Annotated in this window: 83 protein-coding genes and 2 tRNA genes (1 of these 85 only partly in view); 21 read left to right on the forward strand and 64 right to left on the reverse strand. The window is 52.5% G+C overall.

Going from position 1 to position 115343, the window contains the following annotated elements:
- From fliF to QA596_04685, 5 genes are all read right to left on the reverse strand, one after another.
- Positions 1-12: the 5' end (the start) of a flagellar basal-body MS-ring/collar protein FliF gene (fliF, locus tag QA596_04665; protein MDG5766751.1), read on the reverse strand. The gene continues 1647 nt to the left of window position 1, outside the view; 12 of the gene's 1659 nt are visible here — the first part of the coding sequence; it begins with the start codon at positions 10-12; its stop codon lies beyond the left edge, outside the window.
- 11 nt (positions 13-23) lie between these two features.
- The gene (gene fliE, locus QA596_04670; GenBank protein MDG5766752.1) at positions 24-335 is read right to left on the reverse strand and encodes a flagellar hook-basal body complex protein FliE; all 312 of its coding nucleotides are present in this window, start codon (positions 333-335) and stop codon (positions 24-26) included.
- 24 nt (positions 336-359) lie between these two features.
- The gene (locus QA596_04675; GenBank protein ID MDG5766753.1) at positions 360-587 is read right to left on the reverse strand and encodes a hypothetical protein; all 228 of its coding nucleotides are present in this window, start codon (positions 585-587) and stop codon (positions 360-362) included.
- Between the two features lie 8 nt (positions 588-595).
- Complete coding sequence (locus QA596_04680; GenBank protein ID MDG5766754.1) at positions 596-1048, reverse strand: flagellar basal body rod C-terminal domain-containing protein; 453 nt, start codon at positions 1046-1048, stop codon at positions 596-598.
- 77 nt (positions 1049-1125) lie between these two features.
- Positions 1126-1470, reverse strand: coding sequence for a flagellar basal body protein (locus QA596_04685; protein ID MDG5766755.1), 345 nt, complete (start codon positions 1468-1470; stop codon positions 1126-1128).
- Between the two features lie 327 nt (positions 1471-1797).
- Here QA596_04685 and QA596_04690 point away from each other — a divergent pair, with 327 nt between their 5' ends.
- Entirely contained in the window at positions 1798-2952 is a 1155-nt protein-coding gene (locus QA596_04690) for a histidine kinase dimerization/phospho-acceptor domain-containing protein (GenBank protein MDG5766756.1), read from the forward strand.
- A 198-nt stretch (positions 2953-3150) separates the two neighbouring features.
- On the opposite strand, the gene QA596_04695 is transcribed toward QA596_04690, so the two are convergent.
- The 9 genes from QA596_04695 to QA596_04735 all read right to left on the reverse strand — a co-directional run bounded on the left by QA596_04695 (position 3151) and on the right by QA596_04735 (position 11207).
- Positions 3151-3531 carry a response regulator gene (locus QA596_04695; protein ID MDG5766757.1) on the reverse strand — a complete coding sequence of 127 codons (381 nt, stop codon included), beginning with the start codon at positions 3529-3531 and terminating at the stop codon, positions 3151-3153.
- A gap of 13 nt (positions 3532-3544) precedes the next feature.
- Entirely contained in the window at positions 3545-4624 is a 1080-nt protein-coding gene (locus QA596_04700) for a chemotaxis response regulator protein-glutamate methylesterase (protein ID MDG5766758.1), read from the reverse strand.
- 13 nt (positions 4625-4637) lie between these two features.
- Positions 4638-5102, reverse strand: coding sequence for a chemotaxis protein CheX (locus tag QA596_04705; GenBank protein MDG5766759.1), 465 nt, complete (start codon positions 5100-5102; stop codon positions 4638-4640).
- Positions 5103-5154: 52 nt separating this feature from the next.
- Positions 5155-5661 (reverse strand): chemotaxis protein CheD, encoded by a 507-nt coding sequence (locus QA596_04710; GenBank protein MDG5766760.1) that lies wholly within the window; start codon positions 5659-5661, stop codon positions 5155-5157.
- A gap of 13 nt (positions 5662-5674) precedes the next feature.
- The gene (locus QA596_04715; GenBank protein ID MDG5766761.1) at positions 5675-6514 is read right to left on the reverse strand and encodes a protein-glutamate O-methyltransferase CheR; all 840 of its coding nucleotides are present in this window, start codon (positions 6512-6514) and stop codon (positions 5675-5677) included.
- Between the two features lie 111 nt (positions 6515-6625).
- Complete coding sequence (locus tag QA596_04720; protein MDG5766762.1) at positions 6626-7150, reverse strand: chemotaxis protein CheW; 525 nt, start codon at positions 7148-7150, stop codon at positions 6626-6628.
- A 38-nt stretch (positions 7151-7188) separates the two neighbouring features.
- A complete protein-coding gene (locus QA596_04725) occupies positions 7189-10221 on the reverse strand; it encodes a chemotaxis protein CheA (protein MDG5766763.1) in 3033 nt (1010 codons plus the stop codon).
- Positions 10222-10239: 18 nt separating this feature from the next.
- Positions 10240-10746, reverse strand: a complete 507-nt coding sequence (locus QA596_04730; GenBank protein ID MDG5766764.1) for a chemotaxis protein CheX — start codon at positions 10744-10746, stop codon at positions 10240-10242.
- Between the two features lie 5 nt (positions 10747-10751).
- Positions 10752-11207: a response regulator gene (locus QA596_04735; protein MDG5766765.1), complete on the reverse strand. Its 456-nt coding sequence runs from the start codon at positions 11205-11207 to the stop codon at positions 10752-10754.
- Positions 11208-11610: 403 nt separating this feature from the next.
- Here QA596_04735 and QA596_04740 point away from each other — a divergent pair.
- Positions 11611-11685: transfer RNA gene (locus QA596_04740), tRNA-Val, on the forward strand.
- A 440-nt stretch (positions 11686-12125) separates the two neighbouring features.
- On the forward strand, positions 12126-14222 hold the full coding sequence (locus QA596_04745; protein ID MDG5766766.1) for a methyl-accepting chemotaxis protein: 2097 nt from the start codon (positions 12126-12128) through the stop codon (positions 14220-14222).
- 354 nt (positions 14223-14576) lie between these two features.
- On the opposite strand, the gene QA596_04750 is transcribed toward QA596_04745, so the two are convergent.
- The 3 genes from QA596_04750 to QA596_04760 all read right to left on the reverse strand — a co-directional run bounded on the left by QA596_04750 (position 14577) and on the right by QA596_04760 (position 19263).
- The gene (locus tag QA596_04750) at positions 14577-17591 is read right to left on the reverse strand and encodes a TonB-dependent receptor (GenBank protein MDG5766767.1); all 3015 of its coding nucleotides are present in this window, start codon (positions 17589-17591) and stop codon (positions 14577-14579) included.
- Positions 17591-18622: a FecR domain-containing protein gene (locus QA596_04755; GenBank protein ID MDG5766768.1), complete on the reverse strand. Its 1032-nt coding sequence runs from the start codon at positions 18620-18622 to the stop codon at positions 17591-17593. The genes QA596_04750 and QA596_04755 overlap by 1 nt, the downstream gene beginning before the upstream one ends.
- A 62-nt stretch (positions 18623-18684) precedes the next feature.
- A complete protein-coding gene (locus QA596_04760; protein ID MDG5766769.1) occupies positions 18685-19263 on the reverse strand; it encodes an RNA polymerase sigma-70 factor in 579 nt (192 codons plus the stop codon).
- Between the two features lie 346 nt (positions 19264-19609).
- Between QA596_04760 and QA596_04765 the strand changes: the two genes are divergently transcribed.
- The 5 genes from QA596_04765 (at position 19610) to QA596_04785 (ending at position 25090) form a co-directional block, all read left to right on the forward strand.
- Positions 19610-20899, forward strand: coding sequence for a serpin family protein (locus QA596_04765; protein ID MDG5766770.1), 1290 nt, complete (start codon positions 19610-19612; stop codon positions 20897-20899).
- 45 nt (positions 20900-20944) lie between these two features.
- Complete coding sequence (locus tag QA596_04770) at positions 20945-21094, forward strand: hypothetical protein (protein ID MDG5766771.1); 150 nt, start codon at positions 20945-20947, stop codon at positions 21092-21094.
- Positions 21095-21327: 233 nt separating this feature from the next.
- Complete coding sequence (locus QA596_04775) at positions 21328-23025, forward strand: glycoside hydrolase family 43 protein (GenBank protein ID MDG5766772.1); 1698 nt, start codon at positions 21328-21330, stop codon at positions 23023-23025.
- A 419-nt stretch (positions 23026-23444) separates the two neighbouring features.
- A complete protein-coding gene (gene yajC, locus QA596_04780; protein MDG5766773.1) occupies positions 23445-23753 on the forward strand; it encodes a preprotein translocase subunit YajC in 309 nt (102 codons plus the stop codon).
- Positions 23754-23827: 74 nt separating this feature from the next.
- The gene (locus QA596_04785) at positions 23828-25090 is read left to right on the forward strand and encodes a bifunctional 3,4-dihydroxy-2-butanone-4-phosphate synthase/GTP cyclohydrolase II (protein MDG5766774.1); all 1263 of its coding nucleotides are present in this window, start codon (positions 23828-23830) and stop codon (positions 25088-25090) included.
- 49 nt (positions 25091-25139) lie between these two features.
- On the opposite strand, the gene QA596_04790 is transcribed toward QA596_04785, so the two are convergent.
- From QA596_04790 to ileS, 4 genes are read right to left on the reverse strand one after another with little or no spacing between them, the layout of a single operon-like run.
- Complete coding sequence (locus QA596_04790) at positions 25140-25550, reverse strand: iron-sulfur cluster assembly scaffold protein (protein ID MDG5766775.1); 411 nt, start codon at positions 25548-25550, stop codon at positions 25140-25142.
- On the reverse strand, positions 25540-26190 hold the full coding sequence (locus QA596_04795) for a signal peptidase II (GenBank protein ID MDG5766776.1): 651 nt from the start codon (positions 26188-26190) through the stop codon (positions 25540-25542). The genes QA596_04790 and QA596_04795 overlap by 11 nt, the downstream gene beginning before the upstream one ends.
- 5 nt (positions 26191-26195) lie before the next feature.
- Positions 26196-26600 (reverse strand): molecular chaperone DnaK, encoded by a 405-nt coding sequence (locus QA596_04800; protein ID MDG5766777.1) that lies wholly within the window; start codon positions 26598-26600, stop codon positions 26196-26198.
- A gap of 13 nt (positions 26601-26613) precedes the next feature.
- Complete coding sequence (gene ileS / locus QA596_04805) at positions 26614-29787, reverse strand: isoleucine--tRNA ligase (GenBank protein MDG5766778.1); 3174 nt, start codon at positions 29785-29787, stop codon at positions 26614-26616.
- 213 nt (positions 29788-30000) lie between these two features.
- Between ileS and QA596_04810 the strand changes: the two genes are divergently transcribed.
- The 6 genes from QA596_04810 to QA596_04835 all read left to right on the forward strand — a co-directional run bounded on the left by QA596_04810 (position 30001) and on the right by QA596_04835 (position 36088).
- Positions 30001-30525, forward strand: coding sequence for a low molecular weight phosphotyrosine protein phosphatase (locus QA596_04810; GenBank protein MDG5766779.1), 525 nt, complete (start codon positions 30001-30003; stop codon positions 30523-30525).
- 69 nt (positions 30526-30594) lie between these two features.
- Positions 30595-31470: a fructosamine kinase family protein gene (locus QA596_04815; GenBank protein ID MDG5766780.1), complete on the forward strand. Its 876-nt coding sequence runs from the start codon at positions 30595-30597 to the stop codon at positions 31468-31470.
- 292 nt (positions 31471-31762) lie between these two features.
- Complete coding sequence (locus QA596_04820) at positions 31763-33475, forward strand: tetratricopeptide repeat protein (protein ID MDG5766781.1); 1713 nt, start codon at positions 31763-31765, stop codon at positions 33473-33475.
- A gap of 4 nt (positions 33476-33479) precedes the next feature.
- Positions 33480-34265: a DUF4292 domain-containing protein gene (locus tag QA596_04825; protein ID MDG5766782.1), complete on the forward strand. Its 786-nt coding sequence runs from the start codon at positions 33480-33482 to the stop codon at positions 34263-34265.
- A complete protein-coding gene (locus QA596_04830) occupies positions 34262-35611 on the forward strand; it encodes a peptidoglycan DD-metalloendopeptidase family protein (protein MDG5766783.1) in 1350 nt (449 codons plus the stop codon). The genes QA596_04825 and QA596_04830 overlap by 4 nt, the downstream gene beginning before the upstream one ends.
- A gap of 36 nt (positions 35612-35647) precedes the next feature.
- On the forward strand, positions 35648-36088 hold the full coding sequence (locus QA596_04835; protein MDG5766784.1) for a hypothetical protein: 441 nt from the start codon (positions 35648-35650) through the stop codon (positions 36086-36088).
- A gap of 93 nt (positions 36089-36181) precedes the next feature.
- Here QA596_04835 and QA596_04840 read toward each other — a convergent pair whose 3' ends face one another.
- The 3 genes from QA596_04840 to QA596_04850 are packed head-to-tail and all read right to left on the reverse strand — an operon-like array spanning position 36182 to position 46520.
- On the reverse strand, positions 36182-38788 hold the full coding sequence (locus tag QA596_04840; protein ID MDG5766785.1) for a M14 family zinc carboxypeptidase: 2607 nt from the start codon (positions 38786-38788) through the stop codon (positions 36182-36184).
- Positions 38789-38800: 12 nt separating this feature from the next.
- Positions 38801-42979, reverse strand: coding sequence for a UvrD-helicase domain-containing protein (locus QA596_04845; protein ID MDG5766786.1), 4179 nt, complete (start codon positions 42977-42979; stop codon positions 38801-38803).
- Positions 42963-46520 (reverse strand): exodeoxyribonuclease V subunit gamma, encoded by a 3558-nt coding sequence (locus QA596_04850; protein MDG5766787.1) that lies wholly within the window; start codon positions 46518-46520, stop codon positions 42963-42965. The genes QA596_04845 and QA596_04850 overlap by 17 nt, the downstream gene beginning before the upstream one ends.
- Positions 46521-46841: 321 nt before the next feature.
- Between QA596_04850 and polX the strand changes: the two genes are divergently transcribed.
- Positions 46842-48611: a DNA polymerase/3'-5' exonuclease PolX gene (gene polX, locus QA596_04855; GenBank protein ID MDG5766788.1), complete on the forward strand. Its 1770-nt coding sequence runs from the start codon at positions 46842-46844 to the stop codon at positions 48609-48611.
- Between the two features lie 39 nt (positions 48612-48650).
- On the opposite strand, the gene QA596_04860 is transcribed toward polX, so the two are convergent.
- A complete protein-coding gene (locus QA596_04860; protein MDG5766789.1) occupies positions 48651-49622 on the reverse strand; it encodes a DUF1684 domain-containing protein in 972 nt (323 codons plus the stop codon).
- A 350-nt stretch (positions 49623-49972) separates the two neighbouring features.
- Between QA596_04860 and QA596_04865 the strand changes: the two genes are divergently transcribed.
- The gene (locus QA596_04865) at positions 49973-50371 is read left to right on the forward strand and encodes a DoxX family protein (protein MDG5766790.1); all 399 of its coding nucleotides are present in this window, start codon (positions 49973-49975) and stop codon (positions 50369-50371) included.
- 155 nt (positions 50372-50526) lie between these two features.
- On the forward strand, positions 50527-51531 hold the full coding sequence (locus tag QA596_04870; protein ID MDG5766791.1) for a metal-dependent hydrolase: 1005 nt from the start codon (positions 50527-50529) through the stop codon (positions 51529-51531).
- Between the two features lie 90 nt (positions 51532-51621).
- Here QA596_04870 and QA596_04875 read toward each other — a convergent pair whose 3' ends face one another.
- From QA596_04875 to QA596_04960, 18 genes are all read right to left on the reverse strand, one after another.
- Complete coding sequence (locus tag QA596_04875) at positions 51622-52140, reverse strand: DUF4168 domain-containing protein (protein MDG5766792.1); 519 nt, start codon at positions 52138-52140, stop codon at positions 51622-51624.
- 254 nt (positions 52141-52394) lie between these two features.
- A complete protein-coding gene (locus tag QA596_04880; protein ID MDG5766793.1) occupies positions 52395-53045 on the reverse strand; it encodes a carotenoid biosynthesis protein in 651 nt (216 codons plus the stop codon).
- A 108-nt stretch (positions 53046-53153) separates the two neighbouring features.
- Positions 53154-54326 carry a glycosyltransferase family A protein gene (locus QA596_04885; protein MDG5766794.1) on the reverse strand — a complete coding sequence of 391 codons (1173 nt, stop codon included), beginning with the start codon at positions 54324-54326 and terminating at the stop codon, positions 53154-53156.
- Between the two features lie 2 nt (positions 54327-54328).
- Positions 54329-54988, reverse strand: a complete 660-nt coding sequence (locus tag QA596_04890) for a lysophospholipid acyltransferase family protein (GenBank protein ID MDG5766795.1) — start codon at positions 54986-54988, stop codon at positions 54329-54331.
- A gap of 118 nt (positions 54989-55106) precedes the next feature.
- The gene (gene crtI, locus QA596_04895; GenBank protein MDG5766796.1) at positions 55107-56600 is read right to left on the reverse strand and encodes a phytoene desaturase family protein; all 1494 of its coding nucleotides are present in this window, start codon (positions 56598-56600) and stop codon (positions 55107-55109) included.
- Entirely contained in the window at positions 56570-57262 is a 693-nt protein-coding gene (locus tag QA596_04900; GenBank protein ID MDG5766797.1) for a lycopene cyclase domain-containing protein, read from the reverse strand. Before QA596_04900 ends, crtI (QA596_04895) begins: the two co-directional genes overlap by 31 nt.
- Positions 57240-57923, reverse strand: coding sequence for a hypothetical protein (locus QA596_04905; protein MDG5766798.1), 684 nt, complete (start codon positions 57921-57923; stop codon positions 57240-57242). Before QA596_04905 ends, QA596_04900 begins: the two co-directional genes overlap by 23 nt.
- A 12-nt stretch (positions 57924-57935) precedes the next feature.
- A complete protein-coding gene (locus QA596_04910; protein MDG5766799.1) occupies positions 57936-58769 on the reverse strand; it encodes a phytoene/squalene synthase family protein in 834 nt (277 codons plus the stop codon).
- Complete coding sequence (gene crtI, locus QA596_04915; GenBank protein MDG5766800.1) at positions 58741-60240, reverse strand: phytoene desaturase family protein; 1500 nt, start codon at positions 60238-60240, stop codon at positions 58741-58743. The genes QA596_04910 and crtI (QA596_04915) overlap by 29 nt, the downstream gene beginning before the upstream one ends.
- Before the next feature lie 478 nt (positions 60241-60718).
- Entirely contained in the window at positions 60719-63250 is a 2532-nt protein-coding gene (locus tag QA596_04920; protein MDG5766801.1) for a T9SS type A sorting domain-containing protein, read from the reverse strand.
- A 63-nt stretch (positions 63251-63313) separates the two neighbouring features.
- Positions 63314-64300: a S8 family serine peptidase gene (locus QA596_04925; GenBank protein MDG5766802.1), complete on the reverse strand. Its 987-nt coding sequence runs from the start codon at positions 64298-64300 to the stop codon at positions 63314-63316.
- 51 nt (positions 64301-64351) lie between these two features.
- Positions 64352-65398: a hypothetical protein gene (locus tag QA596_04930; protein MDG5766803.1), complete on the reverse strand. Its 1047-nt coding sequence runs from the start codon at positions 65396-65398 to the stop codon at positions 64352-64354.
- Positions 65399-65583: 185 nt separating this feature from the next.
- Entirely contained in the window at positions 65584-65985 is a 402-nt protein-coding gene (locus QA596_04935) for a hypothetical protein (protein ID MDG5766804.1), read from the reverse strand.
- Positions 65986-66113: 128 nt separating this feature from the next.
- Positions 66114-66659, reverse strand: coding sequence for a hypothetical protein (locus QA596_04940; GenBank protein MDG5766805.1), 546 nt, complete (start codon positions 66657-66659; stop codon positions 66114-66116).
- Between the two features lie 1611 nt (positions 66660-68270).
- A tRNA-Pro gene (locus QA596_04945) sits at positions 68271-68344 on the reverse strand.
- Between the two features lie 139 nt (positions 68345-68483).
- The gene (gene pheA / locus QA596_04950) at positions 68484-69659 is read right to left on the reverse strand and encodes a prephenate dehydratase (protein MDG5766806.1); all 1176 of its coding nucleotides are present in this window, start codon (positions 69657-69659) and stop codon (positions 68484-68486) included.
- Positions 69660-69882: 223 nt separating this feature from the next.
- On the reverse strand, positions 69883-74469 hold the full coding sequence (locus tag QA596_04955) for a translocation/assembly module TamB (protein ID MDG5766807.1): 4587 nt from the start codon (positions 74467-74469) through the stop codon (positions 69883-69885).
- 145 nt (positions 74470-74614) lie between these two features.
- Positions 74615-76642 carry a BamA/TamA family outer membrane protein gene (locus QA596_04960; protein MDG5766808.1) on the reverse strand — a complete coding sequence of 676 codons (2028 nt, stop codon included), beginning with the start codon at positions 76640-76642 and terminating at the stop codon, positions 74615-74617.
- A 284-nt stretch (positions 76643-76926) separates the two neighbouring features.
- On the opposite strand from QA596_04960, the gene QA596_04965 reads away from it, so the two are divergent.
- Positions 76927-78297, forward strand: a complete 1371-nt coding sequence (locus tag QA596_04965) for an NAD(P)/FAD-dependent oxidoreductase (GenBank protein ID MDG5766809.1) — start codon at positions 76927-76929, stop codon at positions 78295-78297.
- 84 nt (positions 78298-78381) lie between these two features.
- Here the strand turns inward: QA596_04965 and QA596_04970 are convergent, their stop codons facing one another.
- The 7 genes from QA596_04970 to QA596_05000 form a co-directional block, all read right to left on the reverse strand.
- A complete protein-coding gene (locus QA596_04970; GenBank protein ID MDG5766810.1) occupies positions 78382-79803 on the reverse strand; it encodes an AbgT family transporter in 1422 nt (473 codons plus the stop codon).
- Positions 79804-79848: 45 nt separating this feature from the next.
- Positions 79849-81654 carry a Na+/H+ antiporter NhaC family protein gene (locus tag QA596_04975; protein MDG5766811.1) on the reverse strand — a complete coding sequence of 602 codons (1806 nt, stop codon included), beginning with the start codon at positions 81652-81654 and terminating at the stop codon, positions 79849-79851.
- 231 nt (positions 81655-81885) lie between these two features.
- The gene (gltX, locus tag QA596_04980; GenBank protein ID MDG5766812.1) at positions 81886-83580 is read right to left on the reverse strand and encodes a glutamate--tRNA ligase; all 1695 of its coding nucleotides are present in this window, start codon (positions 83578-83580) and stop codon (positions 81886-81888) included.
- Between the two features lie 135 nt (positions 83581-83715).
- Positions 83716-84480, reverse strand: a complete 765-nt coding sequence (locus tag QA596_04985; GenBank protein MDG5766813.1) for a T9SS type A sorting domain-containing protein — start codon at positions 84478-84480, stop codon at positions 83716-83718.
- Positions 84481-84676: 196 nt separating this feature from the next.
- A complete protein-coding gene (locus QA596_04990) occupies positions 84677-88201 on the reverse strand; it encodes a T9SS type A sorting domain-containing protein (GenBank protein ID MDG5766814.1) in 3525 nt (1174 codons plus the stop codon).
- A 92-nt stretch (positions 88202-88293) separates the two neighbouring features.
- Positions 88294-95376, reverse strand: a complete 7083-nt coding sequence (locus QA596_04995; GenBank protein MDG5766815.1) for a T9SS type A sorting domain-containing protein — start codon at positions 95374-95376, stop codon at positions 88294-88296.
- Between the two features lie 196 nt (positions 95377-95572).
- Complete coding sequence (locus tag QA596_05000) at positions 95573-95788, reverse strand: hypothetical protein (protein MDG5766816.1); 216 nt, start codon at positions 95786-95788, stop codon at positions 95573-95575.
- Between the two features lie 302 nt (positions 95789-96090).
- On the opposite strand from QA596_05000, the gene QA596_05005 reads away from it, so the two are divergent.
- A complete protein-coding gene (locus QA596_05005; GenBank protein MDG5766817.1) occupies positions 96091-98994 on the forward strand; it encodes an FAD-linked oxidase C-terminal domain-containing protein in 2904 nt (967 codons plus the stop codon).
- 56 nt (positions 98995-99050) lie between these two features.
- On the opposite strand, the gene QA596_05010 is transcribed toward QA596_05005, so the two are convergent.
- The 8 genes from QA596_05010 to QA596_05045 form a co-directional block, all read right to left on the reverse strand.
- A complete protein-coding gene (locus QA596_05010; protein MDG5766818.1) occupies positions 99051-100298 on the reverse strand; it encodes a PAS domain S-box protein in 1248 nt (415 codons plus the stop codon).
- Between the two features lie 351 nt (positions 100299-100649).
- The gene (gene cdaA / locus QA596_05015) at positions 100650-101471 is read right to left on the reverse strand and encodes a diadenylate cyclase CdaA (protein ID MDG5766819.1); all 822 of its coding nucleotides are present in this window, start codon (positions 101469-101471) and stop codon (positions 100650-100652) included.
- Positions 101472-101550: 79 nt separating this feature from the next.
- Positions 101551-102336 (reverse strand): dihydropteroate synthase, encoded by a 786-nt coding sequence (folP, locus tag QA596_05020; protein ID MDG5766820.1) that lies wholly within the window; start codon positions 102334-102336, stop codon positions 101551-101553.
- A gap of 126 nt (positions 102337-102462) precedes the next feature.
- Positions 102463-102792: a DUF3470 domain-containing protein gene (locus QA596_05025; protein MDG5766821.1), complete on the reverse strand. Its 330-nt coding sequence runs from the start codon at positions 102790-102792 to the stop codon at positions 102463-102465.
- A gap of 137 nt (positions 102793-102929) precedes the next feature.
- Positions 102930-104138: an ectonucleotide pyrophosphatase/phosphodiesterase gene (locus tag QA596_05030; GenBank protein MDG5766822.1), complete on the reverse strand. Its 1209-nt coding sequence runs from the start codon at positions 104136-104138 to the stop codon at positions 102930-102932.
- Positions 104139-104334: 196 nt separating this feature from the next.
- Positions 104335-105579 (reverse strand): response regulator, encoded by a 1245-nt coding sequence (locus QA596_05035; protein ID MDG5766823.1) that lies wholly within the window; start codon positions 105577-105579, stop codon positions 104335-104337.
- 86 nt (positions 105580-105665) lie between these two features.
- Positions 105666-107882 (reverse strand): DUF349 domain-containing protein, encoded by a 2217-nt coding sequence (locus QA596_05040; protein ID MDG5766824.1) that lies wholly within the window; start codon positions 107880-107882, stop codon positions 105666-105668.
- A 224-nt stretch (positions 107883-108106) separates the two neighbouring features.
- Entirely contained in the window at positions 108107-108892 is a 786-nt protein-coding gene (locus tag QA596_05045; GenBank protein ID MDG5766825.1) for an SDR family oxidoreductase, read from the reverse strand.
- Positions 108893-109054: 162 nt separating this feature from the next.
- Here QA596_05045 and QA596_05050 point away from each other — a divergent pair, with 162 nt between their 5' ends.
- The gene (locus tag QA596_05050; protein ID MDG5766826.1) at positions 109055-110218 is read left to right on the forward strand and encodes an adenylate/guanylate cyclase domain-containing protein; all 1164 of its coding nucleotides are present in this window, start codon (positions 109055-109057) and stop codon (positions 110216-110218) included.
- A 12-nt stretch (positions 110219-110230) separates the two neighbouring features.
- Here QA596_05050 and QA596_05055 read toward each other — a convergent pair whose 3' ends face one another.
- From QA596_05055 to QA596_05080, 6 genes are all read right to left on the reverse strand, one after another.
- Positions 110231-111079, reverse strand: coding sequence for a mechanosensitive ion channel (locus QA596_05055; GenBank protein ID MDG5766827.1), 849 nt, complete (start codon positions 111077-111079; stop codon positions 110231-110233).
- A gap of 147 nt (positions 111080-111226) precedes the next feature.
- Positions 111227-111721 (reverse strand): DNA starvation/stationary phase protection protein, encoded by a 495-nt coding sequence (locus tag QA596_05060; protein MDG5766828.1) that lies wholly within the window; start codon positions 111719-111721, stop codon positions 111227-111229.
- A 244-nt stretch (positions 111722-111965) separates the two neighbouring features.
- Positions 111966-112685 carry an RNA pseudouridine synthase gene (locus QA596_05065; protein ID MDG5766829.1) on the reverse strand — a complete coding sequence of 240 codons (720 nt, stop codon included), beginning with the start codon at positions 112683-112685 and terminating at the stop codon, positions 111966-111968.
- Between the two features lie 41 nt (positions 112686-112726).
- A complete protein-coding gene (locus QA596_05070; GenBank protein ID MDG5766830.1) occupies positions 112727-113278 on the reverse strand; it encodes a tetratricopeptide repeat protein in 552 nt (183 codons plus the stop codon).
- A 42-nt stretch (positions 113279-113320) separates the two neighbouring features.
- Positions 113321-113677: a hypothetical protein gene (locus QA596_05075; protein ID MDG5766831.1), complete on the reverse strand. Its 357-nt coding sequence runs from the start codon at positions 113675-113677 to the stop codon at positions 113321-113323.
- Between the two features lie 78 nt (positions 113678-113755).
- On the reverse strand, positions 113756-114604 hold the full coding sequence (locus QA596_05080) for a hypothetical protein (GenBank protein MDG5766832.1): 849 nt from the start codon (positions 114602-114604) through the stop codon (positions 113756-113758).
- A 266-nt stretch (positions 114605-114870) separates the two neighbouring features.
- On the opposite strand from QA596_05080, the gene QA596_05085 reads away from it, so the two are divergent.
- A complete protein-coding gene (locus tag QA596_05085) occupies positions 114871-115335 on the forward strand; it encodes a hypothetical protein (protein ID MDG5766833.1) in 465 nt (154 codons plus the stop codon).
- Positions 115336-115343 lie beyond the last annotated feature (8 nt).

A 115343-nucleotide genomic window follows, 5' to 3' on the forward strand; every position in this document is an offset into this window, starting at 1 on the left:
AATACGTCCCATTATCCCCTATCCTATATTTGCATTCGGCTTATTTCCTGATAGGTCTCGATTGCTTTGTTGCGCACTTCGACCATCATCTGAAAGCTGAGCTGTGCCCGCTGCATGTTGATCATGACCTCATGGACATTCTCGGTGCGGCCGGCGGCAAAGTCCTGGATGCTCTGTTCGGATGTTTTCATGGTTTGATCGACAGAACCAACCGCGCGGGTCAGCATATCGGCAAACGAATCTTTGGTGTCGGGTGTACGCAGTTCGGGGCGCTGCAAACCAGACCGGACCTCACCGGCCTGTTGGAGTCCTCGTAGTTCAATGGGATTGATCATAACAATAGTGCTTTGAAAAGGGGATTAGATTTTGGTGTCGATGTGCATACCGCGGCCTGAGAGCATCTGCTCCTGCTTCTGACCATTGCCCTTGTAATACGTCAGCGGCTTTGCGCCCGAGAACTCCTTGCGGATCATTTTGCTCTCGTCGTCGGTAAGCGTTGGAGGGGTGGCCATACCCGCAGCCTTTCTGAGGCCGTTTCCCCTGGTAATCTCCTGGGTTTGAATGGTGTTCAGTGAAGAAACATTCATGGTGTTACCTAAATTTCAAGTGAGCGTTTGATAATTTGTTTTTCCGCTTCGATGGCACTCAGGTTGGCTTCGTACAACCGGTTGGCGCTGACCAGCTGGGTCATCTCCCGGATCAGGTCCACATCCGGATACCGGACCATTCCGTTTTCATCGGCATCGGGATGGTTGGGATCGTACTCGTGGCGGAACGATTCGGTTTCAGTAATCTGTGCCTGCGGACCCAGGCTGCCGGACGGCCCGTTTGCGGAACTTGCGGATGCCGCCCCCGGAGAACCCATATGGCGCGCTTCGGTGCGGCGAAGAGTGTCGACATTGTCCAGTAGCACCCGTTGAAAGTCGTGCCGGTTACCGATGCTCGTCTGCACGGACTGAGGTTTGTAGGCATTGGAGGATCCCTCCGGTGCGGATGTTCCGGCGTTGGCAATATTCCGCGTAGCAACGGAAATTTTTTCACGCTGCACGTCCAACCCCTGTGCAGATGTCCGGAATGATGAAAAAATTCTGTCGGGTAACATATCGGATAGAGGGTGTCTGTGATTTATCGGTTAATTCCTGTGATCCCTGTGCGGAGCATGTCAAAATGGTGCCGCAAAGAGCGAGCCATGACATTCACGCGGATCTGGGTATCGGTCATTTCCAGCATTTCGTCCTCCAGTACAGGAGCCTCTCCGGTTTCCACGATCTCCGGCGCCACCTCTTTCATACCCCGCACACCCTGACTGTCCTGTACTTTGCGCAGTTCATTTTCGAACCGGACATCCAGCTTTTTATAACCGGGTGTGTCCAGATTGGCAATGTTCGCAGAGGTGATTCTCTGCCGCAGGGTAAGGGCATCCATGGTCCTGCCCAACAGTTGTGAGTGGTTGTCGTCAATGAGTTTCATTGGTGATACCGCTTTTGATATAGTCTGACCGCCGTTTTTCTTCCGGATTCGGAAGCCGCCGGCAACATTCATGCATTTAAGTTTTCCACGCGCCCTGTCGATAATGACACGTAAGAGGAATCTGTGCAGTTTTTATAGCAACACTCATGCCATTCGGGGGGACAATAATGTTTTTTTTACCAGCGACGGCTTTTCTCCATATCACGGACCGATGTCATGCACGATCGGCCGGCAAATTTTTCCCGTACCCGGATTCTCTTTTAAGATTCCCCGCCAACGTCTGATAACCGTAATACACACGGCATCCAAACACCAACGTAACAGGCAATGCATCAAACAGGCGATCCAGTATATCCACGGGAATATCGACCGGACACCCCCTCCGATCACCCCCTGAAAGCGTTTTACGGTAATTCGGAGTATCACGACGGGTCCGACCTCATTGGCGATGCGACGCACCAGGACGGGCCCGATCGCTGTGACGGTGCCGAATACCACTCCAGGACTAACGAATTCCGGGTCGCAGTGGAAGAAGCAACTGTTGGAGATGAACTTACTTCACTGGTCACCAACCTTTCCTGTCCGGCATTTATCACCGACGAGCACGGGATCGTTGTTGCCTTCAATGCGGAAGCTCTGCAAAAAAACAGTGGCAGAGATCCGGAAGGGCGTCCGCTGAACCATCTGTTATGGGCGCGCGAAAAAGTTGGCGCCATGGAAATGGCTTACATCAACCGTTCCTGGATGATCGTATCCGAAGAACGTCTGAGCCTGGAAGCATCAGAATTCAAAATGGTGACACTGCGGGATCACCCGGACCTTCCCTCGATGGAGGTGATCGAGTCCGCACGGGACATGATCGCCGTGATGCTGCACCGGTTCCGGTCACCGATGACCGGAATGCAGGGGTATCTTGATCTGCTGCTTGGAAATACGGAAAATGACCGGGAGCAGAAAAGGCTGGAAACCCTGAATGAAGGCATGTCGCAGCTTAACGGAATGCTCGATGAGCTGGAACAGCTATATGACAGTCATTCCGATTCCAATGCCGAGCCGTTGTACCTGCAGGCGGTAATCCGGGAAGCCGTTGCCGAACTGAATGACGATACCCGAAAGCAAGTCATGATCAGCGAGGACAGCAAACACAAGCCGGTCCGCCTCAGCCGCAAGAAAGTCCGCGGCATCCTGGACATACTGCTGAAAAACGCCGCCGAACACACCAGCGGCCATCAAAACGGCATTCACATAGAGTTGGAATCGGGGCGAAAAGTGGTAGTAACCAATTATGGCGAGCCCATACCCGATTTTTTGAGAGCACGGATGTTTCATCCGTTCATGACCAACAAGGCTCAGAATATGGGGATCGGACTGACACACGCTCATCTGCTTGCCCGATATCTTGGAGCGTCCGTGATCCCTGTAAAAAACTGCCGGGAGGAAGGAATTTCCTTTACGCTACTGCTGCCGCCCTCATTTTCCTGAATGGGTTCTGCTCAAATCCAGCGGGGCGGGCGGGTGAACGCTCTCTTCTGCAAGATGCGGCTCCACTCACATTTGAGCGTCTCGATATAGTGGTCCTGTGGCTGACGAACAACCGATCCGTCTTCCTGTCGCGGGCATGCCCTGCTTATCCGGAAGGAATCCGACAATGCAGGCTGGTTTGACAGGGGTTCATCCGGTTCAGCTCAGGCTGCTGGTCAGATTGTCGATCTCTTCGCCCAGCTCTTCCGGCGTGAAGGGTTTGTGGACAAAAGAGGCGCCATACTCATAGAACAGAGAGATACGCTGCTCATTGCTCTCGGTGGATACTACCATGACGGGCACGTCGCTGGTACCCGGATTGGACCGCACTTTTTCCAGCATCTCCATCCCGTCCATTACCGGCATGTTAATATCCATGAGAACCAGGTCGACGCTCTCTTTTTCAAGCAAATCAAGCCCTTCCTGCCCGTTGCCGGCCTGGTATATCGTTCCGATATCAGCGCCGCTGAGTTTTATGGTTTTAATGATCATGCTCCGCATGACACTGCTGTCGTCCACAACAAGTATATTCAATCCCATTCTTCTGTTCCCGTTAATCCGTTAACGTATGTCTTTGACGATTGGACTCCCGCTGCCGGGATATCGCATTTACGAGCTCTTCCGGAAACTTTTGCAGGGGGAGCACCTGGTCGGCCGCTCCTATCCGGATCGCTTCTTTGGGCATACCGAACACTACTGAAGTATGCTCATCCTGAGCCATGGTAAGTGCACCCGCCTGCTTCATGGCCAGCATTCCTTTCGCACCGTCGGCTCCCATTCCGGTGAGCAGCGCGCCCACCGCGTTAACCCCGGCCGCCTGTGCCACGGAGTTGAAAAGGACATCAACACTGGGCCGCTGATGGTGAACCGGAGGCCCTTCCTTCACCCGCACATAATATCTGGCACCACTTTTTTCCACAATCATGTGATAGTTACCCGGGGCCAGAAGCGCAACCCCCTGCTCCAGGCAGTCACCGTCTTTGGCTTCCCGCACCTCCATGGCGCAGATTTTATTCAGGCGCTCGGCAAAGCCGGTGGTAAATACCGGCGGCATGTGCTGTACCATGGCAATCCCGGGCATATCGCCGGGCAGGCGGGTCAAAATGGCCTCAATAGCGCGTGTTCCGCCTGTTGAGGCACCGATGGCAACAATCTTGCTGGTCGTCTTGATCAGCCGGACTTTATCCGTCGATACGGGCCCGGCTGGTTTTCTTCCGTTTCCGGAAGCAAAACCCTTTTCAAATCGAGCAACCGATGCGGTACGGATGGCTCTGGCCAGTTGCATTGAAATATCCTGGGTTGAGTAGGCTGAGCCCGGCTTACAGATTACTTCAACCGCTCCCAGCTGCAACGCCATCAGCGCGTTTTCACTGTTTCGGGGAGCCAGCGAACTCACAACCACCACCGGCATGGGATAGTGTTTCATCAAACGGGAGAGAAACGAGAGTCCGTCCATGCGGGGCATTTCCAGATCCAGGGTGATGACATCCGGTTTCAGCTCTACAATTTTTTCCCTGGCCACATAGGGATCCATGGCCGAACCCACCACCTGAATATCTTTCTGCTGGTTGAGTTCCTCCGTCAAAATCCGGCGAACGAGCGCCGAGTCATCAACAACAAGTACTTTTATCACGTTTGCTCCTCCATCAAGAATAATAGACCGTAATTTTTGCACACCCTTCATCAAGGTGAACCATTACGGTTTCATGGTTCATCCCCTCAAACCGCTGCTCCGGATTCTCCCGGTCGGGAATGATTTCAGGCGGACGAATGTAGCAGATCTTGTCGTCCTTACTGAAAAATGGCGCGACATTGCCACAGATGATATTTACGATTTCACAGAGCGCACCTTCTTTTTGAGAATCCGTTGCGTCGTCGGTACCGAGCATGTTTTCCGCCAGGGCGTCCATCAACCCTTCACAGGCCGAAATGACCAGCCCGCCTTCGGCTGCACCGTCGAAACGGGCGGCAGAAGTAACGTACCGGTCCAGATTATGCTGTGCATCTTCGGGAAACTCCGATTCGTCCAGCGGAAACATGTAGCACATGAGCTCAAACGTCTCAATGGCAATTTTGTAAATATCGTCGGCGTATGTGGTCTTTGTTGTCATATTCTGTTCCCGTCGTTTATGCAAGAATAGGTATCAATATTTGTGCCGTTTGTCAGCGGCTGACGGCTGTTTTTCGAACAGGCTCCGTCACCATGGGGTTTTTGTTGATGGTTATAAGGCCGTCGGACATCCTCAGCAGCATGGTGCGAGACTTATTCCCTCCGACATCCTGGGCGTGAATCATGAGCCCGTTCTTCCAGAGCATTTTTCTAAGCACGGTGAAGTTCCTCTTACCGATTTTGAAGTAATCATTTCCGTTGCTCTGTTTCATGCTGGCGCCGCCTGCTACCGAAATCCTCATGTTCCTCTTGGTAGCTCCGAAATCGTAACACTGCTGCAGAAGCGAAAACACCCCGGTATCCACATACATGGCCGGGTTGCGTTTTGCCTTCTCCGGATCGGCAGACGAGAGCGGCATCATTACGTGCAACATTCCTCCCACCATGGCCACCGGGTCGTAAATAACCACCCCAAGGCAGCTGCCCAGGGCATAGGTGATGAGTTCCTCATGAGGACTGTCCGAAATCTTCAGGTCACTCACATTTACTATGATTTTCATTCAAAAAACCCCGCTATTTTTTTCTGTAAACTGCCGGACGCACATTTTTCAACCCTGAATGGGTCCCGGAAATGGTTTCGGAGTGGCCCAGAAAAAGATATCCACCCGGTTCAAGCATGTTGACGAATCGGTCAATCAGTTTTTTTTGGGTGGGCTGGTCAAAATAGATCATCACATTACGGCACATGATAATGTGAAAAGGCCCTTTCATGGGCCACTGCTCTTTCAGGTTAAGGCGCCCATAACGGATCATGGACCTGACCTCATCGGTAATTCTGCACGTAAGCGGATCCGCCGGGTTCTTTATGAAGTATCGTTTCCGGATATACTCAGGTATGCCTTTGATATGTTCCACCGGATAGATACCTGCCTTTGCCTTGTTAAGCACTATGCTGGATATGTCGGTGGCCAGAATGCGAGCGCTACCGCGGTGTCCGGCAACCCGTTCCTCCAGCCAGGTAATGGCCCAGGAAACCGGCTCTTCACCACTGGAACAGCCGGCCGACCACCACGTTACATGCCGGTCTCTGATCTCGGGGATCACCTCTTTGCGAATAAAATCGAAATGGGCGCTTTCCCGGAAGAAGCTGGTTTTATTGGTGGTGAGCACATCTACCAGGGAGAGGAATTCTGCTCCGGCATTGTCACTTTCCACATAGTCGAAGTACTCCTTGAAGCTGCCCAGTCCCAGCTTTCGGATGCGTTTGAGCAGGCGGGCCCTTACCAGCGCCTCCTTGCCCTCGTGCATGTTGATCCCGCAGTAGTCGTACAGCAGGGTCGATACTTTTTTAAATTCCGAGCTTTTCAGCTCCAGCCTGGTTAAATCAGCCGTTGGTGCGGTTTGAATTTTCATACGAATGTCATGGTATTCCCGCCTGAGGGAATTACACGGTTATGCGCCCGGTCACGGAACAGGAACCGATACGGTTCCCTGGTGACACGATGAATCGCGGTGAACTAATCGTTAAAAAGCATCCGGATCGTCGATCCCGCCTTCGCCCTGCTCTTCCATGACTTCACGGAAGTCGAACAGAACCTTGGATACGTCCAGAAGCAGTTTAACCGATTCTCCAACCTTTCCGATACCGGAGAGGTAGTCATCCGATACATTTGCTCCGAAGGAGGGTACTTCCTCGATCTGGGCACCATCGATATCGGCTACTTCCGAAACCTTGTCGACCACAACACCCATTCGAAAACGGGATTCCTGGACGACGATGATGCAGGTTTCCTCGGTATCTTCGACCGCCTCGAATCCGAAGCGAGAACGCAGATCCATTACCGGTATGATTTTTCCGCGCAGGTTCAAAACACCGCGTATGTACATTGGCATACTGGGCACCGGAGTAATCGGCATCAGTCCGATGATCTCCTGAACCTTGAGGATTTCGATGGCGTATTCCTCCTTGCCGAGGAAAAAGGTCAGGAATTTTCCGCCCTGTATTTTGGATTCGGTTTCCTTGACGGCTGTGCTTACTGTGTCACTCATACATTCCACCTGTTATTGTTACTTGGCTTTGTTTTTTCTCAGTTCAGCAGAGAGACGGTATCGAGAATCAATCCCACCTGACCGTCACCCAAAATTGCGCCGCCTGAAATACTGTTCATCTTGGACGGCATATCGATTGACTTGCCCACGAGCTGTTGCTGGCCGATCACCTCATCCACCAGCAGGGCATACTTCTTCTTGTTATTGTTGATTACCAGCATGGTTCCCTCCAGGATGCTTTCAACAGCGTTCGGGATATTGAACAGCTGGTGCAGACGAATGATCGGGATCGACTCACCCCGGAACATCACCTGCTCTCGCGTACCAAGCATGGTGAACAGATCACGCTCTTCGGCCCGGAAGGTCATGTCGATATTGATCGTAGGCACAATAAACCGCTGCGCGCCTATGCGAATGAGCATCCCGTCGGTAATTGCCAGGGTGAACGGCAGCTCCAGGGAGATGGTCGTTCCCTTGCCCTGAACCGATGCGACATCCACTTTGCCCTGTAGCTTTTCAATGGAACGCCGAACCACATCCATGCCGACTCCGCGGCCGGACAGGTCGGTAACCTTGTCTGCAGTAGAGAAGCCGGGCAGGAAAATCAATTTGAAGATTTCGCTGTCCGTCAGCTTCTTGTTGGGTTCAATCAGCCCCTTGGAAATCGCCTTGTTGAGGATTTTTTCCCGGTTCATTCCGCGGCCGTCATCTTCTATTTCAATTACAACCTTGCCACCGGCCTGAAAGGCACGCAAGCCGATGGTGGCAATGACCGGCTTGCCGCTTTGCTCCCGTTCGGCTTTTTCTTCGATACCGTGATCAATGGCATTCCTCAGCAGGTGAACCAACGGTTCGTTGATGATATCCACCATGTTACGGTCGATTTCGGTGTCCTCACCGCTGGTAGTAAGCCTGACGGTTTTGGATCCTTTTTTGCCGAGGTCGCGCACCAGCCGGTTCATTTTGTTGAACGTCGCCTTGAGCGGTACCATGCGCAGGGTCAGACTGGTATCCTGCAGTTCCCGGAGAATTTTGGTACTGTGATTCATTTTTCGGGACAGTTCTGGATCGGCGTTGATGAAACGATCCTGGGCTACCACCGAATGGGCGATAACCAGCTCGCCCACCATATCGATGAGCCTGTCAAGACGATTCACATTCACCCGCACCGTTGATTCTGTATCCATCTTGGGAAGCTGAACCCCTGCTTTTTGTGCGGTGGTCTTGGCCTTTGCAGCACCGGAGGAGCTTCCGTTTGACCCCGGACGCGCAGAGCCGTTCCCGTTTTGTACGGGAGGTGCGGTATTTCCTTCTTGATCTGGTCCGGCGGCCGGCTCGCCCGCGCTTTCCGATGCTTCCGCAGGTATGGTTCCGGAACCGGCAGGACTTCCATCAGCACCATCGGCCTGGAAACCGTTTCCATCATCTGTGGCGGAAGCTGTTTCCGCCTGTTCGTTGTCATCGACACGCGATTCCACCCATTCATCTGCTGCTCCGTTCGCATCTCTGGAACCCGGAGCATCGCCTCTTCCCAGGTCATCGTGAAGCTTGACGGCATCTTCGGGCTTCTTGCCAAAATCCGAAATACTCAGCAGCACCTTCATCAGCTTGCCGTAGCTTTCGGGGATATCAAGACGATCGCCGGCATTGGCGTTTTCGACCCCTTTCAGCAGGTTTTTGAGGATATCAATGGCTTCCAGGGTAATGTCGGCGCATGCCGAATCATATATAATCACATCATCCCGCACCATATCCAGCAGTGTTTCCACCGAGTGGGCGAATTCGGACAGGGGGGTGAGTCCCATAAAAGCCGACGTGCCCTTGATGGTGTGAAATGACCGGAACACCATGTTGATCAGTTCGTCATCGTCGGGAGAGGTTTCCAGATCCAGGAGGGCGCTTTCGGCCGCCTCGATCTGCTCTGTGCTCTCGGTAATGAATTCGACCATCAGATCCATATCTGAATCTTCCGGAATAATGAACTCCTTAATACCGACTGTTCCCTCCTCTTCTTCCGGGAGTTCCGGAATTAGGTCGGCCGAGGGTGGTTCCAATGGATTCGGTGATTCTGCTCCGGTCCCCGGCTGATGGCCGCCAGATCCAGCAGCACCGGTGTTGGTTGATGGATTTTCCGTTTTTTCAACGACGGGTTTGGAATCCCCGGGGGCATCCATTGCAGCCGCGGCCTGATCCGCCTCTTGCATGGATTTCTCAATGCGTTTGGATACCGCTGAAACAACGCTCTTCCAGTCGGGGGCATTTTTTTCTTCTGTAGAGCTGGCCCGCAGGATGTTCAGGGCTTCCCTGAGAGGTTTCTGTATTTCTTTGGAGGAGGCCGTGTCATGACAGGATATGAGGAGACGCTCCAATTCTTGTGACTTCTCAATGAAAGACGGTTCGCTTTCGATGGTCATGATAAGCGAGGCCAGATCATCAAGGCTCACTTCTCCTTCCGATGCTCCCGGTTCGTTACCGGCCGCGCGACTGCCCTCATCGCCATTCCGTTCACCTTCTGCGGAGGTGCTTCCGGTTGTTGATGTCGCCTTGTCGCCATTTTCCTGTTCTGTCTGCTCCGGTGTATTTCCGGCATCTTGCTGCTGTACGGTTCTGTCTTTGTCTGATTCCGTCTCCTGCCTGGCTCCGTCCGCGCTTTCTGCGGAATCGTCGGAATTCGCCGGGGCCTCTTTTTCCGAAATGGTATCCATCATGGAAGCCACCGTCTCGCTCTCCCCTTTCATCGACTTTTCAAGGTCGTCACAGGCTTTTTCAAAAAGCTCGACATCTATATCGCCGTCCGTTACCGCATACTCCCTGATGGTATTGATCGCATGCAATGTCGCGGATTTGACACTCTGGAAGTATTCATCCTTCTCGTAGAGATGGATGAGTGCTTTCCAGGACAGGGAGATGAGCGTCCCCAGCTGGGTGCTGTTATGCTCCCAGCCTTCCATGGTGTCTTCCATGCGTGCTCCCGCAACCATGATGTCTTCCCGGTCACCCGGCCAGACATCGGCAAGAATGCGCATGATTTCGGCAAGATCTTCGGTCTGCTTTTGAAATTTACTGTTCATAGCCAGAGGTTGTTAGCTTCATTTATGACGTCGCGATTCGCTCAGTGCCAGATTGATCCAGAATTCTCCACCGGATCCGGCAAACTTCAGCCTTGCCTTGGGCGGTTTGTTGGGGAGGAAAAGCGTCAGGTCGCTGCCGCGTGTGGCGGTCGGCAGGGACGACTGGCCGACAAAGCCGACATGCTCAATACTGGCGGCTACATCCCCGGCCAGAATATTTGATATCTCTCCCACCAGATCTCCCATGTCATCGCTATCAAAAGGCAGCTCCATGCCACAGAACACCTCCGAAAATGCGAGAGCGGTATGTTTGGGGATGGCGATCATTATGGAGAGCGTGTGCTCGGTATTAAAAACCGCGATGGTACCGATGATGCCGTTCATGGGAGAACCGTCCTTGTCGCCCTCAACAAAATCGGGGCGTTCACCGGAAATGGATTCAAACGTATTTTTTACACACTCAATGACCGAGTCCACAATGGGCTCGGGAATTTTTTGAAGACCGTTCAGCTTTGTTGGCAACATCTGTATTACCCCTTAAATTTTAACATGTCTTTGAAAAAGCTCTTCTTTTCGGACTCCTCGGTTTCGGTAAGCAGGTTACCGTCCTTGTCAATGAAGCGAGTCAGCACTTTGTACACCTGGTCGGCGGTAAAGGGTTTGGTTACATAGGCATTGGCGCCACCCTCATTCAGAGCCGTATCCACTTTACCCATAGATTTTTCGGCGGTGATCATGATGATCGGAATATGTTCGGTGTTCTCTTTCTTCCGGATGGCCTGGGAAAACTCCACGCCGGTCATGTTCGGCATGTTCCAGTCGAGAAAAATCATCTGAATCTCATCGTTGAACTTTTCCAGGGCATCCTGTCCGTCCATTGCCTCAATATATTCGAACTCCGCCACCATCAACTGGTTCAGCGTCCGTTTCACCGCACTTCTCATAATTTTTGAGTCATCGACAACAAGGGCCTTTATTGTACTCATATATCGCTCCTAAGATTGATTTCTCGTAATTCTGTTAACTGTGGCAGCTGGCGGGCCCTCCTCAAAAGAGGAATAACCGGCAATCGTACGTACCGGCATTACTGTTTATCGCCGAATACATTTTTACCGGTTTACCATCAAATACTGTACCAGTGCAGACAGGCTTTTTAAAAACAGCCTCATCGGAACCCGACAGTTCTATGTGGGTATTATCGCAGCTTTACTGGATTTCTTAATTTTTTTTAAACAAAAAAATCGGGCTTTCCGGGTTGCAGACCGGACCCGAAAGCAATTCTTGCCGAAGCGGGGATGAACAAACTCCCCGATTGCACAACTGCTGGAATAAAAAGGGGACTTGCCTCTTGCGAAGTTATTTTCGTATATTTGAATTCTTGCGAAATTTGGGTGGTTAGCTCAGTTGGTTCAGAGCACCTGCCTTACAAGCAGGGGGTCACTGGTTCGAATCCAGTACCACCCACACATTCAAAAGCCTTGTATCACAATATATTACAGTGATGCAGGGCTTTTTTTATTTTCGGCTATTTTTATCAACGACCCTTACTTGAATCGGCAAACGCATTTTTTTTTTGCAGTTTTGGCAGCCGACATTCCCCGCAAATGACTTGCCATGCCAGCTGCCCGCATTGCGATGTGCGCCCAAACAACTGTTGAGATGCCGGTGTATTGCACCTCAACAGGTTGCAACGCCCGAAGCAGACCCGCCCCACCTGCGAAAAGTTTCCGAAAGTACTTAAGCTCCAGGCGGTTTCTCCGATAAAAAAATTAGGATTTGCTAACAAATGATTCTGAGGGTCTTTCGCCACGGCCGCCAAGTATTCTGATGTAACGAAGTAGTGGGCCTCTGGGAAGCAATTCAGTCAAAATTCATTCAACCCAACCGGTACACGGAGGAAGAACATGATAGAGAGCAAAAGAAAAACGGAAAAAGTGGGTGATACAGGCAACTGGACTCTGGGAAAAAAACTGATTGTTTCGTTTATGGGGGTGGCTGCTATTACCCTGGTTGTCGGCTTGATTGGATTTATCGGAGCCATGCTTAGCGACCGCTCCATGGAGGAAGTCGGCCAAGTACGGCTTCCAAGTGTTGCCAGCCTGCTTCAAATTGAGTCCGAAGCCGAACATATCAGTACGGCCATGCGCACACTGGCTATTCCGGGAATACCTTTTGAAACGCGACGTACTTATTACGATCAGATTGATGAATCACGAACCCGCTATCAGCGTGCCTGGGACGTCTTTGAGCCGCTGCCTCAGACAGAAGAAGAAGCCGGACTGTGGAGTCAGTTTGTACCTGCATGGGAAAACTGGGCGGATGTAAATAACAGGGTTATGGAACTCACCACACGTTTTGATGAAATCGGAATTGAAGATCCCATGGAGCTCGATCGTCAACTTGAAATGTTCATGAAAGACCATTACATGGTCGTTCAGGATGTATTGCACATGATCTATGTTGACCAAGAGGCATTCCGTGGTGGTGATGACCACACAGCCTGTAATGCCGGACAATGGCTGCCGGATTATCAAACGGATAACCACCAGCTTGCAAATGTGATCAGCGGATTTGAAAATCCACACCGTGACTTCCATAATGCTGTAGCGAGAATGCAGGACCTGGTAAGTGCCGGCAACTATAACCAAGCCCGTAAGGTTTATGAAAATGAGTTTCTGGGTAATATGGAAGAAGTGTTCGGAGCAATTGAAAGAATGCTGGACATGTCCGGTAACGCACTGGCCGCAATGGAAGAAGCAAAAGATATGCTGCTCGGAGAGGTTTATGAAAACCAACAGGAGTCGATGGCTCTGCTGCAAGGAATGGTGGATATCAATCTGGATGTAGCCGACAATGAAGTTGCTACCGCCACCACGCAGTCCTTTTTCATAAGAACCGTTTCCCTGATCGGGCTGGTACTTGGTGTGGCCCTTGCCATCGGCCTTGGAATCTTCATCAGCCGCAATATCAACAATACACTGCGTCGAATCATTGAAGGATTGAGCAGCGGGGCAGAACAAGTGAATGCATCCTCCACCCAACTGTCCAGCTCCAGCCAGGATCTATCGGAAGGAGCCAGTGAGCAGGCAGCCGGTTTGCAGCAAACCACATCCTCACTGGAGCAGATGGCGGCACAGACCAAGCAAACCGCCGAAAATTCAGGTCAGGCTGAAAAAACCATGAACGAGACACAGCCCAGGGTTGAAAAAGGTATGGATGCCATGAAGCGCATGAACGAGCAGATGGATGGTATCCGAAAGGCTTCCGAGGAAACCTCAAAGATCATCAAAACAATTGATGACATCGCTTTTCAGACCAACTTGCTGGCCCTGAATGCCGCTGTGGAAGCAGCCCGTGCGGGAGAAGCAGGTAAGGGATTTGCCGTAGTAGCGGAGGAGGTCCGCAACCTTGCGCAGCGAAGTGCGGAAGCGGCACGCATCACTTCGGAGCTGATTGAGAATTCACAGAAAAACTCCGAGAGTGGATTTACCATGGCAGAAGAGGTTTCAGAACATCTCGAAGAGATTAAAGTCAGCGTAAACAACGGCAGTGAACTTGTCGTTGAAATTGCCGCGGCGGCAAAAGAGCAGTCCAGAGGCATCGATGAACTGAACTCGGTAATGCGTGAAATGGATAAGGTGGTGCAGAACAACGCGTCCGGCTCGGAAGAAACCGCCAGTGCATCCGAAGAACTGTCTTCTCAGGCCACCGAGCTCAAGCGCATGGTTGACGAGCTGACGGCCCTTATCGGAAGTGCCGAAAACGGGTACGGGCAGCAGAACCACAGCTATCTTTCCAGTGTTACCAGTCTGGTAAACAGACGTAAGAATGGAGGTCGCAATAACTCTAAACATGCAGAAAACGGCCACAGGGTTAATGGCAACGGATCAGCTGGAAGCAACAGGCATGCAGAGAGTTCCCCTGGAAAAAGCAACGGCACAAACAGGAAAACGGCATCCGAAGCAATGGCTTTTCAAGAGGATGACGTAAGTGATTTTTGATGACTCCCAAACCTCCTCCCTGTTGACCGCAGCGAAGTAACGCTGTACCCGGGAAAGGAGCCTCTTATCTTGAAGCCCTGTATCACAGCTGACCAATGTGATGCAGGGCTTTTTTTGTATATGCATCGCTGGTTCTGCATTCCGGCTTCCTTCTAACACGGCCAGACCATCACGCCTGTGCCGGTTTATGTTTCGCTTGAATTGTAACCGGTTCGGAATGTGGCCAATCGATTCCACGATTAAATCCCCTTTCCCGACAAAGCCGGCAGAGTTGCTGCCATCGACTCCGGCACGATAAAGCCCCTGTTTGGTTTCGAAGTCATCACATGCAATCACAATGTGCCCCCTTTTTCGTCAGATCCTGACTTCTACCCGAAGCAGTGGATAAAAACCGGGCATGGTGCGATTCCGTTTCTCGTACCCGATGATTCCGTAATCCTGCGAGGCCGATCCCGCGACTTCCGGCCCTGTACCTCCGAATTCCGGCGACAGGCTCCAGTCCAACACATTGCGGCGATTGAGCACATTGATTAGATCCAGCCGAAGGTCCAGATCCACGGATCCGATGGAAGGCCGGTACAGCAGCGACAGATCCAGCTGATGAAACGCACTGAGACGGTCGTCTTCCGGCCGGGATAACGTGTGCCGGGCGAACCTCTGCACCCCGCTCACATGAAGATAGTCGTAATACGCTTTTCGAAAACCCCAGGCGCGTCCCAACACCGACTTCCAGTTGGCAATCACGGATACCGGTCCATTTACCCGCGCTACGGTACGAGCCTGGATACGGTGCGGTTCATTCCAGGGAGCCGGTACCGTTCGTCCGAATTGAGACATCCGCATTTCGGCATGACTGTAATCATATCCCAACATCCCCTTAATGCGCCCTCCCCCAATGTCCTGCTGCAAACGCGCCGAAACACCCCGCGACCGCAGTCTGGAGCTCTCGGAAAACGCGGCAGAACTGCCCCGGTCTGTTCCATCGAAACTCATCAGATTGGTGTGGGATACCACATATCCCTCCGGCTCCCACTTATAATACCCCACCAGCTTGAGAGATGTACTGCTTGCCGGCTTGTAAATCCAGGATCCGCTAATGTGATATGCCCGGGGAGGAGTGGTGTCTGTTGAGTGCGACCATACCGTGAACGCCGGAATCAACGAAGTAGGACCGGCATTCGTTATTTCATACTGATGGACAAACTGGTGATACCTTCCTCCCGAAACTCTCGCTGTCCAGTATCCGATTCGGGAGTCGACACGGTCGTATTGCAGGGAAAACCGGGGCTCCGGAAACAGCCGTGAATGGCCTTCGGCATAGGTAAATCTCGAACCGGCCGTAACCTGCCAGTACCGGTTGAACCGGCGGTTATAGTTGAAATAGAACGCGCTGAAGAACGACTCATCCGACGAGTGCACGGGCCGGTAGAAAAAATCACTGAAATCCACTTCGGTAGAGACCAGGTTCAGTTCAACTCCCGTTTCAAGTTGAACCTCCGGGGAGAGGCTGTAGGTCACATCCGTCCGCATGAGGCCATGATCGATCCGGTTGCTTCCGGTGTGTGAAGGGAGTTCCGGTACGGCCTGCTCAAATGCCAAGCGCACCATCTCGGTCGATCCCACCCATCCCCCGCTTCTGCCATCTGTCAACCGGTTATTCATATGATAGTGATGGTCCATCCGGTTGGTACTGATTCCGGCCTGCGCAGAGATATCCCAGCGTGGACCCGGACGGACATCCCACCGCACCTGACCTGTGATGTGGGATCCGTCGTGCTCGTCCATCGTAAACAGATAATCGTTGCCTGTAGACCTGAAGCCTGATTCGAGACCTATTCCAAGATGCGTGGAATGGATCCTGTTCTGTCCGATGTACAGGGATGCCCGGAACGTGTTGTAATCATTCAAATCGTATTTCGCGGCAACATGTCCGTCGAGATACCGGATATCGGTACTATGCTGCAATGACTGGTATTCTGAAATCCGCCATTGCGGTTGCAGCAAAAAGTTGGAAAGCACCGGATCGATGAAGTCCCATTCCTGCAGGGTTTTTTCCATAACCGGCTCCCGGTACCAGTTCCAGAAATTGGTGCGGAAGCTTGCGGCGACCAATAGCGGCGCTTCAGAAGATGTTTCCGGAGACTCCGAAGCCGGGGAAGAACGTCTTGAGGTACTTCCCTCCGAAGAAACCGGAATGGCCAAATCCCCCCGAACGTTGAAATCCAGCGGATCCACGTGTATTGTAAGTCCGCTTTTACGGTTATGTGGCAGATCGTGATGGAAGTCGATGATACCGGCAATCATACTTCCCTGTTCGGCACCAAAACCCGCCTTGTGCAGCTGGATGCCCCCGATGGCAAGTGGACTAAACGCGCTGTAAAAGTGTCCGGAGTGATGCGGGTTGTACACAGGCATGCCGTCGAGCCGGATGCGATGCTCCCCCTGCCGGCCGCCCTGGAGGTGAATATCCTGCATGGGAAGGCCGTACTGGAGCCCTGAAAACAGGCTCAGGCTCCGAATGGGAGCGATCCGGCCGCCGGAGATGTCACGGGTATCCACGGATTGAAAAGACATCCGGTTGTCGATTCCGGCTAGGTTGGAACGATGCGCTCTCACGATGACCGGACTGAATGTCAGGGTTGTCGGTTCCAGGGCAATTGCCGTATTCACCTGGCCGTTGAGCGGAACCTCAACCACCTGCTCAACCGGTTCATACCCGATGTAACTCACAATAATTCGATAGGAACCGCTCATCATGCGTCCGATGGTGAAGGAGCCCTGCCTGTTGGTGGAGGTACCGCCGGAGGCGGCCGCCAGCAGCACGGTGGCCCCGTGAAGCGGCTTGCCGGTCTGCCGGTCCCGTATCACCCCCGAGAGCGTGCCGTAAGCAGGGTCCGCCGCAACCTTTCTGACGATAACGACGGTACCGGACGACAGAACGATATAATCCAAACCGGTTTCGGCCAGCAAATCCGATAGCAGTCCGGGCATCGGCTGCTTCCGTATTCGTTTGTAAACGTTGTCGCCGCCAACCATTTCCGGGTCAAATACCATGTCGGTTTCTGTGACCCGCGCAACCATCTCCAGCGCTTTTTGCAACGGCTCTCCGCGAAACTCGAACGAATAGCGATTCTCATTCGGCGACTTCGGCGATTCCGGTGACGGCGTTTCCGGTAACGAACCGGGGGCATTACGCGCGGCGACCTCTTGCAATTCCGCCGCCAGAACCGGCAACGCCGGAAAAATCAGCCACAGCAGCAGAGCCAGTACAATGCCGATCGGGACAGCGTGTCTGGCAGCCAATACCGATGCCTGCGGTCCGCCAGACCGTACCCTTACCTCTTTATTATCCTGCCCTCTCTTTTTCATTACTGGAATACGCGAAATCCATTGGCGGTTCTGGCATAGCGCAAGCCTTTCACCTGGCACAGGTCTTCGACCATTTTTTCCGCATCGGGCGGATCGCTGTAGTGCGCAGTCAGGTGTTCGGTGGCATACTGTTCCGCTTCCAGGTGGATGGCGATGTCGAATCGCCGCTCGATCTCCCGGAAGATGGCTCCAAGCGGTTCATTTCTGAAGACAAACCGGTTCTCCCGCCAGGCCGCCATCTCATCAAGGGCGGCGGGCTCGGGCGGTGTCGGTGTTTCCATGGCAGGATTCCATCGGCTCCAGCTTCCGGCGTTGACCTGTACGATTCTTTCAGGGACACCGGTCGGATAGAGCGATACACTGCCGGCATCCACATATACACGGGTTTCGGTACCCGGCTCGTCACTTCTGGACCGGATATTGAACCTCGTTCCGGTCACTTCCACCACCGACCGGTTCGCATAAATCACAAACGGATGACGACCGCTGGAACCCTCACCCGGCCCGACCGTCACAAAAGCCTCCCCGTCGAGTGTCACATCCCGGTTGAAATAGCCAAAAAAGCGACTGTAGCGTATCGTGGTACCGCTGTTCAACTCCAGCACCGAGCCGTCTCTCAGTTCGACAACAGCCTGCTCACCATTCGGAACAGCAACCTTGACAGGCGTAAACAGGTATCCGGCACCCATTGAGATCAGGATAACAGCCGCCGCCGACCACCATATCCAGGTTTGCCGGATGATCCGGCGGGAGGAATCTTGTGGTGAACGACGGTGAGAACCCGCCGCTTCCCGCTCTGCCTTCCCCTTCAGTTTCTGATGCACTGCTTCCAGCGCAGACTCGGTCTCTTGTTCCGTCGGCATCCGCTCCTGCGATGCAGAAAGCCCGGCGCTCCTTTTCCAGAGAAACTCACAATCCCGGTGTTCACTTGCCGTCAGTCCGTCCGGGAGCGGTACCGTATCCCTGCCGCCGGTTTCCAAATCACCGGCACGCCGGCCGGATATATGCCGATGGTCGTTGCTCATATTCATGTTTCTGTACCTGTTCTGTATCGTTGGACCATATCTGTTCCGGATAGGTGGTGTGCCGGCCGCTATCTGCCGGAGCCGCTCATCCTGAATTGCGCGTATTTTTCACGAATCTGTTTCAATGCGGCCGTCAGGTGGTTATTCACTGTTTTTGGAGAAACCTCCATAACGGCAGCAACCTCGTCATGGATTAATCCTTCGAAACGACTCAGCTCAAATGCTTCCCGTTGCCGTTCGGGCAGCTCCCGGATCCATTCCCGAAGTTTGGCATCCAGAAGGGCCGCCTCCCGGTCGCTGTGCGGGTCTCCGTCTACTGGAAACGAATCGTCCGGGACCGTGTCGATGACTTCCTGGCCGGCTGCATTTTTGCGGTCCCGAAGATAGTTAAACGACCGGTTTCGAACCGACCGGTAGAGCCATCCCCGTACGGATCGATCGGGGTCGATGGTATCCCGTTGCTGCCAGAGCATGACAAAAACATCCTGGGTGATGTCACAGGACGCGTTCCAGTCATGCGTGATTTTGCACGCAAAACGAACCAGCCGGGGATACATCGCCCGGAAGCATTCATCAAAAGCCTTCTTGTCGAACTCCAGGATCCCCGAGCTCAGCTTTGTCTGGTCTGTTACTGCATCATGTTTCATTGTGTTGTAACCGCCATACACCTGTGAAATGCTATACACCTATACCAGGCCGGCAAACCGTCCCGCGTCCATAGCAATTCGTGTCGCATCGCTTCCGGTTATCCGATATAGCCCTGCATTATAACGAGTTAAGTTTCTAAGGAACATGGATAGTGCACGAGCCTTTATTTTAATTTCGTTACAAAAGAACGCGCCTGCAATAGGCATCACGACACCATTAGGTGTAACCCCGATAGAAAGCAGGTCCGTCGCCGTGAAATGGCGGGCCGGATGGCATATATAATTTGAACGTAATCATACCAGGAGGCACAGCATGAGGATCATCAATCCACGGAAACAAGTATCGATGACCGAACCGCACACTGACTACCATACCGGACATCCACGCTTCCGGACACTTACCCTCGCCGCGGCTGCCGTTTCACTAATTTTTATTGCCGGCTGTGATATCAGCGGGACCTCCTCCGATCCGGAACCCCCGGGCCAGCTGCGGGAATTATCCGCCCAGGAACAAGTACTGGTTGAAGGATCCAATGACTTTACTTTCCGGCTGCTTGAAGCCATTGCCGAAGGCACTCCGGAAGAAAGTTTTTTCGCGTCGCCCCTGAGTATCTCCATGGCGTTCGGAATGGCACTGAACGGTACCGACGGGGATACCTACACGCAGATGAGAGACTTTTTCGGTCATGACGGATTGTCGAATGAAGAGATCAACCGTGCCTTTCGCGACCTCATCGGGATACTGACCGACCTTGACCCGCAAGTGCGCATGGAGATCGCTAATTCAATCTGGTACCGCAAGGGCTTTGAGGTGCTACAAGAGTTTCTCAATACAAATGCAGAGTACTTCAACGCCGAAATTGCCGATCTGGATTTCGGCGACCCGGCCGCGCCGGATATTATCAATGGCTGGATTGAGGAAGCCACCGAAGGCCTCATTGAAGAGATGATTGAAGCAATCGGTCCGGATGTCGTCATGTACCTGATCAACGCCATCTATTTCAAGGCCGACTGGACCGTGCAGTTTGATCCCGACGACACCCGTGACAGGCCCTTTACCACCGGTTCCGGCGACCTCGTTGAGGTACCCATGATGCGGGTTAAAGATGAATTCCGGTTCTATCAGAACGATCACTGGCAGGTTGTTGACCTCGGATATGGCGCAGGAGGCAGTTTTTCGTTCATTGCCATGCTTCCAAGAGATGAAGACGATCCGGGCAGTTTTTCCGGATCACTTACCCTCCAGCAATTTGAGTCCCTCACCTCCCGCCTGCAGAATGATACGGTGGAAGTGCACATGCCCCGGTTCGAAATAGATTTCGATTACGAAGATATCATGTTTGATCTGTATGACATGGGACTCACAATACCATTCCATCCGGGTCAGGCCGACTTCAGCCGGATCAACCCCATGGAATCGCTGTTTATATCGAATGTTATGCACCTGGCGGTTATCAAAGTGGATGAGGAAGGCAGCGAAGCGGCGGCGGTAACGGTAATCGAGATAGTACGGACCTCCGCCGGCGGCCCTTCCCACAAGATTATTCGCCTTGACCGGCCGTTCCTCTTTTTCATCCGGGAAAACAGCAGCAACACGATTTTATTCATGGGGAAATACGCCGGTCCGGATGCCTGACCACATACCTCCACCACCCTTTTCCCGGAGGGTATCATGTGGTACATGGCAGACACGCAATACGGCATGGTACCGGTACGCCCGGCCGAGCGCCTGCAGCAGCGTTTCCTGGTCGTGCCCGAGATCGAGCATATTGAATCCGACACAAAAATTAACCATTTTCAATTCTGGATGAGTATGCAGGTGGGCTTGTGATGTTGCTCACCAAACCGGCCAATGCCGCTTATATGGCCGGAAAATAATAAGTGACAAAAATACACTTTTTCTGTACTTTGGTGGGTGAGGCAGAGGTGATATCTGCTAATAAAGCCGCAAACGTGACCTGCATGTGGCATACCGGCCTGTCTCGCAATTGTCCATTATTTAATTCTGTGAAACCCATGAATAAAAATCCGCTTTCTTTTTTTCGAATACCGCTTGTGGCCGCAATGGCTGCAATTATAACCCTGGCCGCTCTTTCGGAGAGCATCGGGAAAAACAACCCGGCCACAAACACTCCGCTCTTTTCACGTTTTGTATATGAAGGAGACGACCAGGTGTACAAAGACTACCCTCTGGAAGAGGATGAGTTTTATACACCGATCCTGCAGGGCACCTATCCCGACCCCGCCATCGTGCGAAGAGGCGACGATTACTTCATGGTACACTCCTCGTTTGCCATGTGGCCCGGCATTCCCATCTTCCACTCCAACGACCTGGTAAACTGGACACAAATCGGCCACGTACTCGATCGCGAATCCCAGCTTTTTGTCCAGGACACGGGCATCAGCGCCGGCCTCTTTGCCCCGGCCATTAAATACAATCCGCATAATGAAACCTTCTACATGATTACCACCCAGTTCGCCGGTGGTATCGGAAACATGGTCGTTACTACCAAGGACCCGTTTGAGGGCTGGAGCGATCCCTACCCGCTGAATTTCAACGGCATTGACCCATCCCTGTTTTTTGACGACGACGGCAGCGCCTATGTCGTCCATAACGACGCGCCCGATCCGGGTGAAGAGCTTTATCAAGGCCACCGGGTCATCAAAATCTGGGATTTCGACCTGGAGGAGAACCAGGTGATCGAGGGCACCGACAAGATTATCGTCGATGGCGGTGTGGACATCACACAGGAACCCATCTGGATTGAAATGCCCCATATCTACAAGCGGGATGACGGCCGCTATTACCTCTCCTGCGCCGAAGGCGGAACCGGCGGATGGCACAGCCAGGTTGTTTTTGTTGCCGACCATCCCCGCGGACCCTACAAGCCGGCACCGGGCAATCCCATCATGACCCAGCGCTACCTCAACCCCGACCGCCCCAACAAGGTTGACTGGGCCGGTCATGCCGACATCACCAAAGGTCCCGACGGCGAACTGTACGCTGTTTTTCTGGGCATCCGCCCGAATGAAGAGGACCGGGTAACTACAGGCCGCGAAACGTTTATCCTTCCGGTCGACTGGAGCGGTGAATTTCCGGTTTTCGTAAACGGACTCATTCCTCTGGAACCCAAACTCAAAATGCCGGAAGGCGTGGTTAACAAAACCGGTCAGGATGGTTTCTTCCCCAACGGCAACTTTACCTTTGACGAAGATTTTTCCGCTGATAAACTGGACTACCGCTGGATCGGAATGAGAGGCCCCCGTGAGAATTTTATCTCCACATCGGGTGAAGGGCTGCGAGTCACCCCCTTCGAAACCAATATCAATGCGGTGGCACCGATTTCCTCCCTTTTCAAGCGCCATATGCACGATACCTTTACTGCAACGACGGTGCTGGAGTACACTCCGGGATCCGGAAGCGACCTTGCCGGGCTCGTCAACTACCAGAGCGAACGTTTTCATTATGTGTTCGGTATCACGAAACACGGCGGCAACGACTATCTGCTGCTGCAGCGAACCGAAAATGGCGAAGCCACCACCATTGCAAGCACACGCATAGATACCGGCAGCCCGGTCCATCTGCGCGTGCGTGCCGAAGGGGATAACTACCAATACAGCTACTCTACCAACGGCACGGATTTCATCCCGTTGGGCGGAACCGTATCGGGTGATATTCTCTCGACTAATGTTGCCGGCGGATTCACCGGAGCTCTGATCGGCCTCTACGCCACCAGCTCCAACGAAGCACGGCCGCAATAACCGGAACGGACTGTCACATCCATCCTATCCGGCAAGTTTCACAAAGCCATGCTGTTTTCGAACGGCATGGCTTTTTTTATGATATGATATCCGGTCCGGCGAATCGAATCGCACCTCAAGGCGTTTTTTGTCTCAGAGCCGGAGCATCCAAACGCGCCCGCTGTCAGGAAGCGCCAATTATGAAGCATGCCGAATCATGAGGCCTGCTCAACAAATACGTTCCGATAACCGGCACCGGCTATGACGATGCCCCCAAACATCCCGATTCCACAGCCTTCTTCGCCATACCGGCAGTATGCCAACGGCAACCGCTCTGTGCACCTTGCTCCGCTTTTGTACACCCCCCCGAAAAGCCGTATATTTTCCCAATGTAAATAGATTTCTACAACCCACACTTATCCATTTAACTTCATTTTGTTATGAATTTCATGATCATGCTTTTTGCCGCGGATCCGGAAGGCGGCGGTGGCGGTTTCACCAGCCTAATTTTTCTTGCAGCCATTTTTCTTGTGTTTTATCTGTTCATCATCCGCCCGCAATCCAAAAAACAAAAAGAAATCCAGAACAAGGTTTCGGAAATGAAAAAGGGCGACAAAGTTGTTACATCCGGTGGAATCGTCGGCATCGTATCTGCCATCGAAGAAGATTCCGTCATGCTGGAGATTGACAAGGACGTGAAGGTAAAACTGCTCAAAAATGCCATTGTCGACGTAAATCCCCAGAAGTAGTCTTTCCCCACTTAACATCATGGAACCGGGAACCCCGTTTGGAAATTTCTTTTCGGTGTTCCCGTTTTTTATTTATGGCAAAGCCCGAAGAAAAAAATTTTGACTCCATCGAAGCGGCGATTGAAGACATCAAAGCCGGTAAGATGGTGATCGTCGTCGATGACGAAGACCGTGAGAACGAAGGCGATTTTGTGATGGCGGCCGAGAAAGTCACGCCGGAACATATCAACACCATGGTCACCTACGGCCGCGGCCTGGTCTGCGTGCCTGTGACCCGCCAGCGGGCATACGAGCTCAGTCTGGAGCCGATGGTTGTGAAGAACACCGACTCGATGGAGACCGCCTTCACCGTTTCGGTGGATCACCGCCCCGGAACCACGACCGGTATATCGGCGGCCGACAGGGCCAGGACCATACAGGCTTTGATTGATCCGGAAGCCGGTGCGTCTGATTTCCGCAGACCGGGACACGTTTTTCCCCTCATCAGTCGCGAAGGCGGGGTGCTGCGCCGGGCCGGGCATACCGAAGCGGCCATCGATCTGGCCAAGCTGGCCGGCTGCCGGGAAGGCGGAGTCATTTGCGAGATCATGAACGACGACGGCTCCATGGCACGGCTCGATGACCTGAAGAGCGTCGCCCGGAAATTTGACATGAAGCTGATCACGATCAAGGATCTGATCAGCTACCGCATGAAAAACGAAAGCCTGGTGCGGGAAGCCATCAACATTGAGCTGCCAACGATCTACGGTGATTTTCGCCTGCACGCCTTCGAGGAAAAACTCACGGGTGCCGTGCATCTCGCACTGGTCAAGGGCAAATGGAGTGAGAACGAGCCGGTGCTGGTGCGGGTTCACTCGCTGTGCATGACCGGTGATGTGTTCGGATCCAAACGGTGTGACTGCGGCGAGCAGCTGCATGCCGCGCTTCGCATGGTCGATGAAACCGGCGCAGGTGCAGTGCTATATATGAATCAGGAGGGGCGGGGCATCGGACTCGTTAACAAACTGCGGGCTTACAAGCTACAGGAAGAAGGGCTGGATACGGTGGAGGCCAACGAAGCGCTCGGGTTCAAATCCGATTTACGTGACTACGGCATCGGCGCGCAGATGCTGCGCTCTCTTGGCGTCCGAAAAATGCGGCTTATCACCAACAACCCCGCAAAGCGGGTCGGCCTGGTGGGGTACGGACTCGAAATCGTCGAGCGCGTACCTATTGAAACCGAAACCTATCCCGAAAATTTGCGCTATCTGAAGACGAAACGGGACCGTATGGGCCACGACCTGCACAATATCGATCCCCACGATCAGCTGGATATTTTGAAAAGCATTCTGCACTGACCTGACCGTTGGAGCTGGTCACTGGCCACAGGCACGGCGAATTCCCGTGCTATCCGTCACCGCCCGTTGTTTTCTCCAGCATCTCTTCCAGCCCCTTCCAGAAAAGATCCACACAGTCAATCCGCATCGGAAACTGCTTCACTTCACCGAGCGCGGCCCATTCCGGGCGCTTCGGCTCTTCGGCGCCGGACCGGTCACGCAGCCAACTGCGAAAAGATCCGGTATTGCGCCGTATTTCATGAATGGATGAACCGCTCAGGGTTGAGCAGCCAACGGAAGCCGAGGCCAGACAATAGAAGCAACCGCTGCCTTCAAAGCGGATTTCGGGGAGATGATCGCCGGAACGCTTTGCGGTAATCAGAACCCGGTCACCGCATTTCCGGTTGACTGCTTCATGGCGAAGATCCGGCAGATCCACCACCCCGCGATTTCTCGGGTTTTTATAGTGGTCAATGAGCATCCCTGTCCGGACTCACGTCCGGTTTTTCCTCCGGGTCATGGTCAGGCCGGCCGACCTCATCCTGTTCCCCGCCGGATATGACAGGCTCCTGCGGCGCATCCTGTTCCTGCTCTCGGGCCGTATACTCCGGCAACAACTTTCTATGAAACACGATCAGGGTTACGATGGCAACGGAAATAGCGCTGTCGGCGACATTGAAGATATACGGGAAAACATCGAACCCGCCGACATTCAGTTTGAAATGGATAAAATCAACGACATGTCCATCAAGAAAACTGCCATAACCGCCGATCCGTGCCTGAAAGAGCCGGTCGGTGATGTTACCCAGCGCTCCGCCTACAATCATCCCCATACAGATCAGATAACCGGTGCCTGCCGGTTTCAGCGTTTTCCAGACATAGGCCAGAATGATAAACATGGCCGCGATGGCAATCAGGCTGATGACCCAGGTCTCCGCCCAGTGTATCCCGAGCGCCATGCCGGGATTCTTTGTGAAATTAAACGCAAGCCACCCCTCTATCACTGTATAGTTATGCAGCTCCGGGGTAGTCCGAACCTGGAACTTGGTGATTTGATCGATAATCAGAACGGCCAGCGCGACCCCTCCGAACAGAGTGAGCTTCCTCGCGGATGAATTCAAAATAATCAGCGCCGTTTCATTTTGGCTTCAATGCTAATCTGGGTATGGGGAACGGCTTCAAGGCGACCCTTTGAAATCTTTTTCCCGGTAACTTTGCAAACCCCGTAGGTTTTATTATCGATGCGCTGGATGGCATCATCCAGATATTTGATAAATTTTTTGGTACGGTTGAAGAGCATATAGGTCTTCTCGCGCTCCTGGGCATCCGTGCCGGCATCCGCCATGTGGAAAGAGTATGCCGACTCATCCGATGAGTTTTCGGTACTCTCCTTCAGCGCATCCATCAGGATGTTCAAATCCTTCTCGGCATCATCACGCTTTTTCAGGATAATATTGCGGAAATGCTCCAGCTCTCCGTCGCTGTACGGGGATACGCGTTCTTCGATATTCTCGTTTTTTTCCTTGCTCATAGCTGCGAAGGATTTAATAGTTACTGTTACGTTGGATCGCAATGGTACACATTTTACCGCCAATTTCCCACTGCTTGGTAAAATCTGACTCATCGGCCGTTCCAAACTGAACGGATTCGGCCAGGGTTTCGCTTTTTACATACTCATTCATGAACTGAATCGATGACTTCAACTCTTCGTCACCGTCCAGGTACATATCAATGCGGTCGGTAAGCTCAAAATTGGCCTCCTTCCGCATATTCTGGATACGGTTGACCACTTCACGGGCAATCCCCTCACGGGTCAGTGCCTCGTCCAGTTCCGTATCCAGTGCGACCGTCACACCGTCCTCAGACTCAACGGACCAGCCTTCCAGTCCGTGACGTGTGACTTCCACATCTTCTTTTGATAACGTTATCGGCTCACCGTCCCCGAGATCAAGAACAATTACGCCTTTTTGCTCGAATTCCGAGATTTCTTCGGTTGACCATTTCTGGACGGCAGCTGCAACCGCCTTCATCCGCTTGCCAAGCTTTTTGCCGAGTACCGGAAAGTTGGGTTTTGCGCTTTTCTGGACTATTCCCGAATCGTCATCTACATATTCGATGCCTTTAACGTTCACCTCATCCAATATAATATGTTTTACGGATTCAATTGCCAAATGCTGCTCTTCGTTGCTGGCCGGAACTATAAGCCGTTTCAGGGGCTGCCTGACGTTGACGTTAATCTTGTTCCGAATCCGCAGGACGATGGATGAGATCGTTCTCGCCAGATCCATCCGGTATTCGAGATCACGGTCAATGGCAGTTTCCTCGACCGTCGGGTAGAAAGTCAGGTGCACCGACTCCTCCTCAAACTCCGTAACCGTATTCAGGTTCCGGTACAGCCATTCGCTTATAAAGGGGGCGACGGGGCTTGCCACTTTGGCCAGGTTCACCAGGCACTCGTACAGGGTCTGGTACGCCGCCGTCTTGTCGAGGCTTTTTCCTTCCCGCCAGAACCGGCGCCGGCTGCGCCGCACATACCAGTTGCTCAGGTCGTCGGCAAATCGCTCCACTTCCCGAACGGCCCGGGTCGGCTCATAATCGTCCATGAACGAGTCCACCTTCTTGATGGTGGTAAACTGCCGGGATATGATCCAGCGGTCCATTTCGCTCCGTTCGGAGTACGGAATCGGAACCCCTGAAAAGGTCCATTTGTCGATATTGGCGTACATGGCCAGGAACGAGTAGGTGCTCACCAGTGTGTTGAAAAACTTGCGCTGGGTCTCCTGAAGGCCTTCTTCACTGAATTTGAGGTTATCCCATGGCGAAGAGTTGCTCATCATGTACCAGCGGGCGGTATCGGCGCCATACTTGCCGATCACATCGAACGGGTCCACGGAGTTACCCTTGGATTTGCTCATTTTCTCGCCTTTCGCATCCAGAACGAGGCCGTTCGAAACCACGTTGTGATAGGCCGGCGAATCGAACAGAATGGTGGATATGGCGTGCAGCGTATAGAACCAGCCGCGGGTCTGATCCACTCCTTCGGCGATAAAATCGGCGGGAAATGTCTCCTTGAACAGCGCTTTGTTCTCGAACGGGTAGTGACGCTGGGCAAAGGGCATGGCACCGGAATCGAACCAGACATCCAGCAGATCGGGAATGCGCCGCATGGTGCCGCCGTCTTTCGCCTTCCAGGTAATTTCATCAATATAGGGGCGATGCAGATCGATCTCCCTGTCGGAGTCGATACCGCCTTTTTCCCTCAATTCCTCAATACTGCCAATGCACACGACTTCGTCGGGGTTGTTATCGTTTACCCAGAGGGGGAGCGGAGTCCCCCAGTAGCGCTGGCGGGAAATGGCCCAGTCCACGTTATTCTCCAGCCAGACACCGAAGCGTCCGGAGCCGGTGCTGGGCGGCTTCCAGTTGATCTTGTTGTTGATCTCCACCATCCGATCGCGTATCTGAGTGGTTTTGATAAACCATGACTCTACCGGATAGGACATCAGCGGGGTGCCCTTTCTCCAGTCGTGCGGATAATTGTGGACATACGTCTCGTGCCGGTACATCCTGCCGCGCTCCTTGATATCCCGGGCTATGTGCTTGTCGGCATCCTTGAACCACTGACCGGCATAATCATGAACCCGCTCATCGAAACGGCCTTCGCGCGTTACCGGGTTGAACATCGGAATGCCCTCCCGCTTGCAGACGTCATAGTCATCGGCACCAAACGCCGGGGCGATATGCACAATACCGGTTCCATCTTCCAGAGTTACGAAATCGGCCGGCACGACTCGCCACGCCTGCTTTCTGTCGATTTCCTCAAGCGCATACGGAAACATCGGCTCGTAGGTTCGCCCGACCAGGTCGGCCCCCTTCATCTCGGCTACAATTTCATATCCGTCCTTGATGACAGCCGGCAGCAATCCCTTTGCGAGATAATAGAAAACATCGGTGTCACCCTCACGCACCTTCACCTTGACATAATCCAGCTCCGGATGAACCGCCAGCACCATGTTGGAGATCAGCGTCCAGGGCGTGGTGGTCCATGCCATGAAGCTGGTGTTTTCCTCTCCATCCACCGGAAATGTGACAAATACCGACGGATCCTGTACCTCTTTGTACCCCAGACTCACTTCGTGGGAACTGAGAACGGTTCCGCTGCCGGGGGAGTACCACTGGATCTTGTACCCCTTGTAGATGAGGCCCTTGTCGAACATCTGGCGAAGCGCCCACCAGACAGACTCAATATATTTATTGTCGTAGGTGATGTAGGGATCCTCCAGATCCACCCAGTACCCCATCCGGTCGGTAAGGCGATTCCACTCGTCGGTGTACCGCAGCACACTTTCCCGGCATTTCTCATTGTATTTGGCAATACCGTAATCCTCGACCTGCGAACGGCCCTGAAGTCCGAGTTCCTTCTCAACTTCGATCTCGACGGGAAGTCCGTGGGTATCCCATCCCCCCTTACGGTCCACTTTACACCCTTTCAGTGTCTTGTAGCGACAGAAAAGGTCCTTGACGGTACGGGACATCATGTGATGGATGCCGGGCCTGCCGTTGGCTGTGGGCGGCCCCTCGTAAAAGGTAAACGGAATTCCATCCTGGCGGGTGGACACACTCTTCCTGAATACACCGTTTTTCTTCCAGTACTCCAGAACTTCCAACTCCGCTCTGGGGTATTGCAACTGTTTGACTTCCTTGAATTTCTTACTCATAAAAAGAGAAAAGGGTTCTCAAAAACACGGGAACTTCACAAGAGCGTTAATATACGAAATATTTTCCACAGACCGGAAACTACGCCTGGGCACAGAGAATCCCAAAACAATCCTGACTTGTAAAATTCGTTTTGACGATTCAGGAAAATTTTGAATTATGACGCTTGTTCAACACATTTACCCATCCCAACATCATTTTTAACGTTTTCTGTCATGCAAATCGAAAAGTTACCGAAACTGCGGGACATCACCGCCGAAGATCCTCTGAAAGTCTGTTTTGTCTGTCTGGGCAACATCTGCAGGAGTCCAACGGCCGAGGGTGTTTTTCAGCATCTGGTTAACCGCGAGGGACTTTCGCGCTTTTTTGAAATCGACTCGGCCGGTACCGGGGCCTATCATGTGGGCGAACCCGCGAACAGCAAAAGCCGCAAGGTGGCGGAACAGTATGGTGTTACGCTCCAGTCAAGGGCCAGAAAATTCGAATCCTCCGATTATGATTACTTTGACCTGGTCCTGGCCATGGACAAGGAGAATCTTCGCGATCTGAAGGGGATGGATCCCGCCCGGTTGCACCAGCAGAAACTGTTTCTCATGAGGGATTTTGACCCGACTCCGGACAACGGCGAGGTGCCGGATCCCTATTACGGGGGAATCAACGGGTTTGAGATGGTTTTTGAAATTGTAAAACGCAGTTCTGAAAACCTGCTGAGTCTGATCAGGCCGAATATTCGTCAGTGACCCGATGGCCTGACGGAACAGTTCACCGGCCGGACACGCGTCTTTTCCTGCTCATAAATCGTCATGTGTATGATTTCTTCCGACCCTCTTCAGACATACCTGCAGAAGCGTTTCAACAGCAACATCACCGATCAGCGGCCCGTTGGCGGCGGATGCATCAACGATACCACCCGCCTGAAGCTATCGGACGGCACCACTCTTTTCGTAAAACGGAACCGGCATTCCCTGCATGACATGTTTGTGAAGGAGGCCAAGGGCCTGCAGCTGCTGGCCGGCGCCACCTCCGGGTTGAGAGTTCCCGAGGTGGTCGGAATCCTGGAGGATCAACCGTCCGACAGCTCCTGGCTCCTGCTCTCCTTCATCGAGGAAGGCCGGAGTACCGGGGATTTTGACCAGCGATTCGGCCGCGCCCTGGCGGAGCTCCACCGGCATACCGCCGACAAATACGGCCTCGACCATGACAACTACATCGGCAGGCTCCCGCAAAAGAACGATTACCGGGAGGAGTGGATTCGCTTTTTTATCGAATGCCGCATTGAACCCCAGTTTGCCATGGCTCGACAGCACGGCTATTTCAGCGGAAATACCCGATCTTCCCTGGATCAACTTTTCAAGGCGCTGCCCGATTTGATTCCCGATGAGCCGCCTTCGCTGCTGCACGGCGATCTCTGGGGAGGCAATTACTTGTGCGACAACGAAAATCGTCCGGTTCTGATAGACCCGGCCGTCTACTATGGACACCGGGAAATGGAAATAGCCTTCACCAGAATGTTTGGCGGTTTCGGCAGAGGGTTCTACCAGGGATATGAAGAAGCCTGGCCGATGGCGTCCGGTTTTTCACAGCGTCAGGATATCTACAATCTCTACCCGCTGCTGGTGCATGTAAATCTGTTCGGCGGCTCCTATGCCTCTCAGGCTGAATCGGTTATCAGGCGTTTTTCTTAGCCGCGCAGGCCTTAGCCATATGGGCCCGACCATGCGGCCTCTTCCATACCTCACCAGCCGAACTTCCACCCGTTCCGCCATGATCCTGCCCTGCCGTACCTGGTTGTGCCGGGAATTCCGGCAGCAGGACAGGGATAATGTCTGCGCGCCCTCCGGCAGATGACGTTTCCCTCGTACCATTGTTCCCGGCGATTCGTTACTTTAGAAGATTGCGCCTGTTCCGTGAAAAACAGTTCCACACCTACACCCAATGTCTTTTTTTATCAATCCACACCATATACGGATAATTGCTGTGGCAGCTCTTGCCGCCAGCGTTTTTTCTGCCTGTTCCACAAGTGAGCCGGTAACCGAAACCGGCAACGGGATAACCGAAGAGCAAACTGTCCGGGAGAGCGCCGAAATTGAGGCTCGTTCGCTTTTTATTCGCGGGATTACCGCCATGCAGCTGGACGATCTATATGTCGCTGAAATCCATCTGAACAAAGCGCATGAGCTAAAACCCGGTGAGCCGGGAATCCTGTTTGCACTGGCGGACCTCTACTACGATCTGGGGGATATGGTCAACGGGATCCACTACAACCGGCAGGCGGTGGCGCTGGCGCCCGAAAACCGGTGGTATCGCATTCAGTTGGCCCGTGGCCATCACGCCGGCGGCAACTACGAAGAGGCAATAAGCCAGCTCGACACCATCCTGCAACAGCGCCCTTCCGACATCGGCATTCTCCGCATGAAGGCCCGTATCCACAATGAGCAGGGCAATTACGAAGCCTCGAACCAGACCTATCAGAGAATTCTGGACCTGACCGGTCCCGACCTTACCACCCACTATCAGCGCATCACCAATTTCAACCGGCTGGATGACACCAGAGCCGTCATTGACGAGCTCCGGACCGTTCTGCAGCTGGATCCCGGAAATATGAACGCCCTGATGATGCTCAGTCAGCTTTACCTGGATGAAGGGGCGGATGAAGAAGCGCAAAATGCCCTTGAACAGGCGCTCAAGCGCAACCCCCGAAACCCGGAATTGCTGGTCAATCTGGCCGATATCCACATCGGCAACGAGCAATGGGATCAAGCCGGGGCCCTGCTGAATGAGCTGATCAGCGACCCCTCGGTATCTCCGGGCAACAAATTTGAAATCATGCAATTCATCATCAGCCGGTTTGCAAGCGATCCCGATGACCTGCCGCTCAGGGAAACGGCCGAAACCCTGGTGACTTCACTGCTGGAAACCGAGCCCGACCACGGAATGTCGCACGCCATGGCGGCGGAATTCTATCTCACCGCGCGAAAGGAGGACAAAGCGCTCCTTCACCTCCGGAAAACCACGGAGCTGATGCCGGAGAATGATGCCGCATGGCGACAACTCATACAGACCCATTATGTCGCCGGAAATTACGAACAGGCTGTGGAAACCGGGAAGAAAGCCGACGAATACGTACCTGAGGACGCATTCATTCACTTCTTTGTCGGCGGCTCCTACTTTTTGAAAGCCCGCCTTGAAGAGGCTGCCGTCTGGCTGGCATCGGCCTCGGAGCTGCCGGCACGCCCGCAGTTCCGGTCGGTGATCCTGGGCACGCTGGCCGACACCTATGCCGCGCTGGAACGCTGGGACCAGGCCGATCTGAACTACGAAGAGGCCATTGCCCTGAACCCTGAAAACGACGTTGCCCTGAATAACTATGCCTTTTACCTGAGTGAAAGAAACGAACGCCTCGACCAGGCGAAAGAGATGGCTATCAGGGCGCTGGAAATCAATCCGGATAACTCCGCCTTCCTGGATACCATGGGCTGGATCTATTTCAAGATGGGAGAGTATGAGAACGCCTACAAGTATATTCGGGCTTCCATCGAAACAGGCGACGCCAGCGCCGAAGTGTTGGAGCATATGGGAGATGTATACGACAAGCTGGGAGAGCCGGACCGGGCCCATTACTGGTGGCAAAAAGCGCTGGAAGAGGACGAATCGCGCACACATCTCAAAGAGCGCCTTCATATCAATTGATGTCATGAAAAACCGGATTGTGCCCTTTTCTGCTCATCGGCATCCGCTGATATCCCTCTTTTTTCTGGCCCTGGTGCTTGCCTCCTGCGCACCTCCGGAAATACTCAGGTTGGAACCCGGCACATTCGAACGATCTGAAATCGAAAAGGAAGACTTTTTCAATGAGTACATCGCATCCGGAGATACCCTGTATGCAATCAGCGGCCGTGCCAGCGCCCAGGTGAGCGAACCCGGGCACAGCGAACGGCTGACCGTGCGGTTCCGGTCAAACCGAGACTACAGCCTGCTCTCCCTGCGTAACAATCTGGGGATTGAGGGCGGCCGCATCTACAGCGACCCCGATTCCGTGATCATCTTCAACCGGCTGGAAGATGTTGCTCACAAAATGTCGCATGACACTGCCGCCTGGTTCTACCTGAACGGCATCGGTGCGATCAATTTGATCCGGATTCTCCACCCCGTCACCGGACCGGATCAGATTGCCGGGCTCTTTGAAAACCCGGACTATTATCTTGTCGAAACTACCGAAGGCGGCCGCCATTATATCGACAGGGAACACAGGCAGCTCAGGCGAACCGAGCTCCATTCCCGTCGCCCGGAAGAGTACAGCACATTTCATTTCGAAAACTACACCGAAATTGACGGACACCGGCTTCCGGCCCGGATCCAGATATTGAGTTATGATGAGAAATCGAATATTTTTTTCGTCATACGATCGCTGGAAATTAATCCGAGTGACCTCGATTTCGACATCGCCATTCCCCAGGATATCGAAATTATCCGGTTATGAGCCGTTCCCAAATTCTCATATCGCTGTTGCTGCTGTCGCTGCTGCTGGCTGCCCCGCCTGCTCTCCACGGCCAGAATTACCAGAACCTCCGGATGCAACTGGAAGAGCAGCAGGAGAAGGCAAGGGCCGATATCCAGTCACTTCGCCGTCAAATCATCGGGTTTCAGGATCAGATTTCCAGCGCCGAGGATGAATACACCCGCAACTACGAACAGTTCCAGAATCTCCAGCGCGAAATATCGCTCCGCAACGCCGTCATTCGCACCATGGAGCAGGAACGAGCCTCCATCCTCGAGGAATTGCGTCTCACTCAGAATCAGATCGATGACCTGAACCGGGACCTGCAAACCCTCATCGACAACTACAAGTCCACCCTGACCTACATCTACAAACATGGCCGCATTCCCGAGGAAGTGCTGCTTCTCACCTCCGCGTCCCTGAACCAGATGCTGGTACGCTCCTACTACCTCAACCGCTTTGAAGACCATCGCCAGAAGCAGGCGCAGCAAATTTATGACATGCAGGAGGAGCTGGAGACACGGGAACGAGAGCTGGAGGATGCGCGCAGCCGAAACCGGCAGAATATTGCCGAGACCGAGGAGGAACGGCAGCGGCTGGAACTGCGCAAGGAGGAGCAACAGCGCCAGATAGCCCGGCTGCAGCGTGACCGTGAACGGCTGGAGCAACGGCTCAGCGCCACCCGCAATGAGGCTGAAAACATGGAAAGCACGCTCTCCGAGCTGATTGAAGAGGAGGCCCGGATCCGGCAGGCGGAACAGGAACGCCTGAGACGCCTGGAACAGGAGCGCATGCGACGGCTGGCCAACGCCGAAAACATCCGGAGCCGCCGGGAACGGGAAGCGCAGATCGACCGGTTTTCAAGGCCTGTGGAACCTGCCGACAGGCCGACCGATGAGCAGCTCCGGGCGATTGAAAACTCGTTTGAGGAGCAAAAAGGCCGGCTTCCGTGGCCGGTTGCCTCCGGCGTGGTCTCAGCCCGGTTCGGAAACCGCGTGAATCCCGTCTACGGAACCAGCATCAACAATCCGGGCATCGAAATCCTTACCGACGCCCGAAGCGAAGTCAGGTCGGTTCACGACGGCTATGTTTTTGCGGTTCAGCCGATTCCCGGCTTCGGAAACTGCATATTTGTGAAGCACGGCAGGTACATAACCGTTTACGGCAACCTGACCGAGATTCTTGTGGAACGAAATGCTTTTGTGGAGGAGGGGGATGTGATTGGCGCCTCCGGCGATGAAAACTCCCTGAAAGGCCCTTCGCTCTTCTTCATGATCCGGGAACAGAGCACCAACCTCGACCCTGAAACCTGGTTTTCTAGCAGATAATATTTTACTGACCCCCTATCCTTCCGGAGCATTTACATGTCCAATTTGCAACATCAGGCCGCACGCGCTTTTGCCTTCACCGGAGCAACCCTGCTCATCGGAGTGGTAATCTTTTTTTTCACACAGGGAGTGATCCCGCTGGTGCAGCTGCCTGATATCGCCGGACCCGTTTTCGCCCTCGGTTTTTTTCTGATCTTTTTGAATCTCAGTTTCGCCCTGGGCCGGAGGTTTTGCAGCCGTACGTTTGAAATGGAGCATTTCCCCTATATTCTCGCATTTGTACTGCTACTCCCCACCCTGGTACTGTCGGCAGTCACCGAGCGGCTGTCCGGTTTACCCGCGTACGCAACGTTTTCAGGAGTGCTGATTATTGCAGGGATGGCCGGCGCCTTTCTCGGCATCCGAAGCGGACGGCGCAAGCGGGAAAGGCTCGTTCGTGAAGCCATGGAAAGCGACGACACCGAAAACGAGTCGTAGGGCCACGGTCGCGGCATCAAGCGCTCCTTGGGCACACCATCCCCCCACGATGCGAGGTGCAAAAATGCAGGCTACCGGTAAATCCGGATGGCATCAGTGGATGATCGCCATTTGAAACAGCGCGTTGGACAACAGCAGTTCGCCATTTCTCCAAAACCCGCGAAACAGCGGATTGTCTGCGAAGAGCACTATTTGCCCACTGCCGTGACGCAGGTTGCCGATGGCCAGGGCTCCCTCCTGAAGCTCCAGCGCCTCGCTTCCGGCCCATCCGCCCAGTACCATGGAGTCCCCGGCATACATCCCGACATTCCAGCCGCCGGAAAGCGGATCGATCGCCAGCGACCCCCGTTTCAGGGCTGCATAGTCGGAACCCAGTCCAAAGGCCAGCGGGTGACTGTCATCCAGGGTTACCCGGAACACGGCACCACTGATTTGCCGGGACAAACCGGCACGCCGCCGATCTTCAAAACGGGCCTGCTCCCTCTCCATGTCGGTTCCCTCTTCCCAATCCCGGAGAATCAGTGCGGTCTCCTCCCGTCCGGCCAGTGCGCGAACCGCATCCGGAAACGCGATCACTCTTCCACCGGCGGCCACCCACTCCATGACAGCGTCCCAGTCAAAGCGATCCCCGCCGAGATAGCTCCCGTCCGGCAGTATCAGCACATCATAATCATCCAGTGGAAACGATGAAAGGCGCTCCAGGTTGAAAACTGCCAGAGGGTACTCCAGGCGATAATCAAAAAAGTGCCGGATTTCGCCCAGATTGGCGACATTGACCCCGGCTCCGGCCGGTACCGCAACAGCGGGCGCCCCGGCAAGGTGCAGTTGCGGCGAACCGAAATCGGGTCCCGATGCAACACGACCGGATTCAAGCGCTGTAACCCGGCGATCATACCTTGCCGCATAATAATCCACAAGACGGTACAGCCGGTCGGATGAAACCTGACGGTTTGCCCCCGAAACAATGACCATGGAACCGGGTTCGAAGGTCTCTCCGCCGGTGGTAAAACGTTTTTCTGCGAGCTGCACATGGATCCCCTCCTGCATCAACCCCGCCAGAAAAGCGGCGTCATTGACATCCCCCCAGGGGATGGCATAGGCATAGTGGCCGGCGACGTCGGTTTGCCCGGAATCATCGGCCGGTTCGTTCGGAGCTCCTTTCAACGGTCGATACCGGGGTTCCACCCGCACCGCCGCTTCATCCATGCGTACTCTGCCATCGGCCGCCCAGGCCTGCACCCCATAGGCGTAGGGCAGCGCCCATGCGGTAATGTCGTAGGTGTTGGAATCGGGCAGTTCGGGATTGGGCTCAAAAAGGATTCTGGTGAGCGCGGATTTCGGCTGAGCAAGGGGGATCACGATATCCTTTCCTGAGGTGCGGCGTGTCTCATCCCGGCCGGTCAGATAGTTCCGACCGCTCATACGGCGGCCGTCGACTGCGTGGAAATAGCGGATTTCCTGCCGATCCAGAAAATCCAGCAGCGCCTTCATGCGATCCGGGTGATTCTCACCCCCGATCACATAAAAATCATGATCACCGGCCGGCGCTTCAGCCCCCTTGCGGAAATATTCCGTAAACTCGTCCTTAAGCCGCTCACTGTTGGCGGCGGTAACTTCAACGGTGGAGAGTCCGACAACATGCTGGTTCATGAGGCGCTGTGCAAGCGTGAGCGTATCGCCATTGGCCCGGATCATGGCGGTGCCGGCCCGGCCATGGCCCATCTGCTCGTAGGTCATGCCAATGGCACCGTTGAATGTCGGCCAGGTATCGCCATAGCCTGGATAGAACAGGTCGAAGATCTCCCGTGTAAAATAGCGTTCTCCGCGCCGGTCGAAATAGGCGGAGTGATTATCGCCGACTTTGTGCTGAAACTCCCGCTGCCACGGGGTGATGGCATTGTGAAACGGCTCCGCCGATGGCGGGAAGAAGTAGTCGTTGACATGCATCTCATGAAAATCGGCATGGACATGCGGCATCCACATATGATACAACGCCGCGCGTTGCTGCGACTCTTGCTGAACCTGCCAGGCCCAGTCGCGGTTCAGATCAAAATAATAGTGGTTGGAGCGTCCGCCCGGCCATGGTTCGTCATGTTCCCTGGTTTCCATACGCGGGTCGGGATGCCTTCCGACGGTCTGTTCGAACCAGGAGACGTAACGCTGCCGCCCGTCCGGGTTCAACACCGGATCCATGATCACCAGGGTGCGGTCCAGCCACTGGGCGACCTCCCCCGGTGTATGACCGACGGATGTAATCTGCCCCGAAACCAGCTCATAAAGTGTCAGCATGGCCGCTTCCGGGCTGGATGACTCATTTCCGTGCAGTCCGTAGCTCATCCAGGCGATGGCGGCCGTGCGGCCCTCAACCATGCCGGACTCGAGTCCGGCTGCGCGGCGGTTGTTGATGCGGATGGTATCCCGGGCCCGGATGTTCTCCTCCGAACTCACGATCGCCACGAACAGCGGCCTTCCCTGGTAGCTCTCGCCGTACTGATACAGCTCCACCAGCGGGCTGGCCGCCGCGATATGCTTAAAATAGGCCTTGATCTCGTGGTGCCGTGTAAAGCGGTCGCCCGGCTCATAGCCAAGAAACTGCGCCGGTGACTGAATTCCGGATCCGGCGGCCAGGAACCCCGGGAACAGACAGATGAACAGAATGACATACAACGGCGCAATGTGCCGCGGGAAAAAACGAGCCATGAATACAGAATGCTATGTGTGGTTGGAAATGTCCGGGAGGCTGACAGGCTCGGCCTCATCCGGGGCTGTAAACAGCAGCCAGACCTGCGATTCGGGAAGGTGTTTCCCGGTGAGCTGAATATACGCATTTCTGTATACAGCCACCTGCCGGTCATATCCGTTTTCCGCAACATGCCGGCTTATTTCGGCGGTGTCGACCGGACCCGTTTTAAAATCAACGATATGGTCGTTGCCGTCGCGGTCACGGAGTATCATGTCGATGCTGCCACGGATGGTAACGGTACGATCGTTTTCACGCGTCTGCAGATCAAAGGCCACCTCAAACCGCGTTTCCAGCGGCTCACTGAATCGGCTTTTCAGCCACGCAACGGCATTTCGACAATGGCGCATCAGCTCGTCGCTGTTATCGCGGGCCACACCATCCGGGTTGGCGTATCCCATCCTGAGCAACTCCCGTTGCCAGAAAGCACGCGCAATATCCGGCGCGGCATCAACCAGTCCCATTTCAAGGGTTCGGTGCACGAGGGTTCCGGCGTCGGCCGGTGAGAGGGCGATCCATTGAGCAGGACTTTCAGCGTTCTCCGGACCACTTTGGGGGGCCTCCGGATCTGCTCGGTCATCAGGTTTGCGGGTGAAGTCCGGGGCCGATCCTTCATCAGGTTTGCTGGTGAGGTCCCGGTCTGCTCGATCACCAGATTTACGGGACGGGTCAGAGGCCGCTTTATCGTCTGGTTTGCTGGATGAGTCCGGCTTCCCGGCCGGGGCACCCTCCGAAGCGGTTTTGATTTCCGAAGAAACGGCTTGATCCACCTGCCGGAACCGTTCGTTGTCACGGTCGATCACCACCGGCATGGCCTCCGCTCCCGATGCCGAATACGCGGAGTCCGGCTCCGGGACACCATCGGAATCCGGTTCAAAAGCATCTCCTGAACGCTCCGGCATCGCCTCCGCTCCTCCTCCGGCCGTCTTTTCAGGTTGATGATCGGAAGCTTTTTCCGTATCGCCGCCTGATGGAGCCTTGCCTGCCTTATCACGATACCCCATCATGGCGAGCATCTCCAGTTCGTCGGGGGTAAGGTCACAGATAACCACCTGCCCGGCATCCAAATCCGCATGCGGTGTTCCTGAAGCAGACGGTGAAGAAGGGGGTCCGTCCGGCACTGGCTTATCCGGTTCAGGAAGGCCGGCTCCAGTCCTTCTGGCATCCGGCGCAGCCTCCTCTTCCCTTCGGAGCCAGGGCTTAATCAGTTCCGCGAAGGTTCCGCCCTCTCCGATATTTGCGGGCTTTGCCAGGCTCAGCATCAGATGGGTTTCGGCGCGGGTTACGGCCACATAGAGCAACCGTTTCATCTCCGCTGCGTTCCGTTTCCGGGCCTCGGACCTCAATACTATGTTTATGAATGAGTCCTCCGTGTCATTGCCGGATTCGCGATCGCCTTGTTTATACGCCAGCGACGGCCAGGCGCTGCTGTCGCCATCCGAGGGGGCGATATTCAGCTTAACCCCTCCCTCCGGACTGCCTGCATACATATCCGGAATCACCACCATGGGAAACTGGAGCCCTTTTGATCCGTGGATCGTCATCAAACGGATCGGTGCCGGATCGGGAAGCTCTGCCTCCGGTTCGGAGGCTTCCTCCTCGATTCGATCGGACAGAAAACCGGTGATTTCAAAAAGAGTCCCGCGGCCGCCGCTCTCCAGGCTCCGGATCACATCCAGCAGCTTCATCAGGTTTTCCCTGGTCCGGGAATCATCTGCATAGGCGCCAAGCCAGGGCCCATCGGTGAAAAACGCCTGTTCGACCAGCTCCGACACCCGCCGCACCGGCACCTGTTTCCTGAGGTTTTCCAAAAAGGGCACGCCACGACTCAGCGCAAACAGATCATCGGCATCCAGGTCATCGCCAGCCCAATCCCTGAAACCGGCCACGGCACTCCAGAAATTGGGATAATCGTGCTCGGGGGCATCCATCGCCATGCGTACCGCAAGCAGCCCCTCATCCGAAAGAGAAACCATGGGGGATCGCAACAGTCCCGTTAGCGACACATCATCGTAGGCATCCAGCAGAAAGGCGAGCAGCAGACGCACATCATTAATTTCGCTTCTGGCAAAGAAACCGGCACCTTTGCCCACCGTGCAGGTGAGTCCCACCTCCTGAAGTGCCTGTTCCATGGCGCCGAAGTGCTTCCTGCGCCGATACAGGATGCCGACGGCATTCTCTCCTGCGCGCATTTTTCCGGTAATCCGTTGGTATTTATCGACTTTCCCATCGTGGATTTGCCGCAGGAACCGGGCGATGCGGCGAGCCTCCAGCAATTCCATGCGTTCGGCAAGCGCTTCGGCCTCAACCGACCATTCCACCTTATGCCCCTTCAGTGTCTTGTAGTCGGTGCGCAGAACTCTCACTTCGCCATCGGCACCGGCATTTTTCGAGAGTTTCGGATCCGGAGTTTTGAGCGGTTGATGGGGTGCTTCGTAGGATGCGGCCCCTGACGGGGTCTCAAACACCTGCCGGAACAGCCGGTTGGCAAAACCGATGATCGCCGGGTTCGAGCGAAATGACCAGTCGAGAGGAACCACCGCCGGATCGGTGCCCGAATGAGCGGCCAGATCCCGGTGCGCCTTGTGCATCATGGCGACATCCCCGCCCCGAAACGCGTAAATGGCCTGTTTGACATCCCCCACAATCAGCACTTCCCGTTTCGGAACCTGTCCGGTCTCTGCCGGAGTGTCGTCAAACCCGATTTTTCGGATGATGTCCCATTGCCTGCTGTCGGTATCCTGAAACTCATCCACCAGAATCTGGTCAAATCGCTGCCGCACCTGACCGGCCACATCGGGGTTGTTCTCAAAAAGCGTGTGAGTGAGCCAGATCATATCATCGTAGTTGAAACACCCCGCGTCGAACCGCATATAGCGTATCAGCCGATGCCAGCGCAGTGCCAGCTCCGCCAGGTCGCGCATATTCCAGTACGCCTCCATATCGGGATCGAAGTCACCCTGATCCGTATAACCGGCAAGGGATTGCGCCAGACCGGGCCGGGCGAGCGTTCTGGCGACTTTTTCCAGCACAGCGGTACTTTCGAACATCCGCTTCCCGCGCTCGACAACCTCATCCAGCACCTCGGGGTCGACAGCGTCCTTGTCGAAATGCCTTCTGTGAAATCCGCTCTTTGTTCTAATGGCAAGCATTTCATCATAGGAAAGCGGACGCTTATCCGGTTTTCTGAACCACTGCGGGTTTGCACGGAAATCCTCGATAAGTGACCGCTCCATCTGTTCCTTCTCGGCCTGCCACTCACCGGCGAGCACCGTCAGTTTGGAGATATACCGCTCCGGACTCAGTTCCGCCAGTTCACGGAGCACCTCCTCCCCGAGACCCGCCAGCAATCTCATGAACTTCTCAAAATCCGCTACCGACAGACGTGACAATTGACGCTGAAGTCCCGGATGTGCTTTGTACTTCCGGTAAAACTCCTTGCGCCACTCCTGCATCCACAACACTTCATCGTACTCCCCAAGCAGCTCAAAAGAGCCTTCCACATTCCGGGTGTTCGGCTTGCCGTAATGCCGGTCCAGCCACTCCGGCTGATCCCATATTTCGATGCCGGCCAGCTCGTCCGGGAAGTAATGCAGGATCCGATTGCAGAATGAGTGGAACGTCGAGATGTAGTTCTTTGAAAACCGGCGCCGTGTCTGCTGCAAGTGCTCCAGTTCGGGATTCAACGGGGATGCTCCTTCCGGTATCTGCTCTTCGTCGCTCCCGGCATTACCCGAATTCACGGCTTCGGCATGCTGCTTCCCGGTTTCCTGCGGATTGAATTGGTGTGAAGCCGCCGAATCCTGCTCGGTGTCAGGCTGTTCCGTGTCACCCTGCTTCCCGCGATCCCGAAGATTGGTCATGTCGGCTTCCCGAACCTGTTCCGGCCCGGCGAGCTGTCTCTGCTTCTCATTCACGGCCTTGTAGATTCGAGCGCGCATTTCCGCCGCGGCAAAATCGGTAAAAGTGAGCGCGAGCATCCGCTCCAGCGGCACGTTACGCTCCACCAGCTGATGGATGACCCGTTCGGTGAGGCTGTAGGTTTTGCCCGTTCCTGCACCGGCTTCCAGAATCATATGGCCGCGATGTTTCCGGATCTGTTCCGTGCGTTCTGCCGGACTCCTGCTATCGCCTTTAGTCATTTTTTCCATCCTCCCAGAACGGTTCATCGAGATAGTAACGATCCAGTTCGAACCGAAGTCCCGTTTCCATCCTCCGTGACAACTCGACATTCTTACGCTGGCGCTGCACCCTCTCGTCATACCTGCTAATGTGACGATAATCCGACCATTTGGGTTGGCCCGTCAATGAAACATGAAACCGGCCTTCGCGAATGGTCTTCAAAATCCACGAAACCCTCAGGGTTCGGATCGCTTCAAGAAACGCGTCCAGTTCGTCGGCCATTTTATAATGCAAATATTTGCCGTTTCTGGTCCCCTTGCCGGTGTACACCTTCTCATATATCATCATTTCGGCAGAACCCATCGTGCAGATGCGCTGCACATCTTTCTTTTTTCCGTTGATGGGAAGTTTGTAGTAGCCGGCCAGAAAGTGCGGAATTCCCCTTTTCCGTAGGTACATTCCGTACACCGGAAGCTGGAAACTCAACCCCTTGCAGATACGGCCCTTATAGCTCTGCACACCTGATCCGCCGGATTTGTAATCGTAAATCAGTGCGGCTTTCCCGTCGCCGGAGAGGTCGATGCGGTCGATCATTCCGCGAAAAACGACATCCACCCCATCCAACCGCTCTTCAAATTCCCAGCTGTGCTCCATGGAAAAGCCGGAACCGGGGTAGAACACCGCGGGCTTGAGATCTGACAGATCCTCATTTATATCAGGATGCGCCTCCTTTTCGACTTCCAAAAACCAGCGTGTAACGCGCTCCAGGTTTTTTTTCAAAATATCGGGGAACGGGCTTTCGGGATTGCCCATCTGATGCCGGTAATCGCCGACAAGCCGCTCCCGGATGCGTTCCATGCGCTTTTCGGCGGTGCCGGGATCCTCCGCAGGCCAAACGGGCGGACCCTCCTGCTCCGTCTCAGTGTAAAATTCCTGCAAAATGTGATGCAGCAGAGAGCCCTTGATATTTGATTCGGCATCGTCCTGATACTCATGAAGCGGTTGCAGGCGCAGCATGTACTTGAAAAAAAACTCCTGTGGAGAGGCTGCAAACGAATCCAGACGGCTGATGCTCATCTTCATCGGGCCGGTATTGTCCCGCTGGGTCCACCACCGTGACATCCACCCGGACCGGATCACCCCGTCGTACCGCCCCATCCGCTCAAAATCCCGGCGCTCTTGCTGAACGGCAGCGGCCAGCTTCATCTGCCGGATAAACGGCCGGATCTGCTCCCTGAGCTCCGGACCGACCTTTTCCATCACAGAGTTCTCCTCCGGAACCTCCGTATGCATCTCAAATAGTGAGGGCTGCCGATTTTTTTCGGATGTCCTTGTTGCGGCATCAGTATCCGGCGCGCCACGACCTGCTCCATCGGCACGATGGTTCAGTATCCACAGGGCGATATCCTGCCGGGTGACAAGCGGCGCCCCGGCACCGCCGGTTCGCGGAGTGCGGTCAGGCAGCCGGCTCATGGAACGGAGTCGGTGACCGGCAAGGCGAACCTGGTCCTCCAGATCCAGCCACAATGGTGAAGGCATGACCGGCTTCTGAGCAACATGGGCCGGGCGGCTGAGGAAACGCGGGCGCCCTGATGCCAGCAAGCGTTCAAGCTGACGCCTTGCAATATCATACTCCTCCGTGCCCTCACGGCCCGTAAGCTTGCGAAGCGCCTTCTCATAGCGAAACTGCAGAAAGTCGGCACGATCCGGCTTCGGAAATCCTTCCTCATGGAGACCAAGCACATAGACCACCTTGTCATGCACCTCCGGCAGGTGACGAATTTCCGTAACCAGCACCCCGCCCGGTTTTTCTTCGGGACGCTCCCTGGTCTCTTTCAGCCGAAGCTCCAGCAGCCTGAAAAAATCATTGCGACTGATACTTTCTCCAAGGCCGAGGCGCTGCCCGGCGGCCGACAGCTTCTCAAGAATAACTTCCAGAAGCTGGCGCGCTTCGTTTGCTTCCCGGCTCATGAGGTCCCTTTGCAGGTCCAGGAGTCCGCGGGTCCATTGCACCCAATCGCCCAGCCGCTGCCGGGTTTCGGTCTTATACTGCTCCCGCAACGCTTCCAGATGGCGGATGACCTCCCGGTAGAACTCGCGGTCGCGGCGAAGGCCCTCCCTCCGGCGCGTTTCCTTCTCCTCATCCTCTTCCCAGGCAATATGTTCAAGCAGACCGTCGAATACACGGCCCATCCCCTCCGACACCTCCCGCAAGGTTCGAAAGTTGTAGGCCCGGCAAAACTGTGAAAAATGGCGGATGTTCGGCGCTTTCTGTTCGTCATGATCCTGCAACTCCGGCAGCACCAGCCTGTTATCGGCAAAAACCCGGAATACGTCATCCACCTGGAAATCGTTGTGATCCAGCTTGAGATAGGTCAGTATCCTGCGCACAAAAGGATGGCTGATCAGAGAGGGTCCGCGGCTGGTGTACAGCGGCACCCGGAACCGTTCTGAGAGCACCGGAAGCAGCTCTTCGTACAGGGAGAGGTCACCGGTGAGAATCACGAAATCGTCGAATCGGGTGGCGGTGCTGTCGGCCGGTGGCGCGTTATCCGGCTGCCCCGACCCGGAGGGCGGCGACTCCGATGCCCTGTCATCCACCGCCTGCCCGGATCTGGCTCCGGCGACATCCTCCCGGGAAACCGATGCCAGAATATGGCGCACCGCCTGTTCCAGCTCTTCGCGGGGATGGTGGAATACATCCATGCCGAGCCTGCCACCCCCGGTATCAGATAACGAATCCTGACGGGGAAGCTCAGTGTGCGGCTTCTCAACCGGTCGTTCCTCACCGGCATGCGGTACACCGGTTTCGGTTTTTTCGGTGGATGACCCAGCACCCCGACCTCCGGCCGCAACGCCTTTCTTTCCGTACCGGATATGAACCATCCGTGGGCCGCCATCTCCGCCATCATCCAGGATGCGGTCAAGTACCTGCTCCTGCAGGGGTGAAAGCTCGTCAATCTGATAGAGCACCAGTTTTTCATGGCGGATCAGGTCGGTTCGGAAACGTTTCACACCGGCTGCCAGCTGTTCCCGGTCGACCCAGTTGTTTTCGGTCAGTTTGCGCTCGTAATCGGCGAGTAATTCCGTTATGAGCACCCGTGACGACGGTCCTTTATCCGGCCGGACGGTCACTCCCCTGCGCACCGGCGCATCCTCCGCTCCCTGAAGCATCGTGTACAATGCCCCCGGATGCCGGTTCTCCCGGTACAGCTCCCCGATGATATTGGACAAGGCGGTTACCGATCTCATCCCCGCAAAACGACGGAACTCTTTCCGGGGATGGCCTGCCAGCCACTGCTCCAGCCACAGGGAACGCTCTTCGGCGGTAAGAATCACTGCGGGGATGCGGCTCTCTTCCAGGCTGTGCAAGGCCAGCTCTTCCATCCACGATTCGAGAGTGCGGATATCCGGTGCAAACCCGCGCCGGTCACGCTGCCATTTTCGGCGAACCTCCCGCTCCATGAGCAGGTTGTTCACCAGAATCAATGATCCGGAACCGGAAGCCTCATCCAGCAAATACCTCCACAGCGCCGATGGATTCCTGTCTATGATTTCCTGTTTGCGCATGTCTCGTTTTTTCAATCTGCCGCTCACGGGCCTCTCCTTCATGGAAACTGCCACTCGCCCCGGTTCCGCACGCAACCGCCGGCACCGCCTGACGCGGTCAGGCTGCCCACAGATTAGCAAAAACGGTGATCAGATAAAATGATGAATTGAAAAGATGGCTTTTGGGGAGCGTTCCAGTACCTTAATTTGTTACGATTCATGCCTGCCGCGGCACCGTTTTTCCGTTGCCGGGACAGCCCGACGGTGGATGCTTCCGTTTTTTTTCCGCCGGGAAACGTTGTCCGTACACCAATCACCCACTCTGATAACCGATATATCGTTATGCCCGACCCTGTTAAAAAGGATGAAGTTGTCGCACTGCTCGAGGAAATCGGTACGCTCATGCGCCTCTCCGGCGAAAATGAGTTCCGCGCCATGGCGTTCGACCGCGCCGCCCGTTCCATAGAAAACATGGACGATGACATCAATCTACTTATTGAGGAGCATCGTCTTACAGACTTAAAAGGCGTAGGGAAGTCCATAGCAGATGACATTTATGCGTTTGCGGAAATCGGGCAGGTACCGGTGCGGGAAAAGCTTCGCAAGCAGGTGCCGCAGGGCCTTTTTCGGTGGCTGGATATCTCAGGTATGGGTCCCAAGAAAATCTACAAGATCCACAAGGAGCTGGGCATTACCGAATTGTCGGAGTTGAAAGAGCGCTGCGAGGACGGGTCGGTGGCCGCCTTGCCGGGCATGGGAAAAAAATCCGCCGAGAAGATCCTCACATCGATCGACTGGATGGAGCAGTTTGCCGAGCGCTGCCGGATAGATGAAGCGGCGGTGATTGCCGAAAGTTTTCTTGAGAATTTGAAACACGCCGACGGGGTGGAGCAGATCTCCATAGCGGGATCCCTCAGGCGGGCGGGCGAAACCATAGGCGACATCGACATCCTCGTCGCCGCCGGGGAAGACGCCTCAGAGCGGATCATGGAACAATTTGTAACGGACGAGCGGGTGGTCGAGGTACTGGGACACGGTTCCACGAAAAGCTCGGTGCGCACACGGGAAGGCCGCCAGGTGGACCTGCGCATTGTCGCACCCGCACATTTCGCCCCCGCGCTGATGTATTTTACCGGCAGCAAAGAGCATAACGTGGCTATGCGCCGGCGCGCCCGCGAACGAGACCTGCAGCTCAATGAGTATGGCCTGTTCCATCAGAATTCGGAAAAACAGGCCGACTTTGAGCGGCCTCTGAGTACCGGCAGCGAAGCTGATCTATACCGGCACCTCGGGCTCGGCTTTATTCCGCCCGAGCTCCGGGAGGATCACGGCGAATTTGAACTCGCCGACGGCGGCAAGGAGCCGGATCTTGTTGCCGAATCGGATATCATGGGCATCCTCCATGCCCACTCCACCTGGAGCGACGGCCGGGCATCAATTCGCGAAATGGCCGAGGCCTGCATCGAACGCGGATACCGCTATCTTTCGATCACCGACCATTCCCGTTCGGCTGCCTATGCCGGGGGACTCTCCATCGATCGCGTCCATGAACAGTGGAAGGAAATCGACCTGCTCAACGACGAGTTCGATAAAAGCGGCACCGGGTTTCGTGTTCTGAAGGGCATTGAATCGGACATCCTCTCTGACGGGAGCCTGGATTATCCGAATGATGTTCTCAGTGGCTTTGACGTGGTGATCGGAAGCGTGCACTCCGGTCTGGATCAGCCGCCGGAGAAAATGCTCGACCGGCTGAAACGGGCCGCGGCTCATCCGCTGATCCACATAATCGGACATCCTACCGGCAGGTTGCTGCTCCAGCGCGACGGCAACAAGGCCGACCTCAACCAACTCATCCCGTTTGCCGCCGAACACCATACGGCGATAGAGATCAATGCCAACCCCAGGCGCCTTGACCTCGACTGGCGCTATGGCCGAAAAGCGAGAGAAGCGGGCATGATGAGCGCGATTTGTCCGGATGCCCATACCATTGAAGGGCTGGACCATGTCCGATACGGAATCGGCACCGCACGGAAAGCCGGCTTCCCGGCCCGGCAGATTCTCAATGCCATGCCTCTTGATGGGCTGATGAACTGGCTTGGACGAAAAAAGTAGCCGTGCTGCAAGCCAAATGACGGAATCCCCGGTCTGCTGCTACTCCTCCTCCCGGTACATTTCGTAGTGCTTTTCACCCGCGCGGATGGCAACATTCAGCCGGTTTTGCGGCGGCGGCAGCGGACAAGTCGTATGCGGGTTGATGGCGCATGGCGGATTATAGGAGACGTTGAAGTCAATGACTGCCGGCTCTCCCGGGGATGGACGGTCGATATAGACAAAACGGCCGCCGGGATAGGTCTCGTCGCCCGTCGTGGCATCGGCAAACGGAATAAAAAGCCGGTCGCCCGTACCCAGGGCCACCATGGAGATCTCCTGATCATCCAGGGAGAACATCAGCGTTCCGGCCACATCCCACTCGATCATCTGTCCCAGCACATTCTCGATCATCATGGTCGCGCCCTCCTCGTGCGGATCAAAATCGGCCTCGACCCGGTACTTGCGATCGACTTCGAACCGGTCGATTCCATCAAAATGGCGGAGATGCGGACTATTATCATCATACAGGCGGATACCGAATTTATCATCGCGCTGCACCACGAACCAGGTCAGTGTCCGGTACTGCAGCTCCTTCCGCTCATCGGAAGGATATATCAGCTCTTCGCGGACCCCTCGCCCGCGGTTGTCGCGAATATCGACATTTCCAACCACCCGGATGAACACCGAGTCACTCCTGAGTTCAAATATTCCGGCATACTCCGGAATAGAACCCTCGGGAAAACGGACGCGCGCCCGTTCGCCACTACCGAAAAGCTGTTCGCCCTCATCCAGCCAGTAAAGGCCCGCCAGGCGAAGCCACCCCTGGTCATCATTGAGCCTTTCAATGCGGTTACTGTGCCACTCTTCAACCCATGCGAGATACTCCTCGTCCTGTTCCTCCGGCAAAGAAGACTCTCCCGCATTTTCCGCAGCGCCAAGTTCGGTTACCGTCCCAAATTTCAGGGGATAGGATATGACGGCCAGCAGACAGACCAACAGCGCGGCAACCCGTAAAAATTGACGTAAAATCACATTCATCAGACCCGTATCCATTGTTTATGGCAAAAAAAAATCAGACCCCGTTACAACGCCAAAGGTAATTAATTATGCGAAAAAAAGAAGGGCCGAATGTATCAACATCCGGCCCACTTTCAGGTCTGTTAGCAAAGAATCTTCCCAAACGGGAATAATTCCAGGCCTTCATAGAGATAGAGCACAAATAGGTACTTTCCTTACACATTTTTTTATTTTTTTTTAGACGCTCCAATAAACGCTCTCTGTTAGGGCGGCGAATGATCCGGACCGATCGGTTGTTACATGGGACAACTAACGAGCATATTTGTACTTACAGCAACCTAAACAGAAAAAAAACGGGGAAAATCATGACCAATACGACTTCCGATCAAAACAAGGATATTGCTCTTTTGCTTTTGCGTCTGGGCGTGGGTCTCATTTTTGTAGTTGCCGGATGGGGCAAAATAACCGGCATCGAGGGTGTGCAAGGCTTCTTCGGTGACATAGGTATCCCGATGGCTGGTTTCATGGCCTGGGTAGTTGCCATCGTTGAGTTTGTTGGCGGACTAATGGTGCTTGCCGGTGCCTATATCCGTATTCCGGCCATACTCCTGGCTGTAATTATGGTGGTCGCCATCCTCACAACCAAACTGGGTCAGGATTTCTCGGCATATCGACTTGACCTGATGCTGCTTGTTGCCAGCGCCGCGCTCGCACTGATGGGCAGCGGTGGATACTCGGTTGACAAGAAAGTTCAGGGCACCTGATCCGCCGCAACAGACGGCACCTTTCGGCGATCGGGTGCGAAGCCTTTCCGGCCGGGCACCCCACATCTGCTTCGGGATCCCGGCCGGAGACCTGCTTCGTCTTCAATTGAAAACCAGGATAGCCCTGGCACGGAACTGTCCTGCAGTCACAACCTATGGATCCGATTACGCACGGCCTGACCGGCGCCGCAGCCGCTCAGCTGGCATCCGACAAAGAGAAGCAAAGGCCTGCCGCGTTGACCGGCCTGGTCGCAGCGATGCTCCCCGACCTGGAGACGTTTATTCATCATCCTGCCGATCCTCTTTTCAATATTGAAATACACCGGCAGTTCACGCACGCCCTCCTGTTCATACCGGTGGGAGCCCTCCTGACCGCAGGACTCCTCTGGTGGCTGATGCGAAACCACCTCTCTTTCCGTGAGCTTTTTTTCTTCAGCCTGCTGGGCTTCGCCACTCATGGCTTCATGGATGCCGTGACCAGCTACGGCACCGAGCTGCTTTGGCCTTTTTCCGACACCCGAGTCGCCTGGCATCTGCTGCCCATCGTGGATCCGCTGCTGACCATAGTGATGGGCGTTCTGGCAGGAGCCGCCTTCTACTATCGCAAAAAAAGGTTCGCCTGGCTCTTCTTTGCCTGGCTGGCGATCTATCTTCTGGCCGGATTTATCCAGCGTGAGCGGGGTACCGCAGCTATGGAAGCCGTAGCGCAGCAAAGAGGTCACACGGTCGAGCGGATGGTAGTAAAGCCCACGATCGGAAATCTGGTGCTTTGGCGGAGCACCTACCAATCCGGCGATTCCATTCATGTGGATGCTGTTCGTTCCGGATTCTTTGCACCACCGGTGGTTTATCCTGGGGATGTAACCCCGCTTGTCACGCCATCCCGCCATTTCTCACACATGAAAGGAACCGTTCTGTACGATGATCTGCGCAGGTTTCAGCGTTTCTCGGACGGCTACCTGATTTTCCATCCGGACGATGACCAGATCATTGGTGATGCCCGCTATTCCATGGTACCCAACGAGCTTGTCCCGTTGTGGGGAATTGAGGCGGATACGACCAAACCGGATCGGCATGTCCCTTTCCTCTATTTTCGTGATACCGGTGAAGAGGTCAGGAATACGTTTCTGGAAATGGTGCTGGGAAAAAAACAGCCCTGACGAAACGGGTCCGCCAGGGCTGTACTCTTGTTGCGCTCAGGATAATTGTCTTACATGCTCAATACTCCGGCGCTAAACCGGCTCAACGGATTAATACTGCTGTCCGCCCGGCTCTCCCTCTTGCATTTGCTCTTCCTGGATCATTTGCTGAACTCTTTGCTGCAGCTCGGGATCCTGCTGAACCGCCATGTTGATCTCCTGAAAACGGTCCATGTCGATGCCTTCCTGCTCTACCGCCGCCTCAAGCTGCACATTCATCTCTTCCTCAATTACCTGAATCTGCTCGAAGGCACTCTCAAATTTGGCCATATCCTCCGCTGAAACGTCAAGCTCTTCGGGAGATTCTCCCATCTGCTCGGCGCGCATGATATTGTTGTAGGTCTGGACATCGATGCCCTCTTCATTTACAACCTCAACCATCTCCTGCTGCGACTGAGCCTGCACCGTCTGAGCATTCATGGACGCATCCACAAAAGCTTCCAGTTCATCGTCGGAAACTTCGATTTGCGGCGCCTCCGGCTGGGGCTGTTCAAACTGCGCCTGTGCCGGCACTGCGAAACAAGCAAATGCGATAGCGGTGAGTGCGATGATAAGGGACTGAAATTTCATATAGGAACCTCGTTACTTTGGTGTTCTTTTGTTGCGTTTTTTATTTGTTCAGTGTCCCTACAACTCACCGGAATGCGCTGTATTACCCTCTTAATTTTTTTTAGCACCCTTTTTCAGGATACAATAGTTGTAAAATTTCGTAAACATAGAGCTTGTTCACCGATTCTCAGCTTTATACCGGGGTGGCGGCGATATTGGCGTCATGTGTCCACAGGATGGCAAGAATTTCTCTTCCGGGAGGCAGGCGAAACCGTTTAAAGCTTGACAGCCAGCAGAATGGCAAAAAACAGGGCCAGTGCAAAGAAATAATGGATGACTACCGGCATGGTATGACGGATCGGTATCCGGAACAGCGGCCATGAAAGCACAAAGGAGGCGACCGCCCACATCCCGTAATTCTGAAGCGGAATATCTCCGTTTCCACCCCAGCTCCAGTATCCCAGCTGAATTGCCACCGGTTCCATAATGAAATCGAATGCTACCGCCAGGACGGCCGTTGCCAGGGCGGCGGGCAGGGGCCTTTTCAGGAAACGGCCCGCAATTCCGGCCGCGCCAAGAACCACCATCACCCAGTTCAGCCCAATGATGGGAGGCACGCCAAGAATAGTACTACCAAGAACATCCCCGTACTCATACGTACCGAACAGCAATCCGGTATAAACCCCGGCGGCTTCGAGCAGGAAAGTGGCCGCAAACACGACGGCACCCCAAACCATCAGAACCGGACCGGCTTCTCTCATAGCAAACCACAACACGTACGAACTCATCACAAGCAGGGTGTATGGCGTCATTGCAAGCATCAGCGGCCGCACGGCTTCAATCAGGTGTCCGGCCACCCCCACCAAAAAAATGATGTAGATGACTCCGTATTTTCCGTATCGGGCAAGGATATTCATTTTCTCCATGGATAATCGCAGGTTAACGGTCCCCGGGAAGCTCCGCCGGCCGCTATAAACTTTTCTTTATGGTGATGATTTTGGATGTTGCACCGGGGCCGTATCGCAAATCCCGGGTTACACCCTTCTGTCTTTCCAGATGATGCTTCCCTGCTTGGCAGCACGCACAGAACGAATACCAACAATCACGAGAAACACCATCTGCAGGGGATGCAACAAAACGTTAATCACGGGATTCTGCCGCGATGCTACCGAAGTGAAAAATCGATTCAAAGCGATCGGTACCAGGGCCAGAAGGAATCCCTGATGATGGAACAACAGAAACAGCGGCAGTGTGAACAGCAGGAAAACGACCGCAAGCATCATCAGAAAACGAAACGGAGTGCTGTTGAATCCCGGGAAAAAATTCTTGGTGAACCCGTCGAGTGAGGCGCGCAAACCGGGGTACATGCGGCATGAAACCACTCCGCCGTCGGGTCGCGTGATTACCCGCTTTCCGTTTTGCTTAAAAATACGAGCCAGCGCCATATCCTCAACAACTTCTCTACGTACGGATTCATGACCCCCAAGCGCTCTGTATGCCCCGGCCCGGAATAGCATGAACTGGCCGTTGGCCGCAACAAATGACGGGTCGGAAGAGCGGTAAACCAGTTCCATCGGCAGAAAAGAGAGCAGGATCCAGTTCATGAGGGGAACAACCAGCCACTCTCCGGCAGTTTGCATCCGCTGTGTAGGGAACAGCGACAGCAGATCGGCGGGATGATCATCCTGGTGCTTTAGCATGGTGGCCAGGGCATCCGGCTCCAGATGGACGTCAGCGTCGATAAACAGCAGCCGGCGGCCCAGCGCTTTCTGAGAAAGCTGATGGCACGCCCAGTTCTTGCCCAGCCATCCGTCCGGCAGCGGTCTGCCCTTGAGAAGCACGATTCGATTGTCTTTCGATGCCATTTCCTCCACCACGGAAGCCGTGGCATCTTCAGATTGGTCATCAAGCACCAAAATTTCGATAGGGCGGACCGACTGCCGGCTGACGCTTTCCAGGCACGCCGCGATGTTATTCTCTTCGTTGCGGGCCGGAATCAGCACTGAAACCAGCGGCGCGTTATCCGCACTTGCCGGATCGGGGTCACCTTCGGTGGCTAACGCGGAAATACCGGACGGGGACCTGGCTCCGGCAAATTGCTTGATCAACCGGCTGAACGACAGCGCCCGGACCATATTAATCAAACCCACCACTGCGGGGACAGCCGTAAAAAACAGAAAAAGGATAAGGATCAGGGTAAGGGCCATGTTCACCGGGCGAGCAGGTCTTGCATGGATGCGGCGGAACGGGAAGCCTCATCCAGCCGATCCAGGTTTTCGTTGAAGGCATGTTCGAAAACACGAAAATCTTCCACCACGTTTCGGGCGGGAATCAAGGCACCGGAGCGGAAATAGACGGAGGGGAGGCGCTCATTCTCATACTGAATTTTTGTCGCCGCTACCAGCACCTGCACATGCTCCGGGGCATCGCCGAGAAACAGGCGGAGCCCTTTTTTGACGTTCGGCGGCCTTTTGTCATACGGCTCAATCTCTCCCTGCGGGTAGATCACCGTAAGGAGGCGGGGATCCGCAATTTGCTTGCGGGTGTACCGGACGGCCTGCAACAAGCTCGCCGGTTTGTCGGGATTAATAGAAAAAGCGCCCAGATAGCGGAAGAAAGAGTAGCGAGCAAGCTGCCGTTCGAGCATCATAAGCCGAATGCCCCGGTTGGTATATCGGCGCATGACGAAATCCACAAAAAAACCGTCCCACCAGGAGTAGTGATTGGGCGTTACGACCAGGCCCGCCTTGCGATCCCATTCCGGCAGCGCGTTCACCATATGGAAACGGGAAAAATGCCTCCGCATCAGAAAAGAGAGGTAGGGGTTGAAAACACGACGTGCCCACCGGTTGTTAACTGCCTGGATCATACGGTTTATCTAATGCTGCTTCATGGATTTATGATTTCGGGATCGTGTTTGGCTTTTGTTCGCATAGCGGAGCCGATTCCCGGCTCAACCACCCTTCCGGCAGCCCTCTGTCCGGTGCTCAGGTATTCATCCGGCCACCAAGATACCGTTCTGCGGCGTGTTTTCCGGAAAGCAGCACCAGCGGGATTCCGCCACCGGGATGAACGCTTCCTCCGCAGAAAAAGAGTCCGTTCACGTCTTTCGACCGGGCAGACTGACGAAGAAACGCTGCGTCCCTGGAATTGGACGAAATGCCGTACAATCTACCATTCAGGCTGCCTGTCTGCCGCTCAATATCGGAGGGCGTCATCACCTGCTCACTGACAATGCGGCCGGAGATATCCTCCCCGAGCATGGATGAGATTTTCTTCTGCACGATCCCGCGCATGCGATCGGTGCCGGGATAACGGCCTTCGGCGCTGTTTGCCGGGCTGTTGACCATCACGTACCAGTTTTCATGATCCGGTGGCGCATCATCCGATTTATATCTCGAGGAGATGTGAATATAGACCGTCGGGTCATCGGGACAGCGGCGGTGCCGGAACATGTCGTCAAACTCTTTCCGGTAATCGGAGGAGAACAGGATGTTGTGGCTGCCGAGCCGCTCTTCGTTACCGCGCATTCCCCAGTAAAACACCGTTGCCGAGGAGGAGCCTTCCTGTCTGAAATAGCGGCGCGCTTCCTTGCCTTCCGGGTTCTTAAGCAGTTTGGTGAAGGTGGTTCCCGCATCCACGTTGGAGAAAACGGCATCATACGAAGCGATTTCACCGTTCACTTTGAGTCCGGTTACTTTTCCGTCACGGTGGATGATCTCCTCCACCCCGGTATTGTAGTGAATCGACACCCCCTGCGAAGCGGCAATGGAAGCCAGTGCCTTGGGCAGCATGTGGACTCCTTCACGGATGTAATAACCGCCCATGCGGTATTCCACGTGGGATATGATATTCAGGGTTGCCGGTGCGGTATACGGGTTGGATCCGTTGTAGGTGGCGTAGCGGTCGAACAGCTGGACAATCCTCGGATCGCGGAAAAAGGAGGCGTTGGCCTGATGCATGGTGCGAAACGGATCAATTCGCCGGATCTTCAGAAGTGTCTTAAAAGCCTGGAGATTCACAAAAGATGACCAGTGCCGGAAATCGTTGAACAGAAAGAGGTCCGCGGTAAGGTCGTAGATAGTCTTGCAATGATCCAGGAAGCGGGTTACCGCCTCGGCGGGTTCACCGGTCACCCGTTCGATCTCGGCCGCCAGGGCATCGCTATCGGAATGGGCGTCCAGGCGGGTTCCGTCTGGATAGAAATAGCGGCAGAGGGTGTCGAGCCGTTCCAGGGTAAGGTGCCGGTCTGCCTTCTCTCCGGCCAGTTCAAAAAGGGACGTAGCGACTTCAGGGAGGGTCAGGAGCGACGGACCCGAGTCGAACCGAAATGGTCCGTCTACGATCTCACCGGCCTTGCCGCCGGGCACGGATCCTTTTTCGAAAATATCGACCGGGATGCCTCTTGCGGCCAGATGCAGCGCCGCGGATAGCCCTCCAAGTCCGGCTCCTATGATTGCAACGGGGTTTTTCCGGGCCATTTTTCGGATATCAGATGGTATATGAGCACGTGAAATGAGAGCATGGAGATGGAGTAGGCAAAGTCCTCCAGGGGTATGGTGGTGACACGAATGCCTGAAAACGCCTCCGGATTGTAGGTAACGACCGGCGTTGAGGTGAGCACGTAATTGACTGCCAGAAACGGCACCAGGGTAAACACGATAAAGCTCCAGAAGACACCCGAGTAGAGCAGTGATTCACGCACGAGCAGCGCGGCTGCGATGAATGCCGCCCAGGCAAAAAGAACGGTGGCCGTGTAATGCTGCCCAAGGTTCAGTATTGCATTGATTACCAGAACGACAAGCAGTGTGACAAATACGATCCGGGAAACCGGCAGGCGAAATTCCGGCATAAACGTTCGAAAATTTTCGTAGATAAACAGGCAGGCGAAGGGGATGGTGATGAAAAACATCACCTCTTCGAGAGGCAGGCCAAACAGCGACACACCCAGGATATAATCCGGGTTGAATGCCCAGTCGCCGCGCCGGGTGGCGATCACATCCCAAATCACATACACGGTGCCTACGATCAGTATGGAACCCAGCACCGCGGGAAACTTCCTGTAGAACTGAACTTTGCGTTCAAAAGAAAACGCAAGAGGTACGGCGATAACAAGAATGTTAATCAGAAGATAGAGACTCATGCGCTTTCAATTTTTCGTGCAGCTGTATCATTTCCTTTTGCTGCGAGTCGTCAAGCCGGCCTGATTCGATGATAAACTCCATAAGGTTACATGCCATTTGCACATCCATATGCTGGAACTGTTCCTGATTGACCAGCAGTTCAAAAACAGCCTGTGTGTCCTCATCCAGCTGGTCTCCGTATCCCAGAAACGAAGGCAGGTGATGGAGTACGGAAAAACGCAGAAAACGGATTTCGAATTCCCCCGGGCTCCTGTCGGTGGCTTCATCGAGTGTCTGCAATCCGCTGCGAAGATTGGAAAGCCTGGCGAACGGGTTTCTTCCATGTTTTGCCAGGAGCGTCTTGGTGGCTCCATGGTAGGCCAGAATTACCGGGTAGGTTGACAATACCTCCTGGTCCAGCTGATTTTCAAAAAAGTCGGTCAGCCTCTGGGTCACCGCCCGGCTCTCCACGGCATCATAAAACGTGTCCCTGATATACGTCATCATGTGAGGGTAAATGAAGTGGATAAAAGAGTCCCCCAGCCCGGAAACAACCATACCGGCATCGGCATCAGGCACCTCCTTGCCGACTTCGGTTGCAGAACCGCTTTCCGTTCCGGCAGCGCTTCCCGTGGCAGTCACCACCGTGAGCAATAATATGACAAAAACAGTTCTGGTCATGGGTTACTCTCTCTATCGCAGAAACCGAACGGTGACCAGCGAGCGGATCAGCATCACCATTTTCCGGATGTTGGAAAGGCGAACGCGACGTGCCATCAGTTCGTTAATCGATTTTTTGCGGATCTTGGAAAAAAGGCTGCTGTAAAATACGTACGCCAGGTAAACTCCCAAACGGGAACTTGCCGGCAGCGCCTTGATTCCGGGCAGCGCCTGTCTAAAATCCTCCTCTATTTCGGATTCAAACTTTCGCTTTTCTTCTTCATCGAGCGACATCGGGTCCGGCACATCCGGCAGATAAATCCGTTTTCGTTCGTTCAGATCGCTTTGAATATCACGAAGGAAATTGACTTTCTGGAAGGCCGCGCCAAGAGCTCGGGCATGGGGCTTGAGCCGGGTGTACAGCGCATCGTCATCCTCGCAAAAAATCCTGAGGCACATCAGGCCCACCACCTCCGCGGATCCATAGACATACCGGTCAAACAATTCCCGTCCGTAGGTCTGCTCTGTGAGGTCCAGCTCCATGCTGAAAAAAAACGCGTCGATATGCTCCCTTTCGATCCCGTACCGATTCACCGTTTTCTGAAAGGAATGGAGGATGGGATTCACGGCGATCTTCCGTTCGATCGCATCGGAGGTATCCGCCCTGAACCGCTCGATAAGCTCTTTCTTGTCGTGACCGTGAAACGTATCCACAATTTCGTCGGCCAACCTGACAAATCCGTACAGGGCATAAACCGGTTCGCGAAACTTTCGGGCAAACAACCGTATCCCCATGCTGAATGAGGTGCTGTACCGGTTGGTGACCAGTCTGCTTACCTCAAAGCTTGTCTTCGAATAGAGATCCATGATCCTCGGATATACGTTCCAATACCAGTTTTGAACTGATGATTACCATCGGCAGCCCGGTTCCAGGAACCGTTGAAGCGCCTACATAATACAAATTGTCGAACTTTTCGTCTTTGTTCCGGGGCCGGAAGCCTCCGACCTGGTTCATGCCGTGTGCCAGACCGAGTCCGGAGCCTTTGTACAGGTTCAGCTGGTCGGCCCAGTCGTCCGGCCCGAGCGTTATCTGGAGGCGCTTGTTCTTCTGGATGTCGAACCCGACGCGGCTTGACAGATCGTCGATGATTCGCTCGGCCAGAACCTCCTTGTCGGACCAGTCTTCCTTGAACCTCAGATCCGGCACCGGACAGAGAACAAACACGTTTTCGCAGCCCGGCGGGGCGCTGCCCTCGTAGGATTTGGACGGCACATTGACATAGTAGTAGGGTTGCCGCGGACTCTCCGACGAGGTGAACAGGGTATTGGCATAATCTCGGTAGTTGCTGCCCAGGAAGTAATTATGGTGCATGAGCCGTTCGATTTTCCCCTCCACACCCAGGTAGATGGTAAACGGTGCCAGGGTCCAGTCCATCTTGTCGAGCCGCTCCTCGCTGTACCGGGGGCGCTTCAGCACCTCACCCCTGAAGGCGGCGGCATCGGCATTGGCGACGACCAGGTCGGCATCCCACCGTTTGCCGTTTTTATCTACAACTGCCTGCAAACGGCCATTGGAAGAAACTGTCTCCGTAATTTCGGTATTGCAGACGATTTCCACATTGCGCTGTTTCAGAATGCGCACAATCTCTTCGACGAGCCGGTACATCCCCCCTTCGATGATCCAGTAGCCGTCATGTTTCAGCTCCGTATAATTCAGGATGGAGTAGATGGCGGGTGTACGGAACGGGGTTGAGCCAAGAAAAAAGGCGATCAATGAGAAAATGATACGAACCTCCTCTGAGCGGAAGGTGCGTTCCAGCTCCTGCCAGATGTTTCTGAAAAGATAGGGAATATGGCGGGGCGGCACTTTGGTCAGTCCGGCCAGATATTCAAAATTATTGCGGAAGTTCCGTTTGACGATACGGTGTTCTGTGTCGTGAAAGATCTGGCCTGCGCGCTTAAGGTATCGCTCGGCTTTTTCGGCGAAGCCCGGTTCCAGATCACCGAACTCCTTTTCCAGCTCTCTGAGATCGTATTTTATGAGAAACGGATCTTTGCGCCCTTCAAAAAACACCTGGTAGAGCGGATCGAGTTGTTTCAGAGTAACGGGGAGATCCAGTCCGCAGCTGTCGAACAGCTCCTTCATTTCGTAGGTCATGCTCATGAAAGAGGGACCCATATCGAACGTAAACCCGTCCTGTTTGATCTGGTTCAAGCGACCGCCGGGAGTCGCGTGTTTTTCCAGGATGGTAATTTGGTGCCCGGTTGATGACAGGCGGAGGGCGGTGGAGAGTCCGCCAAGCCCGGAACCGATGATTACAATTTTTTTCTTTTCCAATGTCAGGCCGATTTGGTTGTCGTGAAATAGTCTGTTTTCAAACACGGCCTTGGCGGCCGGGTACTGCTTGTGCTGCTAATAAATTGAGCTTCGGGGATTTTCGTTCCAACCTGAATCAGTAGTTATATAATACAACCATGCGGCATCCTCTGTTGTTCCTGCGAACCGGGATCATTGAAATGAACAAGATGTCCGCCCCGGATAATGATACTTGGTGCTGCTGTTCAAAGCAAGATTCCGCCAAACAAAAAAGGCTTTGTACCGCTGACATATAACAGTGATACAAAGCCTTCTGTTCGTCGGGGCGACAGGATTTGAACCTGCGACCCCTTGCACCCCATGCAATGACTATCGTGCTCGTCGATACCTATGTAATATGGATCTATCGTGTTCATAAAGGCTCCTTGAGTTTGGTTTCAGGTTTACTCGGGGAGCCTTTAGTTTATTAAAAAAAGGAACGCGATTTAAACATAACACCTTATTTGATTACGGTCATCCGCCGGGTTTTACTGAACTCCGGGGTGGTCATGCGGTAGATGTAGACACCACTGGCCAGGTTCGAGGCATCAAATTGCACCGTGTGGGTACCGGCCGTCATCTTATCGCTAACCAGTACTGCCACCCGGCGGCCCAGTATGTCGTAGACCGTCAGGCGCACATCGACCTGCTCGGGCAACTCAAACTGGATGGTGGTAACCGGGTTGTAAGGATTCGGATAGTTGCGGTGCAACGTCAACTTGTCGGGTGTTTCTTCTGCCAACTTCTTCCGGGCCCGTTCTACCCCCTCGGCGATTTGCTTTCCGTACATGTGGTCAATATGTTTGGCCAGTTCGAAATCAGGGTAACGTACCATGAGTTCCCCGAAATAACGGGCGCCTTGATGAACGCTTCCCAAGCGATTGAAGTGTATATAACCCAAACCAAAAAGTGCATTTTGGTGTAACATCGAATCTTCAGAAAAAAACTCATTGATATATTCATAATTCTTCACAGCCTGTTTATAATTCCCACCACGTATCAAAAATTGGCTTTCAAGGTCCATAATGACCGCATACAGGCGATCTGTGTTGGAAAGACTGCTTCGAATCTGACGATCCATGTAGTTGGAAAAGTCCTGAACCCGACCTTGCTGCTGCCAGGCCTTGGCCATCACATGCAAAATAGTACTGCGCAGTTTAAATGATTCTGCCTCTTTATATAAACGTTCCAAATGAACAAGAGCTTCTTCAGTTTCCTTTTCTGCTAATAAGACAAGTACCTCATATAAATCCTGTTCATTTATTTCAGATTCTGCTTCAGTCTGATACCCACCTGCTACTTTAGGAGATACAGGGTCACACTGCAAATTCGATGGAGTCCATATATGACAGGCATTTTGTGATGTTGATGCGGGATTGTATGAAATAAAGCCACCAGATGATGTTGTGAAATTGGAGGCACTTGGTGAAGAACTCCCATACCAATTATTTTGACCATATACCCAGGCATTATTTGCAGCAGATATATGAAAACCCGGGTCATGGTAAGTCCAAAAATCATTATTCGAAAAACTGACCACTCCGGGACTCAAAGCATTAATTCCGGTTGGATTATTGGCAAGCACATTAAAATACATCGTATTCACTGTAGCACCGACCATTTGAATACCCCGCAGTGAATTCCCAAAAATTTCATTTCCAACTAAATGTATATCAGAATATATGGAAGCGATACCGGTCGAATTATTATTTAGTTTGCTGTACTCAATCGACATGGATGCATAGCCAAAATATACACCAGTATTATTATTCTTGATTTTTGAATTTGTTATTTCTGGTGAGGCACCATTGGCATATACGCCATTATTAGCATGGCGGATATCACAATAATTAAGATATCCCGAAGAGCCAGGCTGAAATTGGACTCCTGACCACCCCCCGGAAGAACCGGTTTGTTGTAAATAAATATAACCGAATCCTGATCCACCATTAAAATATGCGTGTCCATATATGGTAAAACCCTGATCAGGGTCAAAACGCAAATCTGCTCCGGGACGGATTTCAATTTCCCCGCCACTGTCCACCAAAAACCGGGTAGCGTCGGAGGTGGTGCCTTCGAGAATAATGACCTTTCCGCCATCGCGTACCCGGATGCGGCCGCCTTCGATATTGGTTCCACTATCAATGGTTAGCGTGCCGTCTACCCGAAGCTCCCCGTAGACAGTAGTATTAGACCAGAAAGCCTCATGCATTACGATCTCATCAGACATGGCTACCGAGGCACCGCTTTGGATGGTTACGGTGCGGCTGGGATTTATCGTGGTGGTGCCGGTGTATGTGCTGGTGTTAATGGTTTCACTGGAAGTGAAGGTGTGGTCTTGGTGAAAATGAGACAACGGACTACCCACTATCGAAAAAGCGATTGTTATGGCTCCATCTTGATTGATATTTGGGTAGTAACCGGCTTGGTCTAATTTCTTGGGTACATAATCATACTGTTGATAATCCCAAATGTACATTTCAACATCAAAACCCTCGTTATCCACATTTGTAATTTCCACCGATTTGGCATAGCGATCATAATTATTAACAGGATATTTACTGAAACTTACTCTTTCAAGGGAAATTGGTGCCCCGGAAGTACCATTGTAGCGTAACCATACATCCGGTTGCGATATTAACTCCTCATTAAAATCCACTCTCAGCACAGCTTTCTTTAACTGCGCTGATGTTATTTGCATCTGAGGATGAATAGGCATTGAGCTTTGATCATATCCTTTTAATTCCACGGTTGTATTTTCATTAGGAAAAACCGGCTGTACATCAATGACCTCTACATTATTGGCGGTGCTTACTTCATAATGATGGATATCATTGGTGCTCACAAAATCAAGGGCTGCCTCAGCGTTGATATATCCCGCGCCTAATGCGGAGTCGTGACCTGGAGCTACATCACCCGCTGTTAATTTCAGAACTTTCTGGATGTCTTCGGGTTTTAAATCCGGGTTCACATCCAGCATTAAACTGGCCACACCAGCCCCGATCGCGGCCGCGGCGTATCCACCACCAAAACTCGTGGTATAACTGTCTGTCGCCTATCCGGTTGTAGCCGCCACATTTTTTCCATAGGCCGCCACATCGATATAGTCGGCTTCGTGGCCGTTATTAAATGATATGAAATTTTGACTATCATCCATATACCCGCCGGCAACCGTAAGCGTGGATTTGTCCATGGAACCAGGGATCAGATAGTATTTTTGATCGGTGCCCGGAGCAATCTCCCCGGCCGCCGCCACCTTTAGCTGATCGGCCATATACGCATCGATAAGCCTTTCCCGAAACTGGACATGGGCGGCCGGCGGTGTATAACCGGAATAAAACAGGCCTTCGAATGCCTGGGACAGTATGCTACGTATCATGTCCAGCATTCTCTCCTCTGGTGTTGGTGGAAGTTCCGGATAGAATAAGTCATCCATTGAGGGCAAATCTGCCATTTCATAAATCCCTAATTCCAAAACCGGCAAAGACTCAATATCATCTATACGGGAGGTTGGCAGACCGAATCCAAAAAGATGTATGTCGTTTTCATCATCGATGGCCTGTTGCACCATTGTCGTGGCTTCTTCAAAGCCGGCATAGTAGTCGGTATTATCCCACGAAAATATAAAATCCGAATCATCACCCGAAGCCGCCTCCCGAAGGAAACTGTAAGAGCGCATATTTGCCGCCCAGTTGATCCCGGCAATACCGATACCGTTATCGACATTTGCCCCCAAAATTCCGGCCATTTCGGTGCTGTAATCCTGTTCTGGCATAAACAGCCCGGCATGATACGGATTGGCATAAAAACGACCCTGCATATCTTCATGCACCGCTGAAGCCCCCAGAAGAGAATGTATGGCAATGCGTTGATCGCTATGGCCTGTCGTAAAATTCCAGGCCTGGTCAATGTTATGCACTTCGAATAAATAATCCTGCGAGCCATCCATGACATAGGGATCATTCGTTTGCCCATGCGCGTTGTGGGCATTTGCAAACCAGTATATGGTTACTGCTGCTAACCAAAAGTATATTGTTTTCATGATCTTTCACCATTAGTTTGTATTTCATTGAATACTCTCGTAATGCATGACCTACCTCTCTATGGATACCGGGATAGGGTCTTGTGTGGATAAATCGGGAAATTCGGGTAGATAGCCGGGCAGGTCCGGCCAGAGCGGTTCGGTCTGGCCGGTTTCCAGGTTATGGCGAAAAGGCACATACTGCGTGCGGCCATAGCCGTATATATCCCGCAGAAAAATGAGCTCTGTGCTGTCATGGTTCCAGCTGACGGCCCCGGAACCTCCCGTGGTGATTTGTACCGGGTCGTTATCCCCATCGTATAAAAAAAGCTGCATGGAGTTATCCCAATGTTTGTTAACCGCGATGCGCTCCGAGCGGGGATCGGCACTAAAGGTACGAAGCACCCCGCCTGTACTATTTCCCGCTCCCAACTGATACATGGTCACCCACTGCCAGTCGCCGGTAGTTCGGTCGTACCGTACCATATTCATAGCAATATCATTTTCCGGATCTGCATGCTGACCCCAAATTATTTGTTCATGATTACCGAACATATTGCTGGATCTCCAATCCGTCACCGGGCCTTCAAATTCTCCGGTTTCTATATCCAGAAAGTATCCGCCCAAATCATACTCTTGCTGGTAGGAAATAGTGTTCACCGTAAACAATATCTTTTCATCATTGGCAAACCACTTGGGAAAAACCTCACTCTGTTTGTTAAATATCGGATGATCGGGCTGGCCCGTCCACTGCTTATAGCTGTTTTCTTCCAGGTTTAAGGTGACTATATACGAGCTTATTCCCAGGGATAAGCCGACGGCCAACTCCCGGTTATCCATCGACCAGTCGGCATTGTAGATCTGGGAGGTGATATAGCGGGGATTTTCTCCGTTTTTATCCACGATCCAAAGCTGATGATACGGAGCAAACGGTTCATCGGCCGGCCTGTGCCGTACAACATAATAGTGTTGCCCATCATTACTTTGGCCGATATTAAACAAAGATTCCACTCCTTCCGGCGCGCTTCCCCATCCATACTCGCCCGGCTCAAACGGGTCTTCCCACTGGAAGGGGTCATCCCAGGGGCTTTCCTCCTCCACGCCATCATTATGATCCACGGTATCACAGGCCGAAAACAAAAACAGAAGGGGTATTATATGGGGTGGTAATTTTAACATCATAGAGATATGTAATCTAATTTAATCAGATGATTCACAGGTTCCCGGCGGTTTATCCCGCTAAACTCGTTGTTGTCTGAACGATATGGCCCAGGTCCGGTCATGATCATTTTTACTGCCTGCTTTTATTGCGTTTGTAAACTCTGCTCTTCCCTTATATCAGCTACAAGCACGCTTGTGCACAAGAATTTCAGGTCTGGTTCTCTAACCGACATCACTATTGAAGGATAATGACTCATGGGATTGACACCCGAATATTCCAGATTCAGATCATCCATCAAATGTAACAGTTGCTCATGCCTGGCTTCGATTTGCTCACGTTGTTCAGCAGCCTCTTCTTCGCTTAGCAAGCCTTCCCGGGAGTATTCCATATCATGAGTTACCCATATCCGAAGTGAACCCTTATCCCGAATCTTTTCAAACAACTCCTCATCGCAATGATTGAAGCCTTCATTGTTTTGCGAAAGTATGCTGTCGCAACTGTTGGAAAGCAGCATTGATATTATTATCAGTGATACTTTTTTCATGTGCTAAAAAATTTAGATTAAGCGGACACATGCAATTACATGACCGGTTTTATTCATGCTCCTGTGTGTCGGGACTTTTGCCCGGTCATGTTCATTTCATCATATTTACTCCCTTTTTATTAATGAGGTTATTTTTGATCAGTAGCTTCGGGCATGTTGCGCTCTTCAAAATGGAACGTAATCAGATAACCGCGTCCGGCACCGATCACCAAGCCACCTACAACACCGGGTATTGCAACCACCGAACCTATTAATAACGCGGAACCATCGGCGCCAAAATCAATCATCGAACCTTCTGCCGCCTCTTCGCTATAAGAAAAGTATCCATAAGCAGCACCGGCAACTGCTGCTGCCAATCCATAAATCAATCCACGCCTTGCCCCCTTATTGCGGTCAATAATTTGGATCTGCGCTACCTCATCAAGGGGTAACTCTTTTGCTTGTTCGGTGTCCATCTCGTTCCAACGAACAGTGTCCTTTCTGATCGATAGATCTGTACCCATGAACAGAGTTCTGTCTGTCTTTCTAATCCGGGCTTCACGGGTTTGTGACAATTCATTGATTTCATCAATAGCGCTTGCCGGTGAGTCTCGGTGCACCGTATTCGTAGTACTGCAACCTGTGATTAACCAAAGGAGAAGGAAAAAAGCTATGCAATTCAAGTTCTTAAACATGTTTTTGAGATTTTTTGAATAACAGTTTAGGGCCTTTCCCGGACTTTGTAATACTACTGACTATTATCGCTTTATAAATAACGATCTATGTATTGTTTGCACTAGTCACTAACCAGGTATAACTATGGCTATGATTGACAAAGAATAGTACGTTCGTTCCGAAAATCTACCAGGAGCAGAGCTCAGCCAAAATTGCTGATAATGAAAGTTTTGAGATTTTCCTTTTTGGTGTTGATGAATCAGAAGAATTAAAGAACCCTTGTAAGTAAGAGATTTTTACTACCGGATTGTTACAGCAGATTTTGAGTTATTAGGCAAACTTTATTATTGTAACGGTATGGTTTGGCTCCCGCCATAACCACGCTATGACAGGCTATTGGCGCACAATCAGTTCGGTTGATAGTTAACACCCAAAACCCATGATATGTTACCGGGGTTCAGGTCATTTAACAAGAGTCATGGCTCGACTTCCGAAGCCGACCTCTCGGGTAGTAACGCTCGTTGAGTATCACTTACTTACCATCAATACGTTTCACCATTACCAAGGCACTTCCTGTGCGTTTAAGGATTGCGTATGGCCCGACAATGCGACAACAAGTATGTTATACTCCGGGAAACGGGTATTCTAGCAAGTTTAAATCAGGAAGAAATTGGTAATGCTTTTGATTCTTACTGATAAGTTTTGTTTCTAAAGAAAAAGCAGTGGCCGCGATGAGCATATCATTGATTTCCACTCAATGGCTAGATCGGAATTGCTTCATCCACTCAAAGGCTTTTTGATGAAAAGAATGTCATATCTGGAGAGAAGGTTGTCAACATGCTTTAAATCCTTTTTGCATCGGCAGGTAATTCCTGGAACTGTTTTATGAGCCCTTTTTCGGACATAGAAACAAGTCACTTAATCTGTATCAATTTAAAACGACTTAATAGAAACCGGAGTATTATCATATTCTTGTCCTCAAGTGTTACGTAAACGTTTTAACGAATAAAGCTTGCCTGTGCCGCACGGGTTTCGCCAAGGCTATCAAGATACATGCCCATTGTTATCGGGTCTTTCCGGGTGTTTCTTGTAAGGATCTAATTATACCAGTTGAGGTCTGAACCGGGATTGAAGTTACTGTATTCCAAGTTATTGGCTATGACTATGCTGTCAATCACAGCTTTTTCAAGGTCGATTTCAAACGCAGTCATGACCACATTGATGGGGGTGATTTGTGAATCATTACCGGTTAGGAAAATGGGATGGGCAAACGCGATAAAACTACTGTCGCTTGACGATTCACGATAGTTCTCTGCTCCCCAATAACTTGTAAAGACTTCATTGATCGCGTATATAGGTATGATATGCGAGCTTCGTTTTCCATGCACTATAGAAACATACTGGGTGAGATCCTTACAGAAGGAATTGGTACCATTTTGTACTATCTCACAATAGTCTCCATAAAAGTGATTTTCTGAATAACAGAGGACAAATAGTAATAGAAAAACAACCCGATTTTTTTTATCCCATTATTATCCCAATTCCATGTACAACTATACCCAGATATGACTTTTTCACATGCTCTCCATAAAAAAATAGCCTTCATATTCGTCATATGAAGGCCATTCTCGTCGGGGCGACAGGATTTGAACCTGCGACCCCTTGCACCCCATGCAAGTGCGCTACCGGACTGCGCCACGCCCCGAACATCGGATCACGATGGATCCGATCTTTTTAACCAAAAAGTCCCACCGGTGCGTCAAAGATCAAAACGTAAACCGGCTTCGAGCATGCGAATGTTTCGCATCCCCAAATATACGAATTCGCAAACCGGCACACAATTTTCAATTCCCGGCCTGTTGCGCCGGATAGCAACCCAGAATTTTGAAATGTGCCGCCTTGTCCTCGATTTTTTTGAGGGCTGCGCGCATATTGGACTCCTCCCGATTGCCCTCGAGGTCAACGTAGAACAGATACTGCCAGGGCTTGCCCAGGCGGGGACGCGACTCGAGCTTGGTCATATTGATTCCGTGCTTCTCGAGCACCTTCAGGCATTTGAGCAGGGCGCCTTTTTCGTGGACGGTTGCCAGCAGCAATGATGTCTTGGCCGGAATCTGAGGATCACACACGATCGGATCCCGCGATACAATGACAAAACGGGTATAGTTTCCCGGCTGATTGGCCATGTCTTTGGCAATGATATACAGCTCGTAGAGCTCGGCGGCGTAGGAACTGGCGATCGCTGCCTGGGCGGGATCCGCATCCTCTTTGACCTTTTTTGCGGCCATGGCGGTATCGGTATAGGGATCGACCCGGCAGTGGGTCAGTTCGGCCAGAAACCGGCTGCATTGGGAGATGGCCTGCGGGTGTGAGATAATGCGTTTAACATCGGATATCTCCACCGGCCTGGTGGTCATCAGGCAGTGATTTACTTTCAGCACCTCCTCCCCGATGATATGCAGCTCCTTTTCGGCAAGTACATCGTAGGTATCGTTGATGGAGCCGGCGGTGGTATTCTCAATCGGCAGTATGGCCACATCCGTTTCGCCCTCTTCCACGGCCGCCGCCGCCTGGTGAAATGTCTTGAACCCGATGCAGCGGATGTCGTCGTAGCGTTCGGAAAAATGGCGCATGGCGGCCTGATGGCTGTATGCGCCCCGGGTTCCCTGGTAGGAGACCGAGATGGATCTCACATCCAGTTTGTTGTTCTGATGATCCAGCAGGGAATGGCTCTGAAAGCGGACCGACTGATAGATGATATCACGGAAAAGCTGTTCGGCAAAGTAGGGGTCCACTCCGGCATTTATGGCCATTTCACGTACTTTCTTCAGCAGGGCTTCCTCACGGTCGGCATCGCGAATCAGTGAACTGTCCGACAGCTTTTTGGAAAACACTTCCCTGACTACCTCCTGCCGCTGCGCCAGGGTTCGGATCAGCTGTTGGTCGAGTTGATCGATCTGCTCCCTGAACTTCAGCAGTTGTTCTTTTTTGACATCTTCCGCCATTTTTTTATCCGCCATACGTTACCCGGCCCGTTTGTTTCCTTTTGGATGCCGCCACTGCCGGTTCCTGCGGCAGCCGGCCTGAATTTCGAAAAACTCCAGGGTAAAAGATACTGAAAATACGGCCCCTAATCCTATCCCCGCATACAGCCTCACCGGTTGGCGTTCCGGCTCTGGCCGGGTCGACACCGGACTCCCTTCGCGTTCGATTTCCCATAGAGCAGCGGTGCATGCCGGGGTTTCAGTAATCAAACCGCCACATGAGATCCACGCCACTGCGGAAGTCATCACTTGCGGTGAATATGAGCTCGAGGTTACGGGTAATCAGGTACTCCACCAGAACCTGGCGCCCGGCTTCGGTGCCTCCCAGTTCCTGAAGAAACGCAACAAACAGCCGGTCGGACACAAACTTGCCCGCCTTGATACTGGTGCCGCTTTCGCCACCTCTTCTGGTATTCTCTATTTCGATCACGTCAATGCCAAGCCGGTCGGCGGCAAGAGTTTCAATCCGGTCGATCAGAATATCCACAGCGATGTTGGTAGCCATGCTTCCGTCTGACCGGCCCGACACGGTCTGCTCCCACCCGGCAAGCGCATGAAACGGGCGTCCGAACAGGGTATAGCTGATGATGTCCTGCAGCTCCATTTCCGGTTCACTTTCGTACTCGAACTCGGGGTCGGAGATCGTACCGGTAATCAGATAATAGATCCGGATGGTTTCATACTGCTGCCTCGGTTCGTAAAGCGTCCGTATATTCAGGGCGGGGTTCGTCGGGTCCCCGCTGAAGGTAATATCACCACGTTCCAGGCGAAAACGCTTGTTGAAGGTGGTAACGTGGCCCGATGCGACCCCCATATCGCCGAACACTTCAATCTCTTCGAACGGCTGTTTCAGCAGATCGAGTTCGCCACGCAGTGCCAGGTTTACTTCCGGATCGCGGCGATTCCTGACAAACGCGTTTCGGTCCACAGAAAACCGGAGTTCCATTTCGAGGCGTTCAAAAAAGTCGGGGCCGTCGGGCAGGCCCTCTTCTTCCTCTTCCAGGATCACTTCCTCCACCTCCCTTTCGCCGAAGTCATCAAGAAAAATCGCACCGCGTTCCCATTGAACACGGCCGGCCAGTTTCGGCTCATCCAGGGATCCGGTCAGTTGAATATTCAGCCCCGTAAAAATATCCAGGTCACGTGTGTTAAATGCCCGGAAGTTCGAGGCGCTGAAAGCGAGGTCGAGTTCGTCCGGGGCAAACCGGTTCAGCGCGATGGTTCCCGAGCCTGTCAATGAGCCGCTGCTCTGCACTCTGAGGCGGCGAATTTCGATGATCCCCGGCTCGAGGTCCACGTCCAGGGCCATTCGCTGCAAAGTGATATTATTGGGCACCAGGCGAACTTCCCCTCCGGAAAAACGGATGGATCCTTCCATAACGGGATCTTCCAGGCTACCGCTTATCTCCACATCGGCGTCGAGCCTTCCCCGGAGGTTGCGCAGCAATTCGGGATCGAGGAAATCATTCAGTGCTGCCAGATCAAACTCTGAAGTGGTAACAGAGACATCCAGCGGATCATCGGGACGGGGACCATCGAAAGTGAAGTTGGGTATGTCAATATGGAGCGGAACGGTGCCATTAACATCCGCGGCCAGCTGGCCAAGGGAATAGACTCTGGAAAGGAGCTGGATATCATTGCGGGCGTGGTCATAATCCCAGCTTACAAAAAGTGTGTCCATGGCTACGCCGGAGAGAGAACCGCTTTGCAGACGAAGTTCTCCGATCAGTTCGGGTTCACCCGCCTCTCCGGACAACTCCGTATGGAATGAAAACAACCCGTCCATACCTTCCAGGCCAAGTTCTGCAAGCATTTCCTCAAACAGGGAAAGATCGATTTCATCGACAGTCACATGACCGCTGATCTCTTCCTTAAAAAAGTGTTGAGGCTGATTATCAAATCGATAGGGGTCGAACGGGAGAGAGAACTCCGACCATAGCAGCTCGTCACCTTCGTGCCAGATACGGGACCTGGTCGCAAGCCTCCGGTCCGCTACCTGGAATCCGAGGTGAATGGAATCCAGGGAGACGGAGTTGTAGACAAGCGCGTTGAAATCCGCAAATGCATCCACTTCAAGGACATCCTCATCCGCGATAAAATCGATCCTGCCGGTTAATACGGTTTCGAAAAACGGTTCCTCCAGAAAAACCAGCTGCAATTGTCCCAGGTCGGTATTGCGAATATCCAGAAAACCGGTCCATGGTGTTTCGGGAGTTTTATCCAGGCATAGCGAGACAATGGATTCGTTATCTGATGTAAGTGTCAACGTATCCACCCGCACGACACCCTCTGCCAGGGTGACATCAAACGGCCTTTTAAGCCGGTATTGGCCGGCGGGGTCGGTGAGATCGAGTTCTGTGGTGTGGATGCGGATGGTATCCGAAACGGCATAATCTGACCGCATCCGTAACCCGCTCTCGTTTTGGACATTGAGGGAAAAATCGAACTGGCCTTCGGGCCCGGTTTCGGTGATGCGCCCCTCGGTCAGCAGGTCGATATCCCTGATGGAATAAGGTCCGGCGGACGGCTCACGGATATCCAGGTCGGCGTTGTAGGAGATTTCCTCGGTGAGATGGACGGTCATATGCCCTGTCAGTTTCCGGACACGGAGGGTATCGTACCTGACCTGCTCCAGGTCAATGCCCGAATCAAACACCAGAATGCCGTCGGCATCGGGACGGATGTTGCCGTTGAGCCGGCCCAGGGCCTGAAGTGTATCCACTCCTGCAAGATTGGCGAAGCCTTGCAAGTCGAGCAGTTCCAGGTCAAAATCCAGCCGATTGTCAGGATCCCGGAAATCAAAAATATTCTGGATGAGGGAGAGGTTTGCTCTGGCCGGTTTTCCTGCGAGCAGGGCGTCATCCACCCGGAGAGTTCCGTCTGCCAGTGCAAGATCCATTTGCACGGTATCAAACACCTGTCCGTTGATATTCGAGTCATCAAACAGCAGGGAGGCGTTGAGATGCATGGTTTCGGGATCCAGTCCGGCGCCGTGTACCCTGACGAGGCCGTTGATCTCGGTTTCAACCTGCTCCAGGCCGGGATATTCCGCGGCATTAAATGTCGCCAGTCGGATCTCCAGATCATATTCGGGCATTTCCGGGCTCCAGGCGTACTTGCCGGTGGTTTCGAGCCGTGCATCACCCGCATTGCCGTCAAACGAAAAGGCGAGGCTGTCGGATGCCACTTCGGCCAGCAGCCTGCCGTTGAAAGCGGGATATCCGGTCAGTTTTACCTGCTGGAAATCGATATTCATCAACCAGCGACCGGGGCCGTAGGGGTCCCGGCCTGTGCCGCTTACAGTCCCATCGGATACAAACGCCCCTTCGAGCTGTTCCAGCCCCGACCATTTGGCGGGATTGATGCCGTCGGTCCGGTATGACAGCATCCATTCGACATCCTCGGTCCACCATTGCGCGGCTTCCAGGTTCAGGGAGAGGGCCTCCTCCCCTTTCCTCAGTGTGATATCGGAGCGGGCGTTTCCGTTCTGCGCCTGCAAAGCGACGGCCAGCTCATCGAGCGAATAGGCATCATAGCGAATATTATGGAGAGCCAGGGAGCCGTCGATCCTGAGCCGGTCCCACTGCGGCAGGGGGACGGTGCCGTCGATGGCAAGCTGCATGGGCCCGGTCCGGGCGTTGAGGGTGTCGTTGGCCGTGAGCGCTCCCAGGTCGAGCCGATCGAACGAGGCGGAGAGCGCGGTGATCACCGGTTCCTGGAGAATGCGGGAATGAACATCCAGCTGAAAGTTTTCCAGGCCCGGAGCCGACATGGAGATTCCGGTGTGAAGGTCCTGACGGGAGCCGCCGACTTGCAGCCTCATGGTGAGGTCCTGCCTCAGCGGGTATTCCTCCAGATAGGCGGCCACCTCCTGCCATGCCAGGGGATCCAGCGCAAGGCCGGCATCCGTGGCGGTGGTGACGGTGTCGTAGCTGCCGGAGATATCCAGCAGGGAAAAGGCACCTGCGATGATGAGCTTGTCGAGGGTGATTCGGCGGCCGTCCCAGGATGCCTGCGATGTCAGCGTAACGGGCGCCTCGAGCCGTGACTCGTGCAGGGAGAGATCGAGGCGGGAGATATCCGCAAAGAAACCCTTATCGTCGAGGCCGGCGCGGGTATGGAGTTCGAGGTCACGAACGGCCAGCGGTTCCCCGGGCAGGAGCTCCTGCGCATTGATCACTATTTCGGGAGCGTTCAGCCTGAAATCCTCCACGGTAAAGAGGAAGGGGGAGGAGTCCGGATCGGTTTCCGGGTCCTCTTCGGGCTCAGCTGCGGTTTTTTTCGCCTCCAGCAGTGTGAGCAGGTTCCATTCGCCTGCAGGATCCTGTTTAAGATCTGCCCGCACTCCGTCCACATGCACACTATGGATGCTCAGCGGCCGTCGGAACAGCAGGTCAGCCAACGAGTAGGAGACATGGATCGAATCGATGGCTGCGACCGGCTGGCCGGTTGCGTGGGCCGGCTGGCCGGTTGCGTGGTTTGCCATCTCGGCGGTGCCGGTATCTTCGGCATCGGATTGCCTTTGGTTAGTGTCACTGGGGTGTGGCTCATAAAGTCGGACATCCATGATATTCAGATGTGACCAGAGGTCGCCTTGCAGCCGGCCGATCTGCAGTTCGCCCTTGAGCTGTTCGTTGGCCCGCGTTTCCACTTCGGCGCGGATGAGGTCCAGTACCAGGTCGGATCGCATCGCCAGGCGCAGTCCACCCAGTAACATGGCGATCACCAGGAGGGTGATCCATGGCCACAGCCTTCGTTTTCGCCCGTTGGATTCCTTCGTGTTCATGGCTGATCTGTTGGGGTGGATTCTGTTTTAATATAAATGATCTTGGCTTGCAGCAGTTCCTGACAGGTGGATGTATATGAACATGGCGTGGTATCTGGCATCAGCGGTATGAGCGAGACTCCAGTATCGGGTGCGCATTGGCGTTTTAAAATGCCTGGCCGATACTGAAATGGATGCCCCACCGGTCAAAGCTGCGGCCGTAATTTTCTCCATTATAGATATTCAGGTCCTCGTCGGTTGGATTCAGTTTGCGTGCCAGGTCGATGCGAATAGGGCCGAGGGGCGAATTATAGCGCAATCCGCCCCCGAGTCCGAACTGGAGTCCGTCGATATCGACATCCTCAACATCCCCCCAAACCGCGCCGCCGTCCAGAAAAAAGGCTACGCCGAAGTTGCGAAGCAGGCGATTCAGCTCTTGCCTCAGCTCGACATTGAAGTTATAGAGCGCCTTTCCGCCCACCGGCACATATTCGACAAATTCGTCGTTATCATCCAAAATTGCCCGTTTGGGTCCGAGTTGACGGCGCTGCCAGCCACGCACGGAGTTGGTGCCGCCGGTATAGAAACGGACATTGGACGGGAGCTCATCCAGGGTAGCGAAAGTCAGCAGTCCGCCTTCGTTTCGCACGGCGAGCTGGGTTGTGGAGCCAATATCGAAATAGCGGCGGATATCCAGCATATACCGGTTGTACCGCAGCGAGCCTGTTCCAAAAAAGCCTGAAAATTCGGCATGAGGCCGGATTGCCCAGCCCTGGTACCGTTCCACCTCGAGCTGGTTGTGATACCCGGAAAGTTTGATGGCGGAGATATTGTAATACTCATCCTCCCGCGGCCGCCGGATATCCGGACTGTCGATCTGCTCCCGGTTGCGGGTAAACTCGTAGGAGATGGTTCCCGCCGTCTCCCGGCTCAACTGATAGATGAAGCTGTTGTTGATACCGGCACGATGCAACAGATAGCCGCTCTCGTCAAGGCGCTGACCGAACGGCGAAATATTGATCCTGCTTTTGGGGTTGAACACGTATGGGATGTGATAATCCAGGTTGGCACGCTGCTCGATAAACGACATTCGGGTGCTGATGCTGATGTTGTGCGCGTTTCCGAAGGGGTTGCGGTGCTGCCATGACACGCTGAGCCTGACTCGCTCTTCCAGGCCCGCGCCGGCCTGTACGCGCAGGCTTCGCAGGGCGTGTTCCCGCACACGGATGGTCACATCCACAACCGAATCGCGTGGTTGCGGTGGGGTGTTGATGGTCACGAAACGGATGAGCGGGTGACCGAATATCTGCTGCTGGGAGCTTCTCATTTTTCTGGAGCTGTACTGTTCGCCGGTACGGATTTCGGCGTGTCTGCGTATCAGCTGGTCGGGAACGGTCACATTGCCATCAACATGAATCTCTCCGTAGGTGGTAAGCGGACCCGGGTTGAGGGTGATCAGCACATCGGCATATCGGCCGGTGGTGTCGACATTGGCAGACACAAAGGCGTCGGCATGGGCGAATCCCACGTTACGAAGCACCGATAGGAATCTGCCTTCCACATCACTGTGGTGGATGAGCTGGTAGCGTCTTCCCACCTGCATCACTTTCTGGTCGCGTGCTCGCTGGAAATCCCGTTGATCTTCCAGGTAGGCGATTGCGGTGGAGTCGGCATCGAACTCGTAGCGGATAGTGCGGATGGTGGTTGGCTCGCCTTCCTCCACCAGAAACGTGATGCGCCGCACCCAGTCGCGCCGTCCTTCATCAACGCGGGAAGTGACCCGGGCGTGGGGAAACCCCCGGCGCTGATAGAAGCGCTGAATGCGAATTTCATCCCTCCGCAGCTCGGTGTCATCGAAGTCGAACCCTGACCGGTTCCAGAAGCGGAATTTTCGAAAAAAGGACGGCGACTCAAGTGCGATAACTCTTCTGATCGACATACCGGAGTAGGTCTCATTCCCTTCGAAATCTATTCCCCACACACGTTCGGGCCGATCGTCCGGGTCTCCCAGGCGCATGGCGGACAACGCGAATCCGGAGCCGGCAGAAGCCGCCGAAGTTACGGTTTGCCGAACCAGAAGATGCTCTTGCGGTTCGTATTCCGCTGTTTGTTGTTCCCATTCGGCCGCAGTTGCGGGAAGCGCGATCACCAGACCCGCAATAACCAGTAGCAGAACTCTCGGATTACGAATCAATGCTATATCACTTGTTGCCACAAAAATCCACATATATATAGTAAATGCAAAACATCGCATAAATCGCTGATGCCGTAACCTCTAACTGTTCATATCATGAAATAGTATAATGATTTCTCCGCTTTGATGAATGCTGTGAACCATTGCTTTGTTGTGGAGTTCCCATATACACAACTAGACCGACTGATCCGCAGATGTGGCCTCTATCCGCCCCCCCAGGACTAAAAAATTCATTGGATGGGGCGGTTGCATTCTCGCGGGAAATTCGGGACTCACATACTACCATGAAATCTGAGAATAAAGCATACGAAAAAAAGATTGTCATTGTCGGAGCCGGCTTTGGAGGGCTTAAAGCAGCACATAAGCTCAAACGATATCCGGTGGATATTACCGTGATCGACAAAACCAACCACCACCTGTTTCAGCCGCTGCTCTACCAGGTCGCCACGGCAGCGCTGGCACCGGGCGATATTGCCATTCCGGCTCGTACCATCTTCAAAAATGACCGAAATGTAAGTGTGTTGATGGGCGAGGTAACAACCGTTGACAAGGAGCGCCGGGTTGTGTGTATCGACGAAAATCGCGAATTGCCGTTTGATTACCTGATTCTGGCTCCCGGTGCACGTCACTCCTATTTCGGAAACGAACATTGGGAAGAGAGGGCTCCGGGCCTTAAAACCCTCTCCGATGCCCTTGACATCCGGGAGAGTATTTTGCTTTCGTTTGAAAAAGCCGAAAGGGAGCAGGATGCCGAAGAGCGGAAAAAGTTCGAGACTTTCGTTGTGGTCGGCGGTGGTCCGACCGGGGTGGAAGTAGCCGGAGCCATTGCCGAGATTGCCTCGAGAGCCGTAAGGGAGGATTACAAAAATGCCGACCCTGAGCTTCTGGAAATCCACCTGATCGAGGGCCAGTCACGGATATTGGGCATGTACGATGACCGGCTCGGAGAGCGTGCGATTCGGGACCTTGAAAAGATGGGCGTGACCGTCTGGCTGAACAGTATGCTCACGGACATCGATGACGATGGTGTCACCATTCAGATCTCCGGAGAGGAAGAACAGCGGACCATCAGAACGGAAAACGTCATATGGGCGGCGGGCAACGCCGCTTCGCCATTGCTGAGAACACTGGACATCCCCCTTGAAAATGATGGAAGGCTGCACGTTAACCAGGATCTCTCCGTACCCGGACACGACCGGATTTTCGTAATCGGTGATGCGGCGAAGCATGTGAACGACAACGGCCGCATGACTCCCGCCATCGCTCCGGGTGCCATTCAGCAGGGGGACCACGCCGCAGGCAACATCATCCGTGACCTCAAAGGCAAAGCGCGTACCCCATTTTCCTACTTTGACAAGGGCAGTATGGCTACCATCGGAAGAGCCAAAGCTGTTGCGGAAATCGGCGGCCAGAAGTTCACAGGGTTCTTTGCCTGGCTTCTATGGTCTGTAGTTCACGTGTTTTTCCTCATCGGATTCCGCAATCGTTTCCGTGTGATGGCCGAGTGGGTCTGGTACTACCTGACTTTCCGCGGCGGATCGCAGCTGATCACGCGAAAAAGAATTTCACCGCCAGAGCGTGAGAGGGATGAAAGTGTTGAAAGGAATGGAAGGGACGAGAGGGAGAAACGGACCGAGGAACTTCACCTGAACTGACCGGATTGCTACTGCCGGCCGGCACGACAAGTCCGTGTGGCTGCGTTTGGCTGCGACGGACGGGCATGAGCCGGCAACAGGTACTCAGGAGTAACCGGAAAGTACGGCAATGGCTATGGCAACGACGGCAATCAGATAAAACCACGCCAGGCGCGGGGCAAGCCATGTGGCCCAGGTACTCCACGGGATTTTGGCCATACCCAGCACGGCCATGGTCACACCGGATGTCGGTATGATCATGTTGGTGATACCGTCACCCATCTGAAACACCAGCACCACGGTCTGGCGAGTGATGCCGGAAAGATCTCCCAGCGGGGCCATGATCGGAATGGTGAGTGCCGCCTGGCCGCTTCCGCTGGGAACCACGAAATTGATCATGGATTGCACCACCAGCATGATCTCCGCCGAAACGACCGGATGCCATCCGCTGATGGCAGTCGACAGTCCGTAGAGAATCGTATCCACAATCTGCGCATCGGTGATGAGCAGCAGGATGGATCGGGAGAGCGCGATTACCACAACAGCTCCAAGCACATCCTTCATCCCGTCAATAAATGCGTTTGCGGCCACTCCGGCCCCGATGCGGCCGATGGCGGCCGAAAGCACACCGATCACCAGAAACAGCGCCGCCATCTCGGCAATATACCAGCCGAGGCTGGTTGCGCCGTAAATCAACAACGCAATACCTGCCGCAAATACCAGAAGAATCAATTTCTGGTTCCATGTAAACGGCTGCAAATCGGATACTTCCGCGCTCATTTCCTCGGGGCGGCCACGGTCCAGTTCGTAAACCGGCGACTTTCGCGGATCTTTGTGGATCTTGCGGGCATATCCCCCCACAATGGCTATTGCCGCCAGGGTGGTTATCGCCCAGACCACAGCCCGGAATTCCCAGCCGGATATCAGCGGGATTTCGGCCAGGCCCTGTGCAACCTGAACTGTGAACGGGTTGACCACCGCTCCGGCGAAGCCTGCACTGGCACCGACAAAGGGCACCGCTACCCCAACGATCGAGTCATAGCCCAAGGCCAGTGCCAAAGGCACAAACAGGGGGATAAATATGATCACCTCCTCGGACATCCCGAAGATGCTTCCCATCGCTGAAAAGAGCAGTATGAAAAACGGGATGAAATAGGGCCGGAGTTTGTCATTTCGATTGAAAAGTACAGCGGCTCTCTGGATCGCTCCGGTGAAGGCACCCGTTTTCTGGATGACGGCAAACGCACCGGCCACGATAAAAATAAAGACGATAATCAGAATGGCAAATGAGTCGGTAAACCCGTTGATCGGGGCCATGATGAGCTCCGTGAAGCCGGCGGGCTCCGATTCCACCTGCCGGAAAGAGTCGGGGTCGACAATCTCGCGGCCGTCTTTTTCGATGCGGTCGTAGCTGCCGCCCGGAATAATCCACGTGAGCACGGCAAAAATGCACAGCAGTGACAGCATCAGCACGATGGTGTTCGGTGCCTTGAAGCGGGCAAGACGATCTTTGAATCGGTTTTCCATGGAGTGAAATCTCGGTTGCGTTTTGCTTGTTGAGCTGGAACAGGGTTACCCGGAAACCTTTTCTGCGGAAGGGTCCGGCGCTTCTTCCGTACTCTTCCCGAATCGGTAAACGATGGCGATCATGGCAACGATCGATACCGGATAGATCAACCAGAGCGGTATTCCCAGGATGGTGGATGCGATGATGGCGACGATACTGATCCCTCCAACCGTAAGGGCATACGGAAGCTGGGTATTGACGTGCGAGACATGATCGCAGCGGCAGGCCAGTGAGCTTAAAATGGTGGTGTCGGAAATCGGCGAACAGTGGTCGCCCCATACGGCGCCGGCAAGAACCGCACTCACACTGGAATACACCAGAAGATGTGTTTCGGGAGATGAGAGGCCGGCTGCACCGCTCAGGGTCCAGGTTAACGGCAGTACCAGCGGAGTCAAAATCCCCATGGTTCCCCAGCTCGAGCCGGTCGCGAAACTGGTAAAGCCGGCAAGAAGGAAGATGAGCACCGGAATCCAGTAGGGATCCAGGACTCCTTGAACAAGCGACACCAGGAATCCGGCGGTATCCAGGTCCTGTGTGACCATCCCCAGCGACCATGCCAGAACCAGAATCACCAGCCCCTCGAACATCAGGTGCATCCCCCGGAACATGCCCTTGATCATTTTCTCGGTTGAGATGAGTTTTTGGCTGATGGTGAGGGCGATAGCCAGGAACAGAGAAAAAACGGAGCCCCAGACCAGAGCAGCATAGGAATCGGATGAGCCGATCACATCCTGGATGGTAGTCCCCTCTCCGGTGATCCAGAGTCCGGCCAGGGTAACCCCTACCAGGCCGATGATAGGCAGTGCGGCATTGAGCCAGTGGGAAGAGCGATCGCGCTGGTCACGGCCAGATTGAGCGCTGCTTGAGGAGTCGTCGCTTTTCGACGCTCCACCCTGGTGCTGATCGCGATGGACGTCCGTATTACCGTTTTCATTGTAATGGCCGACATCGGCCGGGGAATTATCCGGATCATCGTCATCATCCGTTACATCATCCACACGTGAGCCGTCATGCCCCCGCAATGCCTGTAGTTCGGCCCGTCGCATTGGACCAAAATCACGGCCGCTCAGCGCGATTATGGCGACAAAGATTATGGCCAGAAATGCGTAAAAGTTATATGGAAGGGCGTTTAAGAACACAAAATAGGAGGTGTGCCCGAAGCCGTCGATGGCCGATGCGGCTTCACTGATATAGCCGATTACGGCTCCAATCCATGTAGAAATGATGGCGATGATGGCAACGGGGGCGGCCGTAGAATCGACCAGATAGGCAAGTTTGGCTCGGGAAATCCTGAGACGGTCGGTGAGCGGCCTCATGGTGCTTCCGACCACCATGGTGTTGGCGTAGTCATCAAAAAAAACGATATAGCCCATCATCGTGGTGGTGACCTGGGCCCGGCGCCGGTTGGTTACCAGCCGTGTTATGGCCCTCACAATTCCTTTCGTGCCGCCATTGGCACCGATGATTCCGACCATCCCGCCGATAAACAGGCTGAAGATGAGGATGCTCACATGCCCGGGAACGGCCACGGACGGCACAATATATTCGGTGGCGGTGGCAAAAAACGAGGTGGCAATACCGGTCAGTGTCGCTCCACCTGCCAGCCATGCGCCCATCCATACGCCTGCAAACAGGGCGAACAGGACCTGCCGGAACACAAGGGCAATGGCAATCGCCGCGAACGGCGGAAGTATGCTCCACCAGGGTGCCGACCCGGCGCTGCCCGTTAAGGCCAGAACGAGCAGTACTCCCAACAGCAAAAACATCAACCCTTTCAGGACTTTATGGAGGATGGAACGCTCGGAGCTCATTAATCAAAAGCAGATGGCGGTGGAGATATACATGGTACCGGTGAAATAAACCGGCACCCGTTTGCAATGGCGCAAGATATAAAAAACATCCGTGACAAACCGCTGAGCTATCCCCTCAATAAAGCCAATACGCACTAATTATTATCAATAAAAGAAACTTTGAAACCTGTACACAGTATGATAACGATAGCATTAATTGCACAATAGCTGGATAGTTTTTAAAGAACGTTTTTAATGTGATGTTTTGCCAAGATTCTGTATAGCAAAGTTCAATCGCTTAATAATCTCTTCACGGCCGATAAGTTCCAGCGACTCAAACAGGTCTGGTCCCGATCCTGAGCCTGTAACTGCTACTCTAAGCGGCAGCATCAGTTTTCCGAAACCAACACCTTCCTCCTCTACAAGGTCTGATAATTCTTTTTTCAACCTGGCCGCTGAGAATGACTGATCGTCCAGATCCCGAATCTTGTCCATATACTTCTCCACGAGTTGAGATGTACCTTGTTTCCAGGCTTTCTTGACAGCTTTTTTGTCATATTCTTTCGGTGCTTCAAAGAAAAACCTTCCAGAACTAATAAACTCGGGAATCAATGAAACACGTTCTTTAAGAAGCCGAACGATTCCTGTCATGTAACGCATGTCTGAAACCAGTGAACGCTGTTCATCATTCAACGATTTCCAGCCTGACTCATCGGACTCAGTTTGTACTTTTGAAACTGAATCAGTGCTTTTCTCAAAAGTCTCCTTTGGGAAACCGGACTCTTTAATCAACCTTATTAATTGCGCAGCAATATCTTCATCCGTTCTTTTTCTAAGGTAATGTTCGTTAAACCAGATGAGTTTGTCATAATCGAATATCGCGCCACTTTTACCAACTCTCTCCAGTGAAAACTCTTTCTGCATCTCATGAAGGGTCAATGTCTCGCGGTCATCACCCGGACTCCAGCCCAGCAATCCCAAAAAATTGACAAGGCCATCACGCTCATAGTACCCAGAACGATAATCTCTGACATTTACGGGAATCCCTTCTTCTTCCGCTTTTCGTTTTGAAAGCTTCCCGCCACCTGGGGACATAATCAATGGAAGATGAGCCATTTTTGGAACATCCCACCCCAGATACTTGTACAAAAGAATATGTTTAGGAGTTGAGCTGAGCCACTCTTCTCCGCGTATTACGTGGGTGATGTCCATCTCATGGTCATCCACCACATTTGCAAGATGGTATGTTGGCATTCCATCCGCTTTTATCAAAACCTGGTCATCCAGCCCATCTGTTTCAAAAGAAACCGCGCCCCTGACCAAATCCTCAAAATGTACAGACTCACCTTTCGGAATTTTCAGGCGTATAATAGTTTCTGCACCATCACTTAACAACTTGTTGACTTCATCTTCATCCAGAGTCAAACTGTTCCTCATCTGCATACGAGTCTGACCGTCGTATTTTGGCGCCGGATTTTCCGAAGTTTTAAGACTCTCACGCATGCTTTCAATTTCTTCAACGGTATCAAATGCATAATAGGCGTATCCCCTGCTTACCAGTTGCTCTGCATACTTCCTGTATTGCTGCTTTCTGGCACTTTGGTGGTAAGGACCGAATGAACCCCTGTAGTTATTGAGTGATTTTTCATAACCAGATAATGCACTATCTGCCGGTGAATTCCCTTCTGATGAAATGTTTCTTTCAGTGTGCATGACCGGGCCTTCATCAGGATTCAACCCGGCCCATGCGAGGCTTTCCAGTATGTCCAGTTCGGCTTCTTCTACATACCTGGTTCTGTCGGTATCTTCTATTCTAAGGACGAATGTACCGCCATGTCGGCGTGCATATAGATAATTGTAAAGTGCAGTTCGAAGACCCCCGATATGAAGCAAACCTGTTGGTGATGGGGCAAAACGCACCCTTACTCGTTTATGATGATCAGCCATTTGATATCTCACTAATTAATCAAGTAGTTTGTAACTGAATTGAGACTGACAAAATAGAGACTATGTGGTTTTGTACAAATATTGACTTTTTAATAAACGAGCAGCAGCATTTTTTAATAATTTTCTTGAGCCGATCTATTTAATAAAGGTCATTATATCTGTTGTCCTGCTTTTAGCTCCATATTCATTGATAGCTATTATTTCAGTAATGAATAATCCACTGTTTAGACCTGATGCATTCCAGGGTATTGAATAAGTGCCAGCAGATTGGGTTTCATTTATCAACGTGCTCACAAGTTGACCTGCTGAATTATATATTCTAATAAGGACATGAGCCTGATTTTCGACATGATATGTAATAGTAGTATGGGGATTAAAAGGATTTGGGTAATTACCTTTGTGGTAAACCAGCTTATTCTGTTTATTCTCATTTTGTACTGATTCATTTACTATTGAGCTGTTTGTTCCCACTACTACAGGGATATTATGGGGAGTTTGAGGAGAAATTACATACCTACCCGGTTCCCCAATATCAAGTCTATTAATCGTCATGCCTTGAGGATTCACACCTGTCGCAATTAATGTTGCATCAATTCTAAACAGCACACCATCACCCTTCAATTTGTTTACTGAAGCATATGAAAGTTTAATTCTATGGTCTTCAGTAATATTCTTAAAAATTGACCCACTTTGAATAACGGGACCATCTGTCACCTGATGCACATCGATTAATTCTGGATCAAACGCTATGTGAATATCAAAATTTCGAACTTCCAAGTCTTCGAGATCACTTATAGTAAATTCAATAGTAATTACTTGACCTGCTTCCCCCTTTATTTCTTCTAGTAGTTCAAGATATATATCCTGTGACCTAACTGATTTTAGTCCAATAATCACCATAACAAACAAAGTTAGGCATAGACTTTTTGATATTATATGTGTGTTCATGGACAATTGACTATATACCTGATTTGATTGTTTTAATAATTTTATAGGGCTAAGAGAATTGAATTCTTAAATAAAAATATACAAAAAAAAAGCCGCCCACTTATTAGTGGGCGGCTCAAGAAAGAACTATTTCTTTTAATCTTATTTGTTATTTCACCAGCATCATTTTTCTGGTTTGAACAAAGCTGCCAGCTTGCATGCGATAAATATACATACCAGAAGACAGGTTAGAAGCATCGAAATTAACCGAGTGTACTCCAGCCGACTGCTCGGTATTTACCAGAGTAGCAACATGCTGACCCACAACGTTATAAACGTCGACAGTTACATGTGCTGCTTCCGGAATCTCATAGGAGATTGTAGTAGTCGGGTTAAAAGGGTTCGGGTAATTCTGATTGAGCTGGTATACATGAGGCTGGAGCGGCTCTTCTTCACCTGAAGTAGGCTCAACGATCCTTACTTCAAGATGATCCACATGAATGATAGCACCATCGTTTCTCTCCATGTTCAGAGCGACAGCGTAGCGCATTCCATGTTCCTCATCATCGGCATTTGCTGTATGGCGATAAGTATACTCGGTCCATTCGTCAGACAGATCCACTTCAACGCCTGGATGTCCCGGGTAACGAGCCCAGCCACCACTCTCAGGAAGTCCGAGGTACAGGTTTGCTCCCCGATCGTTATTGTCAGCCTTTATCCAAATGGATACTTCAATCTCATCACCTTCCAGTACGTAGAACGGCTCATTAACCAATTCTACTTCCCAGTCGTTGGTGGTTCCGTTCCAGACACCAAAGTCAACTTTCATTGCCTGATCTGCGTCGTAGACTTGATCAGTAACAATTTCGAAAGTGGCATCACCAGGATTAAGGGTCCAGGCCAGTACATCACCTTGCCCTACTTCGCCGGGTTCGTCCATTTCAAAACCACCGTTAAAGTTGATCAAGTCACCGAAGGCATGCGGCGGTTGCGGGATAGGTACCACAACTTCAACCTGAGCATGGTCAATGTAGATTTCGGCACCGTCATTCGCTGAATGGTTAAGGGCCAAACCTAGTCTCATACCATGTTCTTCATCATCAGCACTTGCTTCATGCAGAAGTTCATACTGTGTCCATTCTTCTGACAGTTGCATCATCCTGCCACCACCTCCGGTTGCATCAGCATCACCGGGATAGCGAGCCCAGTTACCACTTGCTGGCAGTCCAAGGAACATATTGGCAATACGCTCATCAGAGTCTGCTCTCATCCAGATACTAGCTCTGATCATGTCACCTTCCTGCACATGGAACGGCTCATTAACTGTTTCAACATGCCAGTCATCTGATGTACCACTCCATTCACCGAAGTCAATGAACAAGGCACGATCACCTTGGTAGGCATCTTCAACGATTTCCATTGTGGCATTGCCTGCCTGGTTGTTAAAGCTCCAATACGGAACATCAACATCATTAACATTGCCGAGGTCAGTGAATTCAAAACCACCATTCACGTTAATGATATCACCAAACGCATGTGGTGGCTCAGGTGGATCCGGAACAACTACTGCTGGAACAATCAGATCGTAGTGGGCAGCATAAAGCTGAGGATTACCCTGAAATTCAGCGATAATACCTGTTACATTATGGGGACCTTGAGGAATAGGCTCACCAATCACATCCGAGTCACCAAGATGAGTACGGAATGTAACTGGCTCTTCAACAGTGGCATCAAGAATAGAGTAATTTGTTGAAGCGGCAAATTCGCCTTCTTCCTGAAACTCAACTGCTGATACTTTTACCAGACGAGGTTCTCCCACATATTCAAGATCTGCAAGTGTTGACTCCCAGTATGGAAGATCGTTATCGGAAGAACTGGGTTCGATATTTTCCAAGGGAAGCAACTGGGCAGCATCACGGAATTCACTATACTCAAAAGAAAAACCAGTGATTCCATCTCCACGCTCAAGTCCGGAAAGAATATCGCCGGTATCATCTACAAGAACAGCGCCGGTATTGTCGGAGAGATAGTGCTGGTTTCTGAAGTTAGGTGCTACAAAGGTAACAATTACTTCATTTGTCAAAATTGCAAAGTCACCAATTTCAGCGTTTTCCAACATATCTGCAATGGAATCAAATTCTACGAAGTCGATGAAAACATCTCCTCTTTCGAATGTAATGGCGAAAGGTTCATCAGCCCATCTTTCCAATCCATTGGCGGCTGCCTTTACGGTCCAGAACAAATCAATCTCATCACCTACTTCCAGTCCGGCATCAGCAAGAACATTATCCAGGTCCTGAAGCGTAACTGTAAGCATTTCATCAAGTCCGTCATTATTGGAAGCAAGTTCCAAAATAACTTCATCGGAGAAATCATCTGTGGCGTTGAGATACCATGTGTAAGTGACATCATGGTCTGCAACTTCAGCTGCTTCCCAAGTGATATCAACTTCCGTATCGGTTGGACCTTCTACAAGTACCGATGCACCATCTTCCGGGCTCAGCAGAGCAAATGCCGAAATCGGATTAACAAAATTGACAGTAACTTCAGCAGAAGTTTCTGTTACGAAAATGCCATCCGTAACGGAAACGGAAATGGTATAAGGACTATCTTCCGATGTTCCGAAATCAGCAAACCAGCTGAATTCACCGGTTTCAGCATCAATTTCAGCACCTTCCGGAGCTTCAACAATCGCAAATTCCAGATCTCCGCCATCAGGATCTTCGGCTTCGTATGTGAATTCCAGCGTCGTATTCTCATCTATGGTTACATCTTCAAGAACAGAAGTAAATTCTGGTGGAGCTGCATCCATAACAGTAACAGAACCGTTCAGTCCTATGATAGGTACTGCTGTACCGGTATTGTCATAGAATTGAACACTTGTAAAAGTAAGCGGACTGTTATCCACTTCTTCCAAAAGTGTACCGGTCAAATGAAGCAGTTCATCTCCAGCGCCAAGTGGTGAAGTAAATGCAGCGGAGATTTTTGCCACACCATCTTGAGGCACATTAAATTCCACAAGGCCACCTTCAGACAATGTTCCAGCTTGTGAAACACCGTCAAACGTTACTACACTTTCATCAAAGTGGAACTCAAGGTCATAGGATACAATATTAAGTTCCGAAAGATCATCGGAGTCAATAGCACCTTGAAAACTGTCATTGATATATCCTTCTACATGAGGAAGTTGAATGGCTACCTCAGCTGATTGTACGAAAATATCAAACGGTGCAGCTGGGGCGATATCATAAAGGCCGGGTTCTCCCAGATCATTACGGGTAACTTTAAGTCCTTCCGGATTGGCACCCGGAGGTCCAAGTTCACCGGTGAAACTGAAGAGAACTCCTTCACCTTCTATAATATTCGAAGAAGCAAAGCTAACTCGGATGGTGTTGTCAGCCGTGATGTTGGATTGAAATAGTCCACCGGAAGCCAGAGGCCCGGCAACTATGTCATCTGTTTCAAAGGTTAGAAGATCAGCATCAAATTCGATGGCAATATCAAAGTTTCTAACCTCCAGATCGCTTAGATCGCTGGTGGTTACATGTACGGTCACCTCGTCACCTGGGCGGCCGGAAATGTCACCTCCAAAATCTATCTCGATATCCTGAGTAACACCGGTACTAACGCCCATAAGCATTAAACCTGTCACAAGCAGGATAGAAGTTCGTATTGATTGAAGTAGTTTCTTCATAATGGAGAGTTCCCTTTAAGTTGTGAAATTCATCTGCATTTAAGAGTAAAAAAGGTGAGCGTACGCAATTGTACGCTCACCTGTAATTAATCTTACTTGATCAGGGTCATCTTTCTTGTTGTGGAGAATGTCTCATTTTCAGATTGAGCAACAATTCTGTAAATGTACATTCCACTTGAGAGGTTAGACAAATCAGCATTGACTGTATGAGTACCGGCATTCATGTTCTGATCTACCAGTGTGAGTACTCTCTGGCCAATTGAGTTGTAAACTTCAATGGTTACGTCTGCGGCTGCCGGCAACTGATACGTGATGTTAGTTGTCGGGTTGAACGGGTTCGGGTAGTTCTGGTTGAGAGCAAACTCATCCGGAATTTCCACGATTTCCATTTTTTCCAGTTCGTAACGGCTTTCGTTTACAAAACCTCTGGCCTGAATACCTGCTGAACTGCTTGCATCTTCCAACTTGAAGACAACAGTTGCGATCTGACCGTTTCTTGCTGGTGTGGCACCGGCAAGGGCAAGTCTGAACTCACCATCTTCAATGTCGGAACGTGCTGTGATCCATCCTTCGGGAAGTTCAGCAAATTCGACTCTTTCGATGGAAGCCTGATTCAGGTCATAAATACCCTGAATATCCAGCGAGTATACGCCAGCTCCTTCGGAGGAAAGCATAAGCGGTACGCTGACAGTTCCTTCTTCTTCGTTGCGGGTCATGTCACCCCATGCAAGCGAACCGGAACCAATAGACTTGGCTGATGCATCGAACGGAATGGTTACGCCTTCCATTCTTGCAGCATACTGAAGAATGATAGCAGCGTCAAAGCTGGATACATCACCAGATTGCTTGACATTTGCTACATACTCCTGTACTGCATTGAATTCCACATCACCAACGTTGAATCTCAGAATCTGGGTAGCGTCAAAGGACGAGACCAGACCGTCAGCATTTACGTCACCGTAAGCAGGAACTGCAGTGACATCAAATACTTGGGTCACTACTGCCCCAATCTCATCAGTACCAGTAACCGTCACAGTTACTGCCTCAGGCTCAATACTGCTTGACAGTACTGTTACCGTGAGAATGTTGTCATCATCAATACTTGCATGAACAACATCTTCATCGGCTGCAGAAACTTCAAATGCAGCTTCACCGGAACCACCATCAAAGAAGTCAGCCAGGTCGATTTCGACATATTCTGCATCTTGCTGATAATCATCACCGGCTCTCAGTGTTTCATCATCGATGGTACCAACTGCAACGAAGGTAGCATTTACAGTTACATCAAATTCAACCGTCTCACTTGCTCCGGTCTGATCTGTTCCTGTAACACTTACTGTTGCTGTACCGACTCCTGTTGTAGTCAGTTCAACATCCATTCCGTCGATATCAGCAGTTACAACATCGGTATCATCGGAAGCTACAACGATGTCAATCGGAGATGCACCGCCTGTAAACAGACCTGTTACATCAACGACATATGTATCTGTGAGATTCAATGTCACATCATCAAGTTCACCGGCCATGAGGGCAGGCTCTACTGTAATGTTGACAATGGTTGCTTCAGTGTCGTTAAGCGCATCGGTCACACCAATGTTGAATGTGGTAGTACCGGGGCTTACGGCATGGATGGTCAGTGTATCAGCATCGATCGAGTACGTTGCGACATCGTCGTCATAACCAGAGATATCATAGGTATATGTACCTGTTCCACCTTTGAATACACCATCGGTGTGAAGCAGTGAGTGGCGAAGTACGACATCTCTTTCCTGACCGGCATTGGCTACAATGTCAGCCGGCTGAGTAGCTTCAAGGTTGGACTTCAGAGCATAGGTAAAGATGGTTCCATTACCGGCACGAATACCACCCTGTACACTCTGGACGATAACTGTCGGGTGGATATCCGGGAATGTACCGGACTGATAGCTCTGCAGATACTCATCCGCATCACCTTGAAGTCTCCAGGGGTTATCAACATGGTCTGCGGAGCGACGGATAATTCTCATATCCTCAACATCGGCGGTAACACCGGTAGTGGTGTATTCGCTGTAGTTTTCACGCTCGAGTTCCATGTCATATACAAGCGACGGAGACAACGGGCTGGATGTTTTTACATTCCACTTGAAACGATCAGGGTAGCGGGCCAGGTCTACACCAGGCTCAACACCATCGGGAACAGGGAAACCATTGGATCCCAACTCAGCAAGGGCGTTGTCCGGATCTACTTCGCTGTGAGTCGCCGTCATTGTAATTCCACTAGGAATTGCAGAAGGCTGATTGAAAGTAAATGAAACCGGTGCATATGCACTTGCGCCATTTTCAAATTCACCTCCAACAGGAAACTCAACACGGTTGGATGCAGTACCAGTACTCGGGAGAGTCTTGGTCACTTTACCAACTACATAGCTGTCTCCAGAGCGTGTAAATCCTTGATTGGATGTACTTGTATGCGTAAGAACAAGCTGATTATCACCGGTTCTCAGCAAACCATCAACAAAGTGGAAGTTGGAATTGTTTACAGTAAGGTTACCACCTGTCAGTTCAGCACCGGCCGGGTTATCCAACGTGACATCCACACCAAGTGTGAGTCCATCAGATGGTACGGCAATTGCCTGCAATTCGGTACCGGCAAACGACAGGTTTCCAGTTCCGGCTGTACCAACGATTACGCCTGCACTTGTAGCTGTGAAGTCTCCTACAAATGTAAGGGTGTAATCATCGATATCAAGAACATCACCATCGGCTACTTCAAGATTGGCGAATGTGTAGTCTGCATCAAGAGTGACGGTAATTGATCCCGCAGGAACACCGTTCACCTCTACAGATACATTTCCGCTGACAAGCTCGATATCAGTAGTATAAACTTGCTGATAAACAACTTCGTATTCATCAGCACTGAAAGAACCAGCTCCGACAGCCAGGTTACCGCCATTCATGATAACTTTACCGCCGTCAGCGACAGAAAGTGCTTCGTCGACAATGTCCAGGTCTCCTACAAGTGTCAGAGTACCATTCACGATGATGTCATCATCCATGGTCACATCAACCTGTACATTAACATCCTGAACAATGTCCGTTGCAGGCACTTCAGGCCCGGTAGTAATACCAGCAGTGGTCGTGTATACCAGATGAACAGCATCACCAAAGTGCGGAGCTGTGTTCAACACGGCAGCATTGTTTTGCCTTTCAATGGTAACACCATCGCCGATATGGAGCCTTGAAGCATCGGCTGCACCGCTGTTGTCGATGTCAAATGTTCCTGATTTAAGTATGAGATTACTTGTTACAGTTACCTCATCATCATCACCAGCAGCTGTAGCAATTTCAGAACCGTTGACAATCCTGAGGTTGGCGATTTCAAGGTTGTTGTCATCGGTGTCAATGGTTGCATTATCAAGCCAGACATAACCATCGGTCATGGCCAGTGTGCCCTCTACGTAAACAAGATTGTCGTTAATGTAGAGATTGTTGTCGGCAAGATAGAACGTACCATCTGTGTGGATATAATCCGAACCTGCTGCAACGGTAAGAATTCTTGTCGTACCATCGTTAGCGAGAGTTACGGTTCCATCCGAGTCTACCTGAAGGTTACCAGTAACGATACGATTGGCATCTCCAAGATCGATGGTAGCGTCATCACCGGTAAGGTCGACATCATTCGTAACATCCGCGAACAAGTCGGCATCGCCAGAAATGGTAAGCAGTTGGCCACCCGTAAGGTTGGCTTCTGCAATCAGTTTTCCGCTAACTTCAAGATCGCTAACAAGTACTGATGCGGCTTCAAGCTTTACATAGGGAACATCAGCACCGTCTGCATCAATATTTCCTCCGGATTCAGCTACCAGGTAGCCACCGTTGGAAGCATAGGATGCATCTGCATGACCCGTCAGCACTGTAGCATTATCTACATTCAGATCAAAGGTATCAAAGTAAACAGAACCATCTGCACCAACGGTAATCGCTCCGCCGGTAACATCTACATCCGATGCCAGCACTAATGTTGCATCACCACCACCAGCATTGTCTACAACGATACCACCTGTTACAAGACCCGTAGAAATTGCTGGATCTGTGTCATCACGATCAATCAAGGCAAGTGTAAGCGAAGCATCTGAGGCATCGTCAATGGTCACAGCCTGCTGGATCTCCTGGATACCAGAAATGGACACATCAGCACCGCCTACTGCAACAGCGGCATTGATAATATTATTGGAGGCAACAAAAGAGCCGGATCCACTAACCGTCAGGTTGTCACCTGAAAGCTCGAGGACTACACCTGCGCCTGTGTCGTCAATAAGGCCGTATACCTCGTGATCCACATCATCTTCTTCAAGCTTGATGGTCAGAGCCGCGCCGCCATCAATAAGAATAGCTCCTTCCTTAACAAGAAGTGATCCTTCAACTTCCAGATCCTGAGCTGCACCGTCACCTACCAGAGTTGCACCATCGTTGATAGTCAGGTTACCCTTGATAGTTACCGGGCTGACATTGGGAAGGTTCAGAACATCATCCGTCGTGGAAACGGTTACGTTGACCACTTCCGGAGTCAATTCGCTGCCAATAGTCTCGGCACCTGCCAATGCACCTCTGTACTCGAGGTCATAGTTGTTGTTCAGACCGTTAAATGTACCACCGGCCACTTCGTCAACTCCATCAGTTGATGCAGGGTAGACTACTACTACGGCATCATCACCGACAGGCGACAGGTCGGAAGCATAATTTGTACCATCCACATTCAATGTTCCTGAGATAAGAACAAGCTGATCGGTGAATGTAAGCGCAGTTACCGCATTCAGTCCAACGGTCGGGGTGTTACCGGATCCCGCTGCAATAAAGAGGTTTCCGAATTCACCGTCACCGGTGATATCAAAACTAGTCGGCAATGCATCACCACCCTGTACTACCTTGTTGAGTGCACCGTCAACACCACCGATATACACACCACCAGTAGTTGTATTGGTATAGTCGCCATTAATAGCAAGGCTGCCACCATCGCCATTCATAATCAGGTTAAAGCCCTGGAAATCAACGGAGGTTCCCGCCGTAATTTCAGCATCTCCCTCGGAACGAATGGAGCGGTTAACAGTAATGATTCCACCGTTGTTGTCAAATGTGACATTTGCCACCTGGAAGTTGTCACCTACACTGATACTCTGAGGTGCAGCACCGTTGAAAGCCAGTTCGGAACCAGCATCAGCCGTAAATGTTCCTGCGGTACGGGTGAAGTCTGATTCAATATTCAGAACAGCAGTAGCATCAAGGTCAGCAGCACCGGATGAAAGCACAAAGTCACCTTCTGCAGTAAATGCAACACCGTCAATATCAAGAGTTCCACCGGAAACGGTAGTTGCTCCTTCAGCAGTAGTTGCGATAATCACGTTCAGTGTACCCGCGGTGACTTCAATATTATTAACATCAATAGCGGCATTCTCAAATGTGGTAGTATTATCAGCATTATTCACCTCAACATTACCGAGGGTACCGCCATTAAAGCTGTTATTTCCACCTGTGACATAAAGCTTGCCACTTCCCTTGATTTCACCACCGTCTGTCACGTGTGCGTTAGCGCCGTCAAGAGTCAGGGTATTGGATCCAAGAAGAATACCATCACCAGCACCTGTACCAGCGTTGGTCAGCACACCCTCCACGGTAAGATCCGCAGTGAGTGTCAATGTAGAAGAAACATTATCATTGGAGACATTTCCTTCAAAGGTAGCGGCACCAATGGTAAACTCTCCGCCACCATTGTTTACAAGGTTTCTAAACACACCGGAGGAAGCAACAAACTCACCGGCAGCGCCATTCACCAGGTCTACCTCAAACTCCATGGTAAAGTTTCCAGCTGCATCCTGTACATCATCGGCTGTAACAGCTCCAATCTCAACAAGACCGCCAGCACCATTGGAAACAAAAATAACCGACGTCACATCGGCAGTCACATCATTGGAGGTCAATACCAAGTCACCGATCTTGAGATCACCACCAGCAGCATTTCCGATAAAGGGAGTGCCAGCTAAATAAGTCTGAGCTACATCGTCTGCGTCCAGTGTTACAGTGCCTTCAACTGTCAAGCTTCCAGCTGCTGCCAGAGTAATTTCTGATCCGTTAGTGGCATGCAGATCTCCGGTTACCAGAACATCGCCGGTGTTGTTGTTGATAAAGTCGGATCCACCATTAAGAGTGACGTTGCCGTTTACTGTCAGATCACCATCTGCTACGACGTAGTCGGCATCCACCTCAAGAGCACCGACTTCCACATCACCATCAGCGTGCGTGTTGTCACCGGTAGTAGTCAGTTTCCCGCTGACAGTCAGGTCATCTGTTGTATTAGTAAATTCGCCAACAGAAAGATCTCCGCTCAGAGTAACATCCCCTGCGGTTTTTACGAAAGCACCTGTCGTGGTGATACTTGCAGGAAAATCAATAGATGCACCGGCTCCGGAAAGATTCACCGTTATCGATCCACTTCCATAATCGCCGTACTCAGCTTCAGGTCCGGCGGCAGCATCAGCGTCTGTATAGACCAAGGAAAGATTGGCAGCTTTTTGAGGAGCCGCACCAGTGAACGCGCCATCTTCCTTGATGGAGATGGTAGTATTGTCTGCCAGTCTCCAGGAGCTTTCAGCATCAATATTGACATTACCGGATGTCAGGGTCAGAGACGTACTTTCTTGCTGCAGATAGGTTCCGTCCGCTGAGAGGAATGTCAATTCACCATCGATATCAACTTCAACGGTCGCATCTTGCAGCGTGACTATTGACTGAACGCCTGTCTCCAACTGGATCGTCAATGACTCCAGGTCATTGTCCGCATTAGAGGACGCCTGGACAGTCAGGTTACCACCATCACCATCGGCGCCATTGTAAGCACTGCCAAGAATAATGAGCGTACCGCCATCATCCAGCAGTTCCAGACCCTTGTTGATTGTAGCAACAGGAAGAGTCTCGGAACCATCATTTATGTTCGAGCCGTTCGTGGCGTCGACATAAATGGTATTCTGAGCCAGCGCCGTTCCTGCGCCGATCGCCACGGTAAACACAAACGCAACGAACGCGTAAGCAAATGACCGTAGCCACCTGTTTGGTATTAAAGTTTTCATATGTATCTCTTTAAATGATTGATTTTTGAAACGTGTCTTTCCCACGTCGTTGGTTTTTGAAGCTGTTAGCATCATGGATGTACTTTTTGGTTGTTGTTTTGCTCGAAAGGCCTGTATTCCATATTACCATAATGAATCGTATGAGACACCCCAGGCGCCCATTGCGAATCCGTTAGCATGTATGACCATGATTATCAATGAGTTCAGTTAATTATGCCAATGCGCCCAAAATCACTATTTACGATTCACATTAAAAGAATTTCGTGTCAATTTAAACAGTAATCACGTACTGCACAAGGCAAAACTCAATTTTTTCTAATTTACCAGCAACAGTAAACATAGCAAAAAAAACGGGAAATAAAACTTTTTTATCCGTCGTATCCCTTTTTTCTGAGTCAGTCAGGCAAGCATTTTGCTTTTTTGCCTTTTCCCCCGATCTCTGTTTATCCATTGCAAGATTGTGCAAAAAAAACATCGAATGCGTCAAGTTATCTTTCCTTTTCTTCAGACGCAATACATTCGTGAAATTGAAACAATGCATCTTTTTAGTCCAAAATTCGAAATGCGTCCAGCCTTTGAGTTTTTTACATTTCCGTACAGTCTTCGAGATTTGTCCTTTGCTTATCGGGTAATTCACTCATTTCTTAACAGATATTTTTTTGTATTTAATTGATGATACGCGAAGTTTGAGCCTGTTCCGTCCAATTTTTCTGCAACATCCTCCGAACACCGTTTAATGGTTTTCTCATTTATTGCCGGTGTTGCGGGCTCACTTATAAACCGCTAACCATGTCCCGGCCCGCATCCGATCCCGCTTTTATGGATTTCAGCCCGTTTACCCGACGGCTGTACGCATCCGACGCCTCTATTTATGAGGAGCGTCCTCTGGCCGTTGCGTTTCCTCGCAATGCCGAAGATGTTCGCCTGTTAGCCTCTTACGCACGGACACACAACCTGCCCGTTACCATGCGGGCCGGCGGCACCAGCCTGGCCGGCCAAACCACCGGCAGCGGAATCATCGCCGACATATCCCGGCATATGAACCGGGTACTCGAAATTGATCCGCAAAGGCGCATCGCGCGGGTTCAGCCGGGCGTAATCCGGGACCAGCTCAATCGCGAGGCCGCCGCGCACGGCCTCCTGTTCGGTCCCGACACCTCCACCACCAACCGATGCATGCTTGGCGGCATGATCGGCAACAACTCCTGCGGCTCCTACTCCATCATGTACGGAACCACCCGGGAGCATGTTGAGGAGCTGCACGTGATACTGAGTGACGGCTCGCCTGTCCATTTTCGCCCGTTGTCGGAACAGGAGCTCTCCGACAAAGTAAACCTGCCCACCCTTGAAGGCCGCATCTACCGGGAGATGCTTTCCCTGCTGAAAACGAATCGCGATCTTATCCTCAGGAACTATCCCCATCCGGACATCCCGCGGAGAAATACCGGCTACGCGCTGGACCGTCTCTGTGAAATGCACCCCGTCACACCGGGCGGCCGCCCCTTCAACCTTAGCGAACTCCTGTGCGGCAGCGAAGGCACCCTGGCGCTGGTCACCGAAGCGGTTGTAAGGCTCGAACCCATCCAAAAACACCGGCTGCTGCTCATCCCTCATTTTACATCGCTGCGCGAAGCGCTGGAAAGCACGGTGGATGCCGTGGCGTTTGATCCCGCGGCCGTCGAGCTGGCCGACAGACACATCCTCGACGCCACCAAAGGCAACCTGGAACAGAACCGGAACCGTTTTTTTCTGCAGGGCGAACCGGAGGCCCTGCTCATGATCGAGTTTCAGGGCAACAATTATGATGACATTCGCTCCAGAGCTCTCGAGCTCACTTCCCTGCTGCAGCAAAAAAAGCACGGTTACGCCTGGCCGCTGATGGAGGATCCCTCCGAAATGGCGCGCGTCTGGAATCTGCGCAAAGCCGGGCTCGGCCTGCTCATGGGACACCTTTCCGACTCCAGCTCACCGGAGTTTGTCGACGATACGGCTGTGAGAGTAGCCGACCTGCCGGACTATATCGCCGACTTTGAAAAAATCATGGAGCGCCATCACACACAAAGCGTCTATTACGCACACGCCTCCGTCGGTGAACTGCACCTGCGTCCCATCATTGATATAAAAACGGAGGAAGGGCTCGAGAAACTCAAAGCCATCGCGGTAGAAGTGGCCGATCTGGTCAAATCCTACCGGGGCTCCCTCTCCGGCGAACACGGCGACGGACGAATCCGCTCGCACCTTATTGAACGAATGGTCGGACCGGAGGTGATGAAGCTGCTCCGCCGGGTCAAGGAGCTCTGGGACCCGGAGTTTCTGCTCAACCGGGGAAAGATCATCGATCCGGAGCCCATGGATCGGCACCTGCGTTATTCGCCCCAATGGCGCGACATCCATGTGGATACCGTTTTTCACTGGCGTGCCGAAGGAGGGTTCGGCAATGCGCTGGAGCTGTGCAACGGCGCCGGAGTGTGCCGAAAGAAAGCGGAAAGCGGCGGCACCATGTGCCCCTCCTATATGGCCACCCTCGAGGAGAAGGACAGCACACGGGGACGTGCCAACATGTTTCGCCAGATTTTTGCGGAACGCCGCCAGGACGGGTTTACCTCCGACGAGATCCATGATGCGCTGGCGCTCTGCCTGAGTTGCAAGGCGTGCAAAACCGAGTGCCCCGCCAATGTCGATATGGCAAAGATGAAAGCGGAGTTTCAGCACGGGCGCCACCTGTCCCGTGGCACCTCCCGGGCCGACCGCTTTTTCGGCAACCCGGAACGGCTCTATCCCCTCGCCGGTGCCATGGCCCCTCTTGTCAATTTTGCCGCCGGCCTGCCTCCGGTCAGAGGCCTTTTTGAATATCTATATAATATACACCCCAAACGGAACCTTCCGGCCTTTCACCGGACCCCGTTCACCGCCCCTCTGAAAAAGTCCACGCCGACTGCCGGCAACGGGTCGGACGGGCAGGGCCCGAAGGTGCTGCTTGTCGTGGACTGGTTCACCGACTATCACGACCCACAAGTGGCCGAAGCGGCTTTCGGCATTCTGGAGCGCCTGGGTTGCCGCGTCACCGTAATGGGTCCGCTTGCCAGCGGCCGAACCCAGATTTCGCGCGGACTGCTGGATCAGGCCAGGGCCATCTGTGAAACGAACATCCGGAAACTCTCGAAATATGCCGAAGCCGGGTTTGCGCTGGTAGGCCTCGAGCCCAGTGAAATACTCACCTTCCGGGACGAGTACCCGGATCTGTGCGGCACCGAGCTGCAAACGAATTCCCGCAAGGTGGCGGAGGCGACGTACCTGCTTGAAGAGTTTCTCTGTGATGTGATTCCCGCCTCGGACATAAAAATGCATTTCAGCGGCGGCGGAGAAACGGTGCATGTACACGGGCATTGCCATGCCAAGGCGCTGACCGGCATGGCTCCCGTAATCAATGTCCTGACGCTGGCGGATTATCGTCCTTTCGCCATGGAAACCGGATGCTGCGGCATGGCCGGCAGTTTCGGATACGACAAGGACAACTTCGAAGTCTCCTTACAAATCGGCGAACTGGCGTTGTTCCCGGCGGTACGACAATTGGGTAACCGGGACCTGCTCTGCGCACACGGTTTCTCGTGCCGGCATCAGATTGCCGACGGAACCGGAAGGGAGAGCTTCCACACAGCGCAAATCATCTGGAACGGGAGAAGGCGGGGGTAATTCGCAAGGGCATCAAACGACAAGGAACAAGTTGCCGCTGCCCGGCGAGAGGCCGCTTACTGTTCCTCATGAATTAAAACTACCGCTCCCTTGACATCAAACGTCTGGATATCAACCGGTTTGGCATAATCCATAATGGGCATGACCTCACCGCTCTTGCCTACAATACGGTACTCGGAGCACTGCGATCGTCCCTCACTTACTTTCTGAAGGTGGCCAATGGCTTTTTCCCGGTCATCCGGGTGCACAAGCTTTTTCCAGCCCTCATGGCCTTCGCACTCCTCCTGGGTGTAACCGGTCACCTTCAATATCTCTTCCGATACCCAGCGGAAGGCGGGCTTTTGATCGCCGTTGAAACTGATGCCGTACTTAAAATCACTTTTTGTGTTGAAGATGCGGTTGAAGTCCTGGTTTCTCTGATAGAGCGTCTTGAGCACTTTTTTGCGCAATGAGATATTGCTGATCTCCATGCGCATCACCTTTTCTGTTTTCAGCTCAAGCGGTTTGACTCCCACCTCCACCTGGACCGGCAGGCCGCTCTTGTGCTGCAGAATAAAGCGATAGTCGGGTTGGCCGGAAAAGTCTTCTTTCCAAAGATCATCAAACCGATCCTTCAGGATGTCACCGTGTTTTTTGGGCATAACTTCCCAGACCTTCATTTTCTGCAGCTCCTCTTTCTCGTAACCGACCAGTTCCTGCAGCGACTTGTTGGCAAAACGGATGGATCCGTCTTCGGCAACATCCAGTACGGTACGTTTGGATGTTTCGTAGAAATCATCCATTTCGATCTTGCTGTCGACCAGCGACTGTTCCACGCGCTTTCGCTCCGTGATATCGTGCTGGTAGGAGACCCAATGGGTAATCTTGCCGTCATGGTCAACAAGCGGATGGATATCCCACTGGTTGACAAATTCTGAGCCGTCCTTTCTGTAGTTGATGGTTTGACCGAAAAACGCCTTTCCTTCCACAAGCGATTCGCGAAGCCGGTCGAGGGTTGCACGGTCGGTTTTGGGTCCCTGGAGGATACGAGGGGTTTTCCCGATCACTTCTTCTTTCTTGTAGCCGGTCATCTTTTCGAACCCGTCGTTGACATATACAATGCGGGGGCCCGGCTCTTCCAGTGTAAGTTCGGTAATAATAATCGAGTCGTAGTCGTTTCGGATAGCCGCCTCAAGGAGCTTGAGTTCTTTTTCGGTACGATCCTTGTCTTCAATAATTTTTTCGACCATCTCTCCCAGTGCACTGGCCGAAGCTTCGTCCTTTGCATGTTTCCGGACGAGCTGCATCGCTTCCATGATATCCATAATATATTGCCGTTTAAAAGTAGCTACAGTATTATTCGCCGGTTATTTTGACATCCTTGATAAATCAAGACTGATTCACGCCGGCAATCGGGTAATTGACAAACTCTATCCTTGCAATAATGCCCAGCGATCATAAAAAGTTCCCGGGGTTTCTGTTTTTTTGAAACGAAGCAAATGCAGTGGGAAAGAAAGGCGGGATGGGGTGAGAAAAGCCCTGTGCAGGGCAGCGGCGGTCTTCCGGGTTTCGTGTGTATGGCAGGTTAGATGGCGGAAGCTTTTTGAGTGATTTCAGGATCGGATTCACGCCTGCCTTGCTGATATCAATGCAGTGCCGAAGATGGGCTGCAGCTGTCAGCCGGCTTCCAATTCGGACTGCCTGAAGCTGGACGCTTCCGATTCTCCCTTCTTCTCTTCCCCAAGGTGCTTTTGCATTTCAAAACGAAGCTTTTGAATCGTCATGCCGCTGGTGAGGGAGCCGTTTTGCGCTACCGAGATCCTGCCGGTCTCTTCGGAGACTACCACCACCAGCACGTCATTCACTTCGCTGATGCCCAGCGCTGCCCTGTGCCGTGTTCCGAATACGGTGGATATGTTCGGATTCTGGCTGATGGGCAGATAGGCGCTCGCCGCCACAATTTTGTTATGCCGGATGATGACGGCCCCGTCATGCAGCGGAGTATCGTTGTTAAATATGGTCAGGAGCAATTCGCTGCTCACATCCGCATCGATGGCCACACCTTTATCCACCAGGTCGTTCAGGGTGGCACCCTTCGCAAAAACGATAAGTGCGCCGGTTTTCGAACGGGAAAGTGACTTCACGGCATCAATCACCTCATCAATAACCGAAAAAGAACCGCCGCGATCGAAAAACCGGTAGAGGCTTGTGTTTTCTCCAATATTATAGAGCAGCTTCCGGATTTCCGGCTGGAAGATAATGATCACGGCCAGAATCCCGACATCCAGCAGCCTTCGCAGTACAAAATTTATGGTGGTGAGGTCGAACATGCTCACAATGGCGTTCACACCGAAAACGATGATCAGGCCAATGACGACAGGCACGGCGAAAGAACCCCGAATCCAGCGATAGAGCAAAACAATAACGGCCGCTATTATCAGCGTTTCGATCAGGTCCTTTAAGCCAAATTCTAAAAATCCGATTGGCAAGATTACCACCGTGTTTGTTATGTGCTTCGGAATTCGGTGTACCTCCGGGATTCACACGCCGGAAAGTGTTGATGCGGACGGTTCTTTGTCAGGACAAAGCCAGGAAAACATCCAGTACATCCCTGGCTTCGCGGACATCATGCACCCGGCAAATCGTTGCTCCCAGTGTAAGTGCATGATACTGAAGCGCAAGCGACCCGGCAAGCCTGTTATCGACCGGCCTGGGCCCGTCTTTACCGGCAAGAAGCTGTCCGATCAAGGATTTCCTGGATGCGCCTACAAGCACCGGGCAACCCGTACGGCTAAAGGTATGCAAATGCCGCATTATTTGCAGGTTTTGCTCCAGGGTTTTTCCAAAGCCGATTCCGGGATCAACGACGATCGACTCAACGCCCCGGCTTCGGGCGTATGCCACCTTTTGCTCAAGGAATTCGAGTATTTCACCGACCACATCCTGGTAGCCTGTTTGCTGCTGCATGGTTTTGGGCGTTCCCCGGCTGTGCATGATCACCAGCGCGGCACGGTGCTCGGCGCACAAATCGGCCAGTTCGGGCGCCGCCCGGAGTCCGCTTACGTCATTGACCATATGGGCCCCGCACTCCAGTGCCCGGCGGGCCACTTCAGGCTTGGTCGTATCCACCGAAAACATAACGCCGGGGAATTCCGGCACGGCACGCTCCAGCACCGGTATCACCCGCGCGAGCTCCTCTGCTTCCGGAACCGGATCGGAACCGGGACGTGTGGACTCCCCTCCCACATCCACAATGGCCGCACCTTCCTCAACCATCTGCCGGATTCGCTGCAGGGCAGGTTCGGTGCCGGCGTAATGGCCGCCGTCCGAAAACGAGTCCGGCGTCACATTCAAAATCCCCATCACACAGGGGGTTGAAACAGCAAGCGCCTTGCCCGCAAGGACAAAGCGCTTGTGTATAGAATCTTCAGAATCAGGACTTCGATCGGGCACGTGTAACCTCTGTAGGTTGAGTTGCAGCGAAACCCGTTATTCTTTAATCATATCTTCCGATTTCTCCTTTTCCGCCCATTCGTCGGCATCCGGGAGAGGATCTTTCTGTTCGTTGATGACCTTGTCATCCCACAGCTCGGCAAGCCGTTCGTTCAGTTCAATATAGTGTTCCCATTTTTCAGGCACTTCATCGTCCGGAAAAATTGCTTCGACAGGACACTCGGCAACACAGGCGTCGCAATCAATACAATCGTCAGGATGGATCGTCAGGAAATTGGGCCCTTCGCGAAATGCGTCAACCGGGCACACTGAAACACAGTCTGTGTATTTACAGTTAATGCAGGGTTCGGCTACTACGTACGTCATTCTGATTACCTTGCTTGGTTTCTATTTTGTAATTGCAATAAAAGCTGAATATCTGTTGCATAAGTACTGACCTATGCCGACAAAGTCAAACATATTGCTAGAAAAAGTCAGATTCAATCCAAATAACCGATGTCCCGTCACTCTGCGAGCATGTGACGAACTGCCTCCAGGGAGCCGTCGTTTTCCGCAGGGTCAAGCCCCAGAATGTGACAGATCATCTCGTAAATATGAATCAGTTCAAACGCTTCCACCTGCATCCCTGATTTGAAATCCGGTCCGTCCGCCAGGAAAAACGTGCGCATTTCCGGCTCACGGTGGTCCCAGCCGTGATTTCCGGCAAGTAATCCGCGCCTTTCGAAAAACGAGCGGCTGGTAATAGACCAGGGGAGCTCGGCGACCATGATAATTTCCGGGGTGCGTCGATGATTTCCGATGCGGTACTCATCGGGGAGCTCGTCCCGGTAATAGACGCGGTAGTGCGACTCTGCCTCTTTAAGGAGGCGGTACACCTCTTCCGTTTTACCCTCATCCGGACGAATCATGGAGACGGGTCCCCAGCCGATGACCCTCACATCATCCAGGTCGATGATCTCATCCAGAAAAATTACTTTATCATCGGATGTGGCGGCCATACCATGGTCCGATACGATGACGATGTTGGTGGTCTCGCGGAGGCCGCTGCGTTCCAGCTCCGCAATCAGATAGCCCATGTCATCATCCATGTCGGCTATGGCTTCGGTCACTTCGATACTATGCGGACCATGACTGTGACCCCGGGAATCCAGGCGGCTGAAATAGAGAGTGATGAAATCAGGACGGCTCTCATCTTCGAGGGTCAGCCAGGTGATAACCGAATCTATCCGCTGCTGATGGGGCAAGGAGCTGTCGTAGCTGTTCCACCGGGTTGGCCGCACTCCAGCAATTTCGGCTTCGCTTCCCACCCAAAACATGGATGCGGTCCGCATTCCCTGATTTTCCGCAGTAACCCAGAGCGGCTCTCCCTCATACCAGCGCCCTTTTACGATTTCGTCCCGGTTGCCGAGACTGAACGTGGCTTCCCATTCCGGATCGTACATGCTGTTGGAAAGGATTCCGTGATTTTCGGGATAAAGGCCGGTAACGATGGAATAGTGATTGGTGAAGGTCAGTGTTGGGAAAACCGGAATAAGATAATCCGCAAGCACTCCGCTGCCGGCCAATGCGTCAAAGTTGGGGGTTTCTGTGCGCTCCAGATACTCCGGCATGAAACCGTCGACAGAAATTAGAATGACCGGGTTGGTTTCCGCGTGTACGGGAATATAGCTGATCAGAATGGCGAGCGCCGCCGCGAGTACTCTTTTTTTCATTGGATCCGGGTGCCTGGATGGAGGGGTGTTTAGTGAAGTATGAAAATATCTGTTTTCGAAACAAAAGACACCCGCTGCCGGTGATTTCGGCTTGTCCGGCGCCAACTGCTCGTAACGCACCGCCGAAACCGGTTTGTTGCCGCTCGTTACGAACGAATTCGACCCTTTCAGCCGAATAGAGCCGGTCAATGAGGGATCAGCCGGGCAGCCGGAAGGTGTATCCCTCTCTGGCCAGTTCGGCGTGAATACCGGTACCAACAACGGCTTTTTCGAGCCTGTCGGAGACGTTGTCCAGGTACTGATCGTCGGAATCGGGGTCAAAGTGTATGAGCATCAAGTGCTTGACCCTGTTTTTTGTGGCTCTCTCAAGAGCGATTTCCCAGGCGGAATGGCCCCAGTTTTTTTTCTTTTCATACTCTTCGAGACTATACTGGGCATCGTGTATCAGCACATCGGCATCCGCCACAAACCGGTCGAACTGCTTCAGGAACGGGTCCTCCCGCTCGTTGGAATCTACATTGATTGCACTCAGCTCGTTATCCGGACAGAAGACGATCACTTTTTTCCCGATTCGGACTTTGTAGATGGCTGTTTCCACCGGATGGTTGGCGGACATATACTGGATGCTGTAGCCGTCATAGTGCTGTACCGGGTGCGACTGCGTATGATACTCCAGCCGCGCCTGCAACATTTGGGATGTCACCGGGAAATAGGTATAGGACATCTGGTCCAGCAGCACCTCCTTGGTATTTCCAGCCATTTGCGGCGGCATGTGGATATCGAAACGGTTATCCGGTGAAAAAAGCGGTTTGAAGAAGGGAAAGCCCTGGATATGATCCCAATGGGCATGAGTAAAGAATATCCGTCCGCTCATGGGCTCGCTGGACTTTGCCAGTTCGTTGCCAAGAGAGCGGATACCGGAGCCTGCATCAAAAATGAGGAGCTTTTTTTGTCCCGGTATGATGATTTGCACACACATGGTGTTCCCGCCGTAGTTCACAAACTTGTTTCCGGCGCAGGGTGTAGATCCACGCACCCCCCAGAACCGGATATCGATGGAATCCCCCAGAATCTCATCGATTTTGTCGGCGAACAAACCGTAGTCCATTGGCTTGTGGAAGAAATCGGTGACGCCTGATGCCATGGCGATCTCCTTTTCCACGGGATAGTCCCTGGTGGTAAGCACCAGTATCGGAATTCCGTTCAGGTCTTCGGTATTCTTGAGGAGCTTGCAAAGATGGAGTCCGTTGCCGTCGGGGAAATGGAGGTCCATGACGATAAGGTCCGGCATAACCTCCCTGACTTTGTCAAGCGCCCCCTCGTAGCTGTTGTGATGATGGAACGTATACCCTTTTTTCATGAGAAAAGACCCGATCAGCTCACAGAGCGTGATGTCGTCTTCAATCATGAGAATGGTAATATTCTTATAGGGATCTTCCATCAATACTGTTTCTCTCTGGCTCGATTACGTAAAGCCGGGCTAATCCGTCCAGTTCGATGATCTGTCTGCCGGAGGCCGCGCAGAGACTACTCCTCCATTTTTTGCCTCAAATCCTCGAGTTTCTCCAGCTTCGCATTCAGCTTGTTCTGTTCTTTGTCAATTTTTTTCTGGATGTCGTCAATCAGTGCATTTCCTTTTCCACCGGGGTTGATAAAGGTCATGGTATCCTTGTATCGCATGATTTCCTCATGCATTTTATCACACTCTTTCTTCAGCTTAAAGTACTCGTCACGCGCGCCTTTGCCGGCCCGGCCTGAAACCGGCTCTTTGCCGGTTGATTCCGAACGGCCCCGGGTGGTGGCACGGAGTTTGTCGTAAAACGTGTCACATGCGGCCTTGTAATCCGAATCGAGTCTGGATTTCTTCTTTATCGGCACAAAGCCGATTTTTTTAAACTGTTCCTGCAGTTCCTTCACCTGTTCCAGGGCCTCTTCGACATTCTCCTGCCCGGCCAGCTTTTCGATTTCAGAGACAATTCCCCGCTTCTTCTCGTAATTGGCCTTCTGATCTTCACGGACGACCCGGTAGTGCTTGCGTCTGTTGTCATAAAACGCATCCATCGCCTTCTTGAACCGGCTCCAGAGCTTGTTGGATTTCCGGCGCGATACCGGACCGGTCTCCTTCCATTGCTTCATCAGGTTCTCAAGCTCGGCTGAGGTCTCATTCCAATTGGTGCTCTCTTTCAGCTCTTCCGCTTTTTCGCACAAGGCTACCTTTTGTGCAAGGTTTTCCTGCTCCTGACGGCGGATTACATCCTGATTCTCACTTTTGATCTTGTTGAACTTCCGGGTAGCCTCGTTAAACCGCTCCCAGAGCTCATCGTTTTTTTCCTTGGGTACGGCTCCCGTATTTTTCCAGTTCTTATGGAGGTTGTTCATTTCCCGCACAGCCAGGGCGAGGTCTTTTTCCTCCGCCAGTGCCTCCGCTTTCTCGCACATCCGGATTTTTTTCTGGATGTTCTTTTTGGTCTGTTTCCGGAACTTTTCGTTGTGCTCGTATTTCCTGTTGAAAAACTCGTCACGAACGGATTTGAACTGCTCCCAGACCCCTTCGGATTGCTCCATGGGAACATGCCCGATTTTTTTCCACTGTTTCGAGAGCAGTTCCATTTCGGCATCTCTCTGGTCCCAGTTCTCGGTATCCGGTCCGAGCGCCGCCACAAGCTGCTTCATTTTGTCCAGTACGGCCAGCTTGCCTGCAAGATTCGCCTCCTCCTTTTCGGCTTTTTTGACGAGGAAAGCGACTTTGTTCTCATTAAACTGTTGCAGCAGATCGGCAAACCTCTTCTCCTGGGCTGAGGCCTCGTCCCCGCCGGGAAGGTCTTTGATCTCCTCCCATCGGCTGCTTATGGAATTGACCTGCTTGATGGCCTGCCATTTCTTTTTGTTGATAACCTCCTGCAACTGTTCCAGAAGCCTTTCCCGCTTTTCCAGGTTGGCCTTTTTCCGTTCCTTCTTTTTCTGATGCCAGGCTTCCTTTCTTTCGGTGAACTGCTTTCTGGCATCATCCCGCTCTTTCAGCAAATCGGCATATCCCGGTTCGGAAGCCAGTGATTCATCCGCCGCCACAATATCCTGCCATTTTTCCTGAATCTGTTCGAAGCCGGCCTGTCCGTGCATCCAGTCGTTCTGTCTTGCCAGGTCACGGGCATGAGAGGCAAGAGCAGCCAACGGGGCAAGGCTCTCAGGCAAGTCTTCACGTCTCTTCTCTTGCGGCTCCGTCCCGGAGCTTTCCGCCGGTTCTTCCGCGCTTTCGGGTTTTCCGTCAGCACTCGCAGCCGGGGCCTCCGCACTTTCCGAAACCTCAGCAGTACTCTCCTCCGGCTCTGAAGTAACTTCAGATGCCTTCGAGTCATTCTCTACCGGCGCGTCAGCGTTTTCCGTCAATTCTGCAGGTTTTTCGGATGTCTCTTCCGGCTCGGACTTCTCCTGATCCGGCTGCGATGCAAGCCCCTCAACTTTCCCAAGCAATGCCTCAAAATCTCCAATGGCCTTCGCCGACAGGATCTCTTCGCGCAGCTGTGCCAGACTGGCCTTTAAATCGTCATTTATCGTCACCTGCTTCAACCGAAGCAATTCGGTATTCACATACTTCTCAAGTTCCGTAAAACGATTTTCAAAGTAAGTAACAGCCTCATCAGCAGCATCCGGTTCAACACGAGCGAGTTCCCTGCCCGAAAAATTTGCACCATCCTTCTGTCGGATGCGTCCGTCGTCTGTCACCGTCACATGTTCTCTTTCCATCAAAATCACTACTTAAACTGGTTTAAATATTTATCAGATTGCTTTATATAACGAAATAACTGCAATAATATCACTTGCAAATCCAGCAAATTGTCATGCGAACCGGATTAAGAACTCTGCCTATAAAACAAAACCATCCACAAGCCTGCAAATTATAGAGCGTAATAGAATAATAAAAATCACAGCGATAACAAACAGGATGGACGGCAATAGAGTGATATAAACTACTTTTTCATGGCCAATTCACCGATCATTAGTCCGATTTTTATGGGAATCCATTTACTGAGCAGCAAGGGAATTCGTAGAAGGGGTCTTGAGAGAGTCATGCCCTGATCCGCGGCTAGGCCTTTCAGACCTCTGAGGGCAACCTCGTCAGCCTGCTGCAGTCCCCTGAAAGCTGACTTCGCCTTGTCAACTCCGGCCACATCCATAAACTCGGTGTTCACCGGTCCGGGGCAGAGTACGCTTACACGCACACCGGTGTGCTTCAGCTCATGCCACAGGCTCCAGGATAAATTGATTACGAACTGCTTTGTCGCAGAATAGACACCAAAATAGGGGATCGGCAGAAAACCGGCCATGGATGCGACATTCAGTACACCGCCGTGGTTGCGCTCCAGCATGCCGGGAAGCAGGGTGCGGGTCAGTGTCACCAGCGAGTTCATATTCACCTGCATCATTTGCTCATAGGTTTCCAGCGGAGCATCCTCAAATCGGCCGTTATACCCGAAACCGGCATTATTGATGAGGATGTCAACGGAGATCCCCTTTTTGTCGAGCTGGTCACTTAGTAACCGGGCACCGTCGGGGTCGGAGAGATCAGCCGCAATCACGGTTACCTCTGCGTCATGCTCCTCACGCAACTCGGCCGCGAGCTGCTCCAGGCGATCCTTGCGGCGGGAAGTGATGATCAGTTCGGCACCCCAGATGGACAGATACCGGGCGAAAGCAACACCGATACCCGAGGAGGCACCGGTTACAAGAACCTTTTTGCTTTTAAAATAATCCATATCTTTCACGTGAAGAGTAAAGGAATTGTCTGTTTTGGGTTTCCCGAAAAGTAACCTTTTTTGTTTCCATTCAGTTCAAATTATTGTAAGATAGGCCGGCATTTGATTTTATTCGCAGTTTCTTCCGCAATGTATTACCGGATCATCATCCGATACCTTTAAATGAGCACGCATCACCGAGAATTTACCATCCTTGTAGTAGAAAGCAACCAACTGAACCTGGAGTTGCTGCTCACCTTCTTCATGCAGAGCGAGTATCGGATCGCGGCTGCAACAACGGGTATCAAAGCGTTGAAGATTTGCGAGGAAATCACACCCGACCTGATCTTGATGGATGTCCAGATGCCTGAAATGGACGGGTTTCAAACGGCGGGAAAACTGCTCAAGAATCCCAAAACCCAGGATATTCCCATCATCTTCACCTCTACGCTCACCGACAGCAATATCATTCTTAAATGCTTTGAAAGCGGAGGGATCGACTACATCAGTAAGCCGTTTAAGAAAGCGGAGCTGCTTGCCAGGATACATACGCACCTCTCTCTGAAAATTCTGCGGGAACAGCTGCAGACCGACCGCGATCACCTGACCGCGATTTTGCACAATATGCTTCCAATGGGGCTGATTAAAAGTCTGAGGAACGGCGAATTCCCAAAACCGGTATCGGTGGACACTGCCGCCACCCTGTTTACCGACTTCAAGAACTTCAGCAGTATTACACAAAAGCTGGGTTCGAAGAGAAGCGTTGATCACCTCAACCAGATCTATTACGCCTTCGACGAGATTGTGGAAGCATTCGGTATGGAGCGGATAAAAACCATTGGTGATGCGTACTTCGCCGTTGGCGGAATCAATACCCATCCTTCCAACATATACCTCTACCCGATTCTGGCCGGACTGAAGTTCAAGGAGTTTGTGGCCTACTACACTGAGCATAAAACCGATGCCGACTGGCAGCTTCGTATCGGCTTTGCCGTCGGACCCGTGACCTCCGGTGTGATCGGCTACCAGAAGATCGCCTATGATGTCTGGGGCGATACGGTGAACCTGGCAAACCATCTGGAACATGTGGGCCGGCCGGGCTATGTCGTTATACCGGAATTTATCTATGACAAGGTCCGGGATTTTGTGACCGTGTCGTTCATGGACACCATCCACTCCAACCCCTGGGGAGAGTTGAACATCTACTTCTGCTCCGGGGTCACCGACAATCTGCCGGAACCACTAAAAGATATCATGCAGGAAATGGATCCCGAGAAACTCTTCAAAAAATCCTCCAGCAAGAAGAGCCTGCTTAAAAAGATCTTCGAGATTCCGGGCTCATCCTGAACAACCAGCCAGTCATGACATTTTTTCCGCCAATGATGAATTGTGCAGATGGACATCCCGCTGCGGAAACGGTATGGTAATACCCTCCTTGTCAAACCGCTGCTTGACAAGTTTGGTCAGGTCCAGCATGGTCATCCAGAAATCGGAGGTTTTTGTCCAGGGCCTGACCAGCAGGTCCACGGAGTTGTCTCCAAGTTTGCCGACAGCAATGAGTGGTTCCGGGGTTTTCAGTACTCGTGGCTCCTCATCAAGGACTTCCTTGACCACCTTCATGGCCTTGTCGATGTCATCACGGTAGCTGATGCTGAAAACCATGTCCACCCTCCTGGTTTCATTCCTGGAGTAGTTCATGATCTCGGAGCCCCAGATTCGGGAGTTGGGCAGGATGACAAATATATTGTCGAGAGTGTGCATTTTGGTCATGAACAGCCCAATTTCATCCACAATACCGATCGATCCCCCGATATTCACGAAATCTCCGTTTTCAAAGGGGCGGAACGAGAGAAGCATCACCCCCGATGCCACATTGCTCAGGGTCCCCTGCATGGCCAGGCCGATGGTCAGGCCGGCCGCACCCAGCAACGCTACCAGACTGGTCGTCTCGAATCCGAATTGAGCCAGCACTGCAATAAGCGTGGCGAACAGAATCACCATCTTCGCCGTTTTCGCGATGAGCGGGGCGAGGGTGTCATCCACTCTTGGGGATGTTTCACACACTCTGCCCAGACGTTTGCCGACCCATCCGGCAACCAGCCATCCGATGATCAGAATGGCGATGGCTCCCAGTACATTCAAACCATATGGAATTACCTGTTCGGCAATAATTTCGTTGATTTCACCTGCCTGTAAATCGTAGTTCATGTCGGATAGGGTTTAACGGTAGTACAATGTGACAGATATGAATGGAGCAACCGGTTACAATTTACGGCAGTCCGTAAAAACTAAAAAAAAAGCAGCCGGAACGTACCGGCTGCCTTTATAATAGCTGATTGATGCACCTGCTTTATGCTATTGCAAATGGCTTCGGAGCATCCATGCAACTTTTGAGTGGTTTCTCAGGCGCTCGGTGACAATGTCAAGTGACGCCTCATCCTCGCCGTCTTCACATGCGGGGAGGGCCTTTCTCGCGGTACGGATGACCGTCTCGTTGGCCTCCTGGAGGCGCTTAACCATTGTTCGTTCATCCGGCACCCCTTCCTCCTCGGTGATACTGGTGAGTTTGGAGTACTCCTTGAACGAACCCGGAGCAAAATGTCCCAATGTCCGGATCTGCTCGGCAATATCATCAATGGCTGTGGCCAGCTCGGTATATTGTTCTTCGAACATTTCATGAAGCGGCTGGAAGTTCATTCCCGTAACATTCCAGTGGTAGTTGTGCGTCTTCAGGTAGAGCATATAGGTATCCGCCAGCAGATGGCTTAACGCTATTGCGATACGTTCACGCTTTTCATCCGGAATTCCGATGTCAATATTGGCATCTGTTTTTTCAATTACGCTGTCCATAATAGTTTCCTCCTGCAGTTTTGCTTTATTAATGTTCTATCGAACGTTTTTCTTTTACACTACGCTCAACGAAACTGAGCGGTAATTCGTTCTGTTTCCCGGCATGCGGCACACGTTGCCGTCGTACCTGGGAGAACAGCGGTCACTCTCACGGACAATCCCGGTACCCGTACAATGCGAACACGTCTGAGTCCGGGTTTTTTGTTGCCTGGAAAGCGGTACCCAGGGATTCGCGCAATATGCGTCAGTTGCGGTTTCGATGATACACAAGCAGCCGCTTGAAATCTTTCGGGACCTGCGCTTCGAGTCCCACGACGGTGTCGGTTACGGGATGGATAAACTCCAGGCGCGAGGCATGCAGTGCCTGCCGGTCGATCAGTTTCTCCTCCTGTTCGTCTACGGAGTAGTGCCGATCGCCAACCGTGGGATGACCGATTTCCGCCAGTTGCACCCGGATCTGGTTTTTCAGGCCGGTCTCCAGCGCCACTTCCAGCAGACTCGAGTCCCGAAAGCTTTCAATAACCCGAAAGTGGAGAGACGCACGGGTGCCGTCCGGATCTTTTTCAGATACCACGACATTCCGAAATCCCTCTTTCACCCGTTTCATATAGTGAACCAGCTCGCCTTCCGGCGGATCGGGTATTCCTCGCACCAGTGCCAGATAAATCCGCGCCGGCTCATGATTGCGAAACTGCTCAATCAGCCGGCCGCAAGCCCTCCTGCTTTTCGCGAAGAGTACTACGCCACTTGTAAAACGATCGATCCGGTGTACCGTGTGGGCGCTTTTCTTCTCTTTTTCCAGGTAGTCGTCCAGGCGCTCCTGAAGATTGGCGGATTTCATTCCGGGGATGGGAACCGTCAAAATTCCTGCCGGCTTGTTGACCGCAATCAGGTGCTTGTCCTCATATAATATCTCCGCCCGAACACGGGGGGTCAGCCGCACGTAGCCTTTCTGTTTTTTCATCGGTACAGGTGATTCGTCTGGTTAATAGTCCGGCAGGGAGGTTACCGGTGTCCGGCCGCTTCGAGCTTATCAAGGAAAACCCGGCTCTCCTGGTCGTCCGGAAAACGGGCAATACAATTGAACATAACGATTTTGGCTTCGTTCAGCTTTTTCTGATGAACCAAAACCGCCGCATAATTACGCAGGATGAGCGGTGTTTCGCCGCCGTGGCGGATACTGGAACGTATCACCTCTTCGGCCTCACCATATTTCTTCCGGGCAACAAGGGCATCGAAAAGTTCATTGAGGATGCCTACGTGGTCTGGCCAGTGCGCCAAAGCGGACCGGTACGACTCTTCCGCGCGTTGCCAGAACCCCAGCAGGCTGCAGACCGAGCCCATCATGAAGTGTGAAAACGCAAGGTCGTCTCCGGAAGCCCGGCTGAGGTAGTCCACCAGCTCGTCACCAATGGCGCGCAGGCTTCTAACCGACGATTGCAATGTGCGTTCGTCTTCATTCTCATCCGCACGGTCCATCTCATCCGACAGATCCACAATTTGTTCGGAGAGCTGCAGAAGCCGGTCTTTCAGTGATGACGGTTCGTTGTTCACCATGGATGCGACGATTGCCGGGCCCGGCGGGCACGGATGAGCGGCCTAAATGCTCAGATCGACATCGTGTACATTTCTGAGAATTTCCGCGGCGTTCTTGTCATTTTGCTGCATGACCCGGTGCTCGAGGTTGGTAATCAGGCCGGGTCGGGCCTCATCGTAGGCCTCTGATTTGGCCTGGTCGGAAGTTGTTGTTCGAATCAGGACATAGATGTCGTCTGCCCGGACAACGCTGTAGAGCCCGTCTTCATTAAACGCGTGGGACCGCAGCTCTTCATATTTTTTGAACAGTTCGGAGAACGCCCGTGAATTTGCCGCCCGTTCGATAATCTCAACATCATCCGGCCCTTCGGCACTCAGCGGAATGTGGCACAGGTAATAAAACTTGTCCTGATAAAGCATGGAATTTTCTTAAATCGCAGGTTTAATAATCGGGTAATTGATAATGCGGTAATGTACAAAAATATGTGACAAATTCCGTCATCCCCTCTTCTCGAGAAAACGGGTCAATATGCCATGCGCCCGCTCGATATCTTCCGTAAACACCGATTCATCTCTTGTGTGATAGGGGTGGATGGCCGGCTCAATGGCCACCGAAGGAATACCGTGCCCGTGGTTTTTGTTGAACTCCACTCCGTAGTGAAGATAATCGTTGGTATTGTTGGAAAGCATGATGCCGGGATCCAGGGCGAGCAGCTCATCCCGCAGCCGGACGGTCTCCACCTTCTCTTTTTCCCCCGGTTTGATCCCCGTGAATTTCCAGTGTTCGCTGTACAGGGCCACACCCCGGTCGCCCCTGAAAAGCGGCGTGGTGTCTATCGTGATGACGCACTCCGGCAGCTGCCCCGTCTCAATCAGGTGCCTGGCAATCCTCTCGGCCCCGATCCCGTGGTGCAGTCCGGCGCCTCCTTCTCTCAGCAGATGTGGATGGTGTTTAAGGCCGTAACTCTCCTCCATTTCCGAAAAGAGCAATATTAGCGGAGGAAAGTTCCGTACTGCCGACTCCCCGGCAAGCGCCATGGCAAGGGCCAGGCCCACGGAATTATCCATCTGGCCGGTAACGCGGTCATCATCCACCGTAAAAGGGAGTGTCTCCGGCGGCGACTCCCCGAAATGATTAATTTTGTCGAGATGGGCCGCAAGCGCAACCGGTTGTCGGTCAGGCTGACCGGGAATCAGCGCCACAAGGTTGTTGTCAGGCACATGGACAATCTCCGCTCCTTTGACTGCCGACAGATTTTTTTTAACTACCGGATGGAGAAGGTTTTCGTACGATGAAAAGGACGGGACGACGGCGACATCCCTGAGGATGGACAAGAGGCTGTTCATGGAGTATGAGGTTTTTTGTGCAGTCAATTTGGCCGGAGCGCCGCAACGCCACCAGTACCGACGGATAATATCGTTTTCTCCAAAGAGTGGGTACCAAAAAGGCGATATCGCAAATCCGGTTCAGAATTCGGCAACAATACACCCGTCCGGATAGCGTTTCTCAGCTGGCGCAATGTATTGTTGCATATCTTAGCTACCGAACGTATTTTCGTGTTTCGAGCGTGTGGCTTGCACCGACTTACTTAAAATTTTTCAGTACCTACAACATGGATATCGATACCCGAAACAGGATAATCAGCGGCGTCCTGGCAGTTATTATTATCGGCCTGGCGTGGCTGCTTTATGATTCTATTACCGGACCTTACGAAAAAATCGAGCGGCAGCGCGAAATCACCGAACAGGTTCGCCACAGAATGATGGTAGCGAGGGACGCTCTTGTTGAACACCAACGCAGGGAAGGGGGTTTCCCCGAAACGCTGGATGAACTGGTTGAGTGGTTGAAAACCAATGATGAGATGGTTCAAAAGGGAGATTCTCTTTTTGCTTTCCGTCCCCCGTCACAATATCATCCGGATTCCGTAATTTACTCTCCGAGAACCGGGCAGCGTTTTCAGTATGCATTAAACGACACCATCCGGCCTAATATTTATCTGCTTGAAGACCCGGATACCGATGACAGAATCGGCTCCCTGGAACGTACCAACCTGCTGAACGCTACCAACTGGAACTAACCGCACCG

Source organism: Balneolales bacterium ANBcel1 (assembly GCA_029688905.1).
Lineage (GTDB): Bacteria > Bacteroidota > Rhodothermia > Balneolales > Natronogracilivirgulaceae > SLLW01.

Bases quoted from the DNA above. Each gene is read 5' to 3' on its own strand.
- QA596_04830 (MDG5766783.1), top strand. From the start codon at position 34,262: ATGAGCCGTTCCCAAATTCTCATATCGCTGTTGCTGCTGTCGCTGCTG.
- QA596_05085 (MDG5766833.1), top strand. From the start codon at position 114,871: ATGGATATCGATACCCGAAACAGGATAATCAGCGGCGTCCTGGCAGTT.
- QA596_05055 (MDG5766827.1), bottom strand. From the start codon at position 111,079: ATGAACTACGATTTACAGGCAGGTGAAATCAACGAAATTATTGCCGAA.
- gltX (MDG5766812.1), bottom strand. From the start codon at position 83,580: ATGGCTGATCATCATAAACGAGTAAGGGTGCGTTTTGCCCCATCACCA.
- QA596_04940 (MDG5766805.1), bottom strand. From the start codon at position 66,659: ATGTTTAAGAACTTGAATTGCATAGCTTTTTTCCTTCTCCTTTGGTTA.
- QA596_05080 (MDG5766832.1), bottom strand. From the start codon at position 114,604: ATGAACAGCCTCTTGTCCATCCTCAGGGATGTCGCCGTCGTCCCGTCC.
- QA596_04775 (MDG5766772.1), top strand. From the start codon at position 21,328: ATGGCTGCAATTATAACCCTGGCCGCTCTTTCGGAGAGCATCGGGAAA.
- QA596_04695 (MDG5766757.1), bottom strand. From the start codon at position 3,531: ATGGGATTGAATATACTTGTTGTGGACGACAGCAGTGTCATGCGGAGC.
- QA596_04690 (MDG5766756.1), top strand. From the start codon at position 1,798: ATGCATCAAACAGGCGATCCAGTATATCCACGGGAATATCGACCGGAC.
- QA596_04875 (MDG5766792.1), bottom strand. From the start codon at position 52,140: ATGAAATTTCAGTCCCTTATCATCGCACTCACCGCTATCGCATTTGCT.
- QA596_05065 (MDG5766829.1), bottom strand. From the start codon at position 112,685: ATGAAAAAACAGAAAGGCTACGTGCGGCTGACCCCCCGTGTTCGGGCG.
- QA596_04955 (MDG5766807.1), bottom strand. From the start codon at position 74,469: ATGAACACGAAGGAATCCAACGGGCGAAAACGAAGGCTGTGGCCATGG.
- QA596_05040 (MDG5766824.1), bottom strand. From the start codon at position 107,882: ATGGAAAGAGAACATGTGACGGTGACAGACGACGGACGCATCCGACAG.
- QA596_04760 (MDG5766769.1), bottom strand. From the start codon at position 19,263: ATGAAACATGATGCAGTAACAGACCAGACAAAGCTGAGCTCGGGGATC.
- QA596_04845 (MDG5766786.1), bottom strand. From the start codon at position 42,979: ATGGAAAAAATGACTAAAGGCGATAGCAGGAGTCCGGCAGAACGCACG.
- QA596_04715 (MDG5766761.1), bottom strand. From the start codon at position 6,514: ATGAAAATTCAAACCGCACCAACGGCTGATTTAACCAGGCTGGAGCTG.
- QA596_04925 (MDG5766802.1), bottom strand. From the start codon at position 64,300: ATGAAAACAATATACTTTTGGTTAGCAGCAGTAACCATATACTGGTTT.
- fliE (MDG5766752.1), bottom strand. From the start codon at position 335: ATGATCAATCCCATTGAACTACGAGGACTCCAACAGGCCGGTGAGGTC.
- QA596_05050 (MDG5766826.1), top strand. From the start codon at position 109,055: ATGAGCACGCATCACCGAGAATTTACCATCCTTGTAGTAGAAAGCAAC.
- pheA (MDG5766806.1), bottom strand. From the start codon at position 69,659: ATGGCGGATAAAAAAATGGCGGAAGATGTCAAAAAAGAACAACTGCTG.
- QA596_04800 (MDG5766777.1), bottom strand. From the start codon at position 26,600: ATGAGCAAGGAAAAAAACGAGAATATCGAAGAACGCGTATCCCCGTAC.
- QA596_05070 (MDG5766830.1), bottom strand. From the start codon at position 113,278: ATGGTGAACAACGAACCGTCATCACTGAAAGACCGGCTTCTGCAGCTC.
- QA596_04815 (MDG5766780.1), top strand. From the start codon at position 30,595: ATGATTTCTTCCGACCCTCTTCAGACATACCTGCAGAAGCGTTTCAAC.
- QA596_05025 (MDG5766821.1), bottom strand. From the start codon at position 102,792: ATGACGTACGTAGTAGCCGAACCCTGCATTAACTGTAAATACACAGAC.
- QA596_05005 (MDG5766817.1), top strand. From the start codon at position 96,091: ATGTCCCGGCCCGCATCCGATCCCGCTTTTATGGATTTCAGCCCGTTT.
- QA596_04965 (MDG5766809.1), top strand. From the start codon at position 76,927: ATGAAATCTGAGAATAAAGCATACGAAAAAAAGATTGTCATTGTCGGA.
- QA596_04880 (MDG5766793.1), bottom strand. From the start codon at position 53,045: ATGGAGAAAATGAATATCCTTGCCCGATACGGAAAATACGGAGTCATC.
- QA596_04975 (MDG5766811.1), bottom strand. From the start codon at position 81,654: ATGAGCTCCGAGCGTTCCATCCTCCATAAAGTCCTGAAAGGGTTGATG.
- ileS (MDG5766778.1), bottom strand. From the start codon at position 29,787: ATGAGTAAGAAATTCAAGGAAGTCAAACAGTTGCAATACCCCAGAGCG.
- QA596_04850 (MDG5766787.1), bottom strand. From the start codon at position 46,520: ATGCGCAAACAGGAAATCATAGACAGGAATCCATCGGCGCTGTGGAGG.
- QA596_04735 (MDG5766765.1), bottom strand. From the start codon at position 11,207: ATGAGTACAATAAAGGCCCTTGTTGTCGATGACTCAAAAATTATGAGA.
- QA596_04900 (MDG5766797.1), bottom strand. From the start codon at position 57,262: ATGAGTCTCTATCTTCTGATTAACATTCTTGTTATCGCCGTACCTCTT.
- QA596_05075 (MDG5766831.1), bottom strand. From the start codon at position 113,677: ATGCTTTATCAGGACAAGTTTTATTACCTGTGCCACATTCCGCTGAGT.
- QA596_04905 (MDG5766798.1), bottom strand. From the start codon at position 57,923: ATGACCAGAACTGTTTTTGTCATATTATTGCTCACGGTGGTGACTGCC.
- QA596_04970 (MDG5766810.1), bottom strand. From the start codon at position 79,803: ATGGAAAACCGATTCAAAGATCGTCTTGCCCGCTTCAAGGCACCGAAC.
- QA596_04675 (MDG5766753.1), bottom strand. From the start codon at position 587: ATGAATGTTTCTTCACTGAACACCATTCAAACCCAGGAGATTACCAGG.
- QA596_04825 (MDG5766782.1), top strand. From the start codon at position 33,480: ATGAAAAACCGGATTGTGCCCTTTTCTGCTCATCGGCATCCGCTGATA.
- QA596_05030 (MDG5766822.1), bottom strand. From the start codon at position 104,138: ATGAAAAAAAGAGTACTCGCGGCGGCGCTCGCCATTCTGATCAGCTAT.
- QA596_04865 (MDG5766790.1), top strand. From the start codon at position 49,973: ATGACCAATACGACTTCCGATCAAAACAAGGATATTGCTCTTTTGCTT.
- folP (MDG5766820.1), bottom strand. From the start codon at position 102,336: ATGGGGATTTTGAATGTGACGCCGGACTCGTTTTCGGACGGCGGCCAT.
- QA596_04705 (MDG5766759.1), bottom strand. From the start codon at position 5,102: ATGACAACAAAGACCACATACGCCGACGATATTTACAAAATTGCCATT.
- QA596_04890 (MDG5766795.1), bottom strand. From the start codon at position 54,988: ATGATCCAGGCAGTTAACAACCGGTGGGCACGTCGTGTTTTCAACCCC.
- QA596_04785 (MDG5766774.1), top strand. From the start codon at position 23,828: ATGGCAAAGCCCGAAGAAAAAAATTTTGACTCCATCGAAGCGGCGATT.
- QA596_04885 (MDG5766794.1), bottom strand. From the start codon at position 54,326: ATGGCCCTTACCCTGATCCTTATCCTTTTTCTGTTTTTTACGGCTGTC.
- QA596_04725 (MDG5766763.1), bottom strand. From the start codon at position 10,221: ATGAACAGTAAATTTCAAAAGCAGACCGAAGATCTTGCCGAAATCATG.
- QA596_04770 (MDG5766771.1), top strand. From the start codon at position 20,945: ATGGCAGACACGCAATACGGCATGGTACCGGTACGCCCGGCCGAGCGC.
- yajC (MDG5766773.1), top strand. From the start codon at position 23,445: ATGAATTTCATGATCATGCTTTTTGCCGCGGATCCGGAAGGCGGCGGT.
- QA596_04990 (MDG5766814.1), bottom strand. From the start codon at position 88,201: ATGAAGAAACTACTTCAATCAATACGAACTTCTATCCTGCTTGTGACA.
- QA596_04685 (MDG5766755.1), bottom strand. From the start codon at position 1,470: ATGAAACTCATTGACGACAACCACTCACAACTGTTGGGCAGGACCATG.
- QA596_04730 (MDG5766764.1), bottom strand. From the start codon at position 10,746: ATGTTGCCAACAAAGCTGAACGGTCTTCAAAAAATTCCCGAGCCCATT.
- QA596_05010 (MDG5766818.1), bottom strand. From the start codon at position 100,298: ATGGATATCATGGAAGCGATGCAGCTCGTCCGGAAACATGCAAAGGAC.
- QA596_04910 (MDG5766799.1), bottom strand. From the start codon at position 58,769: ATGGATCTCTATTCGAAGACAAGCTTTGAGGTAAGCAGACTGGTCACC.
- QA596_04870 (MDG5766791.1), top strand. From the start codon at position 50,527: ATGGATCCGATTACGCACGGCCTGACCGGCGCCGCAGCCGCTCAGCTG.
- QA596_04790 (MDG5766775.1), bottom strand. From the start codon at position 25,550: ATGCTCATTGACCACTATAAAAACCCGAGAAATCGCGGGGTGGTGGAT.
- QA596_04710 (MDG5766760.1), bottom strand. From the start codon at position 5,661: ATGAAAATCATAGTAAATGTGAGTGACCTGAAGATTTCGGACAGTCCT.
- QA596_04985 (MDG5766813.1), bottom strand. From the start codon at position 84,480: ATGGTGATTATTGGACTAAAATCAGTTAGGTCACAGGATATATATCTT.
- QA596_04995 (MDG5766815.1), bottom strand. From the start codon at position 95,376: ATGATGCTAACAGCTTCAAAAACCAACGACGTGGGAAAGACACGTTTC.
- QA596_05045 (MDG5766825.1), bottom strand. From the start codon at position 108,892: ATGGATTATTTTAAAAGCAAAAAGGTTCTTGTAACCGGTGCCTCCTCG.
- QA596_05035 (MDG5766823.1), bottom strand. From the start codon at position 105,579: ATGGAAGATCCCTATAAGAATATTACCATTCTCATGATTGAAGACGAC.
- QA596_04745 (MDG5766766.1), top strand. From the start codon at position 12,126: ATGATAGAGAGCAAAAGAAAAACGGAAAAAGTGGGTGATACAGGCAAC.
- QA596_04810 (MDG5766779.1), top strand. From the start codon at position 30,001: ATGCAAATCGAAAAGTTACCGAAACTGCGGGACATCACCGCCGAAGAT.
- QA596_04840 (MDG5766785.1), bottom strand. From the start codon at position 38,788: ATGGCTCGTTTTTTCCCGCGGCACATTGCGCCGTTGTATGTCATTCTG.
- QA596_04835 (MDG5766784.1), top strand. From the start codon at position 35,648: ATGTCCAATTTGCAACATCAGGCCGCACGCGCTTTTGCCTTCACCGGA.
- QA596_04755 (MDG5766768.1), bottom strand. From the start codon at position 18,622: ATGAATATGAGCAACGACCATCGGCATATATCCGGCCGGCGTGCCGGT.
- crtI (MDG5766796.1), bottom strand. From the start codon at position 56,600: ATGGCCCGGAAAAACCCCGTTGCAATCATAGGAGCCGGACTTGGAGGG.
- QA596_04750 (MDG5766767.1), bottom strand. From the start codon at position 17,591: ATGAAAAAGAGAGGGCAGGATAATAAAGAGGTAAGGGTACGGTCTGGC.
- QA596_04935 (MDG5766804.1), bottom strand. From the start codon at position 65,985: ATGAAAAAAGTATCACTGATAATAATATCAATGCTGCTTTCCAACAGT.
- QA596_04720 (MDG5766762.1), bottom strand. From the start codon at position 7,150: ATGAGTGACACAGTAAGCACAGCCGTCAAGGAAACCGAATCCAAAATA.
- QA596_04765 (MDG5766770.1), top strand. From the start codon at position 19,610: ATGACCGAACCGCACACTGACTACCATACCGGACATCCACGCTTCCGG.
- QA596_05060 (MDG5766828.1), bottom strand. From the start codon at position 111,721: ATGGACAGCGTAATTGAAAAAACAGATGCCAATATTGACATCGGAATT.
- polX (MDG5766788.1), top strand. From the start codon at position 46,842: ATGCCCGACCCTGTTAAAAAGGATGAAGTTGTCGCACTGCTCGAGGAA.